At 61.5% G+C, this 115,343-nt stretch carries 101 protein-coding genes, 1 tRNA gene, 5 pseudogenes and 1 other annotated feature (2 of these 108 cut by a window edge); of the genes and pseudogenes, 71 read left to right on the top strand and 36 right to left on the bottom strand.

All coding sequences use genetic code 11. The features are described from left to right. Nucleotides 1-37: the final stretch of a hypothetical protein gene (locus RPC_RS19685; protein WP_011474341.1), read on the top strand. It extends 296 nt beyond the left edge of the window; 37 of the gene's 333 nt are visible here — the last part of the coding sequence; its start codon lies off the left edge, out of view; the stop codon is at nucleotides 35-37. Nucleotides 38-197: 160 nt separating this feature from the next. Here the strand turns inward: RPC_RS19685 and RPC_RS26345 are convergent, their stop codons facing one another. The 7 genes from RPC_RS26345 to RPC_RS25670 all read right to left on the bottom strand — a co-directional run bounded on the left by RPC_RS26345 (nucleotide 198) and on the right by RPC_RS25670 (nucleotide 14,696). Then, nucleotides 198-2,879 carry a P-loop NTPase fold protein gene (locus tag RPC_RS26345; protein ID WP_011474340.1) on the bottom strand — a complete coding sequence of 894 codons (2,682 nt, stop codon included), beginning with the start codon at nucleotides 2,877-2,879 and terminating at the stop codon, nucleotides 198-200. Further along, nucleotides 2,879-4,018, bottom strand: coding sequence for a hypothetical protein (locus tag RPC_RS19680; protein WP_157043259.1), 1,140 nt, complete (start codon nucleotides 4,016-4,018; stop codon nucleotides 2,879-2,881). The genes RPC_RS26345 and RPC_RS19680 overlap by 1 nt, the downstream gene beginning before the upstream one ends. Then, nucleotides 4,015-6,828, bottom strand: coding sequence for a GAF domain-containing sensor histidine kinase (locus RPC_RS19675; RefSeq protein ID WP_080507367.1), 2,814 nt, complete (start codon nucleotides 6,826-6,828; stop codon nucleotides 4,015-4,017). The genes RPC_RS19680 and RPC_RS19675 overlap by 4 nt, the downstream gene beginning before the upstream one ends. A 5-nt stretch (nucleotides 6,829-6,833) precedes the next feature. Beyond that, nucleotides 6,834-8,357 carry an ATP-binding protein gene (locus RPC_RS19670; protein ID WP_011474337.1) on the bottom strand — a complete coding sequence of 508 codons (1,524 nt, stop codon included), beginning with the start codon at nucleotides 8,355-8,357 and terminating at the stop codon, nucleotides 6,834-6,836. A gap of 398 nt (nucleotides 8,358-8,755) precedes the next feature. After that, a complete protein-coding gene (locus tag RPC_RS19665) occupies nucleotides 8,756-9,256 on the bottom strand; it encodes a hypothetical protein (RefSeq protein ID WP_011474336.1) in 501 nt (166 codons plus the stop codon). Further along, nucleotides 9,253-11,127, bottom strand: a complete 1,875-nt coding sequence (locus RPC_RS19660) for a phospholipase D-like domain-containing protein (protein WP_011474335.1) — start codon at nucleotides 11,125-11,127, stop codon at nucleotides 9,253-9,255. The genes RPC_RS19665 and RPC_RS19660 overlap by 4 nt, the downstream gene beginning before the upstream one ends. Further along, nucleotides 11,124-14,696 carry an AAA domain-containing protein gene (locus RPC_RS25670; RefSeq protein WP_011474334.1) on the bottom strand — a complete coding sequence of 1,191 codons (3,573 nt, stop codon included), beginning with the start codon at nucleotides 14,694-14,696 and terminating at the stop codon, nucleotides 11,124-11,126. Before RPC_RS25670 ends, RPC_RS19660 begins: the two co-directional genes overlap by 4 nt. A gap of 190 nt (nucleotides 14,697-14,886) precedes the next feature. Here RPC_RS25670 and RPC_RS26925 point away from each other — a divergent pair, with 190 nt between their 5' ends. The 11 genes from RPC_RS26925 to RPC_RS19595 all read left to right on the top strand — a co-directional run bounded on the left by RPC_RS26925 (nucleotide 14,887) and on the right by RPC_RS19595 (nucleotide 29,313). Then, nucleotides 14,887-15,327, top strand: a complete 441-nt coding sequence (locus tag RPC_RS26925) for an antitoxin Xre-like helix-turn-helix domain-containing protein (protein ID WP_011474333.1) — start codon at nucleotides 14,887-14,889, stop codon at nucleotides 15,325-15,327. After that, nucleotides 15,324-16,022 carry an RES family NAD+ phosphorylase gene (locus RPC_RS19645; RefSeq protein WP_011474332.1) on the top strand — a complete coding sequence of 233 codons (699 nt, stop codon included), beginning with the start codon at nucleotides 15,324-15,326 and terminating at the stop codon, nucleotides 16,020-16,022. Before RPC_RS26925 ends, RPC_RS19645 begins: the two co-directional genes overlap by 4 nt. A gap of 256 nt (nucleotides 16,023-16,278) precedes the next feature. Then, nucleotides 16,279-16,935, top strand: a complete 657-nt coding sequence (locus tag RPC_RS19640) for a hypothetical protein (RefSeq protein ID WP_157043258.1) — start codon at nucleotides 16,279-16,281, stop codon at nucleotides 16,933-16,935. A gap of 16 nt (nucleotides 16,936-16,951) precedes the next feature. Continuing rightward, complete coding sequence (locus RPC_RS19635) at nucleotides 16,952-17,236, top strand: hypothetical protein (RefSeq protein ID WP_011474330.1); 285 nt, start codon at nucleotides 16,952-16,954, stop codon at nucleotides 17,234-17,236. A 461-nt stretch (nucleotides 17,237-17,697) separates the two neighbouring features. Beyond that, a complete protein-coding gene (locus RPC_RS19630; protein WP_011474329.1) occupies nucleotides 17,698-18,648 on the top strand; it encodes an ArdC family protein in 951 nt (316 codons plus the stop codon). A 128-nt stretch (nucleotides 18,649-18,776) separates the two neighbouring features. Further along, the gene (locus RPC_RS19625; RefSeq protein WP_011474328.1) at nucleotides 18,777-20,888 is read left to right on the top strand and encodes a ParB/RepB/Spo0J family partition protein; all 2,112 of its coding nucleotides are present in this window, start codon (nucleotides 18,777-18,779) and stop codon (nucleotides 20,886-20,888) included. Nucleotides 20,889-21,052: 164 nt separating this feature from the next. Next, nucleotides 21,053-25,432 carry a strawberry notch-like NTP hydrolase domain-containing protein gene (locus RPC_RS19620; RefSeq protein ID WP_011474327.1) on the top strand — a complete coding sequence of 1,460 codons (4,380 nt, stop codon included), beginning with the start codon at nucleotides 21,053-21,055 and terminating at the stop codon, nucleotides 25,430-25,432. Next, a complete protein-coding gene (locus RPC_RS19615) occupies nucleotides 25,429-26,460 on the top strand; it encodes a DUF7146 domain-containing protein (protein ID WP_011474326.1) in 1,032 nt (343 codons plus the stop codon). Before RPC_RS19620 ends, RPC_RS19615 begins: the two co-directional genes overlap by 4 nt. Nucleotides 26,461-26,798: 338 nt before the next feature. Next, complete coding sequence (locus RPC_RS19605) at nucleotides 26,799-27,737, top strand: DUF2493 domain-containing protein (protein ID WP_208855623.1); 939 nt, start codon at nucleotides 26,799-26,801, stop codon at nucleotides 27,735-27,737. Between the two features lie 57 nt (nucleotides 27,738-27,794). Beyond that, nucleotides 27,795-28,421 carry a hypothetical protein gene (locus RPC_RS19600; RefSeq protein WP_415914749.1) on the top strand — a complete coding sequence of 209 codons (627 nt, stop codon included), beginning with the start codon at nucleotides 27,795-27,797 and terminating at the stop codon, nucleotides 28,419-28,421. A gap of 568 nt (nucleotides 28,422-28,989) precedes the next feature. Further along, nucleotides 28,990-29,313: a DUF736 domain-containing protein gene (locus tag RPC_RS19595; protein ID WP_011474323.1), complete on the top strand. Its 324-nt coding sequence runs from the start codon at nucleotides 28,990-28,992 to the stop codon at nucleotides 29,311-29,313. Nucleotides 29,314-29,463: 150 nt separating this feature from the next. On the opposite strand, the gene RPC_RS19590 is transcribed toward RPC_RS19595, so the two are convergent. After that, a complete protein-coding gene (locus tag RPC_RS19590; protein ID WP_011474322.1) occupies nucleotides 29,464-29,718 on the bottom strand; it encodes a helix-turn-helix domain-containing protein in 255 nt (84 codons plus the stop codon). Nucleotides 29,719-29,871: 153 nt separating this feature from the next. Between RPC_RS19590 and RPC_RS25665 the strand changes: the two genes are divergently transcribed. The 3 genes from RPC_RS25665 (at nucleotide 29,872) to RPC_RS19585 (ending at nucleotide 31,087) form a co-directional block, all read left to right on the top strand. Continuing rightward, complete coding sequence (locus tag RPC_RS25665; RefSeq protein WP_011474321.1) at nucleotides 29,872-30,150, top strand: DNA -binding domain-containing protein; 279 nt, start codon at nucleotides 29,872-29,874, stop codon at nucleotides 30,148-30,150. A gap of 159 nt (nucleotides 30,151-30,309) precedes the next feature. Further along, nucleotides 30,310-30,501: a transcriptional regulator domain-containing protein gene (locus RPC_RS26920; RefSeq protein WP_011474320.1), complete on the top strand. Its 192-nt coding sequence runs from the start codon at nucleotides 30,310-30,312 to the stop codon at nucleotides 30,499-30,501. Between the two features lie 7 nt (nucleotides 30,502-30,508). Further along, nucleotides 30,509-31,087, top strand: coding sequence for a DUF2285 domain-containing protein (locus tag RPC_RS19585; protein WP_011474319.1), 579 nt, complete (start codon nucleotides 30,509-30,511; stop codon nucleotides 31,085-31,087). Between the two features lie 152 nt (nucleotides 31,088-31,239). Here RPC_RS19585 and RPC_RS19580 read toward each other — a convergent pair whose 3' ends face one another. After that, the gene (locus tag RPC_RS19580) at nucleotides 31,240-32,439 is read right to left on the bottom strand and encodes an IS256 family transposase (protein WP_011474318.1); all 1,200 of its coding nucleotides are present in this window, start codon (nucleotides 32,437-32,439) and stop codon (nucleotides 31,240-31,242) included. A 205-nt stretch (nucleotides 32,440-32,644) separates the two neighbouring features. Here RPC_RS19580 and RPC_RS19575 point away from each other — a divergent pair, with 205 nt between their 5' ends. The 19 genes from RPC_RS19575 (at nucleotide 32,645) to RPC_RS25655 (ending at nucleotide 50,165) form a co-directional block, all read left to right on the top strand. Next, the gene (locus tag RPC_RS19575; protein ID WP_011474317.1) at nucleotides 32,645-32,929 is read left to right on the top strand and encodes a helix-turn-helix transcriptional regulator; all 285 of its coding nucleotides are present in this window, start codon (nucleotides 32,645-32,647) and stop codon (nucleotides 32,927-32,929) included. Between the two features lie 22 nt (nucleotides 32,930-32,951). Beyond that, nucleotides 32,952-33,827 (top strand): replication initiator protein A, encoded by an 876-nt coding sequence (locus RPC_RS19570; RefSeq protein ID WP_041803098.1) that lies wholly within the window; start codon nucleotides 32,952-32,954, stop codon nucleotides 33,825-33,827. 309 nt (nucleotides 33,828-34,136) lie between these two features. Then, nucleotides 34,137-34,601, top strand: coding sequence for a DUF2840 domain-containing protein (locus RPC_RS19565; RefSeq protein ID WP_011474315.1), 465 nt, complete (start codon nucleotides 34,137-34,139; stop codon nucleotides 34,599-34,601). Further along, nucleotides 34,598-35,113, top strand: a complete 516-nt coding sequence (locus RPC_RS19560; protein ID WP_011474314.1) for a S26 family signal peptidase — start codon at nucleotides 34,598-34,600, stop codon at nucleotides 35,111-35,113. Before RPC_RS19565 ends, RPC_RS19560 begins: the two co-directional genes overlap by 4 nt. Further along, nucleotides 35,113-36,018: a lytic transglycosylase domain-containing protein gene (locus RPC_RS19555; protein ID WP_011474313.1), complete on the top strand. Its 906-nt coding sequence runs from the start codon at nucleotides 35,113-35,115 to the stop codon at nucleotides 36,016-36,018. The genes RPC_RS19560 and RPC_RS19555 overlap by 1 nt, the downstream gene beginning before the upstream one ends. A 249-nt stretch (nucleotides 36,019-36,267) precedes the next feature. After that, nucleotides 36,268-38,019, top strand: a complete 1,752-nt coding sequence (locus RPC_RS19550; RefSeq protein ID WP_011474312.1) for a relaxase/mobilization nuclease domain-containing protein — start codon at nucleotides 36,268-36,270, stop codon at nucleotides 38,017-38,019. 123 nt (nucleotides 38,020-38,142) lie between these two features. Continuing rightward, a complete protein-coding gene (locus RPC_RS19545) occupies nucleotides 38,143-40,140 on the top strand; it encodes a conjugal transfer protein TraG (RefSeq protein ID WP_011474311.1) in 1,998 nt (665 codons plus the stop codon). A gap of 8 nt (nucleotides 40,141-40,148) precedes the next feature. After that, the gene (locus RPC_RS19540; RefSeq protein WP_011474310.1) at nucleotides 40,149-40,589 is read left to right on the top strand and encodes a hypothetical protein; all 441 of its coding nucleotides are present in this window, start codon (nucleotides 40,149-40,151) and stop codon (nucleotides 40,587-40,589) included. A 185-nt stretch (nucleotides 40,590-40,774) separates the two neighbouring features. Beyond that, a complete protein-coding gene (gene trbB / locus RPC_RS19535) occupies nucleotides 40,775-41,695 on the top strand; it encodes a P-type conjugative transfer ATPase TrbB (protein ID WP_049766135.1) in 921 nt (306 codons plus the stop codon). Then, a complete protein-coding gene (locus RPC_RS19530; RefSeq protein WP_011474308.1) occupies nucleotides 41,692-42,021 on the top strand; it encodes a TrbC/VirB2 family protein in 330 nt (109 codons plus the stop codon). The genes trbB and RPC_RS19530 overlap by 4 nt, the downstream gene beginning before the upstream one ends. Then, complete coding sequence (locus RPC_RS19525) at nucleotides 42,021-42,302, top strand: VirB3 family type IV secretion system protein (protein ID WP_011474307.1); 282 nt, start codon at nucleotides 42,021-42,023, stop codon at nucleotides 42,300-42,302. The genes RPC_RS19530 and RPC_RS19525 overlap by 1 nt, the downstream gene beginning before the upstream one ends. A gap of 24 nt (nucleotides 42,303-42,326) precedes the next feature. Continuing rightward, entirely contained in the window at nucleotides 42,327-44,768 is a 2,442-nt protein-coding gene (gene trbE, locus RPC_RS19520; protein ID WP_011474306.1) for a conjugal transfer protein TrbE, read from the top strand. Next, on the top strand, nucleotides 44,765-45,502 hold the full coding sequence (gene trbJ / locus RPC_RS19515; protein WP_011474305.1) for a P-type conjugative transfer protein TrbJ: 738 nt from the start codon (nucleotides 44,765-44,767) through the stop codon (nucleotides 45,500-45,502). Before trbE ends, trbJ begins: the two co-directional genes overlap by 4 nt. Next, nucleotides 45,499-45,864 (top strand): putative entry exclusion protein TrbK-alt, encoded by a 366-nt coding sequence (gene trbK-alt / locus RPC_RS19510; RefSeq protein WP_011474304.1) that lies wholly within the window; start codon nucleotides 45,499-45,501, stop codon nucleotides 45,862-45,864. Before trbJ ends, trbK-alt begins: the two co-directional genes overlap by 4 nt. Beyond that, nucleotides 45,864-47,036 carry a P-type conjugative transfer protein TrbL gene (gene trbL / locus RPC_RS19505; protein WP_011474303.1) on the top strand — a complete coding sequence of 391 codons (1,173 nt, stop codon included), beginning with the start codon at nucleotides 45,864-45,866 and terminating at the stop codon, nucleotides 47,034-47,036. Before trbK-alt ends, trbL begins: the two co-directional genes overlap by 1 nt. Next, nucleotides 47,036-47,716 carry a conjugal transfer protein TrbF gene (gene trbF, locus RPC_RS19500; protein ID WP_011474302.1) on the top strand — a complete coding sequence of 227 codons (681 nt, stop codon included), beginning with the start codon at nucleotides 47,036-47,038 and terminating at the stop codon, nucleotides 47,714-47,716. The genes trbL and trbF overlap by 1 nt, the downstream gene beginning before the upstream one ends. Continuing rightward, a complete protein-coding gene (gene trbG, locus RPC_RS19495; RefSeq protein WP_011474301.1) occupies nucleotides 47,713-48,717 on the top strand; it encodes a P-type conjugative transfer protein TrbG in 1,005 nt (334 codons plus the stop codon). Before trbF ends, trbG begins: the two co-directional genes overlap by 4 nt. Continuing rightward, nucleotides 48,714-49,916, top strand: a complete 1,203-nt coding sequence (locus RPC_RS19490) for a TrbI/VirB10 family protein (RefSeq protein WP_011474300.1) — start codon at nucleotides 48,714-48,716, stop codon at nucleotides 49,914-49,916. Before trbG ends, RPC_RS19490 begins: the two co-directional genes overlap by 4 nt. 9 nt (nucleotides 49,917-49,925) lie before the next feature. Next, on the top strand, nucleotides 49,926-50,165 hold the full coding sequence (locus tag RPC_RS25655; protein WP_011474299.1) for a DUF2274 domain-containing protein: 240 nt from the start codon (nucleotides 49,926-49,928) through the stop codon (nucleotides 50,163-50,165). A gap of 423 nt (nucleotides 50,166-50,588) precedes the next feature. Here RPC_RS25655 and RPC_RS25175 read toward each other — a convergent pair whose 3' ends face one another. Then, nucleotides 50,589-51,026, bottom strand: a complete 438-nt coding sequence (locus tag RPC_RS25175; RefSeq protein WP_049766134.1) for a LysR family transcriptional regulator — start codon at nucleotides 51,024-51,026, stop codon at nucleotides 50,589-50,591. On the opposite strand from RPC_RS25175, the pseudogene RPC_RS25650 reads away from it, so the two are divergent. After that, nucleotides 51,004-51,808 (top strand): annotated as a pseudogene (locus tag RPC_RS25650) (IS3 family transposase); the annotation flags it as partial. The gene RPC_RS25175 and the pseudogene RPC_RS25650 sit on opposite strands and share 23 nt — an antisense overlap. Then, nucleotides 51,285-51,405, top strand: a sequence feature (AL1L pseudoknot). (Overlaps the previous pseudogene by 121 nt.) Here the strand turns inward: RPC_RS25650 and RPC_RS19470 are convergent. Continuing rightward, nucleotides 51,799-53,012, bottom strand: a pseudogene (locus RPC_RS19470) (IS3 family transposase). The pseudogenes RPC_RS25650 and RPC_RS19470 overlap by 10 nt on opposite strands. A 247-nt stretch (nucleotides 53,013-53,259) precedes the next feature. Here RPC_RS19470 and RPC_RS19465 point away from each other — a divergent pair. From RPC_RS19465 to RPC_RS19450, 4 genes are all read left to right on the top strand, one after another. Then, nucleotides 53,260-54,837 carry a GMC family oxidoreductase gene (locus RPC_RS19465; protein ID WP_011474297.1) on the top strand — a complete coding sequence of 526 codons (1,578 nt, stop codon included), beginning with the start codon at nucleotides 53,260-53,262 and terminating at the stop codon, nucleotides 54,835-54,837. Nucleotides 54,838-54,968: 131 nt separating this feature from the next. Continuing rightward, on the top strand, nucleotides 54,969-55,220 hold the full coding sequence (locus RPC_RS19460) for a hypothetical protein (RefSeq protein WP_011474296.1): 252 nt from the start codon (nucleotides 54,969-54,971) through the stop codon (nucleotides 55,218-55,220). A 3-nt stretch (nucleotides 55,221-55,223) separates the two neighbouring features. Continuing rightward, complete coding sequence (locus RPC_RS25645; protein WP_415914748.1) at nucleotides 55,224-56,129, top strand: hypothetical protein; 906 nt, start codon at nucleotides 55,224-55,226, stop codon at nucleotides 56,127-56,129. Nucleotides 56,130-56,245: 116 nt separating this feature from the next. After that, the gene (locus RPC_RS19450) at nucleotides 56,246-57,388 is read left to right on the top strand and encodes a hypothetical protein (protein WP_011474294.1); all 1,143 of its coding nucleotides are present in this window, start codon (nucleotides 56,246-56,248) and stop codon (nucleotides 57,386-57,388) included. Nucleotides 57,389-57,439: 51 nt separating this feature from the next. Here RPC_RS19450 and RPC_RS19445 read toward each other — a convergent pair whose 3' ends face one another. Continuing rightward, on the bottom strand, nucleotides 57,440-58,351 hold the full coding sequence (locus tag RPC_RS19445; RefSeq protein WP_041802101.1) for a phytanoyl-CoA dioxygenase family protein: 912 nt from the start codon (nucleotides 58,349-58,351) through the stop codon (nucleotides 57,440-57,442). Between the two features lie 22 nt (nucleotides 58,352-58,373). Beyond that, the gene (locus RPC_RS26550; RefSeq protein WP_011474292.1) at nucleotides 58,374-59,306 is read right to left on the bottom strand and encodes a hypothetical protein; all 933 of its coding nucleotides are present in this window, start codon (nucleotides 59,304-59,306) and stop codon (nucleotides 58,374-58,376) included. Between the two features lie 96 nt (nucleotides 59,307-59,402). On the opposite strand from RPC_RS26550, the gene RPC_RS19435 reads away from it, so the two are divergent. Genes RPC_RS19435 through RPC_RS19420 form a run of 4 tightly spaced genes read left to right on the top strand, consistent with a single transcriptional unit; the run spans nucleotide 59,403 to nucleotide 62,965 of the window. Continuing rightward, a complete protein-coding gene (locus RPC_RS19435) occupies nucleotides 59,403-59,894 on the top strand; it encodes a cupin domain-containing protein (protein WP_011474291.1) in 492 nt (163 codons plus the stop codon). 3 nt (nucleotides 59,895-59,897) lie between these two features. Continuing rightward, entirely contained in the window at nucleotides 59,898-60,737 is an 840-nt protein-coding gene (locus RPC_RS19430; protein ID WP_011474290.1) for a transketolase, read from the top strand. Further along, on the top strand, nucleotides 60,734-61,762 hold the full coding sequence (locus RPC_RS19425; RefSeq protein WP_011474289.1) for a transketolase family protein: 1,029 nt from the start codon (nucleotides 60,734-60,736) through the stop codon (nucleotides 61,760-61,762). Before RPC_RS19430 ends, RPC_RS19425 begins: the two co-directional genes overlap by 4 nt. Before the next feature lie 3 nt (nucleotides 61,763-61,765). Further along, the gene (locus RPC_RS19420; RefSeq protein ID WP_157043256.1) at nucleotides 61,766-62,965 is read left to right on the top strand and encodes a hypothetical protein; all 1,200 of its coding nucleotides are present in this window, start codon (nucleotides 61,766-61,768) and stop codon (nucleotides 62,963-62,965) included. Nucleotides 62,966-63,047: 82 nt separating this feature from the next. Here the strand turns inward: RPC_RS19420 and RPC_RS25170 are convergent, their stop codons facing one another. The 9 genes and pseudogenes from RPC_RS25170 to RPC_RS19375 form a co-directional block, all read right to left on the bottom strand. Then, nucleotides 63,048-63,806: a metallophosphoesterase gene (locus RPC_RS25170; RefSeq protein WP_011474287.1), complete on the bottom strand. Its 759-nt coding sequence runs from the start codon at nucleotides 63,804-63,806 to the stop codon at nucleotides 63,048-63,050. Between the two features lie 38 nt (nucleotides 63,807-63,844). Further along, nucleotides 63,845-64,951 carry a hypothetical protein gene (locus tag RPC_RS19410; protein WP_011474286.1) on the bottom strand — a complete coding sequence of 369 codons (1,107 nt, stop codon included), beginning with the start codon at nucleotides 64,949-64,951 and terminating at the stop codon, nucleotides 63,845-63,847. After that, nucleotides 64,935-66,893 (bottom strand): asparagine synthase (glutamine-hydrolyzing), encoded by a 1,959-nt coding sequence (asnB, locus tag RPC_RS19405; protein ID WP_011474285.1) that lies wholly within the window; start codon nucleotides 66,891-66,893, stop codon nucleotides 64,935-64,937. The genes RPC_RS19410 and asnB overlap by 17 nt, the downstream gene beginning before the upstream one ends. Before the next feature lie 33 nt (nucleotides 66,894-66,926). Next, on the bottom strand, nucleotides 66,927-67,691 hold the full coding sequence (locus RPC_RS19400) for a phosphocholine cytidylyltransferase family protein (protein ID WP_011474284.1): 765 nt from the start codon (nucleotides 67,689-67,691) through the stop codon (nucleotides 66,927-66,929). A gap of 20 nt (nucleotides 67,692-67,711) precedes the next feature. Continuing rightward, nucleotides 67,712-68,800: a 2-aminoethylphosphonate aminotransferase gene (locus RPC_RS19395; protein WP_167532083.1), complete on the bottom strand. Its 1,089-nt coding sequence runs from the start codon at nucleotides 68,798-68,800 to the stop codon at nucleotides 67,712-67,714. Nucleotides 68,801-68,886: 86 nt separating this feature from the next. After that, on the bottom strand, nucleotides 68,887-69,846 hold the full coding sequence (gene aepX, locus RPC_RS19390; RefSeq protein WP_011474282.1) for a phosphoenolpyruvate mutase: 960 nt from the start codon (nucleotides 69,844-69,846) through the stop codon (nucleotides 68,887-68,889). 231 nt (nucleotides 69,847-70,077) lie between these two features. Beyond that, entirely contained in the window at nucleotides 70,078-70,929 is an 852-nt protein-coding gene (locus tag RPC_RS19385; RefSeq protein WP_041802088.1) for an endonuclease/exonuclease/phosphatase family protein, read from the bottom strand. A gap of 568 nt (nucleotides 70,930-71,497) precedes the next feature. After that, nucleotides 71,498-72,738 (bottom strand): annotated as a pseudogene (locus RPC_RS19380) (IS3 family transposase). A 248-nt stretch (nucleotides 72,739-72,986) separates the two neighbouring features. Further along, the gene (locus RPC_RS19375; RefSeq protein WP_011474280.1) at nucleotides 72,987-74,189 is read right to left on the bottom strand and encodes a tyrosine-type recombinase/integrase; all 1,203 of its coding nucleotides are present in this window, start codon (nucleotides 74,187-74,189) and stop codon (nucleotides 72,987-72,989) included. A 537-nt stretch (nucleotides 74,190-74,726) separates the two neighbouring features. Here RPC_RS19375 and phnD point away from each other — a divergent pair. Genes phnD through RPC_RS19350 form a run of 5 tightly spaced genes read left to right on the top strand, consistent with a single transcriptional unit; the run spans nucleotide 74,727 to nucleotide 78,528 of the window. Next, a complete protein-coding gene (gene phnD, locus RPC_RS19370) occupies nucleotides 74,727-75,668 on the top strand; it encodes a phosphate/phosphite/phosphonate ABC transporter substrate-binding protein (protein WP_049766226.1) in 942 nt (313 codons plus the stop codon). Nucleotides 75,669-75,696: 28 nt separating this feature from the next. Next, nucleotides 75,697-76,515 carry a phosphonate ABC transporter ATP-binding protein gene (gene phnC, locus RPC_RS19365; protein ID WP_011474278.1) on the top strand — a complete coding sequence of 273 codons (819 nt, stop codon included), beginning with the start codon at nucleotides 75,697-75,699 and terminating at the stop codon, nucleotides 76,513-76,515. Further along, nucleotides 76,512-77,354, top strand: a complete 843-nt coding sequence (gene phnE, locus RPC_RS19360) for a phosphonate ABC transporter, permease protein PhnE (RefSeq protein WP_011474277.1) — start codon at nucleotides 76,512-76,514, stop codon at nucleotides 77,352-77,354. Before phnC ends, phnE (RPC_RS19360) begins: the two co-directional genes overlap by 4 nt. A gap of 1 nt (nucleotide 77,355) precedes the next feature. Beyond that, nucleotides 77,356-78,177 carry a phosphonate ABC transporter, permease protein PhnE gene (gene phnE / locus RPC_RS19355; protein ID WP_011474276.1) on the top strand — a complete coding sequence of 274 codons (822 nt, stop codon included), beginning with the start codon at nucleotides 77,356-77,358 and terminating at the stop codon, nucleotides 78,175-78,177. A 39-nt stretch (nucleotides 78,178-78,216) separates the two neighbouring features. Next, nucleotides 78,217-78,528, top strand: a complete 312-nt coding sequence (locus RPC_RS19350) for a hypothetical protein (RefSeq protein ID WP_041802086.1) — start codon at nucleotides 78,217-78,219, stop codon at nucleotides 78,526-78,528. 242 nt (nucleotides 78,529-78,770) lie between these two features. Here RPC_RS19350 and RPC_RS19345 read toward each other — a convergent pair whose 3' ends face one another. Further along, nucleotides 78,771-80,447 (bottom strand): sensor histidine kinase, encoded by a 1,677-nt coding sequence (locus RPC_RS19345; RefSeq protein ID WP_080507363.1) that lies wholly within the window; start codon nucleotides 80,445-80,447, stop codon nucleotides 78,771-78,773. Nucleotides 80,448-80,713: 266 nt separating this feature from the next. Between RPC_RS19345 and RPC_RS19340 the strand changes: the two are divergent. From RPC_RS19340 to RPC_RS19290, 12 genes and pseudogenes are all read left to right on the top strand, one after another. Continuing rightward, nucleotides 80,714-81,157, top strand: a pseudogene (locus RPC_RS19340) (DUF502 domain-containing protein); the annotation flags it as partial. A gap of 73 nt (nucleotides 81,158-81,230) precedes the next feature. Then, nucleotides 81,231-81,419, top strand: coding sequence for an NAD(P)-dependent oxidoreductase (locus RPC_RS26915; RefSeq protein WP_041802084.1), 189 nt, complete (start codon nucleotides 81,231-81,233; stop codon nucleotides 81,417-81,419). Beyond that, nucleotides 81,400-81,546, top strand: a complete 147-nt coding sequence (locus RPC_RS26910) for a hypothetical protein (RefSeq protein ID WP_415914852.1) — start codon at nucleotides 81,400-81,402, stop codon at nucleotides 81,544-81,546. The genes RPC_RS26915 and RPC_RS26910 overlap by 20 nt, the downstream gene beginning before the upstream one ends. A gap of 205 nt (nucleotides 81,547-81,751) precedes the next feature. Continuing rightward, on the top strand, nucleotides 81,752-82,042 hold the full coding sequence (locus RPC_RS26545; protein ID WP_041802080.1) for a hypothetical protein: 291 nt from the start codon (nucleotides 81,752-81,754) through the stop codon (nucleotides 82,040-82,042). After that, nucleotides 82,039-84,747, top strand: a complete 2,709-nt coding sequence (locus tag RPC_RS19325) for a cation-transporting P-type ATPase (RefSeq protein WP_011474274.1) — start codon at nucleotides 82,039-82,041, stop codon at nucleotides 84,745-84,747. The genes RPC_RS26545 and RPC_RS19325 overlap by 4 nt, the downstream gene beginning before the upstream one ends. A 326-nt stretch (nucleotides 84,748-85,073) precedes the next feature. Beyond that, entirely contained in the window at nucleotides 85,074-85,967 is an 894-nt protein-coding gene (locus RPC_RS19320; protein WP_011474273.1) for a universal stress protein, read from the top strand. Between the two features lie 428 nt (nucleotides 85,968-86,395). Then, the gene (locus RPC_RS19315) at nucleotides 86,396-89,272 is read left to right on the top strand and encodes a monovalent cation/H+ antiporter subunit A (RefSeq protein WP_011474272.1); all 2,877 of its coding nucleotides are present in this window, start codon (nucleotides 86,396-86,398) and stop codon (nucleotides 89,270-89,272) included. Next, entirely contained in the window at nucleotides 89,273-89,644 is a 372-nt protein-coding gene (locus RPC_RS19310) for a Na(+)/H(+) antiporter subunit C (RefSeq protein ID WP_011474271.1), read from the top strand. After that, entirely contained in the window at nucleotides 89,641-91,176 is a 1,536-nt protein-coding gene (locus tag RPC_RS19305) for a monovalent cation/H+ antiporter subunit D (RefSeq protein WP_011474270.1), read from the top strand. The genes RPC_RS19310 and RPC_RS19305 overlap by 4 nt, the downstream gene beginning before the upstream one ends. Beyond that, nucleotides 91,173-91,661: a Na+/H+ antiporter subunit E gene (locus tag RPC_RS19300; RefSeq protein ID WP_011474269.1), complete on the top strand. Its 489-nt coding sequence runs from the start codon at nucleotides 91,173-91,175 to the stop codon at nucleotides 91,659-91,661. The genes RPC_RS19305 and RPC_RS19300 overlap by 4 nt, the downstream gene beginning before the upstream one ends. After that, entirely contained in the window at nucleotides 91,658-91,927 is a 270-nt protein-coding gene (locus RPC_RS19295) for a K+/H+ antiporter subunit F (protein ID WP_011474268.1), read from the top strand. The genes RPC_RS19300 and RPC_RS19295 overlap by 4 nt, the downstream gene beginning before the upstream one ends. A gap of 8 nt (nucleotides 91,928-91,935) precedes the next feature. Beyond that, complete coding sequence (locus RPC_RS19290) at nucleotides 91,936-92,328, top strand: Na+/H+ antiporter subunit G (protein WP_011474267.1); 393 nt, start codon at nucleotides 91,936-91,938, stop codon at nucleotides 92,326-92,328. Between the two features lie 43 nt (nucleotides 92,329-92,371). Here RPC_RS19290 and RPC_RS19285 read toward each other — a convergent pair whose 3' ends face one another. The 3 genes from RPC_RS19285 to coxB are packed head-to-tail and all read right to left on the bottom strand — an operon-like array spanning nucleotide 92,372 to nucleotide 95,909. Beyond that, entirely contained in the window at nucleotides 92,372-92,686 is a 315-nt protein-coding gene (locus RPC_RS19285; protein WP_415914849.1) for a hypothetical protein, read from the bottom strand. Between the two features lie 44 nt (nucleotides 92,687-92,730). Continuing rightward, nucleotides 92,731-95,256, bottom strand: coding sequence for a cytochrome c oxidase subunit I (ctaD, locus tag RPC_RS19280; RefSeq protein WP_080507362.1), 2,526 nt, complete (start codon nucleotides 95,254-95,256; stop codon nucleotides 92,731-92,733). Next, the gene (coxB, locus tag RPC_RS19275; protein ID WP_415914747.1) at nucleotides 95,253-95,909 is read right to left on the bottom strand and encodes a cytochrome c oxidase subunit II; all 657 of its coding nucleotides are present in this window, start codon (nucleotides 95,907-95,909) and stop codon (nucleotides 95,253-95,255) included. Before coxB ends, ctaD begins: the two co-directional genes overlap by 4 nt. A gap of 72 nt (nucleotides 95,910-95,981) precedes the next feature. On the opposite strand from coxB, the gene RPC_RS19270 reads away from it, so the two are divergent. Then, nucleotides 95,982-96,464: a DUF2231 domain-containing protein gene (locus RPC_RS19270; protein WP_011474263.1), complete on the top strand. Its 483-nt coding sequence runs from the start codon at nucleotides 95,982-95,984 to the stop codon at nucleotides 96,462-96,464. Here RPC_RS19270 and RPC_RS19265 read toward each other — a convergent pair. Both RPC_RS19265 and RPC_RS19260 read right to left on the bottom strand, forming a co-directional pair. Beyond that, on the bottom strand, nucleotides 96,428-96,922 hold the full coding sequence (locus tag RPC_RS19265; protein ID WP_011474262.1) for a CopD family protein: 495 nt from the start codon (nucleotides 96,920-96,922) through the stop codon (nucleotides 96,428-96,430). The two genes, RPC_RS19270 and RPC_RS19265, sit on opposite strands and share 37 nt — an antisense overlap. After that, nucleotides 96,919-97,680, bottom strand: coding sequence for a cytochrome c oxidase assembly protein (locus RPC_RS19260; protein WP_011474261.1), 762 nt, complete (start codon nucleotides 97,678-97,680; stop codon nucleotides 96,919-96,921). The genes RPC_RS19265 and RPC_RS19260 overlap by 4 nt, the downstream gene beginning before the upstream one ends. 440 nt (nucleotides 97,681-98,120) lie before the next feature. On the opposite strand from RPC_RS19260, the pseudogene RPC_RS26340 reads away from it, so the two are divergent. From RPC_RS26340 to RPC_RS19240, 4 genes and pseudogenes are all read left to right on the top strand, one after another. Then, a pseudogene (locus RPC_RS26340) lies at nucleotides 98,121-98,276 on the top strand (IS110 family transposase); the annotation flags it as partial. A gap of 800 nt (nucleotides 98,277-99,076) precedes the next feature. Continuing rightward, nucleotides 99,077-99,328, top strand: a complete 252-nt coding sequence (locus RPC_RS19250; protein WP_011474258.1) for a hypothetical protein — start codon at nucleotides 99,077-99,079, stop codon at nucleotides 99,326-99,328. 232 nt (nucleotides 99,329-99,560) lie between these two features. Next, nucleotides 99,561-99,881 carry a hypothetical protein gene (locus tag RPC_RS19245; RefSeq protein ID WP_011474257.1) on the top strand — a complete coding sequence of 107 codons (321 nt, stop codon included), beginning with the start codon at nucleotides 99,561-99,563 and terminating at the stop codon, nucleotides 99,879-99,881. 149 nt (nucleotides 99,882-100,030) lie between these two features. Next, nucleotides 100,031-100,711 carry an AAA family ATPase gene (locus tag RPC_RS19240; protein WP_011474256.1) on the top strand — a complete coding sequence of 227 codons (681 nt, stop codon included), beginning with the start codon at nucleotides 100,031-100,033 and terminating at the stop codon, nucleotides 100,709-100,711. Nucleotides 100,712-101,069: 358 nt separating this feature from the next. On the opposite strand, the gene RPC_RS19235 is transcribed toward RPC_RS19240, so the two are convergent. Both RPC_RS19235 and trxB read right to left on the bottom strand, forming a co-directional pair. Then, a complete protein-coding gene (locus RPC_RS19235) occupies nucleotides 101,070-101,993 on the bottom strand; it encodes a LysR family transcriptional regulator (protein ID WP_011474255.1) in 924 nt (307 codons plus the stop codon). Between the two features lie 2 nt (nucleotides 101,994-101,995). Then, complete coding sequence (trxB, locus tag RPC_RS19230) at nucleotides 101,996-102,961, bottom strand: thioredoxin-disulfide reductase (RefSeq protein WP_011474254.1); 966 nt, start codon at nucleotides 102,959-102,961, stop codon at nucleotides 101,996-101,998. Between the two features lie 259 nt (nucleotides 102,962-103,220). Here trxB and RPC_RS19225 point away from each other — a divergent pair, with 259 nt between their 5' ends. Next, complete coding sequence (locus RPC_RS19225) at nucleotides 103,221-103,697, top strand: Lrp/AsnC family transcriptional regulator (RefSeq protein WP_011474253.1); 477 nt, start codon at nucleotides 103,221-103,223, stop codon at nucleotides 103,695-103,697. A gap of 288 nt (nucleotides 103,698-103,985) precedes the next feature. On the opposite strand, the gene greA is transcribed toward RPC_RS19225, so the two are convergent. The 3 genes from greA to RPC_RS19210 all read right to left on the bottom strand — a co-directional run bounded on the left by greA (nucleotide 103,986) and on the right by RPC_RS19210 (nucleotide 108,436). Then, on the bottom strand, nucleotides 103,986-104,462 hold the full coding sequence (greA, locus tag RPC_RS19220; RefSeq protein WP_011474252.1) for a transcription elongation factor GreA: 477 nt from the start codon (nucleotides 104,460-104,462) through the stop codon (nucleotides 103,986-103,988). 212 nt (nucleotides 104,463-104,674) lie between these two features. Next, nucleotides 104,675-108,139, bottom strand: coding sequence for a carbamoyl-phosphate synthase large subunit (gene carB / locus RPC_RS19215; RefSeq protein WP_011474251.1), 3,465 nt, complete (start codon nucleotides 108,137-108,139; stop codon nucleotides 104,675-104,677). Nucleotides 108,140-108,361: 222 nt separating this feature from the next. Then, nucleotides 108,362-108,436: transfer RNA gene (locus RPC_RS19210), tRNA-OTHER, on the bottom strand. A gap of 212 nt (nucleotides 108,437-108,648) precedes the next feature. On the opposite strand from RPC_RS19210, the gene msrA reads away from it, so the two are divergent. From msrA to RPC_RS19195, 3 genes are all read left to right on the top strand, one after another. Then, entirely contained in the window at nucleotides 108,649-109,356 is a 708-nt protein-coding gene (gene msrA / locus RPC_RS19205) for a peptide-methionine (S)-S-oxide reductase MsrA (RefSeq protein WP_011474250.1), read from the top strand. Between the two features lie 22 nt (nucleotides 109,357-109,378). After that, nucleotides 109,379-109,792, top strand: coding sequence for a peptide-methionine (R)-S-oxide reductase MsrB (gene msrB / locus RPC_RS19200; RefSeq protein WP_011474249.1), 414 nt, complete (start codon nucleotides 109,379-109,381; stop codon nucleotides 109,790-109,792). 268 nt (nucleotides 109,793-110,060) lie between these two features. Further along, nucleotides 110,061-110,351, top strand: a complete 291-nt coding sequence (locus tag RPC_RS19195) for a hypothetical protein (RefSeq protein WP_011474248.1) — start codon at nucleotides 110,061-110,063, stop codon at nucleotides 110,349-110,351. Between the two features lie 23 nt (nucleotides 110,352-110,374). On the opposite strand, the gene RPC_RS19190 is transcribed toward RPC_RS19195, so the two are convergent. From RPC_RS19190 to RPC_RS19180, 3 genes are all read right to left on the bottom strand, one after another. After that, nucleotides 110,375-110,893, bottom strand: a complete 519-nt coding sequence (locus RPC_RS19190) for a DUF4112 domain-containing protein (RefSeq protein ID WP_011474247.1) — start codon at nucleotides 110,891-110,893, stop codon at nucleotides 110,375-110,377. Between the two features lie 442 nt (nucleotides 110,894-111,335). Then, nucleotides 111,336-111,590, bottom strand: a complete 255-nt coding sequence (locus RPC_RS19185; RefSeq protein WP_011474246.1) for a hypothetical protein — start codon at nucleotides 111,588-111,590, stop codon at nucleotides 111,336-111,338. A 364-nt stretch (nucleotides 111,591-111,954) separates the two neighbouring features. Next, nucleotides 111,955-112,950 (bottom strand): alpha/beta fold hydrolase, encoded by a 996-nt coding sequence (locus RPC_RS19180; RefSeq protein WP_011474245.1) that lies wholly within the window; start codon nucleotides 112,948-112,950, stop codon nucleotides 111,955-111,957. A 255-nt stretch (nucleotides 112,951-113,205) separates the two neighbouring features. Between RPC_RS19180 and RPC_RS19175 the strand changes: the two genes are divergently transcribed. Together RPC_RS19175 and RPC_RS19170 are read left to right on the top strand one after the other, a co-directional pair. Next, nucleotides 113,206-114,498 carry an efflux RND transporter periplasmic adaptor subunit gene (locus RPC_RS19175; RefSeq protein WP_011474244.1) on the top strand — a complete coding sequence of 431 codons (1,293 nt, stop codon included), beginning with the start codon at nucleotides 113,206-113,208 and terminating at the stop codon, nucleotides 114,496-114,498. Further along, a protein-coding gene (locus RPC_RS19170; protein WP_011474243.1) for an ABC transporter permease crosses the window boundary here: on the top strand, nucleotides 114,495-115,343 show its 5' portion. 378 nt of this gene lie beyond the right edge of the window; only the first 849 of its 1,227 coding nucleotides appear in the window; its start codon is at nucleotides 114,495-114,497; its stop codon lies off the right edge, out of view. Before RPC_RS19175 ends, RPC_RS19170 begins: the two co-directional genes overlap by 4 nt.

Here is a 115,343-nt window from a genome sequence, read left to right as displayed (position 1 = left end):
AGCCGACCATCCTGCGCCGTCAGTCGGCGCACCATAATGCGCCTGCACCAAAAGTGCGTCAGAGCCAAAACTGCACGCCGAATAACAGCTTGTAACGCCTGATGGTGTTTACTGTCAGTAATAGCTGGCAACGTAGATGCGTCCTTTCAATCCCCATGTGGCGCCGCACAAATTCCTGGCAGCAATGCGCCGCGCGGCTAAGGTGCGGTCGCGTTGAGTTGCCAGACATTTGCCGTGGTTCTCAATGAATCAAGGTTCGATAGAGCTTGAGAGCGGACGACGTCGTCTTCTGATGTCAGTATATCGGTCTCCGCTTCATTCAACGTCCGCCTGAAGTAATCATCAACGACAGGTCGCCAGCTTGACCGATCAAACATGGCAGAAAAGGCAGAACTCTCGAGACGAATAGCGCCTACTGCCGCGATCCAACCATCGTCAAGTTTCGAAGGCGCTTGATACGAAAGAACCGTCTGAAGAGCCTCATGCTCGTCGGTATTCGCTAGCAAAAATAACATGCGCACTACATCTGTTCGATTTAGGACAGCTGCCTGCTCGGCGAGTGCTGCTGAAACACCGCGATAGTCCGAAGCTGCAAATTCATCGTCTGGCCGTCCGCAAAGCAGGGGACGAACAACGCCAAGCGGCCAATTTTGAACACCTCCGGTGTGGGGAAGCAGCTTCAGCAGCGATCTGAAAAGAAGCTCTGGAGCGCCGACGCGAGCTTGCTCAAAGAGCCAAAGCCGATGCGCGCGAGGGGCAATCGCTCGCCATGGTGCGAGAACGGCCAGTGCGCGAAAATGCTGTGCTGCCTCTTCGTCGGAGAAGGTCGGCCAATGTCGCTCCAGAAATGATCGCCGTTCCATGTGCTTCAATTCGTTGGATCGAATTCCAAAAACCCGACGGTCTGCAGGAAGATCAAAACTATCGGGCGCCACATTCCGGTTCTGATTGAACAGGCGAGTTATCGCTGGCCCCATACCGCGATCGGGAAGAGCCGAACATGCCAGTTCTACCCGTTCTGGCAGCGAAAGCGGCGCGTGGGGGTGTATTAAGGGAAGTCTTCGCCAGGCGTTAAGTGCTTCTTCCCGAATGTACTCCGGTAGATCGTCGCCGGCTACGTCAGTCGGAAACGCCAGCGACCGCATTTCGTCGGATGGCAGCTCCACGTCTGCAATGCGTGTACGGTCAAGTAAGAACAGCCACAGTAGCTGCTCGATCGGACTGACGGACTGAGGCGGTTCGTTTGCAAGCCATTCAGCCGGCCCGGCGAACGCGGGATCTACCGGTCGACATTTCATCGTGCGGCACAACGCGTAAACGGTTCGCCTCTCAATTGGCCGACTTTCCAGCAAAAGCGCCAAGTCCCAACTCAGCCAGTTCGAAAGCATGTTCCTCCGTCGTCCTTCCGCAAGCTCGCCAGCCTCGTCCAACCATTCATCGTAAAAGCAACTACCCAGCCGTCGGGTTTGGATAGACTTGTTCACGTCGCTCGATTGTGCGCCGGTCCAGATCGCAAGTACCCGGTCCCAGTTTCCAAGACTTGGCTGAAGCCTTCTTGTACCTTCGACATAGGCTTTGACGCTTTCGCGTATGTTCCCTTGCAGGATACTGCCTCGTCGTTTCTCGACATAGGTCAATAATGCTTCGGCGTCATTACGCGACAGAATATCACCGAGACGTTCGGCATCATTCTCTATCCATGGAACGATTTCATACAATCCTTGAAGACGAATCAAACCGCAGACGTCGTCGGGTACCTGCAGGCCAAGCTGGTGAATCGACGCCAATGCTCGATTAAGGAAGCCTTTGGCGAATCGTGCACTGGCACGCCCCATCAGTAGAAAGATGCGCGCAAGATCTGAAACCACAATGGGATCACATAATAGCTTGGCGGCAGGAATGCATGGATTAAGTCGGAAAAGATGGCTGGTGAAACCCATTGCCATTTGGATTGAATCGTAACGTGTGATCGGATTAAGTCGAACCGCAACGTCGAACGTTTTCTCGAGCAGTTCCTGTGCCAATGCCCCTTGTTCACCGCGGAGCAATGGGCTTTCGTCAAAGGCGACTATCACGGAAACTTGCAATTCATCCCGACGGCGGCGGAGCGTCCACAACATTGCGATCTGCTGTTCAGACGTTGCTCTGTCAAAATCATCTATCAGCAGAACATCACTTGACTGGAAGGTCTCCACTATCAGGCGACATAGCGACCTTACGTCTAGAAAATTAGCGCGAAGTTCTACTTCCTTGCGCCAAAAAGCCCAGACCGACACACCACAGAAAAGGACGGTGCTGGCTGCAAGTACCGCACTAAAAACTGTTTTGGCTGCTGTAAAATCGACGAGCTTGCTGACGAAAGTAGTACCAACAGAATACTCGAGAACCAATCCTACGGAGATGATAAAAAACGTTGCGCACGTCGCAACAAGAGTCGCTAGTCCTAGGCCAATAATGCTTCGCGACAACAAATGCTTGCGCGCAATAAACGCGTCAAACGCGGCCGCGACGTCTTGTTGCGGGTACTCCGAAATCTTGAAAATCCGAACCCTTCTTGGGTAGCGCAATCCTCCCGAAATCGTGGATTTTCCGTCAAGCCAGTCAAACAGTTGAGACAAGATTCTTGTCTTTCCCTGCCCGAAGCGGCCGAGCAGGGCAAGTATGCTTGCTTGGCGCCGTCTTCCGCCACCTTCGAGCGTTCCTAGCAAAGCAGATTTGATCGTATTGAGCGCCGCTTGTTGCCCGAACAGCGTTAGTGCATCGGTCGTCCCCGAAGAGCGCTCCTCAATAAAGCGAATTTCCAATGCATCGCCCTCGACAAGATCCCAAGTCGGGGATGACCAGTTGGAAGTAGCGTTCGTTGTGGTCTGCCGGGCCATTATAGCGGTTCTGGCTTGGTGCCAATGAGCAGATGGAATTCGAGCTCAAAGCTTGAGCTCCGCCGAGCCGTCAGCCACGGGCTGAGCTGCAACAGTTCAGGTCCGTTTTGGTTGCGCCAGGGAATGTAGAGTGCGCTGTCGTCGGGCCGGGGAGGATCAAAATCGGCCTCCCAAATGCCGTCCTGCAACGCTTTGTTTGGCCCGAGCCGCTGAAAACTCAACAGCCCGCGCCGACTTGGATGAAAGCGAAGTCCATGCATCAGTGGCAGTTCGCAGTAGAAGGCAAGCAGGTCGACAATAGCGACTATGTTCGCGTGCTGGTCCTGGTAGTCTATGGCGACATAATCGCCACGGTCATGATGTTCGACCGCATTGCGCAGTTTCCTAAGTGAAATCAAGCTTTCGAAAAGAGCTTCCCCGGGTTCCCACCCGGGGCTGGATACGAAGCGTCGAAGCGCGAAGGGGACGGGCCGCCAAAGTTGGCGAAGTGCGTCCTCAATTTCCTGCGCTCTCAATCCATTCTTCCACGGGGGCCGTTTTCCGACAGCGGCGAGCGTTACACCCAACGTTAACTTCATCAGCCGTTCTCGCAGTTCGGAGAAGTTGCGAAAGAAATCAGCCCAATTATTGGCCTTCTTGGCGTCACTAGCTTTCAGCGCGGGCAATGCCAGGGTGTGAGGAAGAAGCTGGCTTGCCGCGAACAGCGATTTCTCGACGTAATGCTCCCGAAGATCACGTACGAATTCTACAGCATAGTCATAAACGCTAAGCTTATTACCTCCGTCAGACACATGTGCTCGCTCGCGATACTCGGCTCCGGCAAAGCCAGCGCGATTTGCAAAATTGATCTTTCCAAAAGATGTGTAGATGACCTTTTTTGTCAGAGGCCATTTGTTGAGTTCGGTGAATGCAAGACCGTGGTCGTCGATGACGGCTCCCTGTTCGTCCATCGGGAGCCGTTGGTCGATGGAGATTCCATGAAAATGATGATCTCGCATGAGCGACTGCGCTTTCTTGACCGTGCCCGCTACGAACAGATTGTCCTCGGCGATGTTTTCGGACAAAAAAGCCAAACGCAGCAATTCCTGGGCCTGATCGACGTCCTCTAGTATCAGGATCTTTGGGGAAAAAATCATCACCAACACCTCACAAGGCAAATCTCGAATGCGGTTCCTGTTTCGCTGGCAAGATGAACCAGATCACCGTCCATCTCGCGGGCCATCAGGCGAGCAACGTAGAGCCCTTGGCCGGTCGAAATGCTACCAGTGGTATTTCCGGGTTCGAACAATTTTGCTTTGATTTCTGCGCGCAGCCCGCGCCCGTTGTCAGCTACAACGAGTCCGTTGTCGGATCGGGCCACAGATACCACGGTATTTGGGCCGGCGTATCGAATAGCGTTTTCCAGCAACGTAAAGATAATGCTGCGCAGGAAAATTGGATCGGCGCGAAGATTTGGCAAATCCGCTGGTGCGGGTTGAAGCACAACCTCATTCAAACTTGCCGACTCATTGTACTGCTGTCTTAGCTCTTCCCACATTGCTCCTGTATCGAGATCCCCGACTTCGACCGGCTTGACAAGATTTGACATTCGCTCGACGAGCGGAGCCAATTGGAGAATCATTTCGCTGATCTTCTTTATGGCATCTGCCGGACTCACGCTGCCTTTGCTGGCCGATTCAATCCATCCGCTCATCGACCACAAGCCAAGCTTGAAGTTATGCTGATAGGTCGAGCTTATCCGGCCAAGCCAAGCCTCCTGGCTCTGTATGCTCACTTGGCTCTTGAGAGAGCGGGCGCGGCCCTGGGCCAGAAATAGCCGTCCCATGAATTGCCCGAACGCCTTCAGTCGCTGTTTTTGACGTGAGCTGAACGGGTGATGATGCTCAAATAGCAGTGCCAACATTGCTTCCGGCTGCAGTGCACCAGGAGTACTTACCTTCAACGTTGCCTGTGATAGGGTAGGGCGATCGGGCCTCAACGATCTGTCATCGTCGAATTCATCGAGCACGTTGGTGAAAACGAACTCATCGGGCCCTTGCAAAACCCTGCAAAGATGGGACCGGGGCCAACGTGCGCGAACCCACTCCCGCCAGTCGTGCAAGAGTTGATCGTCGGCTCGGGAAACATCTTCTTCGCCCGGAATTGCGCGAAAAACTTCTGCCACCCTCCATGGCTGACCGTCTTGCACCGGTGGCATTGCGATGATCAAATCGGAAAAGCCACAAAGTCGGTAGAGCGAGCCTGCTGCCGAGCTCAAAAGCGTCGTTGCGTCGGCGCCCGTTGGCGATTCGGCGATGGTTTCCAGCAGTTCGGCCGCTTCGCCAAGAAACCAGAGCGACCGCTGCCGCGCGATGGCAGCGGCTGCCGTCTCTACAATTTTTCCAGCAAGCTGTTGATCGTCAGGGCTAAACGCATTTATCTGGTCACTCTCGAGATTGGCGGCTCCATAGCAGGCCTCTTGGAAGCTTAACGGCAGGGTGAGGGATGACCTCACATCGGTATTAGTGAAGACGAATTCGTGGGTATGTTCCCCCACATCGGAATAGAGGACGGGCTGCATCGTTCTGACGACTCGCGCGTAGGTTGACTTGGTGTCGTTGATATTGATTTTGTCGAGAGGTTTTGTAGGTCTGAGATCGCCAACAGGTCCGCCTACACGAACAAGGTTGCCTGAGCCACGCTCAAACAACCTTACGGTTGCTTTTGCACGCGCACCAAACGCCTTGCCAAACTCAGCATGTAAAAAGCTGGCTAGCGGATGTCCCACCTCTTCGCTCGAATTCGGATGAGTAAAGACGTTGAGCAATTCCGTGATGCGGCGCTGGCGAGCTCGCAGCTTGTCTCCCTCGCGCTCACTCGCGCGAGCGTTGCTTAGTTGCACAGCCAGGTGGTGAAGCGAAGGCCCCTCGTTGGAGCGAAATCGGGCGTGCTCGGGCGGGGAATAAATTGCGTACACTCCACCTTCGCGATCTACTGGGTCTCCGACCCTGGCCAAGAGAGCCCTCCAGCGTTGCATTCCGATGATGCGCGGGGACTCGGAGCCACTCTTGCTGATATGTTCAAGACACAACCAAGGGTCCGTATTGTTGATCGAACCCGGACTGACAAAATTGCGAAAGAAATGAGGGGCGTCGACCAGCTTTAGTTCTTTCCCCGCATCAAAGTGATCCACCATCGTGAATGCACTCAAAACTCCGTGCGCCCCGTCTCTAAAGTAGAGAGCCTTTACACCCATGTGTTTTATGAGGAACTCGGCCGCGGCTTGACCAACGGCTGCCGCCCCGCCACCCGTTTCAATAAGGAGCGCAATCGTCTGATTGAGGTTCCCCCACGCAGCTTGGCGGGATTGCGCATGCATCTCGGAAAATTCAAGGATCATTCTAGGCAGCAGCGAAGCGTCGTTTGAATCGAACTTCGGCATGTATCGAATGATATCGGAGTCCGCGGCCTGTTGTCTGAACTCCGTATTTTCCAGCGAGACAGTCACCAGCGCAAAAGGGCAGTATCTGATCTCCTCAATGGTATCACGCAGGTGCCTGATTAGACCGAGGCCGTCAAGGCCCTTTGCGCCGGCACCGAGGTTTCCGTCGATGAAGAAACCGTCAAAAGCGTTGTCGTGCAGGATACGACGGCGAATTAGTTGAAGCAGATCGTCCAAAGTACCGGCGGTAACACCGCTTTTAGAGTACTTCTGATTTGGCTCCAGAAACAAGAACAAGTGGAATTCGGCATGGGTTCCAAGTTTCGGATTCGCGAAAAGGGTCGATTTCCAGTCCTGGATAACGCTCTCCTCATTGTCGACGAGGAGGAAGCGATGTTTGCGACCTGGCTCTTTATCGAGTCTTTCGAGAATTTTCGTAACGGAATTATGGTCTTCCGATCTTGATCGCTGCCGTGCTGCGGTGGCCTTCGAGAAGGTGCCTTTCTTCGTGGATGCCTGCTTGGCCATGTAACTCACCTTCGCGACTTTGCGCGTTGACCCATCAGGTCCTCGCCGTGACGCCCGACAATGGGCAGCTCAATTGCAAAGGCGACGGTCATCCCGGTCGGGGCGACTTTCAGCAACTCGATCGAGCCCAGCATATAGCTTGCCAAAAGGCGACAAATGTAGAGACCCTGACCATGTCCGCTTCCCCGTGCCTTACTGGTGACACCCTTCTCAAAGATCATTTCTCTCCTTGCAAAATCGATTGACGGTCCATTGTTGGAAACGGTGAACCTCATTCGGTCGCCGCGTGTTTCAGCCAGGATTTGTATTTTCTGGTCGCTCAGCCGCTGACCGACGAAGGCGTCTATGGCGTTGACAACTACATTCAGAATCAGATGTTCGACCAAGGCAGCATCTGTCTTCAGACTCGTATCGAGGCCGTCACCGTCGATTGAAACAGCGATGCCGTATTTTTTCCGCCGATATTCGACGATCGTCGTCACTTCGTCCAATAGGTCACCTACGCGAACGGTTGCCTTGGTCCGACGGTCGAGGTTGTTAAATGCATCGGTAATTCGCTTGGCCCTGTGAACAGCATTGAAGGATCCCTCCAGCGCCTGAGAGATGCGTTTTAGTTCGCGCGGCTTTGGCTTGAGCTTGTCGTCGAGGCTGGTGCCGGCGCTTAGAATATTGTCGAGCTGATTCTCTAACGTGCCGATCTGTGTCGCGAGCTCATGAAAGATCGCCTGAGGGGCCAGATCGGAAATAAGGTTCCTTCGATCGGCTGCGACCAGTTCTGCACGGCCCTCCAACTGATGGTTCAGCAGCGCATAGCCAGTTTGGAGAAACTCCATCAGACGCCACTCTGGGCGTGCCCCGCGAGGCAAGTTGGGGAGGTCTCTCGTGCCAATAGACGGATAGAGTCCTATCAGCGCGCGGTCTGGCATGGTTGCATCAATGCCGGGTAGGGGGACGCCTGCGAGCCAAATCCCGTCATGGCTTCCTTCGATAAGACTATCGAACTCTCCGTGGTATCCAATACCGCGAAGGTACTCTGTGAAGCTGAAATCGACCGTCAATCCATCTTCAAACAGTCTGGTGAGAATGGGGCTGTCGGCCAATTGGCCGACGGTACGAGAATAGGCTACAAATTTATCTGGCTGCAGCCCTGCCTGCATTATTGGTCTGACTTCCAAATAGCCGGCCTCTGTGGGATAGCCCTCAAAAACGACATAACAGATCGCTGTACGTTCGTTGGTGTCGCCATTCGCGAGCCTCGCAATAACGAGCTCCAGCAAATCCTCTCGGGATCGCGCCGCACGTACGAGGGACAGGATTTCTATTTGCAATTCGTCAAAAAAGGACCTACCCCGTTGTGAGTAGCTGGCGGAGCTTTCGCGAGGATTGCTGGCTGCGCTGGCTAATTCGATCTCCCTTTCGATGAGAAATCTGGTGTCCGAGATCGATTTTGCAGCAGGCAACGCTCTACTCAGGCGTTGAAGCGCCGCAACCACAAGCGAGGGATTTAATTTTGGATCGTTGATAGGCACTTGGTCCCTACGATATTTGTTGGGCCATGGCGCCCTTGTTACTTTTGGATTTTCAATCGCCGAGGTTGATCCAGCGCTACGATCGCCGAAAGCAATATTCGGGGCGAACCTCTGGCGCTTGACTGAATGTCCGGTTCAAGTTCGTACAAATATAGTTCTCGTCTAGATTGTAGTATGGAACTCTAGGTGTCAATCGGCACATTTTCAGCGGCTGCGGGCTTTTTGACGTCCTAGGCCCGTGGAGGGTCGGGAGATTGTGGGCTGGAATGGCAGACTTTGTCCGGCCACTAGACGATACGAATTGAGCCGCACCAGGTTCTGTTGACACCGGCTTAGACTAGCCGCCGGCTCAGCATTAATGTGTGCGCCAAAGATGGCCTGCGGCGCGACGCCGTGTTTCAGAAGTTGGGTGCAGACTGTCTTGATGCGGCCCCAGCCACCTCCGTCACGGTCCCAGTCGAGATCGAGAATGCTTGCAGCGCCTTGTCGGTCTTCTCCGTGAGCTCATCTAGACGTTCGACTGAATTGGATGCACGGACATTCTTGATGACGATGTAGCCGTAGAACGGGTTCTGATTGAAGTGCCCGTGCGCCAGGGTATTTCGCTCTCCCGCGATTTGCTTCATAAGCGGGATGGGAACATCGGCGATGGCCGCGCCTTCAGCCGATGATTCAGGAGATCGAGAGCCTGCAATGTTGAGCGCGAAATTCTGTCGGATGCCGGCTTTGACGAGATTAGCCCGGTCAAGACGCTCTAATGTTATTTCGATGATTTCTGTCAAAAGGTTGTCGAGTTCATTGAACGCGAGGATGAAACGCCCGAGCGCGGCCTCGTATTGTTGCCGAATCTCGGGTGATCCCCATGGAACGTCGTCGTCATCCCGAGCCCCCTCTGTCATCTCGCCGCTCTCTGGTGTTCAGTTTTCGCGCTGCCGCTGCGCCGCCGCCGTCTTCGCCGTTTCGGTCGCGATTGTTCTTGATGAGGTGTGTCCGCTGAGGCATCGATTGCGGGCCATCCCTCAATCAGCCGGCGCCGGACATTCGCTGCGATACCCGGACTCCTGATGTAGAGGCCGATTTCACCCTGCGGAGCATCATGGCTTGTATCAGCGGACGACCAATTGAGACTGGTGATGACGAGATTGTCGTCATCCCAGAGAAGAAACTTGCCGTGCAGTTCACGATCGTGAATCTGAACCAGCCTGACGCCAGCCGAGGCGGCTAGGGCCGCCAGATCCTTGGCGTCCTGCTTTGTGACCGGTCCCGAGGGCTTCGAGTAGCAGAGAATTCCCTGCACCGAGCGCTTTGCGGCAGCCATCATGGGAATGATCGTCCGGGCTTCCGCTGCCAATCCAAGACGATCGCCGCCAACCATGATCGATTTGTCGGAGGATTCGCGTGCCAGCCGCATGAGGTCGGCGTGTTCGTCTCCCCTAACAAGCCGCAATTCCGCTTCACCGTCAGGAGTCGCGTGGGTGCGCAGAGTGCGAGCCAGGGATGTCAGGTCGGAGGCGGTATTCGAACTTGTGGCAATGTCAAAGACAAGTTCAGCGAATTCCTGAGCGACCCGCGCGACGGCATGAGGATGACGCAGGACCACCGATGTTTCGACACGATTAAACCCGCTATAGAGCCAATTGCATGATCCGACGACGGCGACAAATTCTCCTGTGCCTCGGCCCGTCGCATCCGCAATCAGGAGCTTGGCATGAGAGCGCGTCGTATAGAGGTGAACTCTAGCTCGTCCCCGTAAATTCTGGTCCGTCGTGATCCGGTGATTGATCGCGATCGCTGCCTCCAGGTTGGCCTTGCGATCACGCGCATCGCGATCCGCGCCCCAGAAAATGTCGATGCGGACGCCTCGCTTGGCGGCTTTGCCGAACTCTTCCTGCAGCTCGATAAATGCACTCTCTCGCAAGAACGTCGAATGCATGATCAATCTGGAGCGGGCTTGACGGAGAATTTCGATCAGACGGTCGCGGTGGTCTTGTCCGCTGAGCACAATATCGTCCGGCTGGATCGGAACGGTGTGAAGACTACCCCTGGCCGTTCCGAGCGCTGCCGACCGACGCGGCGGCTTGATCGTCATCGGCGTGCCGGGCCTCTGGTCCTTCGCCGCACGACGTATCGCGCCAACAAGCTGGTCGTCGGCATCCTGGGGCAGGCCCTTGATGCTGTTGCCAATCACGGTGAACAAGGCGAACTGATCCACCGTGTCGGAGGCGCTGTAGTCAACGCTGGAAAGTTCCTCGTCGTCCGCCAGTACCTGATCTGCGGCTGCATAGAGATCGAGGCTCGACAAACGACCCCAGCCGCCATCAATGACGAGCCGGCGCACGTCATGCTGGCGTTCGATCGCCTCGATCTCCGAGGGGCGGTATGGCTTCAGATCGCGCAGACCATAGGCTCGCCACGCGAAAGGCTCCATCGCGAACGATATCCTGCGCGCTACCCGCCGGGTCACGGGCGGCAAGGTCTCGAATGTTTCGACGACTTCGCGACCGGCCTCGGTGGTGCGGAACGAAGCACCCTTTGGGGAGGCCGCCAGTTCGACCCAGCCGAACCGCATCATGCGAAGGATGATTTCCGTGATCAGGCGGGCGGGGATTCGTGCAACCTTCGCAAGTTCACCCGCAGTGCAGGGCTCGACCGCCAAAGCCCACAGGATCAAGCGATCGACTCCGCTCCAATGGCGCCCCTTGTCGACCCAAACCCGCAGACGCGCCAGCTTGACCGGCACCGCGACACGGACTGCATTGTGACCACTCATGATTTTGCAACCGTCATGAGCGAAGCCGCCGTCACCAGCTTGAATTTCGGCGTCTTACCGTCAGGGAGCGTTTCTTTCGCCAACTGGTCGAACACCTCCGACATTTTCGCGAGGAATGCTGGTACGCTGCGATTATCTGTGCTGTGGCGTCGGTATCGCCGTCCCTGAACGCGCAGGAATTCCATGCTGCCGATGATGATGAGCTTCCATTTGGCTCGGCTCAACAGCACGTTCATGCGCCGTCGATCGCGCAAGATGCCGAGCGCCCTTCGTCCAACATGGTCATTATTTCGTACCAACGAAACAACGACGACGTCAGCCTCACTGCCTTGGAACGAGTCGACCGTGCTCTCAAATCCCGACGCATTAGTCCCGGGCTTGAAATCCACGATATTGACGAGCTTGCCCTGCAGCGCGTCTTCGATCGCGCGACCCAAACGGCCGACCTGTTCATTGTAGGGAGACAGGACAGCAAGCGTTGAGGGCTCCTCCGGTTTTTTCGGGGCAGGTTTCAACATTCCGAGAACGGACAGCGCAGCCTGCAATTCCGCAGGATTGTGATAGGTAGGACGTTGCTCGCCAGCGCTGCCCTCCCGCTGCACATAGGGCAGATCAATGAAGACGATCGGTGAAGCTGGCAGTCTCTCGTCCGTGATCGTGAACGGCGGTTGTTCGCTATGGAATTCTGTCTCGCGCTCTTTCGGTGTCTCGAGCGTTCCGTCATAGAAGCACTCCGAAATCACGGTGGCGATCGCGGGGTGCATCCGGTGTTGCTGCAGGAGTTCGGTTGCCACACGACGGCGGCGTTGGTCGGATCGTTTCTGCCGGTCGAGTTCGCCGGTAACCAGACTCTCGAATAACAACAGCATGCGGCGCGCCGACGCGCAGGTCTCGCTTAAGACCCCGTCGTCTTCAATTGCCTCTTTGAGATCATCCAGTCCAAAGTCTCGGAAGATATTGCCGATGAGTAGATCGCTTTCGGCCAATGCACTCTTGACCCGCGTCTGGTCTTGCAGAAATTCTGCGATGCGGTCCGTGTCGAACGGCGGCAACTGGTTGTGATCCCCAATTAGCATCCGCCGCATCGACAGCAGCTGCGGCGCAAGAAGTTCCGATCCCGTTGCTTTCGCGGCTTCTTCTATGATCGTCCAGTCAAACAGCGCGCCGTCATCGATCAGCCGGGCAAGGTCGCCGGAGTTGGTCGTCGAGAACAAGACATTGGCGGATTGCAGAACAAGCGCTTCGAACGAACGCCGTTGGCGCAGCGTCGTCAGGGAAAGCCTTGCGCGCAAATTTCCGGTCACGCCCGCCGCGGTCGTCATGTCGCGCAATGTCTGTTGTATGGCGCGCGGCGCCCGGCGATAGAGCGAACTCTGCTTGAGTTCCTGGAGATAAGCCTTCGCTCGATCCGGCGTCTGAGCGCCGGAAAGATCGGCGCCGTTGTCTGCCTTGGACCGGACCAGAATGACGTCGTTATCTAGCCCCGTTTTCTTGAGCATCTTCTGGACGGATGCGGCGAGATGATCCAGGGCTTGATGTGCCTGCGCGCTCAAGAGAAGCCGGATCGTCGGGTCACCCGCCAGGGCTCTGCGCACGACCTCGGTGACCAGCCTGGTCTTGCCGACACCGGGCGGACCGACAACGAACTGGCCGGGACCGGTCGACCAGATCGAGCGCAACGCCTCCTGCTTGGACTCGTCAAGTTTGCCGAAATGATCGTCCTCAACAAGCGGGTCGTCCTGATAGGTGCGCAACCGTTCCCGCGGATCGGCCAGCATGCGGGCGAGTTCGGACTGGGTCGACAACGTTGTCAGCATGCGGAGCCGCCGCCGAAGGACCTGCTCCGTTCCTGTTTCGTCGACCTTGCGCAGATGAAGTTGCGAATGCGGCGGGACGACGCCGTCCAGGATCTCGAATTCGTAAAGCCGCCGATGGTTCTTCTGGACCGGGCGAATGAAACGTACGCCGGCGGCGCTCCGAACCGTCATGCCGAGGCCGGCGGCTTCGGTGAGCTGCCATTCCGCATCGACGTCGGCCTCTTCGCGGTCGAAAAGTCTCCGCATCAGTTGGTGCGGTTCGCCCACGCCAAGCGCCTGCGAAAGTCGTGTTCGATGCTCCGAATCGCTTGCCGCGATTTCAACGATACGTTTGTCTCCTTGACGCCGTTGATTGACAAGTTCCACAGGCGCGATCTCGGCCCCCTTGAAAAGCGCCTCCGCGATCTGGGCAAGGAGCAGACCGCGCCGTACGACAAGCGTCGGGTCGCCATCGGGTGTCATGTCGAAGGCCGCGCTCCAGTCCAGTGCATCGGAGCGCAATTCATTCAGGCGGCGCGACGCAGCCGCAAACCGGACGATCTCGATTCGGTGCGCGGGAAGGGCGATTGTTTCCCGTCGCCCCAGGCGGACGTCATCCCTGAAACGAGCGTTGTTGCAGGAGGCGACATTCCAGGTCTCGTCAGCCCCGGCGACACGAAGAGGCTGAAGGTCATACACCAGACTTTCCGTCATCAGCAGAAGATCGCCTCTCGCGGTACGGGTGAGACTTGCGCCAGTCTCCAGATCCGCGCGAATAAACTCGACTTGGCTGCCGGAATCGTCATTGTCGAAGGTGTCGCCAGAGGCTGCACACAGCGTGGCAGAAAGCTGACTAGTTGGTCCGAGCCGAAGCGCCAATACATACCGGCCATTGTCGGCAAATGCTTCGGCATCCAGTTCGTTGAGAATGGCATCGATCCGACTGGTGACCGTTGCGGCATCGAGGATACGATTGCGCTCCGGTTCGAACAGCAGCCTGATCAGGTCGATCTCCGAAGCCCGCAAATCGATTTTCGCGCGCCCTTCAATGAATTGAATCTCCTCTTCCTCAAGCTTGTCTGCGTCAAGGCCAATGAGGTCGGCCCCTACCTGGCCGAGCGCGCGCCAATCGTCGAGAAAGGAAAAGATGACCGAGCCGACCGGACGGCTTTTTGCGATCACATGCAGGGGAGCCTTGTTGAGTTCTGCGACCCGCAGGCAAAACTCGAACCCGCCCAAACGGAAGTCAGGCGTGGTCGCGGCCCCAGTGGAATAGACGGCGCGACCATCGATCCGGCCATGAACCAACCCTTGACCGTGAACTGCCCCGAGGGATTCCGCCAGACGACGCAAATTCTTCCAGAGCAAGGCGCGTTGCCGAGGTCCCTGCAGCGCGCGCAGCCAGTGGTCGGGACGCACGAACCGCGAAGCATGTTCCAGTGGAGCGACGTCACTCGGCATGACGATGTAGAATGCATCGTCACTTTCCCCCGAAGCGAGGACCTCCACGACGACTTCATCCGCGCGAGGGTAGGCACGCACGCGCTCGCTCTGGCGCATTTCATGCCGCCACAGTTCTCGAAAGTCCGTATCGACCGCAGTTCCGGTTTTCTCCCAGTATTTGAGAACCACCGGGTCGCCAGTCCGGCGATCGATGGCGCGGATCACGGCAGATTTCAGCGCGGCCGTATTGGGAGAGGATAGAAATGTTTCCTCGAGCGCAAAGCGCTCCGCGAGGGTATCCGGCTGGCGCTTTGCGTGAGTCGGAGGCATGGGCTTTCCTCACAACCGGGTGACGCCGGATGGGAAGCGGGGCTCGGGTAGGTGCCGAATCAGCTCGAAAAGAGCGTTCACGATCTCTGTTTCTCGTTTTGTTCGCAACAAGATATTGCTGATATGACGGCAAGGCTTGCATTTTCTGCCATTTGACAGTATATGTTCTGCCAAATGCTAGGAGGCGATCATGAGTGTCGCATTTCGACCAGCGGTGGATTCGGGAGCGGCCGGGGCGATCCCCAATTTATCCGACGCAGATACGCGCGAGCGGCTGACGCCGGCCGCGGTCGATGGTGTGGTCCGGCTCGCGGAAGTCTGGCGGCTGACCAGCTCGGAGGTCTGCGCCTTGCTCGGCGATGTGTCTGAGCGGACCTGGTTTCGGATGAAAAAAGGGGAGTGGTCGGGCGCATTATCGCACGATACGCTGACGCGCGTCAGTGCCTTGGTCGGGATCTTCAAAGGATTGCGGCTGCTGTTTTCTGAACCCTTGTCTGACGAGTGGGTGCGACTACCGAACAAGGGACCACTCTACGGAGGCCGCCGACCGCTCGATGCTATGATCGAGGGCGGCATTCCTAAAATGCTCGAGGTCCGTCAGCACATCGACGCTCTGCGCGGCGGCCTGTGAATGCCGTTGCCACAACCGTTGAACTGACCCAACGCGAAACCGTGCGGCTGATCTCCACTGGCCGCCTCAAAGATCCAGTGTTGCTGCCGCTTGCCGCCAACCACGGGGCACTGGAAGATCTTGCCGCGTTGGAGAGCGTGACCAACGCGCGGCTGCAGGCACAAGAGACCGGCCTTCCCAATCTGAATCCGCGAGAGCTTGTGTTTGGTCGCGCCGGCTACACGTTCATTAACGCCGCCTTCACCCATACGCGGCCGGGCGGCAACCGCTTTAACGACGACAGTCGCGGCGCATGGTATTGCGCAGTCGAAGCCGAGACGGCTCTCGGTGAGGTGTCCTACCATCTCACGCGTGAGCTGGAAGCGATCAGTCGTTATGAGAACGTGACGGATTATGCGGAATTGATTGCCGATTTTTTTGGTCCGTTTCACGATTTGCGTAACGCTGATTTCACGGACGACCCGGTGTTGCATACAGATCCCGCCATCGCCTATCCAGCGGGACAGAGCCTTGCCAAGCGCCTTCGTGGAGAGGCGGCAAGCAACGGCGTCATCTACCCCTCGATCCGGCATTCCGGAGGGACCTGTCTCGCCGCGTTCCGGCCCGATCTCGTTCAAAACCTAAGGCAAGGCGGAATTTGGCGTCTGGAATGGCAGGGTGCGCCGACTCCAACGGTGACACGCCAAAGCCAATAGCTGCCGAATAGGGGCGTATAACTGTACAGAGCTGCTGCTGGCAGAAGACCTCACCTGGTTGCGTTCTCGCTTATCCGCCCCATCGAACACCCAACGGCCTTGTCGAGGTTAAAGCGAATCACTTAGCTTCAACAGGGGTCACTCCACCAGACTTGTCGCCGGGTCAAAGAGAGCAGGTTGCAGCATTATTCGTGATCCGTTCCTTCGGATCGTCAGATAATCGGCGATTGGCGGTCTTGGATTGGGAGCGATCACCGTGGCCCTGCTGCTACTGACATCTGTCAATATCGAATATACGAAATCAGCCCTGCGGAGCGTTTTTCCGCATGTAAAGGCAACGCACCGCGCCGAAGCGCTGGCCGCCGGTCTTTGCTTTCGGACTTATGCCTCATTGCTGGCTACCCTCAAACGCGATGAGATGGCGCGTTGTACTGTTGGCTTCATCGACCTGGCCAGATTCTCAACGCGCCTACAGGAGCTCGGCTATCACACTGTCGATCCAAGTTCTTTGATCGCCATTGCGCGCTCGCCGGCGATGCCATTGCGCCCATGGGCGGAGTACAAGAATGGAGACCGGGTCGCAAACTACCGCTGGTTCCGGGAATGCCAGCGGCGCGACATTCCCGATATCTATATCGAGACCCGCGCCAAATACGTAAGGCTGAATTGGGATTGCATTTCACGAGATCCGAAGCACGACACGCATCTTGGCGAAGATCAAGGTGCTAACCTCGTCCGAAAGATGTTTGCCCGGTTTCAGGCGCTAACTCGTCATAGATCGGGCAAGGCAATGTTCGAGGGCAGCTCCTTCGTTGGCTTCGTCGATCACCTTTTACCCGATGTCGCCAGAGATATCGCCGATGAGTTCTATACAATGCTGACCGTGCCGCCCGCGCAGAAGATGGCGGCCTAGTTCGGGGGGACGAGCAATGAGTGCTGCACTGTACGGTGTTGATCGCCGCTACAATGTGGCCGATATCGAACTCGATCTCTTCTTGGATCAGTTTTCCAATGTCGATTGTGGAAGGCAACGCCAGCCGTCCATACTCCAGGCGTTGAGCTGCGAACGTCTCCGCGCTTTCCTCGAAGGTCAATGTGGGCTCGAGCCCGGTGATAACCGCGTTCCGGGCCGGTTTATCGTCCATCACGACGAGGCATTTGGAATTATCAGACAACTGATCGGTCGACATGGGCCGATGTCCATGCTGATCTAGGTACCGGTCTCGGTGATCTCGCATGGGTCGATATTGGATCGCGTCTTCGTCTTGGCCAGTTCGGTGTTCGTCGCAGTCTGTTCGATCAACTGCGACTTCGTCATCTGCGTTGCAGTGATGGCTCCTTTTGATTCGCGAGATTGCCGCCATATGCGGTCCGTCCCCTAAAATCAGGACTTCGGGAAACGCCGCTGGCGCTAGGCGCTCTCGCGCGTCGAGACGGATCGATGTGGCGTCGCCCTGCGGGCCGGGCTGTCGGCTGCGCTGAAGCCCCGCGAGCCGCCGGTCTTCACCCTGCGGGCGTCCATCCCTGACGCAAAAGGTGTCGGGTGCGACGCCGGAGCCATCTCCGGCATCGTGTGCGGCCCCGCCGCGTCCGAGAGTGAGAGTGCGGACTGGGCTGGCCGCGACGGGTTGAGGGTCGGGAGAGAGGCTTCCGGCGCCCGTCGCGGAGAACCGCGATGTCCAGAGAGATCTCGCATGCGCGCGCCGGCGCAGGCCGCGCCAACCTCTATGCCGAAATCACCGACAAGATCATCGCCGAGCTGCAGGCCGGCCGCGTGCCATGGGTACAGCCATGGGGGACGGCAGCGGCGAATGCGACGATCGCAATGCCGCGCAACGCTTCCACACAGCGTCGATATTCCGGGATCAATATCCTGATCCTTTGGGGCGCCGTGATCGAGCAGGGCTTTGCCGGCCAGAACTGGCTCACCTTCCGGCAAGCGTTGGGCCTTGGCGGTCATGTCAGGAAGGGCGAACGGGGTACGACCGTGGTCTTTGCCGATCGATTCACCCCCGAGGACGAACGGCGGCGCGCCGCTGAGACCGGCGAAGACCCCGGTGCGATCCCGTTTCTAAAGCGGTTCACCGTCTTCAACACCGACCAGTGCGAGGGCCTCCCCAAAGACGTTGCCTCCGCAGTTATTCCGCCCCCGCCCGGACAGATCGAGCCGCAAGCCGAGGCTTTGATTGCCGCGACCGGTGCCGACTTCCGGATCGGCGGTTCGCGTGCTTACTACAACACGGCCGGCGATTTTGTGCAGGTGCCACCACCTGCGGCTTACTTCGAGCCGATCAATTGGCACCGCACTGCGTTTCATGAGCTTGGGCATTGGACCGGCCACGCCTCCCGTCTCAACCGCGATCATTCCGGCTCGCACGGCTCGAAATCCTACGCGCGCGAGGAACTAGTCGCAGAAATGGCTGGTGCCTTCGTTTGCGCCTCGCTCGGCATCGTGCCGACCGTGCGCCACGCCGATTACATCGGCTCCTGGCTGGAGGTGCTGCGCGAGGACAACCGTGCCGTGGTGAGGGCGGCGAGTGCAGCGTCGAAGGCCGCCGATTTCCTGCTGGCCTTTGCACCGCAGGTGATCGACGCCGGCGCCGAGGGGCGCGAGGAAGCGGCGTGATGCCGTCACCGGTTGCTGCTGCCTGCGTGCGCGGTAGGCCTCGGAGAGGTAGAGGAGGGCCGGGATTCCCGTGACGGGTTTGCAGGTCGAGGGAAAGTCTCTTGGCCGCCCGTCGGGGAGAAACCGATATGGCATCAGTTCATAAGATCAAGCTCAGCCCATCCCGCGACATTCCCTTCAACAAGCTGGTCCTGAGCCAGTCCAACGTCCGCCTGATCAAGGCCGGCGTCTCGATCGAGCAGTTGGCGGAGAGCATTGCGCTGCGCACCCTGCTGCAAAGTCTGAGCGTCCGCGCGGTAATCGACGCCGACGGGCAGGAGACCGGGATGTTCGAGGTGCCGGCCGGCGGGCGGCGCTACCGCGCCCTCGAACTCCTGGTGAAGCAGAAGCGGATGGCGAAGACGCAACCCGTGCCATGCGTGGTTCGGGATGACGGCATCGCCGAGGACGACTCGCTTGCCGAGAATGACGAGCGGGTCGGGTTGCATCCGCTCGACCAGTTCCGCGCGTTCAAGACCCTGCACGAAGGCGGCATGAGCGAGGAGGACATCGCCGCCCGGCACTTTGTGTCGCCCGCGATCGTCAAACAGCGCCTGCGTCTTGCGTCGGTGTCGCCGAAGTTGCACGAGGTCTATGCCGATGACGGCATGACGCTGGAGCAGTTGATGGCGTTCTCCGTCACCGCCGACCAGGCCCGCCAGGAGCAGGTCTGGGACAATGTCAGCCGCTCCCAGCTCGATCAGCCTTATCAAATTCGCCGGATGCTGACCGAGAACAGCGTCCGCGCCTCCGATCGACGCGCCCAGTTCATCGGTCTGGATGCCTATCAGCAATCCGGCGGAACAGTCCTGCGCGACCTTTTCGAACATGACGATGGCGGCTGGCTGCAGGATGTGGCGCTGCTGGATCGCCTCGTCACCGAGAAGCTAAAGGTGGAGGCCGAGACCATCGCGGCGGAAGGTTGGAGGTGGATTTCGGTGGCGGTCGATTTCCCGTATGGCCACACCAACAATCTGCGCGAACTGGACGGGGTGACGACCGAGTTGAGCGAGGACGAGCAGACAGCGATCGGCGCGTTGAACGCCGAACAGGCCAAGCTGGAGGCGGACTGTGCCGAAGCCGACGAACTGCCTGACGAAGTCGACCAACGGCTTGGTGAGATCGAGATGGCGCTGTCGGCCTTCGAGACGCGCCCGGTAATCTACGATCCGGCCGACATCGCACGTGCCGGGGTTTTCATCAGCATCGATGGCGAAGGCGCATTGTCGGTCGATCGCGGCTATGTGCGGCCGGAAGACGAAGCGCCTGTGAATGTTGACCCGGAGGTGGAATCCGCTGCTCACGGCGGAACCCTTGATGGCGAGCAGAATCAACCTGTGGTCCAGCGCGCCGTCATCACCGTCGGCGGTGGTCCCGCGGAGTCAGACGATGACGAGGACGACGTCATCAAGCCGTTGCCGGATCGGCTGATCACCGAACTGACCGCGCATCGGACGCTGGCGCTGCGCAACGCACTGGCGAATGATCCGGCCATCGCCTTCTCTGCAGTATTGCACAACTTCGTGCTGGCGACATTCTATCGCTTCGCGTCATCGAGCAGTTGTCTGGAAATCGCGGTTCGCACACCGACTCTGCCGGTGCAGGCCCCGGGTCTCAACGACAGCGTGTCGGCCAAGGCGATCGAGGCGCGCCATGATGGATGGAAGGCTCGTTTGCCGCGAGACGAGGGCGACCTCTGGAATATGCTGACCGCGCTGGACACGGCCGAGCAGTCATCGCTGTTTGCGCATTGCGCCTCGTTCGGGGTGAACGCGCTCTACGAGCCGGCCAATCGCTTCAATGACGGCCGCGTCTCCGCGCACGGCGTTCGTCGCAGACTCGATCATGCCGATGTGCTGGCACGTACCGTCGGCCTCGACATGGTGGCGGCGGGCTGGACCACGGGCGTCGATAACTATCTCGGTCGGGTCACCAAGCCCAGGATTCTCGAAGCGGTGCGCGAGGCCAAGGGTGAATCATCGGCGCAACTGATCGACCACCTCAAGAAGGGCGACATGGCCCGCGAGGCCGAGCGGCTGTTGGAGGGATCGGCCTGGCTGCCCGAACCGCTTCGGCTGCCCGACGCCGAAGCTGCTGCCGTGACCGGCGAAGCCGAGGCCTTGCCTGACTTCCTCGCCGATGACGACGAGGAACAGGCCGAGGCCGATGAAGATCAGCCTCGCGTGATCGCGGCGGAATGATCGACGAGGGCGGGGCGGCGAAAGCTGCTCCGCCTTTCCCTTGCCATCCGCAGCCAGCTGCGGCGTTGGCGAGAGTGAGAGGCCGGCCGGGAGGGGTTTGAGCCGGCGGGGCTGAGAGAGCGCGCCACGGCTCGACCCGCTTTCGCTCTCCCGAGGCTCTTGTGATGACCCCATCTTCTTCCTCCACGGTCCTGGCCGCGACCGTACGATCTTCCACGTCGCTAGACAGTGGCGATGCCGCCGTCCGAATCATTGCCGCTGCACGCTTGATCCTTCCGCAACTCAAGCGTGGCCACCGCATTGACGCCGCGGGCCTGCGCGTCGCGATGGAGACGGCCTATTCCGGTTCTGACGCCGACGGCGCTTGGGACTGGAAGTCTGCCTACGACGCTTGCGAAGCGGCGACCGTCCTGTTCCTGCGCAAATTCGGTCCGGCGATGCGGATGCGCGCCGCATCACCCGATGCCATGCTGCCGATGCTGGTGAAAATTGCGGGCCTCCTTCCCACCCACACGCGACGGTCCGAAGAGAGCGAGGCGCTTCAGCAATTCAGTACACCGATCGCTCTCGGACTTGCGGCTTCCGCCGCGGCGGCAATCACCACCTCGGACATCGTCCTGGAGCCATCGGCCGGAACTGGGCTGCTCGCTATTCTTGCCGAATTGTCCGGCGCTGCCCTCGTTTTGAACGAGTTGGCCGAGACCCGTGCCGGCTTGCTCGCGCTGCTTTTCCCAGAACTCGCCGTGACCCGCTTCGACGCCGCGCAGATCGACGATCACCTCCATGCCGGGATCACGCCGAGCGTTGTGCTAATGAACTCGCCATTTTCCGCCGTGGCCAATGTGGATCGCCGCATGAGCGATGCAGCGTTGCGTCATATCTCGTCTGCACTGGTGCGGCTGGCGGCTGGCGGCCGCCTGGTTGCCATCACCGGTGCCAATTGCGGGCCCGACAATCCGACATGGCGTGACGCCTTTATCAGCCTGCAGCAGCATGGGCAGGTGGTGTTTTCCGCGCCGATCGACGGCGCGGTCTATGCCCGGCATGGCACAACCATGGACACCCGGTTGACCGTGATCGACAAACGGGCCGCCGAGGATCCCCGCGCATTTCCGGAGTCTCCGGGCGTAGCGCCAGATGTAGCCACGCTGCTCGGCTGGATCGCGCAATCCGTGCCGCCACGGCCGCCCCTTGCGCTGACGCCGACAACTTCCTCGATCGTCCGATCGGTGCCGAGTATTGATCGCGCGCGGAAGCCGGTCGTCGCCAGGCCCTTCTCTCTCCCCGCCAAACCTCACGAACCGGAGGGGATCGAACTCGCCTATCAAACCGTCGACTGGAAGCCGGTCGAGGGCGGCGGTATCACCGATGCGCTGTATGAAGCCTACAGCTTGCAGTCGATCCGAATTGCCGGCGCGCAGGCTCATCCGACCAGGCTGGTGCAATCGGCGGCGATGGCCTCGGTGGCGCCGCCGAAGCCGAGCTATCGTCCGCATCTTCCTGCTGATGTCATCGAACGCGGCGTCTTGTCGGATGCCCAGCTGGAGACGGTGGTCTATGCCGGCGAAGCCAATTCACAGTTCCTCGCAGGATCCTGGAGCGTTGACGAGACTTTCGACATTGTCGCGGCCGCGCGCGACGACGCCGAGACCGCGGTGCGGTTTCGCCTGGGCTTCATGCTTGGCGACGGCACCGGCGCCGGCAAGGGCCGGCAGGTCGCGGGTATCCTGCTCGACAATTGGCTGAAAGGGCGCCGCAAGGCGGTCTGGATCAGCAAGTCCGACAAGCTGATCGAGGATGCCCAGCGTGATTGGTCGGCGCTCGGACAGGAACGGCTGCTGGTGACACCGCTGTCGCGCTTTCGCCAGGGCACCCCGATCCGTCTCGCGCAAGGCATCCTTTTTACGACCTACGCCACGCTGCGCTCCGACGCTCGTGACGACAAGATATCGCGGGTGAAACAGATCGTGGAATGGTTGGGCGCCGACGCAGGCTCTGAGGCCGGGGCGGGTTTCGACGGCGTGATCATTTTTGACGAGTCTCACGCGATGCAGAATGCTGCGGGCGGCAAAGGCGAACGCGGCGATCAGGCCGCCTCGCAGCAGGGCCGCGCCGGTCTCCGATTGCAACATGCGGTGCCCAATGCGCGCATCGTTTACGTCTCGGCGACCGGTGCCACCACGGTTCATAACCTCGCCTATGCGCAGCGCCTCGGGCTCTGGGGCGGCGACGACTTTCCTTTCGCCACCCGCGCGGAATTCGTCGAGGCGATCGAGGCCGGCGGTGTCGCGGCGATGGAAGTGCTGGCCCGCGATCTGAAGGCGCTCGGGCTCTATGCGGCGCGGTCGCTGTCCTATGAGGGAGTGGAATACCAACTGGTCGAGCACCGGCTCACCGAGGAGCAGATCCGCATCTATGACGCCTATGCGAGCGGCTTCAGCATCATCCACAACAACCTCGATGCCGCGCTACGGGCGGCCAACGTCACCGGCACCACCGGCACGCTGAACGCGCAGGCCAAGTCCGCCGCGAGATCCGCATTCGAATCCGCCAAGCAGCGGTTCTTTAATCACTTGATCACCGCGATGAAGGTGCCGTCGCTGATCGCGTCGGTCGAACGGGATCTGAGCGACGGCCACGCCGCCGTGATTCAGATCGTCTCGACCGGTGAGGCGCTGATGGAGCGCCGGCTTGCGGAAATTCCCACCGAGGAATGGGGCGATGTTCAGGTCGACATCACGCCGCGAGAATATGTGCTCGATTATCTGGCTCATTCATTCCCGACCCAACTCTACGAGCCGTTCACCGACAGCGAAGGCAATCTGTCGTCTCGGCCGGTGTTTCGGGATGGCCAACCGGTGCAATGCCGGGACGCGGTCGCGCGGCGAGACCGATTGATCGAACATCTGGCCTCGCTGCCGGGTGTGCATGGTGCACTCGATCAGATCGTGCAGCGCTTTGGCACCGACACGGTTGCGGAGGTGACAGGACGTTCCCGGCGCATCATCCGCAAGACCAACGCCGATGGTACAGGTCGCCTTGCCGTGGAGAACCGCGCCGGCTCCGCCAATCTCGGCGAGGCGCAGGCGTTCATGGATGATCTCAAACGCATCCTGGTGTTCTCGGAAGCTGGCGGTACCGGGCGCTCCTATCATGCGGAGCTGTCGGCCAGTAACCGGCGCCTGCGGGTGCATTATCTGTTGGAAGCCGGATGGAAGGCCGATGCGGCGATCCAGGGGCTCGGCCGCACCAATCGTACCAATCAGGCGCAGCCGCCGCTGTTCCGGCCGATCGCCACCAATGTGAAAGCGGAGAAGCGCTTTCTCTCGACCATTGCGCGGCGGCTCGACACGCTGGGCGCCATCACCAAGGGCCAGCGCCAGACCGGCGGGCAGGGCCTGTTCCGCGCCGAGGACAATCTTGAAAGCCATTATGCCCGCGACGCCCTGCGGCAACTGTATCTGCTGCTGGTCAATGGCAAGATTGCGGATTGTTCGCTGCAAGCGTTCGAGGACGCCACCGGGCTGAAGCTGACTGATAGCAACGGGATCAAGGACGATCTGCCGCCGATCACCACCTTCCTGAATCGGCTGTTGGCGCTGACAATCGATCTGCAGAACATTCTGTTTGCCGCGTTCGAGCAATTGCTGACCGCGCGCGTCGAGGGCGCGATCGCCTCCGGCAGCTATGACGTCGGCCTGGAAACTCTGACCGCCGAGAGTTTTGCCGTCACCGGCCGGCAGACGATCTACCCCCATCCCGGCACCTCGACTGAGACCAGTCTGCTGACGATCACCCAGCGCGAGCGTAACCGGCCGGTCACGCTCGACGAGGCATTGGAGCGCCTCTCCGATCCGCGCGCGCGTCTTCTGGTCAACAGCCAATCGGGGCGTGCCGCGGTGCAGGTTCCGGCACGTAGCATCATGCTGGACGACGGCGAGGTGGAACGCCTGGTCCGGCTGATCCGGCCGATCGAGCATCCGACGTTGCCGCTGGCTTTGATGCCGCAGACCCATTGGCAGGAAGCCGATCGGGAATTCTTTGCGCGCGCCTGGGAAGCAGAAGTGGCTGATGTGCCGGAATTTACCTGCAGCGAGATCCACATCGTTGCCGGGCTGCTGTTGCCGATCTGGAAGCGGTTGCCGAACGAGTCGACGCGTGTCTACCGGCTCCAGACCGACACCGGCCAACGCATCATCGGCCGCAAGGTGTCACCCGCCTGGGCGGCGACCGCGACCGATGTGGGTCTATCGACCATCACCCCCGATGCTGCGTTTGCGGCACTGCTCGATGGCAAGACGATCATTGATCTCGCTGAATCTTTGCAGCTTCGGCGTGTCCGCGTGATGGGTGCAAACCGGATCGAGCTGAACGGCTTCTCCGAGGCGATGCGCGACCGGCTGCGCGCCTACGGCCTGTTCAGCGAGATCATTTCCTGGAAGCTGCGCTTCTTCGTGCCGGTCGACGCGACCGGCCCGGCGGTGCTGGCCAAAGTGCTGGAGCACTATCCGGTGCTCCGGGTCGCCGATCGGACGGCGGCGTGACCTCAAGTGCTGCGGATCTGGCGCATCGTCTCGCGCGTGAGGCCGAGGCGGTGTGCCGCCTCTATCTCTCCAACGGACGCCGGGTCGGCAATTATTGGCAGGTCGGGGACGTCAGGAACACCGCCGGCCGCTCGATGTTCGTGCGCCTGAAGGGCAGGGACCGCGGGCGCCCCGCGGGCAAATGGACCGACGCCGCCACCAGCGAGCATGGTGATCTGCTCGACGTGATCCGGGAAAGTTGCGGCCTGGCCGATTTCCGCGATGTCGCCGATGAGGCACGGCGCTTCCTGAGCCAGCCACGATCCGATCCAGAGCGGGACCACTGGCACGGACCATCCCAGGCTCCAACCGGCTCGCCGGAATCGGCACGGCGGCTGTTCGCGATGACGAGGCCGATTGTTGGGACGCTCGTCGAAACCTACCTGCGTCATCGCGGCATCACCAACCTGAACGATATCGCCAGCCTGCGCTTTCATCCCCGCTGCTACTATCGCCCGGATAGGGATGAGCCAACCCAGACCTGGCCTGCGATGATCGCAGCCGTCACCGATCTTGAAGGGCATATCACCGGGGCTCATCGCACCTGGCTCGATCCGTCCGGCATCGACAAGGCGCCGATCGATACACCGCGACGCGCGATGGGCGATCTTCTTGGCAACGCCGTCCGCTTCGGTGTGGCCGCGGATGTGATGGCGGCGGGCGAAGGCATCGAAACCATGCTGTCACTGCGCGAGGTCATGCCGAACATGCCGATGGCCGCTGCATTATCGGCGGCACATCTCGGGGCCATCCTGTTTCCGGCAACGCTGCGCCGTCTCTATATCGTCCGCGACAGCGATCGGGCCGGCGATAGCGCGCTGGAATGGTTGCTTGGCCGAACGCAGGCAGCGGGAATCGAGCCGATTGCACTGTCGCCACGCGGCGGCGACTTCAACGAGGATCTTCGGGAGCTTGGCATCGACGCGCTTCGGGCTTTGGTGCGGAGGCAGATTAGCCCGGACGACGTCTTACGTTTCATGCAGTGCTGATCTGATGGCGGGAAGGCAATTGGTGCGGGGCTTTCCTCGCTCCGTCGTGATCGATCCTGAATCTCTCCTGTTCTCGCGGAGAGCACCGCGCGCACGGCCTTCTTGAGAGGGCGATCGATGCGGCAAGCGTTCCGGATCCGCAATGGCTTCGCCGACTATTTTCCGCCGGCGGGGAAGACCCGCCTTTGCATCGCGAGGCAAAATAGCCGGCTCTCGCCATCCTCCGCTTCGCTTCGGCCGCTGTCGCTGCGCTCGGCGGTGCAGATCCGGCTCGCCCGCCGCAGTTCGTCGCCATGAAGGCCGCGATGGGCGCGGTCGATCCGCCAGAGGCGAGTATCATGACCATCGATCACGACGACATCGGCTTCGAGCCGCAGCAAAGCGCATCGCCAACCGACCACATCCTGACCGAGCTGCAGCTCCACGGCTATCGTCCGTTCCAGGACGAGCCAGATCCGAGACCTTTGCCCGAAGCGCGAATGATCGCGGGCGCCATCGCCGACATCTTCGATGCCCTTGTCGCCACGCTGAGCGAAACCCGTCTCGAGCCCGATCTTCAGGATCTGCTGTGGTCGACCGTCAATCTCTTCCACCGCGCCAACGAACGCATCGAGCGTGAACTCGATGACAACGAACAGGCGCAGAAGCGCAGCCAGCGCGACCAGGATGGCTCCGAAATCCGCTCGGTGGAACTGGAGCGCCTCACCGCCGAAGGCATGACCCTGATCGAGCGCCGCAACACCATAGAATTCTTCCGCGACCAGGCCGCCGAACACTTCGTTCGCCACACCGGATCGCACTGGCATCCGCGCAGCGGCTCGATGGTGAACCACCGCGCTCTGACTTCGGCGGTGATCGACAGCCGCGACTTTATCGCCGCCAGACGCCGCGCCGAGACCGAGGTGCTCCTGCCCGCAGGACCGAAGATTGCCGTCACCGGCGGGCTTAACTTCAACGATCACCGGCTGATCTGGGACAAACTCGATCAGGTCCACGCCAAGCACCCCGACATGGTGCTGCTGCACGGCGGTTCGCCGAAGGGTGCAGAACGCATCGCTGCCCGATGGGCCGACCACCGCAAGGTACCGCAGATCGCCTTCAAGCCGGACTGGACCAAACACGCCAAGGCCGCGCCGTTCAAGCGCAACGACCAGATGCTCGATGTGCTGCCGATCGGCGTGATGGTATTCCCCGGCACCGGCATTCAGGAGAACATGGCCGACAAGGCACGCAAGCTCGGCATCCCGGTCTGGAAATTCGGAGAGCGCGGCGCGTAAGCGCCGCTTTCCCTCATGGCGAGGAGACCAATCCGGCTTCAGCACGTTTCGCCGACCGTGCATCCGCTGATTATTCCGCCCAACGCCCCGAAGACGCCACCGCGAATTCTCGCTGGCGCCACGACCGGCTTGCGCTATAATTTCCACTGCGCCGTGGTGGTGGTGGAAGGCGCAACCCTTGCAACATTTGTCACGGGAGCCACCACCATGATCATCACCGGCATTGTTCTCAATATCGCAGGCCTCGGCATGCTCTGCTGGGCCATGTTCAGGATTGCCGTTTATGCATTGCCGTTCTTCGTCGGCATGATGGCAGGAATCTCCGCATTGCTAACCGGAGCAGGGCCGTTTGGCGCCATTGTCGTTGGTATCATCTTCGGCGCTTTCGCACTCGTTGCCGGACAGCTTGCGTTCTCCGTCGCGCGTTCTGCCGCTTTCCGCCTTGTGGTCGGCCTGCTGTTCGCGTTGCCGGCCGCCGTCGCGGGCTATCAATTAAGCCTCGGCTTTGCTCATCTCGGCATTGTCTCGGAAGGCTGGCGCCAAGTGTTCGCCTTGATCGGCGCCGTCACCGTCGGTGGCTCGGCATGGACACGGATGGGGATGCTGGTAGCCCCGCTGCCGATCGAGGGCGTTCACGCAAGTTCTCCTCAGCCGCCGCTGGAATCGGTGACGACCAGCGTGTGAATGCGCGGGTCAGTCGTCGGGCGGTTGTGAAATCGAACGAATAGCTGCGGGTGGTCGCGACCTCTCTGTCGGGCGTTCCTCGTGAGCGCTTCGATGGACGGCCGACGTCTCCGCGGACTTCAAACCCCGGGTCGCTGGCGCGAGGCGTCCTCTGTTGCTCGGGATGCAAGAGCCGCCTTTCTGTACGCCAGGGTTTCTGTTGTTTCGCCTGGGTGGCTGAGTCTCTTGTGTGTGCCGATCGATAGCTGGCACGTCTCCCCCCAACATGCTGTTCACGCACGCGAGCACCTTGCCTCTCTTTGGCTTGATCTGGCCGAAGGCCGGCTGCGCCTCGATCGCCTGGACCGCAATGGCTGTGGTGAAACTTTCTTCCCCTGGGCAGACCACCCCACGCGATATTTCGCGGGGGGCCCCGGTCCGCCCATTCCTCGCGAGGCAAGAAAGTCTCCCCGTCGCCATCCTCCGCTGCGCTACGGCCCAACCGGGTGCGGCGTCGATCGCCTTCGGCTTTCAGATCGCCATCGAGGCCGCGGTGGTCGCGGGCTCGAAAACAGCAAGGAGAAGTGACATGGCTAACATCGGCTCATTCAAGAAATCCGGCCAGGAATTCCAGGGCGAGATCGTCACCCTGAGCCTTCAGACCAAGGGCGTCCGCATCGTTCCCGAAACCGACCGCAGCAACGAGAACGCGCCGAGCCACCGGGTCTACGTCGGCCGCGCCGAGATCGGGGCCGCCTGGTCGAAGCGCTCCGGCGAAGGACGCGACTACCTCTCGGTCAAGCTGGACGATCCGAGCTTCAACGCCCCGATCTACGCCAACCTGTTCGACGACGAAGACGCCGAGACCTTCACCCTGATCTGGTCCCGCAGCCGCAAGCCCAACGGCGACTGACCGAACCAATCACCGGAACGCCTCGCTCAACTGAGCGGGCGTTTCGAGCAGCGATAGCTTCTGCTGGGTGACCGCAGATCCGGCAAACCTCTCGCGGCGCGGGACCTTGTCTCAGAATTTCCAGACGCCGGCGCGTCGGCCACGCGTTGATCAGGCTTTCCGCCTCGCCGCTTTCGAGCGCTCACCGGCGGCTTCCTCATCTGGCTGAATCAGATCGACGTGACTGACGCCAAGAGCCGCTGCGAGATGAAACAGTGTGACAACTGTCGGGTTGCGCTTGCCTCGTTCAAGACCGCTGACATACTGCTGCGTGAAGCCCGAAACCTCAGCAAAACGCTCCTGGGTGAAGTCTTTCTCTTTCCGCAATCTCGCAAAATTCCGGCCGACAAGCTTGCGCATATCCATTTGCGCAAAATGCGTCTTTACACACTACAAGGTTTATCCTCTATAATATGTATTCGAACGGGACGTTTCCTTAGTGGAATGTGACCAAACGACGGCGTATTTTCGCCAAATGCTGATATCACTCGAGGCCGAATTCTCCCCGCAGGATGTTTGATGCGTAATCCTGAACTCGATCCCGACGTTGCCGATGTCGCACCGGTTGGTCCGACGCTGACGAGCTATGACCAGGAGCATCTGGTTACTTATTTACGTCTGCTGGATGCCGATGCCGAGGATGCAGATTGGCAGGAAGTGGCGAAAATCGTTCTACACATCGATCCCGCTTGCGAACAAGAACGAGCTCGTCGTGCGTATGAGAGCCACTTGGCTCGCGCAAAATGGATGACCGAAAGCGGCTACCGGTATCTATTGCGTCCGAACATCCCAGAATGAATCTGATTGGCGCTTCAGCTGTGATACGAACAAACTTTCACCCAGATGTAGCGGTCAGTTTGGTACCTCAGAAGTTGCATTATTACTGAAGTGCGTGAGCGGTTGGCTGGTACGATGCGGTGGGTGCATCATTGCTCGCGCGGTTAGGGGGACGACCAGATGCCTAATTTTGATTGGCGATCACCTGCGACCTATGCCCGCGCCGAAGCGCTCGATCACACCGGCTTTGCCTGGGAGTGTCTTCGTCGCAATCCGGACTACCGGCGCGACTGGCAGGCGCTCGGGAGACCGCCTGATCAAGCACTGATGATACCCTTCAGGAGCCAATGGGGCCTCTCCTTTCGCCGCTGATCCGACGTTGTCGTCGCTGGATCAGCCGATATTCTGGGCCCCAGAAGTTCTTCCAACCGTTATTGCGGTCGGTCCAAGCCGTGCAATTGCCGCTGGCAATGGGCTCAGTCTGGCGCATTTGTCGACCGGCGAAATTCGCCAAGCGGCCGACGGCTGGCATGTCGTGTTGCGCGTTCGAGAGGTGGAACATCGGCTTTGGCTACGACAGCCGCCCGTGATCGGCGAAACCTACGCCGCCGAATTGTCGTTCGACGAGGACTTCGATATTCGCGCGAATGCCGCGAGGAGGTTGTGGCGGACGCTGCGTGGGCGTGCCGCTGGTCCTGCACTGTATGCGCTCTCCCCGCAGCGCCGGCGGCGACTTTCGATGGCACTTCGCGCGCTTGATGCCAGGGTCGAAGGCAATAGTTATCGAGGCATAGCAGTGGTGCTGTTCGGCGGGAAAAGCATCCCCGAGCGAGCGTGGAAGACCCATGATTTGCGCAATCGGACCATCCGATTGGTGCAGACCGGCTTTGCTTTGATGCGGGGTGGCTATCGCGGCCTTTTGCATCGGCCCCAGCGCAAGAAGCGAAAATCCGGGTGAGCCACGGGGTGCCGAAAATTGGCACTTCGATCATCGGCATCCCCTCGGACATTGCCACTCCGCCATCGTGACCTCCGACGCGCCGCGATCGTGTCCCGTGGCGTGGTGTAGCTGGCGGCGGGTCACGCGACTGCCGGGTTGGTCCGGGCCGGTCAGCTGGCGAATGCCGGAAGGCTGACGGCGGGATCATCGCCGATCGGGGCGATGGTTTCCAGCGTCATGTAGCGGGCGCGCTGCACCGCCCATTCGTCGTTCTGTTCGAGCAGGATGGCGCCGACCAGACGGATGATGGCGTCTTCGTTGGGGAAGATGCCGACCACCTCGGTGCGACGCTTGATCTCGCCGTTGAGGCGTTCGATCGGATTGGTCGAATGCAGCTTGGTGCGATGCGCCGGCGGGAAGCTCATATAGGCGAGCACATCGACCTCGGCTTCATCGAGGAAGGCCGCGAGCTTCGGCAGCTTCGGCCGCAGTTGGTCGGCGACCCGGCGCCATTGGGTTCGCGCGGCTTCAGCGTCGTCCTGCGCAAACGCCGTGCCGATGAAGGCGGAGACGACGCGCCGCCCGCTCTTGCCGGCATGGGCGAGCACGTTGCGCATGAAGTGGACGCGGCAGCGTTGCCAGGTGGCGTTGAAGACCTTGCTGACCGCGGCCTTGATGCCTTCATGGGCGTCGGAGATCACCAACTTGACGCCGCGTAGCCCCCGGCGGGCGAGCTTGCGCAGGAACCCGGTCCAGAACGTCTCGGCCTCGGAGGGCCCGATATCGAGCCCGAGAATCTCGCGCCGCCCGTCGCTGTTGACGCCGACCGCGACGATCACCGCGACCGAGACGATGCGCCCGGCCTGGCGCACTTTGACGTAGGTGGCGTCGATCCACAGATACAGCCAGTCGCCCTCGATCGGCCGGCCAAGAAACGCCTTCACCTTGTCGTCGATCTCCTCGCACAGCCGCGACACCTGGCTCTTGGAGATGCCGCTCATCCCCATCGCCTTGACCAGATCGTCGACCGAGCGGGTCGAGACGCCATGCACATAGGCCTCCTGGATCACCGCGGTGAGTGCCTTCTCGGCCATCCGCCGCGGCTCCAGAAAGCCCGGAAAATAGCTGCCCTTGCGCAGCTTCGGGATCCGCAGTTCGACGGTGCCGGCGCGGGTCTCCCAGTCGCGGTCGCGATAGCCGTTGCGCTGCGCCAGTCGCTCGGGGGTCTTCTCGCCATAGCCGGCGCCGGTCAGGCTGCCGACCTCCATCTCCATCAGCCGCTGGGCGGCAAAGCCGATCATCTCGCGCAGCAAATCGGCGTCGGGGGTCTTCTCCACGAGCGAGCGCAGGTTCATCATGTCGTCGGTCATCGGTGGTTCCTCGGTTGCGTTGGTGTGTCGCAACCCGATCCTACCGGGAAATCGTCGATGACCGCCGCAAAGCCGCCCGCCCGCTACGGCGCCAGTTGAGGGCGCGCGTGCGGGCGGCTTTGCTCTACCGAGCTACACCACTTGGTGGGACACGACCCGCGCCGCGAACCGCTCGCGCGCTCCACGAAATCACGGAGGCTTCCAAATGGTCGATCCCAATGCCGGTCTACCGCCACGCTACCTGCGCACGCCCGAGGCCGCTCGGTTCCTCGGTCTGTCGGGCCGTACGCTGGAGAAGCACCGCACCTACGGCACCGGCCCGACCTATCGGAAGATCGGCGGCCGCGTCGTCTATGCGCTCGAAGATCTGAAAACCTGGGTTGATCGCGGGACCAAGACCTCGACCTCCGATCCCGGCACAGGGGTCGTGCTACCCGCCAAGCGGCATGCATCGGCCCTGGTGGCCTATGCCGGCCAGACCCGTCGCTGATTGTACGGGAGCGCACATGGCGATTCGACGTCTGCGCAGATCGGAGCGCGAGCAACTCGAGCTGTTTCGTGCGCTTCCTGGCGATCTTTCGCCGCGGGACGCGCAGGATCTGATGGCCTATCCGTTCTTCTCGCTTGCAAAATCGAAGCGCGTCGCGCCGATCGATTTTCGCGCCGGCAAGATTGCCATTCGGGTCGAAGCTGTGCCGGAATACGGTATGGCGACGATCTGGGACGCTGACGTTCTGATCTGGGCTGCCTCGCAGATCGTTGAAGCCCGTGACGCCGGTCTCAAGACATCTCGGCTGATGGCGGCGACGCCTTATGAAATCCTCACATTCGTCGGCCGCGGCACCGGCGCACGCGACTACGACCGCCTCAAGGCTGCACTCGATCGTCTGCAATCGACGACGATTATGACCTCGATCCGCCAGCCGACCGAGCGCCGGCGGCATCGTTTCTCCTGGATCAATGAATGGAAAGAGACCGCCGATCCGCACGGTCGTGCGCTCGGGCTGGAGCTGATCCTGCCGGATTGGTTCTATGCCGGCGTGCTGGACGAGGCGCTCGTACTGACCATCGACGGGGCGTATTTCAGTCTGACCGGCGGATTGGAGCGCTGGCTTTATCGCCTGGTTCGCAAACATGGCGGCCACCAGACCGGCGGCTGGAGCTTTGACTTTTACCATCTTCACGCCAAATCCGGCAGCCTCTCGCCGCCAAAACACTTTGCCTACGACCTGCGCGAAATCGTCCGCCGCCAGACCATCCCCGGTTATCGGTTGCTGATTGAACGCGGTCTGCGCGGCACCGAGCGCCTCAACTTCACGCCCATTCCTGTCGATCCGATGACGATTGCCTTGCGCGGTCGCGCAACCGTGCCTGAGGACAAGCTGTGAATCATCTCGTGCTATCAGGGACCGCAACCCTCGTGCTATCGGGGACCCGATCCTCGTGCTATCGGGGACCGAAATCGGGCGAAACGGATTGCCGCTCAACGGCTTGCAGCGCCCGTAACTTCTCTAACCTGGAATCCTTCGGATTCTTTCTAACGGACGTCGCGGTTTCGCTGGTGTGGTGCCACTTTCAGCGGTGCGCTGCTTTACTGCCAACGCCCTTCCAAACCCGAAGGGCCGTACCAACAATACGCTCGCTCTCCGAATGTGCGGCGTCCTGGTTCGGCAGTCCTCCAATCTCGGGAGGCCGACATGGATAACCTCACGCATGTCGAATTGCTGTGGCTGGAAAAGCGGATCGAGAACTGGATCCGGTTCGGTCACGCTGCCCAGGAACAGATTCTCGACCGCAAGCGCCGCATCCTTTCGTTCGCGCCGGGCAGCATCTTTGCGTTCGTTCGTTGGACCTCGAACGATTTCGGGACGGTCGTTTCGCGCATCGACATAGTCAGGGCTGTGCCGCCGGGTCAGCGCTGCACGACCGTGCCTTTTGTGCGCCCCGGTGGCGAGATCCTGTTGCGACTGGCCGGCTGGCCTAAGGTCGAGCGCGTGCTGCAGTTCGTCGATGCCGTCGAGGCGCTCGGCTTCGATCCCGCCGACGCCGCGCCAGACTACTGGCATCACGTCCACAACCGTCTGTCGGTCAACGAGGTGCCCCGCGCCTACACGCGAACGCGGCATCAGGCTTGGCTCCAGCGACGCAGGATCGCAACATGAAGGCCCGGAAAGTGACATTTCTCACGACGCTATCGGCTGCAGCGATCCTGTTGGTTTCAATGGGCGAACAAACACCGAAGCTTTTCATCTGGAACGCCTCCGAGAGCGTGCCCGTCGGGCTCTACCGGCTGCGGCCGATCCGCAAACTTGCCGTCACCGAATTGGTCGCGGTCCAGCCGCCAGAGCCGCTTGCCAAATTCCTGAGCGAGGGCGGTTATCTACCCCGCGGCATTCCGATGCTGAAGCGCGTGTTGGCGCTACCCGGACAGACGGTTTGCCGGAATCATCTCCTTATTTCGGTTGACGATATCGCGCTGGGTGAGGCGCTGGAGCGCGACCGCAGAGACCGATCGCTGCCGGTCTGGCAGGGCTGCCATGTGGTTGCCGAGGGCGAAGTCTTCCTCATGAACTTGCAGTCCGCCGACTCGCTCGACGGCCGATATTTCGGCGTGACGCCGGCGACTGCGATCCTCGGACGAGCAGAGCCTCTCTGGACCAAAGAGGAGGAGTGATGTTGCCGTCCGATCGCATCCTCTCTGTTTTTTCTGTACGCGATCTGAATGCGGGTCATTCCTTCCTCCCGGCCAATGCCCGCATCGCTATCGTGCGCATGACAGGCGCCAAGCGGCGTTCAGGCCGAGGGATTTCTGGCCTGCAGCCGAAGGCGGCGATCATCCGGCTACGTCGCCGACTTGCCGGTACGATGGTTTGGATCTTCGCGATTCTCGCATCATCGCTGTCGTGCAATGGTGTTGCTTGCGCCGACCAGCCAGCACGCGGCACGCAGACCGCAAGTCAACCGCTTGCCGACTCCCTTGCGCCGTTTATCACCGAGGCCTCCGAACGGTTTGCGATCCCGGAACGCTGGATCCGTGCGGTGATGCGGGCTGAGAGCTCTGGCAAGATGCGAGCCCGATCAGCGAAAGGCGCCATCGGGCTGATGCAGATTATGCCGGAGACGTGGACGGAATTGCGTACGCGCTACGGTCTCGGTGCTGATCCCTACGATCCGCACGACAACATCCTGGCTGGCGCTGCTTATCTCCGCGAACTCCATGATCGGTACGGCATGGCGGGATTTATTGCCGCCTACAATGCCGGTCCCCGACGTTACGACGACCATCTGGCGACCGGGCGATCGTTGCCCGATGAGACGCAAGCCTACGTCGCGGCGATCATGCCGATGATCGGGATCGAATTGTATGCTGTCGGGAGTGGCGTCATCACGACCTCGCTAACGGTGGCACGCTGCCCCCTGTTTATCATGCGCCCGGCAAGTAACTCAACTGCTGGTCGGACGTCGTCCGACGTGCGGCCTGATGGTTCACTAAGTACCCGCGCCGTGGTCGATCTATCGGCGCTCGTGCCGCAATCGAGCAACCTATTTGCGCGCAGTGCCAGCTGGGTTCGACCGTGATGATCCAAATCGTGGTGCATCGCAGTCTCTCGTGCAGGGCCGTAGGTTCGCAGAGAAGTCAGCTGAGGCGGAGAGGTGAGGCCACAGATGGCGAGATAAAAGCGCCGACGTCCGTCGTGCGCATGTGGTTGGTCGGGTTGAGGATTTGCGACGCGGCCAGAAATCGTCTGCTGGCGCCTCCAACGAAACTGCGTGGAAAATCAAGCTGCCGAGCGCCGTCGGTGATGTACTGCGGATCTCGAGATCACCATGAAGCAGCCCAATGATGATTTGCGTCTGCGTCCGGGCCGTATCCGTGATGGCGGCCGCGGTGCGGTCCGACAGAAGAGCTTTGTCGGGCAGGTCATGCGCGCCGCCAAAAAGGCAGGGCACTCGGGGAAAGGCTTTGGCCGGGAAGGGCGAGGCACGGCCTCCCGGTTCGGCCGGGGGCGTTCCGCGGCGCTGGCTTTGTCGCTTCGGTCGCCATCGCGGCGGGTGGTGGTGAAGGCGCGGGTGGTGCGGCATCGTGGCAGCCGTTTCCGATCGGCGCCGCTGACCAAGCATGTCATCTATCTCAAGCGCGAGGGAGTCACTCGGGATGGCGCGGATGTCCGGATGTTCGATGCCAGGTCCGACGCCGCAGATGAACGCGGCTTCGCTGAGCGATGCGAGGATGACCGTCATCATTTTCGTTTTATCGTCTCACCGGAAGACGCGCCCGAGATGCAGGATCTGCGAGCCTTTACCCGGGAACTGATGGTGGATGCCGAACGCGATCTCGGCACCAGGCTTGACTGGATCGGCGTCGATCACTGGAACACCGACAATCCGCACGTCCACATCCTGGTCCGCGGGCGTGCCAATGACGGCCAGGACCTCGTCATCAGCCGCGACTACATCAGTCGTGGAATTCGGGCCCGCGCCGCCGAACGGGTCACGCTTGAGCTGGGTCCACGCAGTGAGCGGGAGATCCGATCCACGCTCGAGAAGGAGGTCGATGCCGAGCGTTGGACCGGTCTCGACCGCGCACTGCAAACCGCAGCCGATGAGGGAGCGGGGATGGCCGATCTGAGGCCTGACTCAGCGGACAATGATCCGGAACTGCGGCGGCTGATGATCGGCAGGGTGACGAAGCTGGAGCGCCTCGGACTTGCCGAGCAAATCGGGCCGGGCTGCTGGAGCTTGAAGCCCGGTCTCGAGGATACGTTGCGCGATCTATCCGTCCGCGGCGACATCATCAAGACCATGCACCGGGCGATGGCGGGACTCGGTCGCGAGCCGGATGTGTCGAGGTTCGCGCTTCATGGCGATGAGGTCGCCGATCCGGTGCTTGGCCGGCTGATGGCGCGCGGGCTCCATGACGAGTTGAGGGGCTCCGCCTATGCGGTGGTCGATGGAGTCGATGGCAGGACGCATCACCTTCGCTTTTCCGATCTTGAAATGACCGGCGACGCCGCGCCCGGCGCCATTGTCGAAGCGCGAGCCTATGACGATGCCAACGGCAGGAAACGGCTGTCGTTGGCCGTCCGGTCGGATCTCAGCTTGCAGGACCAAGTTACAGCGCCGGGCGCGACCTGGCTCGACCGTCAACTCATTTCCCGCGAACCGGCGATCGGTGGCGGCGGGTTCGGAGCCGAGGTGCGCGACGCAATGGAGCGTCGCGTCGATCATCTGGCGAGTGAGGGGCTCGCGAGCCGGCATGGAAGCCGGCTCGTGTTTGCGCGGGATCTGCTCGATACGTTGCGTCGACGCGAGCTGGATGCCGCGGCCAAGAGAATTGGTGCCGAGAACGGGCTCGCCTATCGTTCAGCCGCAGAGGGCGCATACGTTGCCGGCATCTATCGTCAACGTCTCACGCTTATCAGCGGCCGGTTCGCGATGATCGACGACGGCCTCGGCTTTCAACTGGTGCCTTGGCGGCCGGCATTGGAGCAGCAACTCGGCCGCCACATCTCCGGCATCGTGAAGCCGGGCGGAGGGGTGGACTGGAGCTTTGGCCGAAAGCGCGGGCTCGGCCTCTAACTTCGGGCAGGGTCGGCAATTCTTCGCCACGGTGCGCGCCAATGCGACTTTGCCAACAACGGCATTGAAGACCGACCGAAGCACCATTTGTTTGAGTGAATCCATTGTCTCGGAACCAGGTTCGTGTCCGCCACCAAGATCCTCTGGGGTCAGATCATCGTCGTCTTCGCGGTCGTCCTCATCACCATGTGGGCGGCGACGCAATGGGTCGCGTGGAAGCTTGGCTTCCAGCCGCAACTCGGACAGCCCTGGTTTGAGCTGCTGCCCGGTGTTCCGGTCTATCTTCCTCCGGCGTTTTTCTGGTGGTGGTACGCCTACGACGCCTATGCGCCTGACGTGTTCGTCGAGGGGGCTTACATCGCGGCGTCAGGTGGGTTCCTGGCGATTGCGGTTGCGATCGGCATGTCGGTGTGGCGCGCTCGTGAGGTGAAGATTGCCGCCACCTATGGCTCGGCGCGCTGGGCGTCGCTGCCTGAGCTTCGTGCCGCCGGTCTCACCGGGCCGGACGGTGTCGTGCTCGGCCGGTTCGAGCAGGACTATTTGCGTCACGATGGTCCGGAACATGTGCTGTGTTTTGCGCCGACCCGGTCCGGCAAGGGCGTCGGTCTGGTGGTGCCCACGCTTCTGACGTGGCCGGGCTCATGCATCGTCCATGACATCAAGGGCGAGAACTGGACACTGACGTCGGGCTATCGGGCCCGGCATGGCCGGGTGTTGCTTTTCGATCCGACCAATTCGAGGTCGGCGGCCTACAACCCGCTGCTCGAGGTTCGCCGCGGCGAGTGGGAGGTCCGCGACGTCCAGAATGTCGCCGATGTGCTGGTTGACCCCGAGGGCTCGCTGGAGCGGCGCAACCATTGGGAAAAGACCAGCCATGCTCTGCTGGTCGGCGCAATTCTTCACGTGCTCTATGCCGAACCGGACAAGACGCTCGCCGGTGTTGCCGGCTTTCTGTCCCATCCGAAGCGGCCGATCGAGGCAACGCTACGGGCGATGATGACGTCGGCGCATCTTGGGGAGGCGGGTCCGCATCCGGTGATCGCATCTGCCGCTCGCGAGCTCCTCAACAAGAGCGAGAATGAACGATCCGGCGTGCTCTCGACCGCGATGTCGTTCCTTGGTCTCTACCGCGATCCGGTGGTGGCGAAGGTGACGCAGCATTGCGACTGGCGCATCAGTGATCTGGTCGAGGGCGAGCGTCCCGTCACGCTCTACCTGGTGGTGCCGCCATCCGACATCAGCCGGACCAAACCGTTGGTGCGGCTGATCCTCAACCAGATCGGCCGTAGGCTCACCGAAGATCTGCATCCGAAAGGGCGGCGGCATCGATTGCTGCTGATGTTGGACGAATTTCCGGCGCTGGGCCGGTTGGATTTCTTCGAGTCGGCGTTGGCCTTCATGGCCGGTTATGGGCTGAAAAGCTTTCTGATTGCGCAGTCGCTCAATCAGATCGAAAAGGCCTACGGGCCCAACAACGCCATTTTGGACAATTGCCACGTCCGGGTCTCGTTTGCCACCAACGACGAGCGCACCGCCAAGCGGGTGTCGGATGCGCTTGGCACCGCGACCGAGATGCGGGCGATGAAGAACTATGCCGGGCACAGGCTCAGTCCCTGGCTCGGTCATCTGATGGTGTCGCGGCAGGAGACAGCACGACCACTGCTGACGCCCGGCGAGGTGATGCAACTGCCGCCCAGCGATGAATTGGTGCTGATCTCAGGTTGTCCGCCGATCCGGGCCAAGAAGGCGCGCTACTTCGAAGATCCAAGATTGACCGAGCGGATCCTGACGCCGCCGTTGCTGGAGGCAAAGCAGGGCAGTACGAAGCCAGACGATGACTGGTGCCGATTGCCATCTCCCGCGGCAGGCCGTGACGGTCGGATTTCCGACGCGCCGGGAGACGATTCCACGGGTGATCCCGCCAACGCCGGCATCCGCCGGGAACCAGAGCTTCCCGACCACGAGGAAATTGCCCCGGAGCGAGCGACCCCGCCACCTGAGTTTGGGTTTGTCGAAGACGAGCCCGACGACGAAGCAGCCCGTGCCCGTGCATTGCGTCGGCAGGTTCGTGGGCTTGCACGCCAGGCCGCGATGGATCCCGGCGATGGTATCGAACTCTAGGAGCGATCATGCGGACCAAGCACACTTTTCGTCTGCCGCCGGACCTCGCTGGCCAACTCGCTGACTACGCCACCCGCAAGCGCGTACCGCAGGCGCTCGTGGTGGAGACTGCGTTGGCATCGTATCTGTCGCCGGACAATTCGGAACGGATGGAAGCAGCACTGGGCCGTCGGCTCGATCGCCTGACGCGGCAGGCCGAACGATTGGAGCGCCACGTCATGATCTCGAACGAGGCGCTCGCACTGTTCGTCCGCTTCTGGCTCACTGTGACCCCGCCATTGCCGGATACCGCACAGCCGGCCGCGCAGGCCAAAGGCCGCGAGCGCTACGAAGGTTTTGTCGAGGCGCTCGGGCGACGCCTGGCCAAGGGGCAGACCCTGTCGCAGGAAATCTCGCAGGACCTTGTTCCCAAGGACGCAGCACCAGACCGAACGGATGGTTCCTTGTAAGCGAGTTCGCCGTCCGCCTGCCTTTCTACGCCACAACGCTACGACCGATCTGATCTTGTTGCGCGATCGCGTATCCTGCCTTTCCTAATCATCCCCGAGATTTCCGGTCGTATTCACGGCCGACAAGCGGGGCAAAAGTGGCAATCCATCATCTCAATCACGAGGCGACATCGCGTGGCGCGCGCATGCTGCGGACCGCATTGGGTCCGTCGATCGCGCTTTGGCTGGAAGATGCTGAAGTCGTTGAGGTGATGCTCAACCCGGATGGCCGGCTCTGGATCGACCGGCTGGCAGTTGGACTTGTCGATACCGGGGAACGGTTGTCGGCCCGCGATGGCGAGCGGATCGTCCGTCTCGTCGCGCACCACGTCGGCGTGGAGGTGCATTCGGCTTCACCGCGCGTCTCGGCAGAGTTGCCGGAAACCGGCGAGCGTTTCGAGGGATTGCTCCCGCCAGTCGTCGCTGCACCAACCTTTGCGATCCGCAAGCCCGCGGTCGCGGTCTTCACGCTCGACGACTACGCCGCAGCCGGAATCATGACGGCGTGTCAGGCCGAGACCCTGCGCGCGGCCGTCGCGGAGCGCCGTAACATTCTGGTCGCGGGTGGCACCTCGACCGGCAAAACCACGCTGACCAATGCGCTGCTGGCGGAAGTTGCCAAGACGTCCGATCGCGTGGTGCTGATCGAGGATACCCGCGAGCTGCAATGCCAGGCGCCGAATTTCGTCGCGCTACGCACCAAGGACGGCGTGGCCTCGTTGTCGGACCTGGTTCGGTCATCGCTGCGGCTTCGGCCCGACCGTATCCCGATCGGTGAGGTGAGGGGTGCCGAGGCGCTCGACCTGTTGAAGGCCTGGGGCACCGGCCACCCGGGCGGCATCGGTACCATCCATGCAGGCACCGCGCTCGGCGCGCTGCGCCGGATGGAGCAACTGATCCAGGAAGCCGTCGTCACCGTGCCGCGCGCGCTGATCGCCGAGACCATTCAACTCGCCGCCGTGCTGGCCGGACGCGGTTCCGATCGCCGCCTGACTGAGCTCGCTCAGGTCGAGGGCCTCGGCCCTGACGGCGATTACGTGCTCAAAGCCGCAGGAGATCAGCCATGAATCCGTCGCTTCAGCATATTCGTCGCCACGCCGTCACCGCAGTCACTACCGCCCCTTTTGCGCTCATCTCAGGTTCGGTTTGGGCTGCCGGCTCGAACATGCCTTGGGAACAGCCGCTCAGTCAGATCCTGCAATCGGTGGAAGGGCCGGTCGCCAAAATCCTCGCGGTGATCATCATCATCGTCACTGGCTTGACGCTGGCGTTCGGCGATACCTCGGGTGGTTTCCGCAGGCTGATCCAGATCGTGTTCGGCCTGTCGATCGCGTTCGCGGCGAGCTCCTTCTTCCTGTCGTTCTTCTCGTTCGGCGGCGGCGTGGTGGTGTGATGGACGCTTCCGCCACTGCAGAACAGCCGATCCCGGGCTTTACCGTGCCGGTGCATCGCGCGCTCACCGAACCGATCCTGCTCGGCGGCGCGCCGCGCGCGGTTGCCATCCTCAACGGCACGCTGGCCGCCGCACTCGGCCTCGGCCTGCGTCTGTGGCTCGCTGGTCTCGTCCTATGGGTCATCGGCCATGGCGCCGCGGTGTGGGCAACCAAGCGGGATCCTCAATTCGTCGATGTGGTGCGCAGGCATCTGCGGATCTCCGGACATCTGAGCGTCTGAGGCAACCATCATGGAGATCGCCCGATGATGAATCTTTCGGAGTATCGGCACTCGACGACATGCCTCGCCGACTTTCTGCCCTGGGCCGCGTTGGTCGGTCAGGGCGTGGTGTTGAACAAGGACGGATCTTTCCAGCGAACCGCAACGTTTCGCGGGCCGGACCTGGATTCCGCCGTGCCGGCCGAACTGGTCGGTATTACGGCACGCTTGAACAATGCCTTGCGCCGGCTGGGGTCGGGATGGGCCGTGTTCGTCGAGGCGCAGCGCCATCCCGCGAGCAAATATCCCGAGTGCCATTTTCCGGATGCTGCATCGGCTTTAGTTGATCTCGAGCGCCGCGCTCAGTTCGAGGAGGAGGGCGCGCACTTCGAATCCAGCTACTTCCTGACTTTCCTCTATCTGCCGCCGGCCGCCGATGTCGCGCGCGCCGAGCGCTTGCTGTACGAGGGGCGCGATCGCGACGAAGGCACCGATGCACGCGAGATATTGGGCGGTTTCGTCGATCGCACCGACCGGGTGCTTCAACTGGTCGAGGGTTTTATGCCCGAGAGCGCTTGGCTCGATGACCAGGACACCCTGACCTATCTGCATTCCACGATCTCGACCAAGCGCTACCGGATCAGGGTTCCGGAAACGCCGATGTATCTCGATGCACTGCTGGCCGACCAGCCGCTGACCGGTGGGTTGGAGCCGATGCTCGGCAATGCGCATCTGCGGGTGCTGACCATCGTGGGTTTCCCGACCACCACCACTCCCGGCATCCTCGACGAATTGAATGCACTGGCCTTCGCCTATCGCTGGTCGACCCGCGCCATCATGCTCGACAAGACCGACGCCACAAAGCTGTTGACGAAGATTCGGCGGCAGTGGTTCGCCAAGCGCAAATCGATTGCGGCCATCCTCAAGGAGGTGATGACCAACGAGGCCGCGACCCTGGTCGATACCGACGCCCAGAACAAGGCGATGGATGCGGACGCGGCGTTGCAGGAACTCGGGTCCGACGCGATCGGGCAGGCCTTTGTCACAGCAACGGTCGCGGTATGGGACGGCGACCCGCGTGCCGCTGACGAAAAGCTCCGCCTTGTAGAGAAAGTAATTCAAGGCCGCGACTTCACCTGCATGGCTGAGAGCGTCAACGCCGTCGAAGCCTGGCTCGGATCGCTGCCAGGTCACGCCTACGCCAATGTTCGCCAGCCGCCGGTTTCGACGCTGAATCTGGCCCACATGATTCCGCTCTCGGCGGTATGGGCCGGACCGCTCCGAGACGATCATTTTGATGCTCCGCCGCTGTTCTTTGCCCGCACCGAGGGCGCGACCCCGTTCCGGTTTTCGCTGCACGTTGGCGATGTTGGGCATACGCTGGTCGTCGGTCCGACCGGCGCCGGCAAGAGTGTGCTGCTGGCGCTGATGGCGCTGCAGTTCCGGCGTTACGCCGGTTCACAGGTGTTCGCTTTCGATTTCGGCGGCTCGATCCGGGCCGCCGCGCTCGCGATGGGCGGCGATTGGCACGATCTCGGTGGCGCGCTCTCCGACAATGCGACCGAACCGGTCGCGCTGCAGCCGCTGGCTCTGATCGATGACGCCGCGGAGCGCGGATGGGCGGCGGAATGGATCGGCAACATTTTGGCGCGTGAGACCATCCGGATCACCCCGGAAGCGAAAGAGCATCTGTGGTCGGCGCTGTCGTCGCTGGCGTCTGCGCCGGCACCGGAGCGCACGCTGACCGGCCTGTCAGTGCTGCTGCAGTCGCAGACTCTGAAGCGCGCGCTGCAATCCTATTGCCTCGGCGGTCCCTACGGCCGGCTGCTCGATGCCGAGGCTGAACGGCTGGGTGAGGGCGCAGTCCAGGCCTTCGAGACCGAGGGGCTGATCGGCACCAGCGCCGCGCCCGCGGTGCTCGGCTATCTGTTTCATCGCATTGAGCGGCGGCTCGATGGCCGGCCGACCTTGTTGATCATCGACGAAGGCTGGCTCGCGCTTGATGACGAGGGCTTTGCCGGCCAGCTTCGCGAGTGGCTAAAGACGCTGCGCAAGAAGAACGCTTCGGTAATCTTCGCCACCCAATCACTATCGGACATCGATGGCTCGGCGATCGCACCGGCCATCATCGAGAGCTGTCCGACAAGGTTGTTCCTGCCCAACGAGCGCGCGATCGAACCGCAGATCACCGCGATCTATCGCCGCTTCGGCCTGAACGACCGCCAGATCGAGATCCTGGCCCGGGCCACGCCAAAGCGCGATTACTACTGCCAGTCGCGGCGCGGCAACCGGCTGTTCGAGCTTGGCCTCGGCGGTGTCGCGCTGGCTTTGGCGGCCGCGTCCTCGAAGGCCGATCATACCTTGATCGAGAGCGTCATCGCCGAACATGGCCGTGACGGCTTCCTCGCCGCCTGGCTGACCCAGCGCGGCGCCGGCTGGGCGGTCGATTTCATCCCAAGGCTTTCCACAAAGGAGCCGTCAGCATGATCAGAATCCGTAACCTCGTCACGGCGAGCGCCATAGCTCTGACCATTGCGACCGTACCAGTGCCATCCCGGGCGCAGGTAGTGGTGTTCGATCCAAACAACTACGTCCAGAATGTGCTGACGGCGGCGCGCGCGCTGCAACAGATCAACAACCAGATCACCTCGCTGCAGAATCAGGCGCAGATGTTGATCAATCAGGCGAGGAATCTGGCCAGCCTGCCATATTCGTCGTTGCAGCAACTGCAATCGTCGATCCAGCGCACTCAACAGCTTCTCGTGCAGGCGCAACGCATCGCCTACGACGTCCAGCAGATCGACCGGGCGTTTACGACTACCTACGCGCCGGCATCGGCCGGCACATCAAGCCAGGCGCTGATCGGCAATGCGCAGCAGCGCTGGCAGACCTCTCTCGCAGCCTTGCAGGATGCGCTGCGGGTCCAGGCCGGCGTCGTCGGCAATCTCGATACCCATCGCAGCGAGATGTCGGCGCTGGTGACGTCGAGCCAGTCCGCGACCGGAGCGCTGCAGGCGGCCCAGGCCGGCAACCAGCTGATCGCGTTGCAGGGCCAGCAACTCGCGGATCTGACCGCGACCGTCGCAGCTCAAGGACGGGCCGCGAGCCTGGATGCCGCCCAACGCAGCGCCGCGCAGGACCAGGGTAGGGAGCAGCTCCGCCGCTTCCTGACCCCTGGCGCCGGCTACCAGCCCAGCAACGTTCAGATGTTCCACCAATGAAGAAGCTCTCTTCCCGACAGCTCGCACGTCTAGCGGCAGTGGCGTTTGCCGTCGTTGCCGTGACAGCTGCAGTCATTCACGGTGGGCGCGACGAAGGTGGTGGCGCGATCGCGCCGCTCGAGCGTGAGCAAGCCGACACGTTGGCCTCGGAGCTCGCGCGCTGCCGAACGATCTCATCCAGCGAGACTTCAGCACTCGAGGTCTGCCGGCGGATATGGGCCGACAACCGGCGGCAGTTCTTTGCGCCTGCGCAACCGCGACCCTCGCCGGCTGAATTGCCGGCGACCCCATCCGCGCCACTCAAGATTCAGGACCGTGTCATGCCGGCCCGGGTCGATCCGCAGCAAAGCGAGACACGCTGATGGGGGGCACCGGGGTTATCGATCGCTTTCTCGAGGTCTTTACCCGTTTCATTGATTCGGGCTTTGGCTTGCTCAATGGCGAAGTGGCGTTTCTGGCCACCACGCTGGCCGCAATCGACATCACGCTCGCGGCGATCTTCTGGAGCTGGGCAGCCGACGAGGACATCATTGCCCGGCTCGCAAAGAAGACGCTGTTCGTCGGCGTGTTCGCCTACCTGATCGGCAATTGGAATAGCCTCGCCCGCATTGTTTTCGAGAGTCTTGCAGGACTAGGACTGAAGGCGTCCGGCACCGGGATGTCGATGGCCGATCTGCTCAGGCCCGGCCGGGTCGCCCAGGTCGGCATCGATGCCGGACGACCGATCCTGGACTCGATCTCGGGTCTGTTGGGCTACATCAGCTTCTTTGAGAATTTTGTTCAGATTGTCGTGTTGCTGTTCGCCTGGATCGTGGTGCTGCTCGCCTTCTTCATCCTGGCGATCCAGCTGTTCGTGACCCTGATCGAGTTCAAGCTGACGACGCTCGCGGGTTTCGTGCTGATCCCATTCGGCCTGTTCGGCAAGACCGCATTTGCCGCCGAACGCGTGCTTGGCAACGTCATCTCATCCGGCATCAAGGTGCTGGTTCTCGCCGTCATTGTCGGCATCGGCACCACGCTGTTCTCGCAATTCACCGCTGGATTCGGCGGCAACCAGCCGACCATCGAGGATGCTCTGACGCTGGTGCTCGCCGCATTGTCGTTGCTGGGCCTCGGCATTTTTGGTCCGGGGATCGCCAACGGCATTGTGTCGGGAGGTCCGCAGCTCGGCGCAGGTGCGGCGGTTGGGACCGGTCTTGCGGCGGGCGGCATCGTCGCTGCCGGTGCGGCTGGGGCGACGATGGCTGCCGGGGCCGCTGGCGGCGTTCTTGCCGGCGGTGCGCGTGGTGCCGCCACTTTGATGCAGGCGGGTGGCTCAACCATCGCCAGCCCGCTGCGCCGAAGCGCAGCCGATCAATCAGGGCAGGGAGCAGCGTCGCCAGGTTCGCCGTCTGGCGGTGAACCGGCGTGGGCCACCCGCATGAAGCGCTCGCAAACCGTCGGCCACGGGGCTTCCGCCGCGGTCCATGCGGTCCGTTCCGGTGATCATGGCGGCGGCGGCGCGTCGGTCGATGTTTCCGAGGGGAAAAGCTGATGTTCAAGAGATCTTCCGTACACTACGGCCGCACGCCCAAACCCGAAACGCCGTATCAGAAGGCTGCGCAAGTCTGGGACGAGCGGATCGGCTCGGCACGGGTCCAGGCCAAAAACTGGCGCCTGATGGCGTTCGGCTGCCTGCTGCTATCCGGCGGGCTTGCCTCCGGTTTGGTCTGGCAATCGGTCCGCGGCACCGTCACGCCGTGGGTGGTGGAGGTCGATCGTCTCGGTCAGGCCCAGGCCGTGGCGCCTGCGGACAGCCGGTTTCAGCCGACCGATCCGCAGATCGCATTCCACCTCGCGCGCTTCATTGAGGAAGTTCGCGGTCTTCCCGCCGACGGCATTGTGCTGCGGCAGAACTGGCTTCGCGCCTACGACTTCACCACCGATCGGGGTGCTGCGGCGCTGAACGATTTTGCCCGCACCAACGATCCCTTCGCCAACCTCGGAAAGCTTCAGATCTCGATCGAAGTTTCCAGTGTGATCCGTGCCTCGCCGACCTCGTTCCGCGTCGCCTGGATCCAGCGCGCCTATGAGAACGGCAGCCTGAGCGTCACCGAGCGCTGGACCGCGATCGTCACCGTCGTGATCGACGCGCCGCGAGATGCGGATCGTGTGCGCAAGAATCCACTTGGGATCTACGTCAACGCCATCAACTGGTCGAAGGAGCTTGGATGATGAAGTCACTGTTGTTGCGTCACGCTGCCTGGCCAGTCCTGCTACTGTCGGTTTCGATGGTTGCTGGCTGCACCATCCCGCTGAAGCCTCCGCCGGACATCTCCTATGACATCGAGGCACAGCCCGCCGTCCAGATGCTGGATCCACCGAAACCGGTCGAGATCGTGGAATTGCCGACGCCCTTGCCGCTGCCGGGTCAGTTGAAGCCGCTGAAGGGCGCGCGTTCAAAGCCTGAGTCGCCCGACCCTCGTCAACGTGTCGAGAAGGCCAATGCCGCTGCGCGCGTTCAGCCCACTCGCCACGGCTACATCAATGCGGTGCAGGTCTATCCGTTCTCGTCCGGGGCGCTGTATCAGGTCTATGCCGCGCCGGGTCAGGTGACCGATGTTGCTCTGCAGGAAGGCGAGCAACTCGTTGGCTCCGGGCCGGTCGCCGCCGGCGACACCGTGCGCTGGATCATTGGCGACACTGAAAGCGGGGCAGGACCGACCAAGCGGATTCATATCCTGATGAAGCCTACCAGACCCGACCTCGTCTCCAATCTGGTCATCAACACCGATCGCCGCACTTATTTGCTTGAGCTGCGTTCCGCCGAGAAGACCTATATGGCCTCGGTGTCCTGGCAATACCCACAGGATCAGCTGATTGCGCTGCGTCGGCAGAATGCGAGCGCGGAAGCCGCGACCCCGATCGTGACCGGCGTCGACATATCGCGGCTGCGTTTCCGCTACGCAATCGAGGGTGACAACCCACCCTGGCGTCCGCTCTCCGCCTTCGATGACGGCTCCAAGGTCTACATCGAGATGCCTAGCGGGATAGCCCAGGGCGAGGCGCCGCCGCTGTTCGTGATTGGCCCCGAAGGCGAGGGGCAACTAGTGAACTATCGCGTCCGGCAGAACTATTACATCGTCGATCGCCTGTTCGCCGCGGCGGAACTGCGCATGGGCGGCGAGCATCAGCAGAGCGTCCGGATCAGCCGCACCGACGGGAGAGGGCGATGAGCGGAGGAGCCGACGACGCTCGCGTTGAACCCGAACCGGTCGCATCGATGCGATTGCGGGCAGAGCGCCCACGTGTGACGCGATTGTCACGCAAGGTGCTGGCAGGAGGTGCGGCCGTTGGGACATTTGCGATCTTCGGTGCGGTGCTATGGGCGCTGCAGAACAATCGGTCGCGCACCACACAATCAAGCGAACTCTACACAACCGAGCATCGCCAGGTCGCCGATGGTCTGACGGGATTGCCGCGCGACTATGCCGGGGTGCCGCGGCAGGCGCCTCCACTTGGACCGGCGTTACCGGGCGATCTCGGCCGGCCGATCCTGCGCGCGCAAAATGCGCCGTCGACACTCATACCCGGCGCCGATCAAGAGCAGCAGCGCGAGAGCCAGGAGATCGAAGCAGCGCGGCTCAGCCGGCTGTTTGCTTCGACCAATATTCGGGACTTGCCGATGCCGGCGCTGCAAACAGTTGCGACTGATTCATCAGCGACAACCACGAGCCAGTCTGCTCACCCCGCGGCCGACGACGCCTTTGCTCAGAATGGCCAGGACCGCAAGCTCGCCTTCGTCAATGGCCCGATCGATCGCCGAACCACAAGCCCCGACCGGGTCGCGGCGCCTGCGTCAACCTATGTGGTGCAGGCTGGCAACGTCATCCCGGCGTCGCTCATCACTGGGATCCGCTCGGATCTTCCTGGGCAAATCACCGCTCAGGTTACCGAGAACATTTTTGACAGTCCAACCGGGCGTTGGCTGCTCGTTCCGCAGGGAGCCCGGCTAATAGGGATTTATGACAGCCAAATTGCGTTCGGTCAGTCCCGGGTGCTGTTGGTCTGGACCCGCCTGATCATGCCGAATGGTCGATCAATTGTATTGGAACGACAGCCTGGCGCCGACACTGCCGGTTATGCAGGGCTTGAGGATGGGGTCGATCAACATTGGGGTGCATTGTTCAAGGCGGCGCTGCTTTCGACCTTGCTCGGCGTCGGAACGGAACTCGGATCAAGCACGGCCACGAGCGGCAACAACGCAGACATCATCCAGGCCCTTCGACGCGGGTCGAGCGACAGTCTGAATCAGACCGGTCAGCAAGTGGTTCGACGCAATCTCAATATTCAGCCGACATTGACAATCCGACCGGGATTTCCGGTGCGCGTGATCGTCAATCGGGACCTCGTGCTCGAACCCTACAAAGGTTAGGAACACAACATGGCAAAGCTTAAGCTGGGAGCGATCGCAGATGAAAAGCCGGTGAGGATCACGGTTGAATTGTCAGCGAGCACCCATCGTGATATTACCGCCTATGCCGAGGTGCTCGCGCGCGAGACCGGGCAGTCGATTGCAGAACCCGCAAAACTTGTGGGACCTATGCTGGCGCGGTTCATGGCGGCTGACCGTGCCTTCGCGAAAGCGCGCCGCGCGCAATCTGTGTCCGGAAGAAAACCATAACGGTCACCCAGCAGCTTCAGGAACTCGCCAGAGCGGGGTTGTCGTTGTTGGCACGCCAATGAGCGCAATAGCCGATGCGGATTTCGCCAGTATCGTCTATCGTCATGGGCCACGCGATAGACCAACCCGATATAATTTGCGCCAATACAGGACTCGGACACCAAGCTGATGCCAAACCCGGCGCCGACCAGGCAGTTGATGGTTCCGCGGCTCACATCGTACTGCACGTTTTTTTAATCGGTCGTCCCGGGCAGCCGAACTTGTGGCAAGAAGGTCTTGGATTGCGGGTGCGGGATCGTGCCGGGTCATCAAAAATGTTCGCCGTGGAGCTCCGTCGAATGGATCGCATCGTTTGCTGTTAGCCGATGCCCTTCGGGCAAGGCGATCACAATTCGCTCGTTCCAAAGCAGCATCGTCAACATGTTAAGCGGCGGTGTTTCGCCCGCTGTCGATTGCTCCATTGCGATGGGCTGTCAACAACCGCATTCGCGACCGTTCGATTATCCCTATCTCGATCCGCGGATAATGGCTGACAAAGTATTGCAATGTCGCGCGCAGGTCGCCGGCAGACAGTGAGGTGAAAAGGCCGATTACCAGTCGACCGGCTTCACCGCAGCTAGCGCTGTGTGCGCTTCTCACGAGCAAATCCATCTGATCAAGAATTGACTTGGCCGTGTGGAGGAAGTCGCGATCCGCCCGGGTGACTTTAACACCGGTGCTTGAGCGCTCGAACAGGATCAAATCGATCCGTTGCTCAAGTTGCTGAATGTTGCGGCTCAATTTGGACTGAACCGGCCCCGGGTTTGCCGGAGGCTCCAATTCCTGAGAGGATGGAGCCATGACGAGCACGACGACGAACAAGTTTTCACCCGAGGTGGGGCCCGTGCGGTTCGGATGGTTCTGGCTCATGCGAGCGAGCATCCCTCGCGCTGGGCGGCGGTGACATCGATCGCGGCCAAGATCGGGTGCACCTCGCAGACGCTGCATGACTGGGCCAAGAAGGCGGAAGTCGCCAGCGGGCGGCGGGCCGGCGTTCCGACCAATGGTCGAGAAGCTGAAGGCGCTGGAGCGGGAGAACCGCGAGCTTCGGCAGGCCAACGAGATCCTGCGCAAGGCAAGCGCTTATTTTGCGACGGCGGAGCTCGACCGCCGGTCCAAGGCATGATCTCTTTCATTGACGATCATCGTGAGGCGCATGGGGTCGAGCCGATCTGCAAGGTCTTGCCGGTCGGTCGCCCCTTCGACCTACCACGCTCATTTCGCCAAGCGGCGCGATCCCGCCAGGCTGTCGGGCGCTCCAGGCAGGATGCCGCGCTGAAGATCGAGGTTCGACGCGTGTTCGACCAGAACTTCGCCGTCTATGGCGTGCGCAAAGTCTGGCGGCAGCTCAAGCGCGAAGGCTTGGATGTCGCCCGTTGTACGGTGTCGCGGTTGATGCGGGAGATGGGTTTGCAAGGGGTGATCCGCGGCAAACCCATCAAAACCACAGTCAGCGACAAGGCTGCGCCATGCCCGCTCGATCACGTCAACCGCCAGTTCAAGGCGCCCAGGCCCAATGTCATGTGAGGCTGTCCGAATTCACCTATGTCGCACCCTGGACCGGATTCGTCTACGTCGCCTTTGTCATCGACGCCTATGCCCGCAGTGACCTGCCCCTGAACTTTCCTCCAGTTGCGTTTAGAGTCTCGGCGGATGTTACGCCTTGCGGCGCGGGGTGAGCAATGTGCGATCGGCGTAGCTGGTCGGGGTTGCGCAGCCGATCGCACGTTGCGGTGAGGGTGGCGGCATAGGCCGCAGGCGTCAGGTAGCCCAGCGAGGAATGCGGGCGTTGGCGGTTGTAGTCATCGACCCAGGCCGCGATCCTGGCGCGGGCGTGATCGAGGCCGAAGAACAGGGTTTCGTTAAGCAACTCGTCACGCATCCGGCCGTTGAAGCTTTCACAGAAGCCGTTCTGCATCGGCTTTCCCGGTGCGATGAAGTGCCAGGCGACGACATGCTGCTCAGCCCAGGTCAGCATCGCGTTGCAGGTGAATTCGGTGCCGTTGTCCGAGACGATCAGGCCGGGCTTGCCGCGGCGATCTATCAATGCCGTCAGTTCGCGCGCCACCCGCAGCCCGGGGATCGAGATGTCGGGGATCGACGCCAGGCATTCCCGAGTCACGTCATCGACGATGTTCAGGATCCGGTAGCGGCGGCCATTGGCAAACTGGTCATGGACAAAATCCAGCGACCAGCGGGCGTTCGGCAGCGCCTCGACCAGGATCGGCGCCCGTGTTCCGACCGCGCGGCGGCGGGCCCGGCGCTTGCGCACGCTGAGCCTCCTCGCGATACAGCCGATAGATCCGGTTCAGCCCGGACGGCTCGCCTTGTTGCCGCAGCAGCACAAACAGCCGACGATAGCCAAAGCGCCGGCGAGCGTTGGCGAGCTCTCGCAGTTGCTCCCGCAGTTCGATGTCCGGCGCCCGGCACGACCGGTACCGGATCATCTTGCGGTCGGCGCTGACGATGGTGCTGGCCCGCCGTTCTGACAGGCCCAGTTCGGCCTGCAGATGCGCGACTGCGTCGCGCCGGGCGGCGGGCCCTACCATTTTTTGACAGAAGCTCGCGCAACGCCGCGGCATCCAGCATCTGTTCGGCCAGCAGCTTCTTCAGCTTGGCATTCTCATCCTCGAGCTGCCGCAGCCGCTTCGCCTCCGAGACATCCATGCCGCCGAACTTGGCCTTCCAATTGTACAGCGTCGCTTCCGAGACGCCGTGCTTGCGTGCCAAATCGGCGGCCTTCGCCCCCGCCTCATGCTCCCGCAAAACGCCGATAATCTGCTCTTCCGTAAACCTGGCTCGCTTCATCTGTCCGTCCTTCAGAAGGCCGGACTCTAACTTCAACTGGAGGAAATCGGCAGGGGCAGGTCAGTGGCTACATTGCCTTGCATTTCGAGGTATGATAATAGTTGTATTCTGCTTTATATGCAATCTACATGATTATCGGGGGTGAGCTGTGCTTTACAACCGTGTCGGCCGTGTACTTCCTCCATTCGATAGCGCCAGCGCCGAGCTGTTCCGCCAACGGAATTCCGCGCCCAGCCCCGTGTTGGACATGATCAAAACCGGCAAGGTGAGCTTCGATTATGTCGTGATCGGAGCGGGCGCGGCCGGGTGCGCACTGGTCAATCGCCTGCTGTCCAGCAACATCAACAATACGATCCTGTTGATTGAAGCCGGCGGCAGCAACAACGTTCCGGAAATCCAAGATTTCACCCGGGCGATGTCGCTGCGCGGGACGGTCTACGACTGGAACGACAAATCGGAGCCACAGGGCTGCATGGACGGCCAGCCCATGGATTACGACGCCGGCTGCGTCAACGGTGGCGGCAGTTCGATCAACGGCATGGTGTGGGTGCGGGGTAATCCGTTGGATTACGACGGCTGGGCGGCCAACGGTTGCGTCGGATGGGACTACAACAGCTTGCTACCGGTGTTCACCCGCACCGAGAATTACGCTGGCGGCGGACCAAACCGCGGCACGACCGGGCCCATCAATATTACCAATGCGCTGTCGCAGAACCCAGTATCCAACGCGTTCATGACCGCCATGGCTAATATGGGCTTCGCTACCAATGCGGACTACAACAGCGGTGTGCAGAACGGCGTGTTCTATACGCAGTTGAATGTCTTGCAGACCGATCCGCCAATCTTCGGTTTTCGCCAGGACGCGTTCTCCACCATGATTCAGCCTGGCATCAATGACCCTCGCCTCGTGATCGCAAATGGAGCGATCGCAACCAAGCTGCAGCTCGACGGGAACAACAACGTTGTCGGTGTTCAGCTCTTCATCGTGGACGCGTTCTTTGATGTCGGAGTCAACGTCGAGGCCATCTTGTGCGCGGGGACGATACGTTCGCCGCAACTCCTGATGCTTTCGGGCATCGGCGATCCGCAACAGCTCGCCAATTTCGGCATCAACTGCCTGGTGCCGTTGTCCGGGGTCGGGCAGAATCTACAGGATCAGCTCGTCGTGTTCGTGGTGCGCGCGTTGCAAACAATCGACCCGAATCACTTCTCGGTCATGGACAACGGCGTGTTTGCGGGCAATGCGAACGCGCCGCCGGACTACCAGACGCAGACGTTCTACATGGCTGCAAATCCGGGATTTCCGCCGAACTCCTTCGCAATCGGCAACATCGTACTTCACCCGGCGAGTCGCGGCACCCTGAGCCTGGCCTCATCAGACCCGTTGGCACGGCCGCTGATTCAGCCGATGCTCCTGTGCAACCCGAGTGACGTGAATCTGTCCCTGCAGGGACTGAAGTTGGCGCGTCAGATGGCGAACGAATTTGCGGCGTCTTCCAGCTGGCTCGGAGCAGAACTTTCTCCAGGGCCCAATGTAGTCACCGACGCGCAACTGATCGACTATATGAATCAGTCGTCGGTTCCGGATTTCCATTTCGTCGGCACCTGCAAGATGGGACCGCAAAGCGATCCGGGGGCCGTGGTCAATCCGCGATTGCAGGTCTATGGCGTCGGCGCGCTGCGGGTCGCGGACGCCTCTATCATGCCGACCGTCACGTCGGGCAACACAAATTGTCCGGCGATCACAATCGGTGGGCGATGCGGCGATTTTATCGTCGGCGCGGGGCAGCTCACAACCGCAGCATGTGCAACAGTTGCGCCGTAGCGTCCCCTTTCGATCTCCGGTATCGCAGCGCAAGTATCGGTGAAGAAGGAAGTGGCTTGACTAGACGTTTCATTGTGAATAGTTTCTACCTATTGTAGCATGCGGAAGGTGTCCAAACTCGGAGGTGTACGATGGTTGAAAAGATGACCGCAGTCCACGGCGTACAGGTTTCGGAAACTACGCGAACGGCCGTAGGTGGTCTTGAGCAACAAGGCCGCAAGGTTCAGGTGATTGGGCGAATCGTAAACGGCAAGGTGGAATTGGATCAAGCCAGTCTCAATGAGATGGCGAAGAAGTTTCCAAATGCGGAGATGGCTTTCGTGGCGGTGAACGCTCCGTTCGATCCGATCTCGCAACGGGCTGACGGCGCCCCAGCGAACTAGCGTGTGGGTGTGATCGCCAGCCTCGCATATCCCCGCAGCGACTTTGACGTCAGCACTGATTTATATGCTCGCCTGAATTCTGTACCGCCAGGTGAGAAGGTTGGGGCTGTCGCACGTGCTGCGCTTGATCGGCTCGGTCCAAGCGCCGAGTGCCCCTTGTATTTGGCGGCTCTGAATGGGGCGCTTTTGGAAGAACCGCCGCCGTTCGACACGGACGAATATGCGAAGATTTATCACGCTGCGTCCAAAGATCCCCAATGGATGGCGATCTCCCTGATAACGAATGCCGAACGAGAAGGAGACGGCGCCAAGCGCCTCTGGTCCCTTGGCGCCTGCTCCAGCGACCGTGAAGAACAACAGCTTCTCAAGCGCCACGCCGTCGATGAATCGCGTCACGCCTTGGCCTATCTGGCGTTACTGGATCTCTCTTTTCCGGGTACAGTCTCGCCGGCGTTTCGGCAGGAACTGAACGCACTTTCTCCCGGATACGCTATGCATCAGGCGCTTGTAGCCGTTGCGGGGTCCCCCTACGCGAAGCCGCCATCCGTCGATGACTTTCTACAAATGAACATTGCCGAAATCCGAACCGCAATTCACCATCTCATGCAACGCCAGGCACTCGCCGAGCATTGCTCTCCGGAGAATCGTTCGCAGGCACGAATGATTCAGCAATCCTTGCTGCGAGATGAACTTTATCATGTCGCCTACACGGCCGCGTTGATCGAACGCAAAGCGCAGAGTGCCGCGCGCAACGAAGTTCCAGCCTTGTTCTCCAAGCGTTTTCGCGACTTCAATCTTATCACCACGGAAGAGCTTGGTGAGAAGATTTTTGACTGTAACGTCGCCTGCTGCGCCAAGCGACCATCGTGCCGGGCCAAGGCAGCGCCAGCACCTCCCGCCGATGCATAAGCCCCGGCGCGACCCAAACGACATCACCTCTTGCAGAGGTGCAGAGCTTCGCGGAATCGTCATGATAGCCGGCTTGATTCCGCCCCTAAAATCCAGCAAATGGTCATGCCGCTTCGATGAACATGGATGAGTTTTTGCGCCTAAGAGGCGCTGACGTCGCAGCCGTCGTGGCAAAAGTGGCCGAAACCGTTGGACTGGAGGCGGGTGACACGTTGCTCGCTGTGGGCTCGATTGTCGAAGGTCTTGGAAACAGCAAATCCGACCTGGACCTGTTTTTGATAACTCCCCGTGCCGAAGGCGCTATGCCGGCGCACGACTCCGTGGTTCTGGTCGTCGGGAAATGCCTGATCGATTTGAGAGCGCTCCGTTCGACCGAGTACGGGGATCTATTTTCTCGCTTTGAGAGCTGGTCGCGAGCGCCGTGGAACGTCACGCAGGCCGTTAAGTTTACGCTCGACGAGCGCACGTTGTTACACCGGGTTCTTCATGGCGTACCGCTTTACAGCGGGCATGGCGATCGCGTCGCGATGCCGATACCGCAAAGCATCAGCCTGGCCCGCCTGAAATTTCATGTTGCCCGCCAGATGGCGCGAACGATTCAGGTCGACTTGGTCGGATATCGAGAGAACCGGGACTATCGCTCGCTGGGATTCGCCGCCCAGGAGGTGCTAGGTCACGCCGCGGACGCTCTTTGCGCGGGCTATAAAATGACCAATCCACTAACGAAATGGCGAAGCCGCATGCTTGAGCGGGTGCCTTTCGACTGGGAGAACGCCCTGACGATGCGACCGACTGGCTTGACAGCGGGCGAACTCGTTTGGAATCTGCACCGCGCACCGGCACAACCCGACGAGAAGCTGTCGCTAGAGCATGCGCTTCGCATCGTCGCGTTCGCCCGCGCGGTGTTCTTATGGGCCGAGCTTAATTTGGTGAACGATTCCGTTGCCAAGCCGGAATTGAACGACTGGCCACAGTCCACGCGGCAGGGCCCGGAGCCTATTTTGCCGCATCTGCAATTCGATGTGGACTTCTTCCTCGTCGATGGGCGCGTGACCGTGGCGCGTCTAAACGAATTCGGCGAGGCGCTCGACGTGCTGCCGCGTGAATTCGCCCTCGTTTTGTTGTGCGACGGCACAACCACCGTCCATGAGGCCGAAATGGTCGTCTACGGACATCGGACTGAAGGCGCAAGACACATTGATCATCTGCTCTCGGAGGTCGCTCGGGCAGGTCTAGCCTTTCACCCGGTCTCGGGCTAACGGCAACAGCAAACGCAGCTGACGCCTGTCCGTCACAGATCAATGGTCTCCTTAGTAGCAACCGCTCGAGTGCTGTTCATCTCTGCACATGATTTCGTCTTGGAAACGGGGCCGATACGGGCTGGCGCCCTCCTCGCCGAGGTCACCCAGCAGGCGGCGCTGACGAGGGGTCAGCTTTCGCCCATGGTCGGCTAGAATCGGATCGAAACGCTCAAACGGGCGCAGCGCCATTTGCCCATATCGCAGCGTGATACTGTATCGTGTCCGTCCGGATCGATTTGGCGCGACCGCATGCCATAGCGAATGCGGAAAGAGGAGGACGTCGCCGGGCCGTGCCAGCACCTGCATGGCTTGAGCGGGAAGCGATCCGTCGGGTCCGATCTGCCGGTTGACGTCGTTGATCATGCAAAGCTCGTTCGAATCCGCTACCCTCATGCGATGCGATCCCGGGATCAGCGCGAAGTTGCTACAATCGGGGACGGAAAGATCGGTCAGAAAAATCTGCGCCTTTATCTGAAGAAACGCATTTTGGTCAGTGGGAAGGATTTTCTGCAGGCCGGCGCCCAAGTCGGTATGAAACCCCGTGATTGTCCCTTGGGCCGCACCTCGAACGAATATTTCCGATCCCATAAGTTGGATATGACTGCCAATCAGACAAACCAGTTTTCCAAAATATCCGGGGTGGTCGACAAGTTGATCGAATGCGGTGGACAAACGCAGGATGCGGGTGAGCTTATACGAGCCCTCATGATAGTAAGGCTCGCGTAGAACCGCACCGATGTTGTTGGCCTCGCGAACGAGCCGATCGACCTCCCCAAGGAAAAACGCCGCATCGGCCATCGGTACCGCCGACCTCAGAAGCAAGTATCCGTCTCTGCGGAACTGCGCCTCTTCCAAGGGTGTAATGGCGTAGGGCTGCGGCTTCGCCGCCCCCTCGGAGATGATGCTATCGCAGCTCCTCATTTGACGAAACCCCTTCCGCCCTTTAGGGATAGTTTCCAAAGCGCTGATGGTAGCTGAATTCGATCGGCTCTTCGCTTGTCCGGCGATTGAACTCGCGCAAGCCCCTGCAGAACAGTCGCGAGATATCGACAGCCTCCAGGCCATGAACTCGGCGTTCAATCAATATGCCGATACTGGCAATATCCCGGAACTCGTTGCGAAGGATAATGTCTTGCACGGTGGCCGCGGCAGGCAGATTTTCGAATGGACAATGCACGGCAAGGGCGGACCGCAGCATCTCAACGCGAACCGCCGTCCGTAATCCGGCAATGTTCATCTGCAAAAAATCATCGAGGGCTGGCGGTCTTGAGTCGGGTGATTGGTCAACGACGATTAGATCTTGCTCCATTGCGTACCCGGGAGAAAGTTCGTGCAGCTCCCGTCGGAATGCCGACGAGATGACCTCCGGAAACGACAGATCCAGCAGCGTCAAGTAGGCGAGGGTGTTACGCGATTCATTGACCGCGTGGCGCTTGAGAACTTGCCGATCCTCGGAGTCCGCGGAAAATGCGGCGAGCGACCACGCATGCCTGGCAACACCGCCCTCGCGTTCGGCATTTGCTATCAAGGCGATTGCCAGCCACTGGCCATCTAGTGACGCAACACGATAATTGTCGGCATAGATGTCGGTGCCAAAGGCGGGAGGCTCTTCCCAGAGAGCCACTTTCAACGCCGCAAGATAAACTGAGCCCGCGGGGCGAAAGTCACTTTGGGCTAATGCCCTGCTTGCCATGGCGAGTATCCGATCGGTCGCACGATCAGTACATCGCCTATCATCAAATTCGCTGCCTGGATCGGCCACACCGAACATCGAGCAGACATTCGGCGAAAGCTCGTTATTCGAATGCGACGCTGGATCAAACGGGGCGTTCATCACCATGAAAATCTTGTCGGCACTCGGAACAGTATCCGCCATCTCGGCCGTACCCTTGCGAATTAAACAAAGCTATGCGAAACAACGTGCGGTTGTCAAGATAACCGGTAACCCTGATAGTCGGCGTGCGAGGAAATCGTGTCGAATACGGGCAGTGCTGAAACTAGATTTGGCGACATTGCGCAGCGCAGTTGCATTGCTGATCCCGGGGCAATCAGCACATTCATCGATCTGCTCCCGGTTATGTCGAGCACTCTTGAAGGCCGTGCAAAGCGCGTGCTGACCAAGCCATATGGTCGTAATATCATCGTCGTGCTCGGGCCCACTTTCGGAATCTCACTCGTTCAGATGCTACCGGGACGAAGCACGAGCCTGCATTTTCACCGCGTTCGCCGCGAAATGTTCTTGGTTCGCCGCGGCACCTTGAGCTTCTTTCACGGCGACGTCGCGATTATCCTCGACCGTGACGGGATGGCGAGTTCAACCCCGGGTGAGCCGCATCGGTTAGCCAATGATGGAACCGAAGAGCTCGAATTTCTCGAGTTGTTCGCGCCCGGAGACATCGACGACAAGGTGCGCATTGACGATCGCTACGGGCGTCCACTGGGTCAGGTCTCGCATCGGGAGTAGCTTGTGGCTCTGACAAATCGAGAGATTAGCGATCTGCGGACGAATGCAAAAATTGTTCGTCGCCTGACGATTGAGTCGATCGCGCATGCGGGTACCGGTCATGCGGGAAGCTCGCTATCGATGATCGAGATTTTGGTCCTGTTTTATTTCAAGCATCTTGCCGTCGACCCGAAGCACCCGCACTGGGAGGACCGCGATCGCTTCATCCTGAGCAAAGGTCACGGCGCCCCCGGGCTCTATGCGACCCTTGCCCACGCCGGATATTTTCCGACCGCCGAGATGGCGACGTTGCGTGGATTGGGTTCTCGTCTCCAAGGGCACCCGAATGCGGCGGCTCTGCCGGGAATCGACGCGTCGACCGGATCCCTCGGACAAGGCCTGTCGGTCGCGGCCGGGCTCGCCCACGGGCTGCGCATCCGCGGCCAGCGCTCGAGGGTCGTTTGCCTGCTGGGTGACGGCGAGATGCAGGAGGGCCAGAACTGGGAGGCATTCATGGTGGCGAACGCGCTGCGCCTCGGTAACCTGTTGGCCGTCGTCGATCGCAACGGATTGCAGAACGACGGCCCGACGGAATCAATCGTTCCACTCGAATCGTTGGTAGCCAAGGCAGAAGCCTTCGGCTGGCACGGCTGCGAGGTCGATGGCCATGATTTCCAGGCTCTCAACCATGCCATCGAGGTGGCACAATCGCGTCAGGATCGCCCATCACTTATCGTGGCGCGCACCGTCAAGGGAAAGGGCGTCAGCTTCATGGAAGACCAAGTCAAGTGGCATCATCACCCGCTATCCCCTGAAGAATACCGTGTTGCGTTATCCGACATCGAACTGGCGTACGGTCTATGATCACGTTATCGATTGACGATGCGCTTGCCGGCGCGACGACGGCAAAGGCGTTGCGTGCCGCCTATGGCGAAACGCTGATCGAAATGGCCGAAGAAGGTGCCGATTTTCTGGTTCTCGATGCCGATCTTTCCCGATCGACTACGACCGATCAATTCCAGCGTCGGTTTCCAGACAGGTTCTTCAACCTCGGTATCGCGGAGCAGAATATGATTGGGCATGCGGCCGGGCTGGCGATCAGCGGCCTGAGACCGTTTGCGACGACTTATGCGATCTTCATTGGTCGCGCATTCGATCAGATCCGGCAGTCCGTATCTTTCGCTAATCTCGACGTGAAAATCGTGGCTACGCATGGCGGGCTCGCCGCCTCCTTCGACGGGGGCTCGCATCAGGGCATTGAGGATATCGCCATGATGCGGTTGCTTCCCAATATGACTGTTCTCAATCCGTTCGATTTCAATCAAGCCAAGGGCGCAATTCGGGCCGCTTACGCCATGCTCGGACCGGTCTATCTGCGTCTGCAAAAGGAGCCCACGCCGGTATTCATGCCCGCAGATCAGTCATTTGATATTGGTGCCGTCTCGCAATGGGGCGACGGCAAAGAACTGGCATTCATCGCGACCGGTTATGTCACTTATGAATGCTTGGAGGCGGCTGCCCAGTTGCGCAAATGCGGTATCGAAACCCGGGTCATTGGCCTGGCCACGCTTAAGCCGTTTCCAACAACCGCGTTATGCTCGGCGATAGGCGGTTGTCACCAACTGATTACGGTCGAGGAGAGTCTGAGTTCGGGCGGATTGCGCGACGCGGTGGCTGTCGCAATGTCGGCGACCGGTGCGGCAATCACCTGCGTCGCGATGCAGGATCGATTTGGCGAGACCGGACCCTGGCGCGATCTTCTCGATAAGTTCGGGTTCACAGCGCGCCGCCTATGCGAGACCGCCAAAACGGTCCTTGATGTTGCAGTTCAGGTGCACGGGGAGGCCGACGCGGGCGTGCCCGCGTCGAACTGTTCGACCGGGAGATAAGCGGTGATCGTCACGGAGGGAACGCGATCGTCGGCGGGCCTCGCCCGGGTCACGGTGTTTCGGTTCGGAGGGGTCGCTATCCGGGTCAGCGCTGCGCACTCGTCCTTGGTGTTATGGTCGTTCCTCGATATGTACTTTTCACCATATTTCGAGATGGTCGATTCCACAGGCGATGCCTTGCTCGCCCTCGACGTCGAAGTCGTTATCGGGGCATGCGAGTCCAGAATCGACGCTCGCCAATGCAGCGAGGTCGAAGTCGATCGATCCGGTGGATTTCTTCGTTGCAAGGGCTTCTGGATCGATCGCGGTTCAACACGAATGGTTCACTTGGATCCGTTTGCCGTGGATGTTTGCATCGATCGCGAACGGAGGCGTGCAGTTGTAACCGGCCAAGATGAACTGACATTGCGCGTGCCGCTGCTACGAATCATCGAAGATGCGTGCGTCGCTGCACTCGAATCGCGCGGTGCTGTTTTCATCCACGCAAGCGCAGTGGCCGTCGGCGCCAAGGCTATTCTGCTCGTTGGCAACAAAGGGTCTGGGAAAACCACCTCGCTCTGCCGCTTGTTGAAGCTGTTTGACGTGAGTAAGCTCGCCAACGACAATGTCGTGCTGTGGCTAGAGGATGCTTCAGTCATCGTGCGGGGTTGGCCGAGCTTCTTTAAAGTCGCCGCTGCCACCGTAGCGACCCAGGAGGAACTCACACACCTGTTCCCGTCGGCGTTGCGCCATCTATTGGACCACGGCGACCAGTTGTGGAAGGTCTACGAAAAGATTGCCATATACCCGACCGAAGCCGCGGAACTATTTGATCGACAGATCCAGCCACAGGCCGTTATTTCAACGATCATCTTGCCGCGCTTCGGCAAGGATCTCGTGCCCCGATTAACCACGATCAGCCGGGACGAGCTTTGCGACGAGATCGGCCTCTATATCCAGGGCAGTCAGAACCCCAATTACACTGATTGGATGGGCCTTGGAACAGTCGACCGAGATTCCATTCTCGCACAGCTCATCAACATGCTCATCGCGCCTTCCACTATGACTGCGCTGAGGATGGAGTGGGCTCCGGCACTCGATGATCTGCTGACCGACGTGCCCGATTTACGGCCACGACGCAGTTCCTTGCAGGCAAGCGCCGACCCGGCAGGCCGCGCGTCGAAATGGCCGGCGCTGCCTGCGATCTTAAAAAGACCGGAATAACACGTCGTCCGGGCCCATGTGGGCGCTGCCGTGTCATTTGCTTGTCATCTGCACCTGTTCGAACCAGTTTCGCGATGGGCGGCTAACACATCACGGTGCGGACGTCGACCCGACCATCCTGACGGACCGTGAGTGCACAGGCACCGTTGGCCCCCGGGCCGAAGTTCGGCGCATGGCCCCACAACCCGAACCGTGCCGGGGGGCCGGAAAACGCTGGACAAATACAGTATGAAATAGGGCCGATACGGCCGCTCGCAGAGATGTGGTGGTGACCTGCGAGCAACGTCACTGGCGCCGAACGCCGAGATAAAAGCTCCAGCAATGCATCACACCCATCGAGCAGCGCGACCTCGTCAAGCGCGTCGACCCCGAGATTCAACGGCGGGTGATGCATGATCGCGATCACAGGCCGCTCCGCCGCCAGATCGAGCTGTTCGCGCAGCCAAGCGAGCCGGACAGCACAAAGCGCACCTTCGGGTCGGCCTGGGACAAGCGTATCAAGAAGGACAACGCTTGCGGCAGCGTGGTGTGCCGCTTGGACGTAGCCCGTGTTGTCCAGATGCGCGGCTCCAAGTTCAATCGCCAGCCGCTCGCGATCGTCGTGATTACCGACCGTCACCATGAGCTTGGACTTGATCTCCTGCGTGGCCCGGCGAAACCGGCGATATCCTTCGACCGAGGCGTTATGCGCAACGTCGCCATTCACAACGACGAGATCGGCACATTCGACCAGCGGCGCGATTTCCCGCCATCCGCACTCAAACGCCTTATTGGTGTCCTGTCCGCGCACCAGTTCGCCCTCCGGGACGAGATGAAGATCATTGATGACGATAATCTTCATTGCTCGGGCTTAACCTTCACCGATCAGTCCGGATGGCATCAATATTCCACGATGTCCCGCATCGACTTGTGCAGGCGCGCGAACCGGGGAATCCGCTTAAGCAGACTGATAGCACTCGGCGCCCAAGTCATTACATAAACGTCCGCAGATTGCAGCAACGCACGGGCGATAGTGATGATATTCGCATTGATCTTGCAGTCGGAACAGGTCACGTATTGGTGCCAGTTGTGATAGATCGGATCTCGGCTGCCTAGATAGACTCCCTGCAAGTGGGCAACTAGTTCCACCTCGGATTTGACAGCGTCTATCCGCGTCTCCTGTTCGGGCTGAAAGCGGACGATCACCACACTATGAACATGCGGCACGGCTGCCGTCAGTGACGTTTCGAACAGGCCGACAACTTGCGCGGACGTCAAGACGGTCTTCTTTCGCTCACGCCACCGTGTATCATAAGGGACTTTCCGCTGCTCGGCTGGATAGAAGGGATAGAGCTGGGGATGGTCCGACATCGTGCCCTGAGACATGCTGAAGGGCGAAGGCCATCCGCGGGCCGCTACGCCTCCATCATCTCCCGGCCAGGCGACGATTGTATCGCAGCTCAGTTCCGCAACGACAAAGGACGCAAGAAAATCCAACAATAGCGTGGTCTTTCCTTGCCACATATCGCCGAGGATGAGAATGCCGCCGTCGGCATCGACGACCCCAGAACTGTGAAGCTGTACGCAGCCAGCGCATTCAAGAGCGGGGGTAAACAGGCTCTTGATGGTCCGTACCGTGTCGATAATCGCGCGGTCCCGGTCGGGTTGCCAAAGCTCGATGATCGAAGCCTCGCGATCAAACTGCAAATGTGTGCCCGTCAAGTCAATTCGCACCACGAACCGACTTTCGTCGCCCCAACGGCAACCGGACGAAGCCAGGTGCTTATATAGGCTCGTATCGACCTCGACGACAACACCGTCATCTGATGGTGCGGCATGGAGCGCAGATTCGTGAACCTCCAAAGTCGCAATTGTGCTGGCGCCCGGTTCGGCCACGCCGAACGTAAAAAACGGCTCGAGCTCATCCCTGATGCGAACCAGGATGTCCTGGGCACAAACGAGAACGAGCCGCGTTGGGCCATATCCGATTTCAATAATGGGCTTCATGATATTCCTTTGCACGACCAGACCGAGTGGCACCATGGGTTAGCCCCGACAGAAAGACACCGAGCGTCATCAGCATCCAAAGCTTGCGGCTCGGTCCGTCGTCGCCGCGGCGAGACTTCTCCAACCAGCACCGAATGGGCTGTTCGCGGAAATACATGAACAGTGGGGACGCTGCCGACTCCAGCATGTCCTGCCGCAACTCGGCCAGCTGTCCCCATATCCAGGCCCTCAGTGGCGTTGGAAATCCCATCTTGCGGCGTGACGTAACGTTCTTGGGGAGGCTCTCGCCATAAATCCTGCGGATGACGACCTTGCTGCAATCGGCCTGCTCGCTGAACCTGGCGATAGGCTGAAACGCAGCACGGATCCCGTGCAGCCGGGATCGCCACATGATTTTGTCCTGTTGCGGGAGAGAGAGCGCAAGTTCGACCAGACGACGGTCGCAGAATGGAACACGTGCCTCGACGCCTGCCGCCATAGTGGTTCCATCGATCATCCCAAGAAGGCCCGGCAGGTGTAACCCGACAAAGAAATGACCAATTCGATCGATCAATGGACGATCGGCCGATGGCCGCAATCGATCGTCGATGTAGGACCACAGACGACGGTCGTGATCGATGGCTTCCCAAACTTCGGGACGAAAGAGCTCTGCTTTCTCGTGCTGCGAAAAATACCCGTACCGCTCGAAGAAGAGCGACATCGGGTCCGTCGGGCAAAATTCGGGAACATCAATGGCACGAGCTAAAGGGCCCCGGACGACCGCGGGCAACCGACTGAGGCCGCGGATGCGAGCGATGTCGAATGGCAGGCGAAACAATCGTGTGTAACCAGCGAACGTTTCGTCGGCGCCCTCCCCGCATAGCAGAACCTTTGCGTCGCGCCGCACCGCTGATGCGAGCGCAAACATGGCGATCTCATTGTGCATTCCCAGCGGACCATCGCGACAGTTGACCAGCATGTCGACGGTCTCCCGCAACACCAAAGGCTCTACCGCAACCGGTGTCAGCGGAATATTCAAATGAGTCGCCACTTCCGCCGCGTAACGCGTCTCGTCACATCGTGAATCCGCTAACGCCGCCGTATAGGCACGCAACGGCGGCTCGCCCAATGCCTCCGTCGCGACCGTCGCCGCGGCCGCAATAACGCTCGAATCGACGCCACCCGATAACAGCAGACCGACTGGAACATCGGATAAGAGTTGGCTGCTGACCGCATGCCGAATGGCGGCAGCGACCCCCTCCGCACCAGCGACACACGGTCGCGCCGCCTCGACGCGCCAGTAAGCTGAATTGTCCACGCGACCAGATTCGACACGCAGGCGATGTCCTGGCAACAATTGGAGCACGCCGCAAATCCACTGTTCGGCCTCGATTGCATAACGAAACGTAAGAAATGCCGAAATCGTCGCGGCGTCGAGCGAGACCTTGAACCCGTTGAACGCCGTGATCGCTTTCGGCTCCGAGCCGACCAGCAGAATATCGCCGTGACGCGCGTAGTAGACCGGCTTGACGCCGAGCGGATCGCGCACAACGAGCGCACGCCGCCGCCTGCGGTCGAACAAGACGAAAGCGAAGATACCGTCAAGATGATGGACCAAGTCGTCACCCCAAATGAGGTACGCCTGCAGCACGACCTCCGTGTCACCGGTTGTGCGGAATTGCGCGCCTTTTGCGGCAAGTTCGCGCCGCAATTCGCGATAGTTGTAGATCTCGCCATTGTAAACGAGCGTTACGCTTTCCGATGGATCGCTGAATGGCTGATCGGAACGCGCGCCGAGATCAATGATGCTCAGTCGCCGGTGACCGAAGGAGAACTGGCTGTCGTGCACGAGGTTTGAAGCATCCGGCCCGCGATGGCCAAGAAGATCGGTCGCAAGCTCGACTGAACGCCGATCGATCGACGCATGATCGGTCAAAGCGATCGCAGCAACAAAACCACACATATTCCGGCTTCATCCAATTGGCGCGATGCAGGGTCAGGGTGGCGCGTTGTAGCGACACATCAGGCTGTTCGCACGCTGCAAGTCCTGTTCATCATCGACTTCGTACCAACGTAGATCATCGGCGAAGACGGCTCGCACCGGCTCCTCAGCCTGGACGATGCGCCGCATCGCATATTCGATCGGCGCCTGAAGGCCTTCCTGGGAAAGCGTCGTCTCTAATGCAAGCAAAAGTATTGTCGACGCGTGGCCAGCGCGGAAAAGATGTACATTGACGGTCTTGCTATGGGATGCGATCAGGAAATCGGAGGGCTGGTGAGAAGCATGCAGCCAATCTACCACTTGATCCCTGTCATCGATCGCGACGAAGGTTCCGGAAAGATCCTCTCGATAACTTTGAACGGCCGTCTTGACCTTGCCCGGGGCAGCAAGCAGCCGCAGCAGCAGGGATGGTTCGAAGGCGACATCACCTTCGACAATCAGCGTATCGTTGCCGCGACCGAGCGCCGCGAGTCCGAGCTGTAATGATTGGGCCGTTCCGGTTTGCAGATAATGGTCATTGACGACAAATTTTGCATTGAGCGAAGGCCAGTGACGCGCCAGGTAGTCCCGCACCTGATCCTCGCGATAACCCACAACAATGACCACCTCCCCAATCCCCGCCGCCTGCAGGGCGTCCAGCGCATAATCGATAATAGCGCGGCCTGCCACCTGAACGAGGCACTTTGGACGATCACTCGTCCGAGGTCCAAGGCGGCTGCCGCGGCCTGCTGCAAGGATAATCGCCGCGATCTCGGACATTTTTCCTCGCTTTGTGTCGTTCAGCTCGCCGATACCAAGCGCCCCGATCCGCGCCACACGTCGCAAAGCGCTTCCACCAGAGTGTCAATGCATCCGCGATCGATTTGGCCCATCGTCGAGAAGAACATCAGATCTTTCGCCAGTGTACTTTGGTCAGTATAGATGACAATGTCACGCATCGCGAGTGCGCTCTGGATACCATCGAAGTCAAAGTCGCGCGGACGATACGTCAGCAAAAGCGAATTGCTGCATCGTTCGGGCGCCAGTGGGTAGGGGTTGATACCTACTGCGGCCAAGCGATCCCGGAGATAGGCGCGATTGTCGCTGTAGCGCGAGATCCGACCCGGAACGGTCTCCGCCTGGAGCCGTTCGATGGCACGGGCAGTGGCAAAATAGAGCGGGGCGGGGTGAGTGAATGGTGGTTTTCCTTCACCTTCCATCCGGCTCCATTGCTGATGCAGATCGAAGTAAAAGCTGCGCGAGCGCCCGGCTGAGCCGGCGATCAAGTCCCGTCGTGCCACCACGAATGATAACCCGGGCAATCCCTCGAGACCCTTGTTCGCCGTTAAGGTGATGTAGTCGACGTCGTCCTCTTCAACGTTGATGGGGTGGGCGAAGACGCTGCTTACCGTATCAACGAACGTAACCACACCGCGCGATCGGGCGAGGCGACAAATGTCCCGCAGCGGCGCGAGCACGCTGGTTGTCGTTTCGTGATGTACGAAGCAGAGCGATCGGAAATGTTCCTGTGCGCCAAGAGCTTCGGCGATACGATCGAATTCAACTCCGCGCAACGGGTCAAAATTCTCCCGAGTGGTTTCCAACCCCAATCGCTCGCAAATCAAAGCCAAACGTTCCGAGTAACGCCCTGCCACAAGCACGAGGACGGGGCCCTCAAGGGACGAAATGACGGCTTCGTTGGCGCCGGATCCCGATGCGACAATCGGTATGCAAGTGAAGTTATCCGATCCACCGAGCAAGTCCGTCAAGCCGCGACGAACACGGTCCAGGACATCGACGAAGATTAGTTCGCGGTGATTCATGTCGAGGCAGAGCAAAGCATCGCGGACATCCGCTGCAACCGACACTGGCCCGGGATTGAACAACAATCGGGTCCTCGGTATTTCCTTTGTCACGTCGAGTCCTCTGTGCGGCAAGTGGCTTCAAATCGATCGGCGGAATATCGCAGCGACCGTCATTCTGCCGGCTTCGTCGCCGAGACGATATTTTTTGGCACCCGAGGGATGCCCGGGGTCAAAGCTCCATTCGCCGGAAAATACCGCTGTTCAGCGGCCAAAAGCTCATCATATTTGAGAAGATCGAAAATCGTCTCCAGCTTGGAAATACTAGGTTCGACGCCCTTGACCGACTGCTCCCGCACGATGCGGCTGCAAACGGCCTGCATCGACGCCACGGAAGCTCGCAGCGAGTGATTTGCCCAGATTGCCAGAGAGATACGCGCTTGTCGAAAAAGCTGCGTGGGTGTCGTATAGTATTTTGTAGGAATGATGATCAGCGGGCATCGATTTGCCCATGCATCTGCGAAAGCCAGAACTTCGTCGGCAGTTGACTTCGCCGAATGAATTACGATCGCATCGGCGCCCGCCGAAGCATAAGTACTGGCACGATCCAGTGCCTCAGCAAGGGATCGTCCAGCAATGAGTGCCTCAGTTCGGGCGATGACGGTAAACGCGGCGCTAGTCTGTGTGTCCTTCGCTGCCATTATGCGCCCGGCAAACTCGTCGACGTTCGCCAAAATTTGTCCGCTTTGGATGAAAGAGTTCATTTTAGGGAAAAGTTTGTCTTCCAAGCAAACTCCCGCGATACGACGATCGCAGGCTTTCCGGACAAGGCGCCGCACCGTGTTGAAATTTCCGTGGCCGGAATCTCCATCGAGAATAATCGGGATTTCCACGGCATCTGCCATGAACTCCGCGATGGTTAGAACCTGACACCACGTGGCTTCGTTTGAATCGCGCAGACCTAACGATGCCGAAATCGCCAGCCCCGAGGCCCAAATCACTTCAAAGCCGGCCTTCTCCGCTATTATTGCCGACAATCCGTTGTGCGCCTCCATGGCAAATGATAGCGAGCCGTTATGGAGTAGTTCGCGCAAACTTTCGCTTGCTGAATACTTTGCCTTCCAATCCGCCATGTTACTCAAGGGGGTCACCTGAGAAGAGCGAGTGGTATTATTAATACTGGACTATTTTAGGTGATACAACAATCGAAATCGTCCGGATCGGACAGCCTCATGGTGTTCGCACCGATCGGCCAATGAACCAAACGACGGCGGGGACATCCGAAGTCTCTCCCAGAGCGCGCGCTCGGGCCTGACGATCGCAACCATTACACAAAAACTTGTACGGGCTCTGTCACAAACTTCCTATTCGGCGCCGGGAGCCGATTCGATTTCCGCGATGACGAAGGGATGATCGGAGAGTGGAGCGCTGCCGTAATCACCATACAGATAGGTCGAGGAGGTGATACGAGCCATCTTGTCCGCCAGAAGGTAATCGATTCGTCCTTCTGCGACCGTTCGATACAGCGCGCTGCCGGCTCGCGACTCGTTGCCTTCAAATTTTACAACGCGTGTCGATCCGCTCGACCAGCAGTCAGAATACTCCGTCATAAAAATTTGGACCGGACCTGCTTGTGGCCCCGCGTTCATGTCTCCTCCAATGCACAAAGTCGGGGCACCCAGCGAACGGGAGAACGAAAGCGTTTCCAGGCCGAGCCCCAAGCGGGATTCGTGACTCTCGGCGGGCAGGTGCACATTGACAAAAATCGAAGAATCGCCATTGGCCAGTTTGATCTTTCCAGACTGCGCGATGCGTGGCCAGCGATCGAACTTGGAATACGATAACTCCTTTTTCTCCACCTGCTCGATTGGAAATCGCGACACGATCGTAAGTCCCCAATACAGACCAGGCTCTCGCCGCCCCCTATCAAATGAAGGGACAAGAGATGACCTGACCTGAAAGCCGCTGCCCAAGGCGGCTGCAAGGACGTCATCCTTGTTTTGATCTCCTGACAATCCAAGGCCTGTCAGGAACGTCTTCATTTCATCGGTCGTCTCATCCCATTTGATACGCCAGATTTCCTGGAGTAGCACTACGTCCAGCGAGAGATCGCCAATCAGTTTCGAGAGTTGCGCAGCTCTTAGTCGCCATTGTTGAAGATCGATCTTCCAAACCGACAACCCGGTGTTGAGCGACCCCACGCGCAGAGTGCCCATTCTCTTCCCCTTAACGCTTTGATTTCGTGGCCCGTGCCGTTTGACGTCGCGAGCAACCTCGCATTGGACGCAAATAAAAGTGTGCAGCACACGCTGACGGAAAAGAAAGGTAGTCGAGAAAACGCTGGATTGCAAGTTGCAGTAAATGCTATTTAACGGCGACTGGCGATTCCATCCGGCCGGGTGAACTTCTCAGTGGCGCATGAGCTTTTGCTTTAGCGAGTTGAGGCACTCACCACCAAGCGCGTCGCGCACCTTTTGTGAATGTACTCTCTTCGCTGAGCGCGAGATTGGCCGAGGCGAACGGATAGAGACCGTGCCGCATTTCGCGAACCAATTCGTCGTCGATGGCTAGGGCAAGGGCAGTCGATTTCTGAAGCGCCAAGACTCTCCGGATATGTGCGAGGAACGGGGCTGCCCGCAGGCATCGTCGCTCGAGCGGCGAGGGAGCAAAAACGATTGAGCCTGGCACCGTTGGTCGGATAAAGAATCGGATTGGAACCTGGCCGCTCGCTTGGGACTTTCGAGGCCCCGACCTGATTTTCGCTTAGTCTAGAGATCAAGTCGGTCAGCGTTTGTGCAGCGCACCAACAAACCCGGTTCTCGGTGACCTGCCCCTGAACTTTCCTCCAGTTGCGTTTAGAGTCTCGGCGGATGTTACGCCTTGCGGCGCGGGGTGAGCAATGTGCGATCGGCGTAGCTGGTCGGGGTTGCGCAGCCGATCGCACGTTGCGGTGAGGGTGGCGGCATAGGCCGCAGGCGTCAGGTAGCCCAGCGAGGAATGCGGGCGTTGGCGGTTGTAGTCATCGACCCAGGCCGCGATCCTGGCGCGGGCGTGATCGAGGCCGAAGAACAGGGTTTCGTTAAGCAACTCGTCACGCATCCGGCCGTTGAAGCTTTCACAGAAGCCGTTCTGCATCGGCTTTCCCGGTGCGATGAAGTGCCAGGCGACGACATGCTGCTCAGCCCAGGTCAGCATCGCGTTGCAGGTGAATTCGGTGCCGTTGTCCGAGACGATCAGGCCGGGCTTGCCGCGGCGATCTATCAATGCCGTCAGTTCGCGCGCCACCCGCAGCCCGGGGATCGAGATGTCGGGGATCGACGCCAGGCATTCCCGAGTCACGTCATCGACGATGTTCAGGATCCGGTAGCGGCGGCCATTGGCAAACTGGTCATGGACAAAATCCAGCGACCAGCGGGCGTTCGGCAGCGCCTCGACCAGGATCGGCGCCCGTGTTCCGACCGCGCGGCGGCGGGCCCGGCGCTTGCGCACGCTGAGCCTCCTCGCGATACAGCCGATAGATCCGGTTCAGCCCGGACGGCTCGCCTTGTTGCCGCAGCAGCACAAACAGCCGACGATAGCCAAAGCGCCGGCGAGCGTTGGCGAGCTCTCGCAGTTGCTCCCGCAGTTCGATGTCCGGCGCCCGGCACGACCGGTACCGGATCATCTTGCGGTCGGCGCTGACGATGGTGCTGGCCCGCCGTTCTGACAGGCCCAGTTCGGCCTGCAGATGCGCGACTGCGTCGCGCCGGGCGGCGGGCCCTACCATTTTTTGACAGAAGCTCGCGCAACGCCGCGGCATCCAGCATCTGTTCGGCCAGCAGCTTCTTCAGCTTGGCATTCTCATCCTCGAGCTGCCGCAGCCGCTTCGCCTCCGAGACATCCATGCCGCCGAACTTGGCCTTCCAATTGTACAGCGTCGCTTCCGAGACGCCGTGCTTGCGTGCCAAATCGGCGGCCTTCGCCCCCGCCTCATGCTCCCGCAAAACGCCGATAATCTGCTCTTCCGTAAACCTGGCTCGCTTCATCTGTCCGTCCTTCAGAAGGCCGGACTCTAACTTCAACTGGAGGAAATCGGCAGGGGCAGGTCATCGGCACAAACGATCGAAAGGCGGCGTACTCGCCGCCGAGTTGTCGGGATTCGTCCCGCTCCAGCACTGGAATCATAACGCTGGGTCGGGGGCCAGTTCCTTGAATTAGGAATGGACCCCGGCAGCCCCGTGGGAGAAACCAATATGAGAGAGGCCGGCACCCGCTATCACAATGTCGACCTGCCTCATTTTTGGGCTGGCAAGGCCACAACGTGCTCTGTCCAGCGTTCAAGCGCCTCGCGCATCTCCGTCGCATACCGAGCGCGGTTATATACTCCGGCAACGCCAGCCCGGTGGCCGCTGACGTGGTTTAGGATCGCCTCCACAATGTGTGGCAACACGCCAAGCCGGTCGGCCATCACCGTGGATGCCGACCTCCGAAGATCGTGAACTGTCCAATGGGGCAGGGGGTTGCCGAGCGCTTCCGCGATCCGTGCATCAAGCGCCGCCTTCGACTTTGACCAGCCGGAGAACCCACGATGCGGGTCACCGCTGCGTCGGGGTCCGTCACCAAAGAGGAAGTCTAGGCCATCTCGGCGGGGTGGGAGTAGGGCCAGGGCGGCGGGAACAAATGGTAGCGAATGCTCGCGATGGTTCTTGGTCCGGGCGCTTGGCAGCGTCCAGAGCCCCGAAAAGGTATCAAGTTCGGCCCATTGCATGCTGCCCACTTCATCACGGCGTTGTGCTGTGAGCAGCAACAAACGCACAATGCGTCCGTAATCGTCATCGCCACAGGCGTGCCAGATGGCTGATAGCTCCGTCTCCGTGAGGACCCGTTCGCGGCTTCCCGGCTGCGCGGGTCGGTTAGTGCCGAGAACCGGGTTCGCAGCGATCTCAAGGCCCTCGCGTATTGCCCAGTTGAACATTGAGGACAGGGCCGTGCGGGCGCGGGCTGCTGAGACCGCTCCATGAGCTGATTCGAAGTCAGCGATACGAGCCGAGATATGGCGGCGAGTAATCTGGAAGACCGAGACCGGATGGAGGGGTTTCCAACTGACCAACAAGTAGCGTTCTATCTCCGAATAGGTCCGGGGCTTCAGCCTTTGTTTGGCGTTCCGGAGATATTGATCCGCGATTGCTCGGAGGGTGTCGGCTGCCTGCAGGCGCGCCTTGGCTTTCTCGTCCGCCGGGTCTTTGCCAATCGCAACCAGGCCCAAAAGCCGCTTGGCCTCCTTGCGTGCAAGCTCTGGTGTCCAAGGGGAGCCGTGAGGACCGATGGTCACGAAGCGCTGCCGACCGAACAATCGGTACTTGAGAACGTAGGTCGCTTGATCACGTTGACGCCGAACGCCAAAGCCCCGCACCGCTTCGCGGTGGTCTGCGTCCCAAATAGTCTCGCCCGGCTTCAGTGCTTGCACTGTGCGGATCGTTATATTTGAGACAGCCATCGATCACCTCTGTAGCTACCACGTAGCTACCACCATAGCGCCAATTGCAGCGCAGGTAAGGCGGGAGGCGGCGGGCCTGTTCATTGATAATACTGTGATTTTCGCACGAAAGGCGGGATTGGCGTAGTGCCGCCGAAGCCCTCGCGGTGTCTGTGGAACAGGAGGTCGGTGGTTCGAGCCCACCCAACTGTACCAGCAAAAGGCGAACCAGCCCGGATTGCGATAACGCGCGCCGAACTTGAGAGCGACTTCCTTGTTGCCATCGGGAATTCGCAGCAGTCTGGCTGTTGCAGAATTCGGCGTCGGTGGCGCAGCGCGCGCAATGAACTGCGGGAAATTGACTCGGTCGCCAACCAACACGCCAGTCTCGCTACGCCTTGGTGCCCTTGCTGAAGGATGAGCCCATTGGCCTGAAGCGGCTGCAATGGCTGATGGATCTGCAGGCGTAGCGGGGGTGTCATGAATCGGTGATATCTCGCTCTTTCAGGCCCATTGACCTGTTAGGAGACGAGGGTGAGACACTGGCTCAAAGCGTGCATTTTCGGATTGGCCCTGGCGGGCGTCACCGCGCTCGGGACAGGCGGCAGCCATGCGCTTGACGAGCGCTACGTTGATGCCGATGGCGATTTGCTCGCAGACGTTCCAACCGATCCGAGCAAGCTGATCGATCCCGACACGCTGGTGTTTGCCTACACGCCGGTCGAGGACCCTGCCGTTTATACAAAAGTGTGGGAGGGGTTCCTCAAGCACATGGAGGTGGTGACCGGCAAGAAGGTGCAGTTTTTCCCGGTGCAGTCGAACGCCGCCCAGATCGAGGCGATGCGTGCTGGACGGTTACACGTCGCTGCCTTCAACACCGGATCGAACCCGATCGCGGTGGCCTGCGCAGGATTCCGTCCGTTCGCCATGATGGCGGCGATGAACGACGAATTCGGCTATCGGATGCAGTTCATTACCTATCCGGGGTCGGGAATTGAAAAGGTCGAGGATATCAGGGGAAAGAAGCTCGCCTTTACCAGCGAAACATCGAATTCGGGGTTCAAGGCGCCTTCGGCTCTGCTTCGCGATCAGTTCAAGATGGAAGCCAAGAAGGACTACGAGCCGGTGTTCTCCGGCAAGCATGACAACTCGATTCTCGGCGTTGCTAACAAGGACTATCCGGCGGCTTCGATCGCCTCCTCCGTCATGGACCGGATGATCGCCCGCAACGTGATCAAGCGCGATCAGGTCAAGGTTATCTATGCGTCCGATCGGTTCCCGACGTCCGGCTATGGCGTGGTCTACAATTTGAAGCCGGAGCTTCAGAACAAGATCAAGTCGGCGTTCTTCTCCTTCAAATGGGACGGATCGGAGCTGCTGAAGGAATTCCAGAAGTCTGAGCCGCCCCAGGAAAAATTCGTCGAGATCTCCTTCAAGGACTCGTGGAAAGTCGTTCGCGACATCGACGCCGCCATGGGCATCAGCTATACGTGCAAATGACGGCGCAGGCGCCTTGGGATCGTAATTGATGCTTCGAATCCAGGCGCTGACCAAGACGTACAAGAACGGCGAAGCCGCCTTAAGAGGCGTCTCCCTATCTGTTGGAGCGGGAGAGATCATCGGCCTGATTGGCCCGTCGGGGGCGGGCAAGTCGACGTTGATCCGTTGCGTCAACCGGCTGATCGAGCCGAGCTCGGGGCGGGTGCAGCTCGGCGAGGTGGAACTCACCGGCCTTTCTAGCGGCGCGCTTCGCCGCGAACGTCGTCGGATTGGCATGATCTTCCAGGAGTACGCGCTGATCGAGCGCCTCACCGTCATGGAGAACGTGCTCGCCGGCCGGCTCGGCTACACCGGGTTCTGGAACAGCTGGTTCCGACGCTTCGCCGAGCAGGACATCCAGCGTGCGATTGCGCTCCTCGAACGCGTGGGACTGATCGACCACATCGACAAGCGCGCTGATGCGCTGTCGGGCGGCCAGCGTCAGCGCGTGGGCATCGCGCGCGCGCTGATTCAGCAGCCGGAATTGTTGCTGGTCGATGAGCCGACGGCGAGTCTCGATCCCAAGACGTCCCGGTCGGTGATGCGGCTGCTGACGGAATTGTGCATCGAGAACCGGCTGGCGGCGATCGTCAACATCCACGACGTGGTCCTTGCCCAGGCGTTCCTTCCCCGAATCGTCGGGCTCAATGCCGGTATCGTCGTCTATGATGGCCCTGCCAGCGGGTTAACCGCCGAGGTGTTGACCTCCATCTATGGCGAGGAGGATTGGACCCGGACTGCGGCGGGGGATGGCGGGACTGACGATGGGGAGCCCTTGATCATCGCGCGGATGGAAGCCGCGCAGTGAATTCGGGCACCTCCGCATCAAGCGCTGTTTCGACCAATCTTGCCGCAGTTTCGGCGCGGCGCTGGCGGCCGCCGCGATTGATCGAAAGCCCGTTGGCCCGTTGGGCGGCCTTGCTCGGGATTGCGTCATATCTGGCTCTGGCCTTTGCCACGATCGACGTGAACTGGGCGCGGGTTTCAGAAGGCGTAGTGCGGGCCGCTCGGCTGTTCGAGAGCTTTCTATCGCCGAATTTTACGTCTCGCTGGAGCGACATTCAGCAAGGGACGATTGAAAGCTTGACCATGACGGTCACGGCGACCGTGGCCGGTGTGTTACTGGCGGTTCCGATCGGTTTGGGCGCCGCGCGCAATCTCGCGCCTTGGTGGCTCTACGGCATTTGCCGCGGTGTGATCGCAATGTCGCGCGCACTGCAGGACATCATTGTCGCGATTTTCTTCGTCGCCATGTTCGGCTTTGGTCCATTCGCGGGCTTTCTGACGCTCACCGTCTCGACCATCGGGTTTCTCTCCAAGCTCCTCGCCGACGACATCGAGGAGATCGACCCGGGGCAGGTGGAGGCAATCCGCGCGACCGGCGCAGGCTTTTGGCAGGTGATCGACTTTGCAGTCGCAAGCCAGGTGATTCCCCGCCTCATCGGCCTCACGGCCTACAAGGTCGACATCAACTTCCGGGAATCCTCGGTGATCGGCATTGTCGGCGCCGGGGGCATCGGCGCGACGCTCAATACCGCGCTCGACCGCTACGAGTTCGATACTGCAGGCGCCATTCTTCTCATCATCATCGGCATCGTCATGGCCTGCGAATACGGCGCAGGCGCCATACGGAAACGGTTCGCCTGAAATGCCGACGACGCGCACGGCCACGGGCAAGACCTCAGGGTGGCAGTTCAAGACCTGGCGACGAACGCGGCTGGAGTGGCTCGGCTGGCTGGCGCTGGTCGCGCTGACGGTGTTGTGCTGGCGCGTGATGACAGCCGGCACCATCTGGTCGTTCGTCGAGGACGCGCCCCGTCAGGCCGCGGACCTGTTCGGTCGCATGCTGCCGCCGCGCTGGGACTATGCCAATAGCCTGTGGCGGCCGTTGTGGGATACCATCAATATGGCCACGCTCGGTACGGCGATCGCCATCGTCGTTGCGACGCCGCTCGCCTTCCTGGCAGCGCGCAACACGACGCCGAGCATGCTGGTCCTGCGACCGCTGGCATTGTTTGTGATCGTGGCCTCCCGCTCGGTCAACGCACTGGTGTGGGGGCTGCTTCTGGTTGCCGTGCTCGGCCCCGGCGTCCTGGCGGGCATCATCGCCATCGCACTGCGTTCGATCGGCTTCATCGGCAAGCTTCTCTACGAGGCCATCGAGGAGATCGACGAGATGCAAGTCGAGGCGATCAGGGCGACCGGAGCCTCGCCTGCGCAGGTGATCACCTACGGCATCGTCCCGCAGATCCTGCCCGCCTTTGCGACCATCTCGGTGTTCCGCTGGGACATCAACATCCGTGAATCGACCGTGCTCGGGCTTGTCGGCGCGGGAGGCCTGGGACTTGCGCTGGAGACCTCGCTCAATACATTGGCATGGCCACAGGTGAGCGTGATCCTGCTGATGATTCTGGCGACAGTCGTGTTCAGCGAATGGCTTACCGCCAAGGTCCGCAAGGGAATTCTCTGACACATCGGTGCTGCGAATTGCAGGCAAGGCTGCTGCGGCATGTGGACTATCGACATCGTATTGCGCATCCGACCAATGATGGCATTGACCGCGACGCGTCGAACAATCGTGTCGGGCTTGAAGATATCTGCCGGCAACCTCCTTGCCGCTGCCTTGGTTTCGCCGGTGATGAGCAAGGTCGAATTGCACTTGGCACCCGCATGGCTGGATCGCCGCTGGATGCGGCTGACGGCCGCGGTGCGCCCGATGTTTCGGCCGCTGCTCGATGCGCAGCGGGCGGCGGCGCAGGGCGTTCGGTCAGGCCCGACGCGTTCGATTCGGTGGCTCCTCCGTGGCGCCCGAACGATGTGAACGTCAATTCAGGCCGCAGACCCGCAGAAGAACGTATATGAGGACACGAAGGGGGGCGGATAGCAGGTGCTGCCAGCACGGCAACTACCTCCAGAGGGAACGGTCAACGTCCGCGGCAGACGTGTAGCTTGCGGTGTGTCGCCGCCATTGTTATCTCCGGCGTGGCAATCGTCAGCTGTGTCCATGGTCTCGCAGGTCTGACCTATGATTGAGCGTTGGACGCGCGCAGAACCTCTGAACCGTTATTGGAGTCTCTCGCCGGGGATTGTCAGGCGGAATTCCGTCCCGCCATCGCAGGTCACGGAGGATTGGCCATCGAGCTGCGCGACGAAGGCGTGGATCAGCTTGGTCCCGAGGCCGCCGCGCCCGGAACAGCTGGTAGCCGCAGGCATGCCTCGGCCGTCGTCCCGCACGACGATCTCGATTGCGCCCATGCTACGTTGTACCGAGATCGTGATCGTTCCGCCGCGCGTGCCCGCAAACGCATGCTTGAAGGCGTTGGAAACGACCTCGGTGACAACGAGGCCGACCGGCACCGCCCGCGTGAGTTCGAGCACCAAAGGCTCTGCCCGAAGCTCGATCGAGATGCCCCGCGACTTCGCTCCATACGCCTCCGCGATGTCTCCGACGAGGCGCTCGAAATAGTCCGGCAGGTCGACTGTTGATCCCGCATCCGCGCGGTACAGGCTCTCGTGGATCAAGGCGATCGACTGGAGCCGGTCCTGGGTGTCGCGAAGTGCGGCCTTGAACGCCGGCTCCGTGAAGCGCTGCTCCTGCATCCGGATCAGGCTGGATGTCACCTGCAGGTTGTTCTTCACGCGATGGTGGATCTCCTGCAAAAGAATGTGCTTCTCCTTCAGTGCGGCCTCTAGGTTCGTCCGGGCGATGGCTTCGCGGCGATTTGCCCGCGCGCCGATCCAGGTCAGGCAGCCGATCGCGATCAGAACGATGCCGCAGATGGCGGCGGTCCAGGAAAGATGCCGGTACCAAGGCGCAAAGATGCTGACGAGGGGGGTCGATGCAGTGACCACGACTTGCCATTTGTCGAGCCGTCGAAACGACACGATGCGGTCGACGCCGTCGATCACCGACACGGCGCGATAGGTGCCCGTCGCCTGATCCGCCATTTCGCGGAACAAGACCACGTCTTCGATCGTTTGCCCGGCCTGGGCGGCGGACATCCCGGTTCTTGCAACAAGAGTGCCGCTCGCGCTCCAGATAGCCAGCACCGTGCCGCGGCCGACGTCGCTCGATGCGACGAGGTCGTCGAGGAAGCTCGGACGCATCGCCGTCTGCACGACGCCTGCGAACCGGTCCTGTCGATCGATGATCGCGCGGCTGTAGGTATAGACCAACTCTCCGGTGCTGCGATCGATGATCGCCTCGCCGACATAACGGTCAACGCCGGCGGCGCGATGGGCCTTGAACCAGGCGCGGTCGCTGAAGCCGGAGTCGGCGGGCGGCACCTCGCCGGATGAGGCAACCAAACCACCGCCGGCGTCGACGACGAGGAGATGGTCGGTGTCGGCGGTCCGTCGGGTGACCCCCGCCAGGAACTCGGCTGCGGCTGTCGTCTCGCGAAGCGCGTCGACGCCGCCCCGTTCGCCGACATAGGCGAGCACGTTCGCGACGACCAGATCGTTGATCTCGAAAACCCGCATGGCGTATTCTTCCACGACCCGGGACATGTCGCGCGTGGCGGCCTCCGCCCGAGTCATGGTGGCGCGGTGATCAAGCCATAGGAACAGACCGCCGGTGATCAGGATCGCCAGGGCAAAAAAGCCAGCCGTAGCAAAACCGATAGTTCGGACGTTGTTGAGCGCACCGACCCGGAGCCACATCTGCCGAAACTCGTCCTGCCGTTCACTTGGCCCTGCGGCGCTTCTAAGAGCGCGATCGGCCGCGACGTCGCCGCTCATGATGCATTCCTCCGTCGCAAGTTCAATCGGACACCACAGCGCGGGCAATCGTCGGTCCGTCAAGCTTGGCTGACCCGGTCGCCCACGGCCCAGGCAACTCGGTGGGCATCCGACGCAAGACCCAATCCTGGAGCGTCACGGATACCGCGAGTTGGCGGCGATACGATGGTCGGTGGTTCGCTGGGCAGGTGCGGTCCATTCCCAGAGGCGGCGTGAGCAGGCGGTGGCGTTCATCGCGGCGCTAAGGCCCGTCTTTCTGGGTCCGGCGCCGCTACATCCGGATGCTCGATCGCTTGATCAAGCGGCTGCCGCTGGTCAAAACGATTTACGGGGCAACCCGCACGCTGATCGACTCCGTGCAAAGCGGCCCGCAGGGCGGCAACGGCCAGCGGGTGGTCCTCATCCAATTTCCGAATCCGGAGATGCGGGCCGTCGGTTTCGTCACGGCCGTATTCGAGGCGATCGACACCGGTGAAGAGCTCGCGGCAGTCTATGTGCCGACCGCCCCTAATCCGACGTCGGGCTATGTCGAGATCGTGCCGACCAAGCAACTGGTGTGGCTCGACTGGAGCGCCAACGATGCGATGGCCTTCATTGTCTCGGGCGGGACAATGACGCCCGGCAAGATCCGGATGAACCCGGAGCCAGCTACGGTTGCCGCGGAGACGGCAGCCAACGACCTTGACGTGCGCTCCGCGGTGCCTCGCTGACCTCATTCGCGCGCGAGCTGAAAATAAACCACCGTGGCGTCCTGGACACAACGATGAGACGGCGATCGCTGCGATGAAGCCGGGCGTGATGCTGGTCAATACCGGACGCGGCGCGCTCATTGCTACGCGCGATGTGATCCAGGGATTGAAGAGCAAGAAGAGCGGCTATTTGGGGCTGGATGTCGATGAGGACGAAAGCGACCTCTTCTTTGAGAGCCTGTCCGGGCAGGTCATTCGAGACGATGATTGTTCCGACCGCTGACATTCGCCGAGCCTTCTTCACGCAAGAGGCGTTGATGGCCATCCCCGATACGACCATCCGCACTATCTCGCAGTTCGAACGGACTGGCCAAAAAGCGCATCTGGTCGCATTGGAATTGCGCGCCTGACCGTGGCAGAGTTGCTCTTTGCTTTCGAGGGCCTGCAGTATGATCCGCATTGGAGCGTCGATTTGCACACTGCCATGCCCGTCGCGCTTGATGTACTCGATGGTGCGCGCTGGATTCGCGACCAGTGCGCGTGTGGTGCGGTGACACCGTGACGGACGGGCCGCCAACCGGTGGGACGCTCCAGAGGAAGAGTCCGGGAGAATTGATGGAAGTCGTCGTCCAATTGGCTTTTGGCGAGATCGCTGCCCTGCTGATGCTGGCGTCCGTCGTCGGCTTTCTTGGATGGGTGCTCCGCCAGCCGCTGATCGTTAGCTTCATCTCGGAATTGGCGGGCGCGCTGCTGCTGTTCCTGGTCGGGCGTCTTGGGATATCGGAAACGGGCGGGCTTTCTTGCAGCCCTCACGGTCGCGCAGATCAGCGAGTTCTCCCTGATCTTCGTCGCCATGGGCGTAACCTTGGGGCACGTCCAGGCGGCAAGAATGTGGATCGACGATGACGAAGGACACTACCTCAGTCTATCACGCCCTCCAGATCACAGACGTTCTGAAAGCACTGAACGCCAGAACTGAGGGCCTGACCTCCAACGAGGCAGCGCGCAGACTTGCTGCCCATGGTCCCAATCGGTTGCCGGAGGCGCCGCAGCGCAGCGCATTTGTTCGCTTCCTGCTGCATTTTCACAACATCCTCATCTACGTGCTGCTGGCATCCGCGATCATCACCGCAGCCCTCGGCCACCTCGTCGACACCGGCGTCATCCTCGCTGTTGTGCTGGCCAATGCGATCATCGGGTTCATCCAAGAAGGACGAGCCGAAGACGCGATGGCCGCGATTAGAGGGATGCTGGCGCCGCACACCGCGGTGCTGCGCGATGGCGCGCGCCGTAGCATCGACGCGGTCGATCTGGTTCCTGGCGATGTCGTGCTGCTCGAAGCCGGCGATCGCGTGCCGGCGGATCTGCGCCTGATCGAAGCGCGCGGCCTCAAGGTCGAGGAGGCGATCCTCACCGGCGAATCTGTCCCCGTCGACAAGGACGTCTCGGCTGTGGCGGAAGATGCTGTGCTCGGCGACCGCACCTCGATGCTGTTCAGTGGAACGCTGCTGGTCGCTGGTACCGTTCGTGGTGTGGTGGCGGCGACGGGTGCGGATACGCAGATCGGTCAGATCAGCGGCATGCTGGCGACCGTGGAGATGCTGACGACGCCTCTGGTCCGGCAGATCGACATCTTCGCGCGGTGGCTCACCGTCTTCATCCTGCTGGTCAGTGCCGGGCTGCTGGCATACGGCATCTTCGTTCGGCATCTGCCATTCGAAGAGATGTTCATGATCGTGGTCGGGCTTTCCGTCGCGGCGATACCGGAGGGCCTGCCTGCGGTGCTCACCATCACGCTTGCGGTGGGGGTGCAAGCGATGGCGCGGCGCAATGCGATTGTTCGGCGCTTGCCCGCCATCGAGACGCTGGGCTCGGTCTCGGTGATCTGTACCGACAAGACCGGCACGCTCACGCGCAATGAGATGATGGTGATGGCACTGGCGTCGGCCGATCGCCGGTTCGCGGTCGAGGGCAACGGCTATGCGCCGCAGGGTGTTATTCGAACGGGCGATGCGGTGGCCGACCCAGCCGATCATGCCGTCCTGATCGAATTCGCCCGCGGCGCTGCGCTTTGCAACGACGCGGCGCTGGTCCGGTCCGGCGAGGACTGGCGGGTCGAAGGCGATCCGATGGAGGGCGCGCTACTGGCGCTGGCGGGCAAAATCACCGACGCGGTCGCCTTCCACGGCCTCAGCCGCACCGATGCCATCCCGTTCGATGCGATCTATCGCTACATGGCGGTGCTCCACCATGATCACGTGGGGCACGGCTTCGTTCACGTCAAAGGCGCGCCGGAAGCGATTCTGCCGATGTGTGCCGGTCAGCGCAGCGCCGACGGCGGCGTTGCGCCGCTCGATCCGGAATATTGGCATGCCAGAGTGGAGGAGCTTGCGAGCGACGGACTGCGGGTGATCGCGATGGCGTCACGCATGATGCGGCAGCAAGACACCATCCTGAACACCGATGATCTGCAGGGCCAGCTGGTTCTGATCGGGCTCGTCGGCTTGATCGACCCGCCGCGTCCGGAAGCCATCGACGCCGTCGCCGACTGCCACGGCGCCGGGATCAGAGTGAAGATGATCACCGGCGATCACGGCGCGACGGCACGAGCGATCGCCGCGAAGATCGGTCTGCGCAATTCCCGATCGATCCTCACAGGCGCCGCTATCGACCGGATGTCGGACGCCGAATTGGCGGTCGCGGTGATTGAGACCGACGTCTTTGCCCGGACCTCGCCGGCCCACAAGCTTCGGCTGGTCACGGCCTTGCAGTCGCACGGTCTCACCGTTGCGATGACCGGCGACGGCGTCAACGACGCTCCCGCGCTCAAGCGGGCGGACGCCGGCACCGCCATGGGGCAGAAGGGCAGCGAGGCGGCCAAGGAAGCCTCGGAACTCGTGCTTGCCGATGACAATTTCGCCTCGATCGCCGCTGCGGTGCGCGAGGGACGCACGGTCTACGACAACATCAAGAAGGTCATCAGTTGGACGTTGCCGACCAACGCCGGCGAGGCGATGACCATCATGGTCGCGCTGCTCGCCGGCATGACATTGCCGGTGACGGCGGTGCAAATCCTCTGGATCAACCTCATCACGGCGACCACGCTGGGTATTGCGCTGGCGTTCGAGCCGAGCGAGCCGGGCACGATGCAGCGCCCACCACGTCCCCGTGACGCCCCGATTCTGACCGGCGAACTGATCTGGCACATCCTGCTGGTCTCGGCCTTGTTCGTGGTCGCCGTGTTCGGGGTGTTTTCCTATGCGTTGGACAAAGGTTATCCGCTCGAGTTGGCGCAGACCATGTCGGTCAACACTTTGGTGGTTCTCGAGATATTCCACCTGTTCTTCATTCGGAACATTCACGGTACCTCATTGACCCTGGCCGCGGTGCGAGGGACACCGATCGTCTGGCTCTCGGTGGTCACCGTCACAGCCGCGCAATTCGCGATCACCTATCTGCCGCCCTTGCAGAAGCTGTTCGGGACCCGGGCCGTTCCGATTCTCGACGGCGTGCTCATTGTTGCCGTCGGGATGGCGTTCTTTGCCCTGATCGAGACCGAAAAGCAGATGCGCCTCGCATTCCGTCGTCCGGCGACAACGCCTGGTCACTGAGCGGGGTGACCAGCCTTGCTGCGGAATCGATGCAAGTTGGTACGAAAGTCGGAGGAGCGGTCGGTCCGTCGTGTTGAAAGAACGCGGTCGACCGCCAGTTCGCGCCCGATCATGAGAGTCGACCACTGCAGCAGGCTTCACGCCGAAGCGTCGATTCTGCGCGCGCGGCGATCGGTCGCACAGACGAGTCGCCATATGCCGGAAATCGCGGCCGATCAGCGATTTGATAGGAATCGACAAGGTTCTTCCGCTGACGCCTCACTCTGTCACATAGCCACGCCGAACCTGTCGCAGATGGTCGTCAGCAGTAGCTATGCGAGGACAAGATGAAGCGGCTATTGGTTGCTACTGATTTCTCCACGCGATCCGATCGCGCTTTGCGGCGTGCAGTTTTGTTGGCCCACCAGTATTCCGCCGAGATGACGATCGTACACGTGATCGACGACGACCAGCCGCCTCAACTCTTGAGGGCGGAGGAGCGCGAGATCAGCAGTCTGCTTCACGATCTCGCCGCGACGGTCCGCGAAATCGATCGCGTGCCGTGTGACGGGCGCGTGGCATTTGGGGAGCCCTTTCAGGCCATCGCAAAGACGGCTGAAAACGTTGATGCTGACGTTATTGTCATGGGGCCGCACCGCCGGCAGGCGCTCCGCGACATTTTCATCGGAACGACAGCCGATCGCACGATCCGATGCTCACTTCGACCTGTGATTATGGCGAACGCGGTGCCTGCGGGACACTATGGCAGCATTCTCTTGGCAACCGATCTCTCCGAGTGTTCCGCGAACGCGGCCACCAAGGCGCAGGCGCTGGGCATCTTCGACCGCGGTGGAGTCATTGTCGTTCACGCATTTGATGCGCCGGCGCAGACCATGATAGTGCGTTCGTCGATGACGGCAAATGAAGAGCGAGCCTACCTCGCCGAAGAGGAAAACCGTGCAGCGCATGGAGTCGCAGAGTTCTTGACGCGAGTGGGCTTGCGGCCAAGCCGAAGCATCGTTCAACTCAGCGAGGGATCGGCGCCCCACGCCATCAAGGACTGCATCAGACAGCAACGCGCGGATCTTGTCGTGATCGGGACCCGCGGGCGATCAGCCGCAGCCAAATTCTTCTTGGGAAGCGTCGCGGGGGAGCTTCTCGGCGATTCAGACATTGATGTTCTTGTGGTTCCGCCACCAAATGAATGGGCGGAAAGCACCCAAGCGTCGAAATCGTCATGAGTATTTTTCGACGTGCGACGCGAAGCCCGCGCGACTGCTCCGAATGGCCGCGATGCGGGTTTCTCCGCGCGGGAGTTATCGATCGTTGCTTCCCTTGACGACACGCCCGATGATCGCGATAGTCGTAGGCGTTTACTGTGTCCCAGCGGAGCATGTCGTGGGGACGTAGGAGCAACGGGCGCGCCGATTTGCCGCCTTCGCACGCGCCGTCCAGGGGGCGAGGATAAGGGAACCGAAACAGCATTGGTCGGCCATTTGTATCTTCTGTTTCGCCTGACGGTTTCTCCTCCTGTGAATCAACCGTTCCGTGCCGTTGGATTTTGCAGCCGGTTCCGCGCATCATATCGAACCTCGACCACAGCTGAGCGTCCGGTGACCTCCGATGTCGTGGATGGCACCGCTGAAGCTCGAGGGCACGGATTGGGTCGATGCTGCTTGCCCTGATTGTTTTGATTCCGCTGGCCGGCGCGACGCTGCCAATGCTCACAATTCGGGCTGGGCGGAACGTCTGCACGATTGTGACCGCCACGACCAGCCTTTGCGCTCTTCTGGTGCTGTTGGCGAATGGCGCTGCGGTCTACGAAGGGGAAACGATCCGCGCCGGCGCCGATTGGGTGCCGGCGATCGGCTTGTCGTTTCGGTTCTTCCTCGATGGTCTCGGCCTGTTCTTCGCCGCGCTGATCCTGACCATCGGGGTGCTGGTGATCATCTATTCCCGCTTCTATCTCGGACGCGCGGATTCGATGGGGCGGTTCTTCGCCTATCTGCTTTTGTTCCAGGCGGCGATGCTCGGTATCGTCATTAGCGACAATGTGCTGCTGCTGGTGGTGTTCTGGGAGCTCACCAGCCTGAGTTCGTTCCTGCTGATCGGCTATTGGCATCATCTACCGGAGGGGCGGCAGGGCGCGCGGATGGCGCTTGTGGTGACCGGCGGCGGCGGGCTGTTGCTGATGGCGGGCATGTTGCTGCTCGGGCAGGCCGCCGGCTCCTACGAACTGACCGAGATCCTGCAGCGCGGCGACACGGTCAAGGCATCGCCGCTCTACGTCCCGATCCTGCTCCTGGTGCTCGGCGCGGCGTTCACTAAATCGGCGCAGTTTCCTTTCCACTTCTGGCTGCCTCACGCCATGGCGGCGCCGACGCCGGTCTCGGCCTATCTGCACTCCGCCACCATGGTGAAGGCCGGCGTGTTTCTGCTGGCGCGGCTGTGGCCGGTGCTCGCCGGCACCGAGCCCTGGTTCATGATCGTCACCAGCACCGGGCTGCTGACGATGCTGGTCGGCGCCTGGATCGCGCTGTTCAAGGATGACCTCAAGGGGATCCTGGCGCATTCCACCGTCAGTCATCTCGGGCTGATGACGATGCTGCTCGGCTTCGGCACCCGCACTGCGGTGATCGCTTGCATGTTTCACATCCTCAACCATGCAACCTTCAAGGCGGCGTTGTTCATGAGCGCCGGCATCGTCGACCACGAGACCGGCACCCGCAGCATCCGCAAGCTCGGCGGGCTGCTGCGGCCGATGCCGATCAGCGCGCTGCTGGCGTTGACTGCCGCGGCTTCGATGGCCGGTGTGCCGCTGCTCAACGGTTTTCTGTCGAAGGAGATGATGCTCGAGGCGGCTGCCGATACCAGCATTCTGGGCAACGCCTGGATCGTGCCGGCGGCGGCGACGCTCGGCGCGCTCTTGTCGGTGGCCTATTCGGCGCGTTTCGCGTTTTCGACCTATCTGGGATCGCGCTGCGACGTCCTGCCGAAGACGCCGCACGATCCGCCGTTCGGCATGTGGGCGCCGGTCGCAGCCCTGGTGATACCGGTGATTGCGATCGGTTTGTGGCCGCAATTGCTGGCGGGTGCGCTGGTCGAGCGCACCGCGCAGGCGGTGGTCGGCGCCGCGACGCTTCCGTTCCAGCCGCTGGCGATCTGGCACGGCCTGACGCTGCCGCTGCTGATGAGCGGAATCGCACTCACCGGCGGTCTGGTGCTGTTGATCGCGTACACCCCGTTGGAGAAGTTGCGGGGCTTGCTGCCGAGGCCCGATGCCAAGACGATGTTCGATGCCGTGATAGCCATTGCCGCGCGGAGCGCGCGCTGGTTGATGCGTCGGCTGCATACCGAGTCGTTGCCTCGCTATCTCGGGGTGATCACACTGACCATCCTCGCGGTCGGAGGGATTGGCTTCTTCAGCGGCCGGCATGATCCGGGCGGCCGTCCGATGTTGCCGGTCAATCTGCCGGCGCTGATGGCGTGGGTCCTGCTCGTGGCGACCAGCGTCGCGGTGATGGCGTTTCATGCCCATCGCCTGCTGACCCTGATCCTGAGCAGCGTGGTGGGCTTGGTCGTGTCGCTCGCCTTCATGCAGTTCTCAGCGCCGGATTTGGCGCTGACGCAGATTTCGGTCGAGGTGGTGACGACGATCCTGTTGTTGCTGGCGCTCAATCTATTGCCGAAGCTGACCCCGTCGGAGCCGAGCCTGGCCCGGCGCATCCGCGATGGGACGATCGCCGGCTGCGGAGGGTTGGCGGCCGCCGCGATGGCCTATGTCGTGATGACGCGTGACGTCAGCTCGATTTCGGCCTTCCACTTGGCGCAGTCCAAGCCGGGCGGCGGCGGCAGCAACGTCGTTAACGTCATCCTGGTCGACTTCCGTGGCTACGACACCTTTGGCGAGATCGTGGTGCTGTGCATCGCGGCCCTGGTGATCTACGCGCTGCTGAGCAATGCGCTCGAAGGCGCCGCGGCGCGCCGGCTCGATGCGATGCGCCAACGCTACGAATCCGCCGATGCCCACCCGCTGGTACTCGTCGTGGCGGCCAGGGTGCTGCTGCCGCTGGCGATGACCGTCGGCATCTACATGTTCTTCCGCGGGCACAACCAGCCGGGAGGTGGGTTCATCGCGGGATTGGTGGTTGCCACCGCGATTATCATGCAATTCATGGCGAGCGGATATGCCTGGACCGCCGACCAGCGTCGGATCGACGGCCACCGCCTGCTCGGTGCCGGGGTGCTCATCGCGGCGGCGACCGGCATCGGCGCGCTTCTGTTCGGCCGGCCGTTCCTGACCAGCTATTTCGTCTATGTTCCGGTGCCACTGATCGGCGAAGTGGAACTGGCAACCGCCATGCTGTTCGACCTCGGCGTGTTCCTCGCGGTGGTGGGGACGGTGGTGCTGTCGTTGTCGCAGATTGCACGGGTCGAACGCCGGGCCAAACGCACCCCGGTGCCGGTTGGCCCATCCGATATTCCGTTGGTGCAGCGGCCGATAGTGCCGCCGCTGCCTATCGCCTCCTACGCCGAGAGGGATTGAATGGAGCTCCTGGTCGCCAGCGGAATCGGCGTGCTGACCATGGTCGGCATCTATCTGATCCTGCGTCGCCACAGTTTTCCGGTGGTCATCGGCACCACCTTTCTCACCTATGGGGTGAACCTGTTTCTGTTCGCGATGGGGCGGCTGGCGATCGACCAGGCGCCGATCATCGCCGGCGGGACCACGGCGTACGCCGACCCGTTGCCGCAGGCTCTGGTGCTGACCGCGATCGTGATCTCGTTTGGCATGACGGCGTTGGTGGTGGTGCTGGCGCTACGCGGATTTCTCGAGACGGGGACGGAGCGTGTGGAGAACGAGGGGACGAAATCGATGCCGCGCGACGCGCGCAAGCCGGGTGTGGAGCGCCGATGAATCACTTGGTGATCGCTCCCATCGTGCTGCCCGCGATCGTGGCGTCGTTCCTGGTGCTGGTGCTGCGGCATGATCTCGCCAGCCAGCGCATCGTATCGGTAGCGGCGACGGCGCTGTTGTTCGGTGTCGCCGTCTTGCTCTACGCATCGTCCGGCGACGGGGACCCGGCGCCGTATCAGCTCGGCGATTGGCGGGCCCCGTTCGGGATCGGGCTGGTGCTCGACCGGCTGTCAGCAACCATGCTGCTACTGACCGCGCTGCTCGCGGTCGCGGTCGTGATCTACGCCATGGCCGGCTGGGACGGTCGCGGCCAGTATTTTCATCCGTTGTTTCAGTTTCAACTGATGGGCCTGAACGGCGCGTTTCTCACTGGAGACCTGTTCAACCTGTTCGTGTTCTTCGAGATCATGCTGATCGCCTCCTATGGCTTGATGTTGCATGGCGGCGGATCGCAACGGTTGCGGGCCGGCTTCCACTATGTCGCGATCAATCTGGTCGGGTCGACGCTGTTTCTGTTCGCGGTGGGGCTGATCTATGCCGTGACCGGAACGCTCAACATGGCCGACCTGGCCAACAAGGTGGCGCAGATCGCGCCCGGCGACGAAGCGATCCTGCGCGTCGGCGCCTTGTTGCTGTTACTGGTGTTTGCGTTGAAGGCGGCGCTGGTGCCGCTACAATGGTGGCTGCCGACGGCCTATGCGGCGGCGCCGGGGCCGGTGGCGGCGCTGTTCATGATGATGACCAAGGTCGGTGCCTATTCGATCCTGCGGGTCTACACCGTGGTGTTCGGCGCCGAGGCCGGCGCGGTGGCGGATATTGCCGCCCCATGGGTGGTGCCGGCGGCGCTGGCGACGCTGGTGCTGGGCGCCGTCGGCGTGTTGGCGAGCCCGACCTTGCGCGGGATGGTCTGTTTCTCGATCGTGTGGTCGATGGGATCGCTGCTGTTGGCGCTCGGCCTGTTCGACCAAAACGGCCTGTCCGCCGGGCTCTATTATCTGCTGCACTCAACGTTGAGCGGCGCTGCGCTGTTTCTTCTCGTCGACCTCGTCAGCGCGCACCGCGGCCAAGTCGACGACCGGCTGGTTCCGACCCCGTCGCTGCCCCATGCCAACCTGTTCGCCGGCCTTTTCTTCGTGGCGGCGATTGCGATGACAGGGATGCCGCCGCTGTCGGGGTTTCTCGGCAAACTCCTGATCCTTGACGCGATCTGGGGAAGCCCCGTTGCCGTCGCGAGTTGGGTGATCCTGCTCGCCACCAGTCTGGTGGTGATCGTCGGCTTCGCGCGTGCCGGCAGTACGCTGTTCTGGAAGGTCGCCCCCCGGCCGTCGGCGTTGGCCATGCCGGCGCAATCCATTGCGATCCCCGTTGCCGTGGTGGTAGGCCTGCTGGGGATGACCGTGCTGCTTGCGCTGTTCGCCGGCCCGGTCACCCGCGAACTGGCGGCGACGGCGCGGCAGACGCTCGACACCAAGGCCTATGTCCGCGCGGTGAACCCGGCGCCGCTGGCGCTAACACGGAGTGAATCCAAGTGACGAAGGTGCTACCCCATCCGGTTTTGACGCTGGTGATCGCCGGGGTCTGGGTCGCGCTGATCAATTCGATCTCGCTGGGCGGCGTGCTGTTCGGCTTGGTGCTGGGGATCGCAATCCCGTTGTTCACCAACCCGTATTGGCCGGTGCGGCCGACCATCCAAAATCCACTCAAGATTGCCGAGTACCTGGCTGTCGTTGGCTGGGATATCGTGGTCTCCAATGTGCAGGTGGCTTACTGGGTGCTGTTCTGGCCGAGCCGCAGCTTGCAAACCCAATTCGTCGTGGTGCCGCTCGACCTTGCCTCGCCCGAAGCCATTGCCTTGCTTGCGGGAACGATCACCATGACGCCGGGCACCGTCAGCGCGGACCTGGCGGCCGACGGCAGCGCCATTCTGGTGCACTGTCTGCATACGACGGATCCCGAGGCGGTGGTGCGCCAGATCAAGACCCGCTACGAACGACGATTGAAGGAGATCTTCGCATGATCGGGACCGCGTGCCTCATCGCCCTCGTTGCGATTAGCGTTTCGGCGCTGCTCAACCTCTACCGGCTCGGCGCCGGCCCCGACGTGCTCGACCGGATTCTGTCGCTGGAAACCTTGGTGATCAATGCCATCGGGCTGGTCGTGGTGATTGGCATCTGGTTCAACACCAGCCTGTATTTCGAGGTCGCCTTGCTGCTCGTGGCTGTCGGCTTCCTTTCGACGGTGGCGTTCTGTAAATATCTGTTGCGCGGCAATGTGATCGAATAGGTCGGGCGATGGCGGGGATAGGTGAAGTTCTGGTCTCGGCGCTGATCCTGGTCGGCGCATTCTTTCTGTTCGTTGGATCGTTCGGACTGGTGAAGCTGCCGGACATCATGCGCCGGCTGCACGCGCCCACCAAGGCGACGACGCTCGGCATCGGGTCGCTGCTGATCGCTTCGATGCTCTACTTCGCTCTGGTGCAGGGTGCGCCCTCCGTGCACGAGTTGATGATCGCAGTGTTCCTGTTTCTGACCGCGCCGATCACCGCGCATATGATCGCCAAAGCCCATCTGCTGCGCAATCGCGCGCTGCAAAGGCGTGTGCCGCAGCCCCCTGGTGGGCAGAGTTGGGCAACATTGGCGCCGCGGAACGAAAACCCTCAAGCACCCCCGGCGCGGCGACCTTGAATGAAAGCGTCGAGCCGACGTCTAGTCGCAACCGCCCCGCAACTCACAAGCACGGGCTGACCGCGGGGATAACGAGGCCGGTCCAGATCGTGGCCACCAGCGCCGCCGCGGTCGATCCGATCGCAATCCTGCGGGTGAATGTTGCGGTGCTGTCGTCCGCAAGTCTGGGCAGCAGCAAGCAGTAGATCTGCAGCCCGACCAGCAACAACAGGTGGCCGATCCAGATCGCCATAAGAATCAGTCGGTTCAGGTCGAGATCCGCAACCCGGACGTCGTTCCAGCCGAACGCGCAGCCGGCCGATAGCGCAGCGTACAGCAGAACGAACGCCGAAGCCCAAATCACGAAACCGGCCACCATCAGCAACGGTGAAGCAGCACGGCGGACGCTAGGTGTCATCCGGATCACCGCATCACCTGCGGCAGCCCGTAGACGATCAGCAGCGTTGCGGCACCGATCGCTGCGGTGGAGCCGTGCCACATCGCGCCGATCCGCAGGTCGACGCTGCGGATCGGCGATACGTAGCCGGTGCGGCTTCGCCAGATCCCGAAGCTTACGAATATGAGGCCGATCGCGCTCTGCAATCCCGCATAGAGCAGAATGATGGTGTTGGCCGCAGCGTAGGCGTGCTGGGTCGGGTCGGGCAGCGACCGGACGATAGCCGCAAAGCCGAGCAGCGCGGCGATCTGGCCATGTGCCGCGACCGCCAGGGCGATTTCGCGGTTGGGCGCGCTGCTGATCACGCGGTGCGATGTGGCGATCCGGCCGGCAATGAAAGCCACCGAGAATCCGCTTACTGCCAGCAGGGTGCTCCATGGCGCCCACGCTACCAAAGCCGGTGGCGGCCAGTTCGGCGCCACCACCCACAGGAACAGAATGCCGAAGGCCAGCGAGGCGAAAGCGGTGCCGTTGGCGGCCAGCGTCAGTCCCATCGCCCATAATGACGGCGGGGACTCCGCCTCGCTGTGCAGCACCGCGCGGGCGCCAGCGCCGATCGGCAGTGCGCCATGATCGCGGCGTTCGCCGGAGACCGGGGTCCAGGCCAGCAAGGCTGCAACGGTCGCGGCAAGCGCGAGCAACGCGACGAGATAGATCTTGAACAACACCGCGAGGAAGAACACGTCCGTCACCAGCGCGGTGATCAGCGGCAGCAGGGTGCGATTGGGCAGCCGGACGATCTGTTCGACCCGCCCGGACATCACCTCGACGCCGAGGGTTTCCAGCCAGTCGTTGCGGACGAAGCCGAGATAACCGGCGCCGCGGACGAGGCTGTTGCCGAGGACCGGCCGGTCGGCGAGCGGGCTGCGCGACGACACTTGCGGCAGCGACGCGAAGTTGTAGTCCGGCGGCGGCGTCGGCATGGCCCATTCGAGCGTTCCGGCGTGCCACGGGTTGCGCGCGCTGGGCTTGCCGTGCAGCCACTGCATCAGCACGTCGACCGTGAACATGGCGAAACCGATCGCCATCACGAAGCCGCCGACAGAGGACAGCAGATTTGGCCATTCCCAGCCGGTGTCGGCGCCGTAGCTGGTGATCCGGCGCGGCATGCCGAGCAGGCCAGTCCAGTGCATGACAAGGAAAGTCAGATTGAATCCGAGGAAGATCAGCCAGAACGCCGCGACGCCCAGGCTGTGCCGCGGCACGCGTCCGGTGAAATGCGGCAGCCAGTAATACGCCGCGGCCAGCATCGGAAACACGAAGCCGCCGACCAGCACATAGTGCAGATGCGCGACCACGAAATGGGTGTCGTGGACCTGCCAGTTGAACGGCACGATCGCCAGCATCACGCCGGTGAGACCGCCGACTACGAACACCGAGAAGAAGCCGAGCAGATACAGCATCGGCAGCTTGAGCTGCGGGCGGCCGGCCGCCAGCGTGCCGATCCAGGCAAAAATCTGCACCGCGGTCGGCACCGCGACCGCGGTGCTGGCCGAGGAGAAGAACGCCAGCGCGAGGTGGGGAATCCCCACCGTGAACATGTGGTGGACCCACAGCCCAAAACTCAGGAACGCCAGCGCCACGATGCTGACCACGATCCAGCTGTAGCCGATGATCTCGCGCCGCGCGAGCACCGGCAGGATGGTCGAGACCATGCCCGCCGCCGGCAGGAAGATGATGTAGACTTCGGGATGGCCGAACAGCCAGAACAGATGTTGCCACAGCAGCGGATCGCCGCCGCGCGTCGGATCGAAGAACGGCATGTTGAAGGCGCGCTCGATCTCCAGCAGCACCGAGCCGAGGATCAGCGGCGGAAAGCCGAACAGCATCATGAAGGCGGTGACCAGCAGATACCACGCCAGCAGCGGCATCTTGTCGAGCGACATGCCGGGGGCGCGCAGCTTCAGAATCGTGGCGATGATCTCGATCGCGGCCGACAGCGCCGAAATCTCCACGAAGGTGACGCCGATCAGCCAGAGATCGGCATTGATGCCGGGGGTGTAGGTCTTCGAACTCAGCGGCGTGTACATGAACCAGCCGCCATTGGGCGCAAGCCCAAGGAACAGCCCGATCAGCAGCATCGATCCGCCGAACAGATAGCACCAATAGCCGTAGGCGCTGAGCCGCGGGAACGCCATGTCGCGCGCGCCGAGCATTTTCGGCAACAGATAGATCGCCAGTCCCTCGAACATCGGAATCGCGAACAGAAACATCATCACCGTGCCGTGCATGGTGAAGACCTGGTTGTAGATGTCCGGTCCGAGGAACGCGCTGCGCGGGGTCGCGAGCTGTGCCCGGATCAGCATCGCCAGCACGCCGCCGACGCCGAAGAACACGAAGGCGGTGACGATGAAGCGGCGGCCGACGATGTTGTGGTTCACCGCCGACAACCGCTGCCATCCACCGGGCGTGCCCCACAGTGCTTCGAGCCGCTTGTGCAGCCGGATGGCGCTGATTGCCGCGGCGGGGCGTTCGACGCGCTCGTCCATCATGGTGGGGCCTGCGGCAGCGAGCGCAGCCGATCGCGATACGCCTCTGGTGGATGGGCTTCGACGCTGAATTCCATGCGGGTGTGTTCGGCCCCGCAAAATTCCGCGCAGACGCCGCGATAGATTCCGGCCTGCGAGGCGGATAGCCGGATCCGGTTGACGTGCCCCGGAATCGCGTCGATCTTGCCGCCGAGCCGGGGAACCCAGAAGCTGTGGATCACATCGGCGCTGCTGACACGCAGGTCGATCGGCCGGCCGACGGGGATGTGCAGCGTGTTGATCGATAGGCGTGCGCCATCGGGATGCTGCGGATAGCGGAAGGTCCATTGCCACTGCCGGGCCTCGACATCGATCCGCAGCGTGTCGCTGGCGCCCGGGTGGGGCAGCAGGCGCTCGCCGGTGGACAGCGCATAGGCCAGCAGCGGAGCCAACACCAACGCCGGCAGCAGCAACCCGCCGCCGACCAGCCAGAGTTTTGGCGATCCGGCTGTGCCCGTGCTGGGCCTGACGAAGGCCCACAGCAGCAGCGCCATCACCAGAGCGAACAGCGCCGCGGCGCCGATCAGCATCACCCACCACAATTCGGCGATCGCGACTGCCGCCGGGCCGGCCGGATCGAGCGCGGACAAAGGTCCACCGCAGCCCGCCAGCAGCATCCCCGTCGCCGCGACAATGCTCGCCGTGAACCAAGCGCGACATCGGCGCATTAGGTCCCGGCGAGGTGCATCATGCCGAAGACGATTCTCGAAGAGGTCGGCGAATTCGAAACCACCTCCATCGTGGCCCTCGCTGGCCACCCGATCCATGCGATGCTGGTTTCGTTTCCCATCGCCCTGGTGATCTCGACGCTGGGCTGCGATATCTTCTACTGGTGGGGCGGCGATCCGTTCTGGGCGCGCGCCGGGCTGTGGGCGAGCGGCTTCGCGTTCTGGTTCGGCGTTGCGGCCAGTCTGGCCGGCACCGCGGAGTTGCTGCTGGTCAAGGGCATCCGCAAGCGCGCGGCAAGCTGGATCCATGCCACCGCCGGCGTCATGCTGGTCTCGGTCGCGGGCGCCAATTGGGGATTGCGGCTGGTCGATCATCTGAACGTGCTGCCGGTCGGCCTGATGGTCTCGGCGCTCGGCACGGTGTTCGTCGCCATTGCGGGCTGGCACGGCGGCAAGCTGGTGTTCGATCACGGCGTCGGCCTGATGGTGTCGACGAAGGATTGAAGCCCGCCGGGCTCGCGCATCCATTGCGGCAAAGCGGCCAGCTCGATCGGCGGTTTCGTCAGGATCAGCAAGAGGATGACGCCGATCATCGCGAGCGTCGCCACGGTCATCACCCAGCTGCGCCACGGCGCGTAGTGCCCCTCCGGTTCGAACACATTGAGGATCAGATAGCCGGCACGCATGTGAAGAATCACCAGCAGCCCGACCGCGAGCAGCTTCAGCATCATCCAGTTGGTGAACGCCTCCCGCAAAAACAGCAGGATCGTTCCTGCGACCACCGTGATGAACGCCGCGGGCGAGGTGACGGCGATGAACAACGTCCGGGTGAAGCGGTTGAGTTCGACCGCCGGCCGGGCCTCGAGCCGGCTGCGCTGGGCGAATAGGCCGGGTAGCACCAATAGCCCCGCGCACCACACTATCAGCGCCAGAATGTGGATCGACTTGAGCCACGCGATCATCGAACGGATTCATCGGCCGTGACCGGTCGACCGAGCCGGCTTGCCACCAGCGCCAGGGCCGCCGCCAGATATGGAATCGAGGCCGGCACCCACATGATCAGACCGGCCAATTGTTGATCCTGCAGCGCGCTCAATCCCCATGGCGCGGTGACGCCGAGATGGGCAGCATAGAGCGGCGCGCGGGCGAAGGTGATGACGGCGCCGAGTAGGCCCATCTGCACCACAGAGCCAAGCAGGATCGCGAGCGTCGCGCCGATCCGAGCGAAAGGCGACAGCACCGCCATCCAAAGCAACATCGCGCTGCCCAGCAGACTCAGTTCCATCGCCCAGAAAATCCGTGGATCGGCCAATGCCGCCGCATAGGGCGCGGGCGCGTGCCAGAACCAAAGCAGGATCGTATGGATGATGAACGCCGCTCCCATCGTGCGGCCGATCCAAGCCGCGCGAAGGCGGCGCGGCAGCGACAGCGCCAGCAATGGAGCGACCCCCGCCACCAGAACGACGTGATGCGCCACCCGAACTGAAAACAGCGCCGACGTCAAAGCGCAGAGCGGGGAAACCAACAGGATGACCAGCAACGCCCACCCAGTTGCGGCCAGCACGGCGCGCCGGTTTTGCCCGAGCGGCGCTTCATCACGCAGCGCCCAGATGTGCAGGAGGCCCGCTCCTCCCAAGACGGCGAGGAGCGCCGGATCGAAATTCCAGCGACTGATCAGCTCCGCCGGGAGCGGCGCAGCTCCGCAATAAGGTTCGACCATTGCACCACTCCGGACCGCAATTTCTGCAGGACCGCAACTTTTGCGCGGCGCTGCAGCAACTCTGCGATCGGCTTCTGTGCGCAACGCATAAACTCCGCACCGGATGCGCTGCACAATGGCGGCAAATGGTCACATTGGTGGTGAGCGTGCCGTCCGGCCAATAGCAGGCATCGAACCAGTTCGACCAGATCGAGGCTTCCGTCGCGCCGCCGAGCGCGATCAACCGCACCGTTCGGACGCTTGAACCAGTCTCGATACAGCTTCATGAACTGCTTGGAATCTCTTGGCATCTCCGGGCCCTGAAAGACCAAGACGAAACGCAGAATCCAATTTCGACCTCTCCACCTGGCCGATCGCTCGCTACCAGATGCCTGTGCACGTGCCGGACGACTTGGCGCAAGCGAGTATCGCCGAGTTCGATGCGCTTCTTGCGCGCAACCAGCTGGGGCCTGAAGATCGCCAAGCGCCGTTGTCATGCCAAGGCGGCGGTCGCGGTGGCGCGCAAGTTAGCGACGGTGATGCACGCGATGTGGCGCGATGGCACCTACTATCTCGGTGATCATGCCTGTCGGATGCAGAGGCGGCGAGCTGGATGAAGGAGAAACTGGCGCGGGTGAATTACGCACGAAGCTGACGATTCCGTGCAGCCAAACGTCATCAGAGACGCACCTCAATGCTGTGAGTTCCGCCCCGGCGGAAGAGGACTGCTGCCGTCCAATGGAATGCGCCGCGACGGTTCCAGTGCTGCCCCAGCGCAGCCCAACAGCCCGTCGATGAGCGCGGAAGACGGCACGGCGCAACAGAACTCTTGATCGGTGTGGACTGGCCTATTGGGCGAGCGACAGAATGGTTTTGATTAGTAACAGAAGCGGACGGCGATGACGACACGCCATCCGCTAAGACACGGTCGCGTGACCTTGGCGCCGCCGGCCGATTGGTGCCGAGCACCGGGTTGGCCGGCATGTCGAGCCCTGCTCGAATGGCCTAATTGAACATGGCCGACAGCGCGGCGCTCGCGCGGGCCGCCGTCATCCCTACCTTGACCGGTCGCAATCTTGGCAATGCGAATGGCGACATGCCGGCGCTTGATAAGGATCACTGAAACCGAATGAATCGGCTTTTAGGCGGTCAAAAGATGCCGCTCCATTTCCGAATGGGTTCTGGGGCGGTGCTTCTGTTTTGCGTGCTGCGGCATTGATCGGCAATCTTGAGGAGCGTGTCGGCGGCCTGAAGCGCAGCTTCAGCGCGGTCGTCAGCGGGGTCTTTGCCATCAACCACAAGGCCGAGCGCGCGCCGATCATGAGGGCGACTATGGCGGCCTCTCGGCGCAGCGCTGAGCTGGGGCGAGTGCGGAACACATGCCCCGCGCAAGCGTTGGCTTGTATCGGGGAGAGTCATGATTGAGCTTGGCAATCAGTCGATTTCGGTTTTGGTCGAAATTGCGCGGAGTGCGGGACTGGACCTCAGTCCGGCGCAGCGATCGAGGCTCGAACCGTTGCTGGCCGAAGGCCTGATCGCAGTGGCAGGGAGTGATCGAATTGAGACTGATCAAGTCGAGACGGATCAAACCATGAATACGCGCTACGCCGTGACTCCGAAGGGACAACAGATGCTCGACGCCCGCGGGATCGGCGCGAATGAATCGTGAATGACAATTTGGAATAACAATTTGGAATGACTGTTGGGCCATCGATGTCGGCATCGCCGGCCTAGGAGAACAACGAGGTGGTGGACCGCAGTTCGGTTCGCCGTGCAAATCAACCGAGGACGAACGCGTTCGCGCGACAACCTGACGCGTTGGCGAGCGCGTTGCGGATCCACACCTGCGAAGCAGCTGATGAGTGATCGATCAATAATCGATCAATGATCGATCAATAACGATGGGAGAAACCGTGAGCCAGGACCATAAGGCTGAACTCGATCGCCACATGGCCTGGTTTGAAGGCAAATTGCCGCGGCGGGCCGCCGCGGGTGTAGCTTGGCTGCGCAAGCCATCGTCGCGATTGGTGCGGATTCCAGTTGCGGGCGCGCTTGCAGTCGGCGGCGTGTTCAGCTTTCTACCGGTGTTGGGACTCTGGATGCTGCCGCTCGGACTGATCCTGATCGCGCAGGATGTTCCGATCCTGCAAGGGCCGATGGCCAAGGGCCTCGGTTGGGTCGAACAGAAGTGGATGGCGCGGCGCGCCCGGACGCTGCGCTAACGACGCCGCAACTACTTGCCGCTGTGACTCAAAAGACAACATGTCGGAAATTAGCTGCGAGCCTGGCGCTTTGCCTGTAATTTTAACTTTCACGAATCAGCGCGGTGATTCACTTTCGCTTTCCAAGGTCAATCTCGGGAGGCCAATGTATGAACGTCATCGTTTTCGCATCGCGTAAAGGTGGTTCGGGGAAGAGTACCCTGGCTGCGCATCTTGCCGCTCATGTTCACAAAGCCACCAAGCCCTGTCTGCTGATCGATGCTGATCCGCAGGGGTCGCTCACGCTTTGGCATAAGCTGCGGGGCACCAACGAACCGCCGCTGAAAGCCGCCACCCGCTCGGTCGGCGAACTGGTCGCCGCGGCGAAGCGCGAGGGCATCGAATGGGTGTTCATCGACACCCCGCCGAATATGGCCCCTGTGGTCGACGACGCCATTCGCAACGCCACCCTGGTGATCATCCCGGCGCGGCCCGGTGTGTTCGACGTCAACGCCGTGCAGGAGACCATCCTGTCGTGCCGCGCCGCGCGCAAGCCCTATGCCGTGGTGATCAATGGTGCACCGGCCCGCCGTGACGACGTCGAAAGCCGGATCGTGACGCTGGCCCGCGAAGCGCTCGGCAAGTTCCGCGCGCCGGTGTGGACCGGCCAGATCACCAACCGCGCCGATCTGTTGCTGGCGTTGGGGCACGGCGAAGGCGCCAAGGAATATTCCGCCGATGGCCGCGCCTCCTCCGAGATCGGCCGGCTCTGGGCTGCGATCGAGCGTTCGATCAAGGCGATCCGCGGCGCGGGAACCAGCAACGGGACCATGCACAAGAACGCGGCATAAAAGTCACCAAGGCAATTATCGTCGGGACGAGAGTCCCGCCGCCATCTCCGTCCCAGCACCGCTTCAGAGATCCCTGAGGCGGCGTTTGTGTATGTGCAGCTCTGTCGATAGAGCGCCACGCCAGTAGGACGGCACCAAAAAAAACCGGGCCCAACGGAGCCCGGCAAGGTCATGGCCATCTGAGGCCGACACAATCACCTTCAAGAGGGATTACTGACGTTTCGCGTCGCTGGAGGAGGGGGACACATGCGCGGCGCGAAGCTTCAGCGTAGAATGATTATGATCCGCGTTGAGCCCGGCCGGCAACCGCGGGGCTCGCATGTCAGTCATGCAGCGCCGGCGGCGGGCGGCCATCGTTTCAGGACGGCCAGCGCTGCGCCTTGCTGACGACGAAGTCGCGGAACACTTGGACCCTCGCCACCGATTTCAGCTCTTCGGGGTAAACGAAATAAGTGTCGAGCTGGATGGAGTCCTGCTCGCCGAACAGCTGCACCAGCCGGTTGTTTTCTTCGACCAGATAGTCCGGCAGCGCGGCGATGCCGAGCCCCTGCTGGCAGGCGCGGATCACGCCGAGAATGTTGTTGACCTTGAAGTAGGGCTCGCGCGGGCCGGCGCCGTTGCGTCCGGCGTCGATCAGCCAGTTGCGGTTCTGCAGATAGGGCGGAACCTGGGTGTCGCCGAGGATGATCAGCCGGTGATTGTCCAATTCTTCCAAGGTGCGCGGCGTGCCGAAATGCTTGATGTATTCCGGCGCGCAATAGGCATGGAAGCCGATCGAGAACAGCTTACGCTGGATCAGGTCGGGCTGGGTCGGCTTGCGGGTGCGGATCGCGACGTCGGCTTCGCGCATCGACAGGTCGAGTTCTTCGTCGGTGACGATCAGCGAGATGCGGATCTCCGGATACAGCGCGGTGAATTCGCCGAGCCGCGGCACCAGCCAGTGGATGCCGAGACCGGGCGTGGTGGTGACCTTGAGATCGCCGCTCGGCCGCTCGCGGCTGTCGGTGAGCTTGGCGCGCGCCGCCTGCAGCTGCATGAACACGTCATGCGCGGTGCGAAACAACAGGTCGCCCTGTTCGGTGAGGATCAGGCCGCGGGCGTGGCGGTGAAACAGCGACACCGACAATTCCTGCTCCAGCGCGCTGACCTGCCGCGAGACCGCGGATTGCGACAGCCCAAGCTGCTCGCCGGCGTGCGTGAAGCTTCCCGCTTCCGCCGCAGCGTGAAAAACCTTGAGCTTATCCCAGTCCATATCGGTGAATCCGTCGTGATTTCGAGCCATGATTATTCCGCCGCTACCCGTTCGCTGGCGCTCGCTGCGAGGAAGCGCTCGGCCTCCAAAGCGGCCATGCAGCCAAGCCCTGCGGCGGTGACCGCTTGGCGATAGGTTTCGTCGGCGACGTCGCCGGCGGCAAACAGCCCGGGCACCGAAGTGGCGGTCGAATTCGGTGCCACCTCGACATAGCCCGACGGCTTCAGTCGGATCTTGCCTTTGACCAGTTCGGTCGCCGGCGCATGACCGATGGCGATGAACACGCCGTCGGCGGCGCACTCGGTCAAAGCGCCGGTCTTGACGTTCTTCAGTCGGACATGGGTAACCTTGGTGGGGCTCTCGTCGCCGCAGATCTCATCCACCGCGACGTCCCACACCACCTCGATCTTGGGGTTCTTGAACAATCGCTCCTGCAGGATGCGCTCGGCGCGGAAATGATCGCGGCGATGCACCAGGGTGACCTTGGTGGCGAAATTGGTCAGGAACAACGCCTCCTCGACCGCGGTGTTGCCGCCGCCGACCACCACCACTTGTTTGCCGCGATAGAAGAAGCCGTCGCAGGTGGCGCAGGCCGAGACGCCAAACCCCTTGAATTTCTCTTCCGAAGGAATCCCGAGCCAGCGCGCCTGCGCGCCGGTCGCCAGAATCACCGTCTCAGCCAGATAGACGTCGCCGGAGTCGCAGCTTAGCCGAAACGGCCGTTGCGACAGGTCGAGGTCGGTGACCAGGTCGGTGACGATTCTGGTGCCGACATGGGTCGCCTGCTTCTCCATCTGCTCCATCAGCCACGGCCCCTGGATCACGTCGGCGAAGCCCGGGTAATTCTCGACGTCGGTGGTGATGGTGAGCTGGCCGCCCGGTTGCATGCCCTGCAGCAGAATAGGCTCCAGCATCGCGCGAGCGGCGTAGATCGCAGCGGTATAACCAGCCGGTCCCGATCCAATAATTACAACTTTGGCGTGAACAGGGTCGGCCATGGATCATTGATCCCTTTCGTCAGGGAGATGCGGTGCAAGCAGAAGGGCTGAGCAGGGCATCGCTTAAACAGCGGAACTATCTAGTCGCAACTCTAAGTCATCTGGTGAGCTATGCAAGATTTGCAATCCATATCGGCAAATTTTCCCCTAACTTTGCTTTTATGCACCGGTCGCGAAATAAAATTACGCAAAGCAGCGGCACTGCGCTAAAACTGTTGCCGATTTACCCCCCCTCGCGGGCGACCGGGAATGCAAGCGCGTGTCCAAGAACCTTGATGAAATCGATCTGAAGATCCTCGGCGAGATCCAGGCCGATGGCCGAATAACCAATGTCGAACTGGCCAAGCGAGTCGGCATTTCGCCGCCGCCTTGCCTGCGGCGGGTGCGGACCCTGGAAGAGGAAGGTTACATCCAGGGTTATCGCGGCCTGCTGGATCCCGGGCGGCTCGGCTTCGACGTCACGGTGTTTGCCTCGGTGCATCTGGCGAGCCAGGCCGAAGCCGATTTGCGCGGCTTCGAGGAATTCGTCCGCAATCAGCCGTTAGTGCGAGAATGCTGGATGTTGTCCGGCGAAGTCGATTTCATTTTGAAATGCGTCGCGCCCGACATGGCGACGTTCCAGCATTTCGTCGCGCATCTCACCGCCGCGCCGCACGTGCGGAACGTACGGACCTCGCTAGTGCTGCGCAATTCGAAATACGCCGCCGCGGTGCCGCTGGAATTGAAGGTGAGCTAGAATTGACGCTGCGCTAACTCACGGCGAGATTTCGCATTCGGGGCGCGTCACTCCCAGGCCGTCATTCCGGGGCGCGAGAGCGCAAGCTCGAGCGAACCCGGAATCTCGCAACGCGCGCGCACACCGCTCCCCGCGGCAAGATTCCGGGTTCGCTCGCCCAAAGGGCTCGCGCCCCGGAATGACGCGCTGATTGTGCTGAGCCGGCGAAGAGCGCGCGAGAGTCGCTCAGCAAAAAGGACCGCATCGCTGCGGCCCTTTTCAGTCAATTCAATTCGGCATGGTTGGCGCTCAGCGCCACTCGACCTTGGTGATCTCGTAGGCCTTGGCGCCGCCGGGGGCGACGACCTCGACGGAAGCGCCTTTCTTCTTGCCGATCAGCGCCCGCGCCAGCGGCGAGGTGATCGAGATGCGGCCCTTCTTGGCGTCGGCTTCCGGCTCGCCGACGATCTGCCACACCGCTTTCTTCTCGGTGTCCTCGTCGATCAAGGTGACGGTGGCGCCGAACTTGATGGTGTCGCCGGAGAGTTTGCTGATGTCGATGATGTCGGCGCGCGCCAGCTTGTCCTCGAGCTCCGCGATGCGGCCCTCGTTGTGCGACTGCTCTTCCTTGGCGGCGTGGTACTCGGCATTTTCCGAAAGGTCGCCATGCGAGCGCGCCTCGGCGATGTGCTCGATGATTCGCGGACGATCCACCGACTGGCGCTGCTTCAATTCGACTTCGAGGGCGGCATAACCGCCCGCGGTCATTGGTACCTTTTCGATCATCGATCTTCGTCCTTCAACGTGTTCGTCACGTGGCACGAGATGTGGCTCACACGAAACGGTTATCGGTCTGGTGACCTGGTCCGGCCTGCGCATCTCACCGCGATGTAGGGGTGACCGCAAGCGTCGAAGCAGAACATTCCCACGGCTGGCGGGTTCCCGTCCTGCCGGCTCATTCGCCTATCAGTGGCTGGGCCTTCTGGCCCGGCACGTGATCAGGTGTCGGAAAAGTAACTCTGCAGGGTACGGACCTCAAGGTCCCCACCAAGGTAGGCCCGGATGCCCTGCGCGGCGGCGACCGCGCCCGAAAGAGTGGTGTAATACGGAACTTTATGCAAGAGGGCAGCGCGACGCAGCGACCGGCTGTCGGCCAACGCCTGCGGGCCTTCGGTGGTGTTGAACACCAGCTGGATCTCGCCATTGGTGATGGCGTCGACGATATGCGGCCGGCCCTCCAACACCTTGTTGACCTTTTCCGCGGGGACGCCGTGGTCGGCGAGGAAGCGCTGGGTGCCGGAGGTCGCCAGCACCTTGAAGCCGAGCGAGCACAACAGCTTCACGGCGTCGAGAATCCGGGTCTTGTCGCCCTCGCGCACCGAGACGAACACGGTGCCCTTGCGCGGCACGCGGGTGCCGCCGCCGAGCTGGCTCTTGGCGAAGGCGATTTCGAACGAGCGGTCGATCCCCATGACCTCGCCGGTGGAGCGCATCTCCGGGCCGAGCACGGTGTCGACGCCGGGGAAGCGGGCGAACGGGAACACCGATTCCTTGACGCCGACATGGTCGAGCTTGCGCTTGGCGAGCTTGAAATCGACCAGCTTTTCGCCGGCCATCAGCCGCGCGGCGATCTTGGCGACCGGAATGCCCACCACTTTGGCGACGAACGGCACGGTGCGCGACGCCCGCGGGTTGACCTCGAGCACGTAGATGTCGCCGTCCTTGATGGCGAATTGCACGTTCATCAGCCCGACGACGTCGAGGCCGAGCGCCATGTCGCGGGTCTGCCGCTCCAGTTCGGCGATCATCGGGGCGTCGAGCGAATGCGGCGGCAGCGAGCAGGCCGAGTCGCCGGAGTGAATGCCGGCCTCCTCGATGTGCTCCATGATGCCGACGATGAAAGTATCCTTGCCGTCGCACAGGCAGTCGACGTCGATCTCGATGGCGTCGGACAGATAGCGGTCGAACAACAAGGGATTGGTGCCGAGCACGGTGTTGATCTGCCCGGTCTTATCGTTCGGATAGCGGGCTTTGACGTCGGCGGGCACCAGTTCGGGCAGGGTGCCGAGCAGGTAATCGCCGAGCTGGGATTCCTCGCGGATGATCTGCATGGCGCGGCCGCCGAGCACATAGGACGGGCGCACCACCAGCGGCAGGCCGAGTTCGGCGGCGACCAGGCGCGCCTGCTCGACCGAATAGGCGATGCCGTTCTTCGGCTGCTTCAGCTTCAACTTGTCGAGCACGCGCTTGAAGCGGTCGCGGTCTTCGGCCAGATCGATGGCGTCCGGCGAAGTGCCGAGGATCGGCACGTCGGCGGCTTCCAACGCCCGCGCCAGCTTCAGCGGGGTCTGGCCGCCGAACTGCACGATGACGCCGTGCAGCGTGCCGTTGCGCTTCTCGGTGTCGATGATCTCCAGCACGTCCTCGGCGGTCAACGGCTCGAAATACAGCCGGTCCGCGGTGTCGTAGTCGGTCGACACGGTTTCCGGGTTGCAGTTGATCATGATCGATTCATAGCCGGCGTCGTGCAGCGCGAAGCAGGCGTGGCAGCAGCAGTAATCGAACTCGATGCCTTGGCCGATGCGGTTCGGACCGCCGCCGAGGATGATCACCTTCTTCTTGTCGGACGGCGCGCTTTCGTCGGCGGGGGGGCCGGCGAACGGCGACTCGTAGGTCGAATACATATAGGCGGTGGGCGAGGCGAATTCCGCCGCGCAGGTGTCGATCCGCTTGAACACCGGACGGACGCCGAGCGCGTGGCGCTGGGCTTTGACGTCGGCTTCGGTGGTCTTGGCCAGCACCGCGAGCCTTGCGTCGGAGAAGCCCATCGCCTTCAGCGTGCGCATGCCGAAGGCGTTGCCGGGCAGGCCGCTGGCCTTGACCTTGGCTTCCATCTCGACGATGCCGCGCAATTCCGACAGGAACCAGGGATCGATCTTGCAGGAAGTGAAGATCTCCTCGTCGGTCCAGCCGAGCCGCATCGCCTGCGCGACCTGCAGCAGCCGGTCGGGGGTCGGCGTGCCGAGCGCGGCGCGGATCGCGTTCTTGTCGTCGCTGCGGCCCAATCCTTCGATCTCGATCTCGTCGAGCCCGGTGAGGCCGGTTTCCAGCCCGCGCAGCGCCTTCTGCAAGCTTTCCTGGAAGGTGCGACCGATCGCCATCACTTCGCCGACCGACTTCATCGAGGTGGTCAAGGTGTGGCTGGCGCCGGGGAATTTCTCGAACGCAAAGCGCGGAATCTTGGTGACCACGTAGTCGATGGTCGGCTCGAACGACGCCGGCGTGGCGCCGCCGGTGATGTCGTTGGCGATCTCATCGAGCGTGTAGCCGACCGCCAGCTTGGCGGCGACCTTGGCGATCGGAAAGCCGGTGGCCTTCGAGGCCAGCGCCGAGGAGCGCGACACCCGCGGATTCATTTCGATCACGACCATGCGGCCGTCGGCCGGATTGACGCCGAACTGCACGTTGGAGCCGCCGGTCTCGACGCCGATCTCGCGCAGCACCGCCAATGAGGCGTCGCGCATGATCTGATACTCTTTATCCGTCAGCGTCAGCGCGGGGGCCACCGTGATCGAATCGCCGGTGTGCACGCCCATCGGGTCGAGGTTCTCGATCGAGCAGACGATGATGCAGTTGTCGTTCTTGTCGCGCACCACCTCCATCTCGTACTCTTTCCAGCCGAGCACGGATTCTTCGATCAAGACTTCGTTGGTCGGCGAGGCGTCGAGCCCGCGCTCGATGATGTCGAGGAATTCTTCCTTGTTGTAGGCGATGCCGCCGCCGGTGCCGCCCATGGTGAACGACGGCCGGATGATCGCCGGCAGGCCGATCTCGGACAACGCCATCAGGGCCGAACCGAGCGCCTGTTCCTGGTAGCGCTTGCGGCGATCGCTTTCGCCGAGCACCCATTGCCGTTCGAAGGCGACCAGCTCCTCGCCGGACAGTTTGGCGCGGTCTTCGAGATATTTCTCGCGATAGGCCTTCTTCAAAGCGGTGGCGTTGGCGAGCCGCGACTTCGGCGTCTCCAGCCCGATCTTGGTCATCGCCTCGCGGAACAGCTGGCGGTCCTCGGCCTTGTCGATGGCGTCGGCGGTGGCGCCGATCATCTCGACGTCGAATTTCTCCAGCGTGCCCTGCTTGCGCAGGCTCAGCGCGCAGTTCAGCGCGGTCTGCCCGCCCATCGTCGGCAACAGCGCGAAGCCGCCGGGAATGACGTGGCGTTCCTTCTCGATGATCTTGGCGACGATCTCCGGGGTGATCGGCTCGATGTAGGTCGCGTCCGCCAATTCCGGGTCGGTCATGATGGTGGCCGGATTGGAATTGACCAGGACGATGCGGTAGCCCTCGTCCTTCAGCGTCTTCACCGCCTGGGTGCCGGAATAGTCGAATTCGCAGGCCTGGCCGATCACGATCGGGCCGGCGCCGATGATGAGAATCGTCGATATATCAGTACGTTTTGGCATTCGGTCTCGCTAGCGCGACGGGCGGAAATCCGGGCACAAAAAAAGGGCGCGCGGTCGCGCGTCCCTTGACTGTCAGGCGCCAGGCTTCCCTTGCGCGCGGGCTGTCTTTAGACCAGATTCCGAGGCCGGGAAAGACCTATAAGGTGCCCCTCAACCGGCAATTTGGCACCGTCTTCCTTGCCTCGGCCGATCCGTAGACGGAAGCTGCTGCCCGAGCGCGGCTGGAGGCCCGGCCTGGACTTGAACCAGGATAAGGAGCGTTGCACGGCTCCTGCGTTGATCTTCCGCCACCGGGCCGCCGATATCCATACTCCTCACGGCGGCGTGATCCAAGTTTCCTCTGGGTTAACCCTAAGTCGTGATGCGGGCGCCGCACGCCATGCTTGGGGAGCCGGGCTTCGGCCGCATCACGGAGTTGTGTGGCGTTGGCCGTAACAAGCCCGGCGGCGCTGCGTATCTTGGAGGTCTCGGCGCTGCTCTGCCGACTGAAGCTCAAGGAAGGACTCCCGATGCGGTCTCCATTCACCCGATTGATGTTGGGCGCGGCCGCCGGCGCGGTGGCGCTGTGGTCGTTCGGTTTCGCGCAAGCCTCCGAGGATGCGGTGGTGATTCCGCCGCCCGCCGTGGATGTGCCGTCTTCCGACGGGGTGCAGACTGCGGTGATCGCCGGCGGCTGCTTCTGGGGCGTGCAGGGGGTGTTTCAGCACACCGCCGGTGTGCTCAACGCGGTCTCCGGCTATGCCGGCGGCGCCAAATTGACCGCGAACTACACCGCGGTGTCGAGCGGCATGACCGGACACGCCGAGGCCGTCGAGATCAAATATGATCCGAAGCAGATCAGCTACGGCCAGATCTTGCAGATCTTCTTCTCGGTGGCGCACGATCCGACCCAGCTCAACCGCCAGGGCCCGGATAGCGGCACGCAATATCGGTCGGCGATCTTCACCGCCAACGACGAGCAGAAGAAGGTTGCCGAGGCCTATATCGCCCAGCTCGGTGCCGCCAAGCTGTTCAAGAAGCCGATCGTCACCACGGTCGGCGCGCTCGACGGCTTCTATGCCGCCGAAGCCTATCATCAAGACTATCTGACGCTGCACCCCAACCAGCCCTATATTGCGTTCAACGATCTGCCCAAGGTCGAGAACCTGAAGAAGCTGTTCGCGCAGCGCTATATCGAGAAGCCGACGCTGGTGCGGAACGCCAAGGTCACCAACTGATCGGCCGACAACAGGAGGATCGATGTCAGAGACCACCACCAAGTCAGCCAAGGTCGTCAAGCCGGATGCCGAGTGGCGCAAGCAGCTCACGCCGATGCAATACGCAGTGTTGCGCGAGAAGGCGACCGAGCGGCCGTTCTCCGGCGACTACGAGCACGACAACACCAAGGGCACCTATGTCTGCGCCGGCTGCGGCCAGACGCTGTTCGAGTCGGATGCCAAATTCGACTCCGGCTGCGGTTGGCCGAGCTTCACCGCGCCGGCTGCGCCCGATCACGTCGACGAGGAGCGCGACGTCAGCCACGGCATGGTCCGCACCGAAGTGTTGTGCTCGCAGTGCAGCGGCCACCTCGGCCATGTGTTCGAAGACGGCCCGGGGCCGAATGGCTTGCGTTACTGCATCAATTCAGCAGCCTTGAAGTTGCAGCCGAAGTAACCTGCAACTGCATTTTCTTGGATATTCGTCTTAGCCGGAACTGCCGGAACCCGGCGGGCTGCGTCCATGCCGCTGAAATCAAACGGCTTATCGATGCGATCGCGGCGTCAGCGAGGGATTCATCATCCGCCCTCGCAGGAGTCGCATTTCCGCGCGACGCGCCTATATTAGAGACCTGTCCAGAAATGATCTCGTTAGACCGCCTTCGGTCGGCTGACCTTGCATAACCGGGTCGTCATTTCCATCGCTTGAAGAGGGGTCACTGACCATGGCTGCATTCAACTACAACACCGCCGCTGAGCTGTTTCCCGCTGCGATCCGCAAGAAGAAGCGCGCCGGCTTTGCCTATCGCCGCTTCGACACCGCGGCTGCCGCGGTGCAGTTCGCGATCGAGCAGCTGCCGGCGGATTCGCTGAACGGCGCTTACCTGCAGGTCGACGAAGCCCGCTTCGACCAGAGCGGCATTCGCACGCTGTATGAGAGCGAAGCGTTTCCGCTGGAACGCCGTGCGCCGGTGGAGGAGCCTGTCGCCAGCGACGCCGATCAGGACGCCGCCTAACCGCAGACTCCAGTCAGCTCGATCTAACGCTGTTTGTCGATCCAGCGCCGCAGCAACCGCATGTTGCGGACGTTGGCGCGGAACATGACGTCGAACGCGTCGCCCAGCAGCGGCACGGCGCCGACCGCGCCGTCCAACGCGACGTTGCCGAGCATCCGCGCGGTGATGTGCCAGGGCGCGCCGAGTTCGCGGGCTTCGCGGACGATCCACAGCGAGATCGCGGTGGTGATGACGTCGCCGACCACCGGGATCAACCCGATCAATCCGTCGATGCCGTAGCGAATATTGGTGCCCGGCAGGATGAAGGCGACGTCGAGCAGCTTGGCCAACGCTTCGAGCCGCGCCATCCGCTGCGCGTGCGACAGCGGCGCAAAGCCGTTGCTGCTCCAGCTTTGAAAATCAAACCGGCCATCGTCGAACGGCGCGCGGCGCCGCGCATCCGGCGGAATCACACGGCCGTCCTGGTCGATGATCGGCGCACGCGGTTTGCGTCGCGTGTTCGACGCGGAATGAGAGAAGCTGTGCTGGTTCGACATGGTCATGCAGATAACAACCGCGAACCCCGGCGCAAGTTGCGTCGCGTTGTCGCGTTTGTGGAGCTAGAGCATTTTCGGTTAGGATTGATGCGGTTCAAGAGTCCCAGGCCGTCATTCCGGGGCACGAGCAGCTTCGCTGCGAGTGAGCCCGGAATCCATAACCACCGCAGGGAGTATGGATTCCGGACTTGCTCGTTCTTCGAACTCGCAATCCGGAATGACGACGACATTTTGGTTGGATGATTCAATCCTAACCGAAAATGCTCTAGCTGCTGCGACGATCGGGCCAGTCCGCAAAAAGCCCACCTGTCAAAGTCATGGCCGGGCTTGTCCCGGCCATGCACGGAACAACGGAAGCTCTGCAAATGGGCTTAGCTAAGCCCGGCCATCGCGGCTTGGGGGCGCGGCTGACCGGCGGCACCAAAGACGTGGTGCGCGCCGAGCCCGACTAATTGCAGGGATGGCGGCGGCCATCCTGGCCGCGATAGGCGGCGGCGCTTTGCTTGCACAGCGCGCTCAGCGGGCCGTCGTAATAGGCGAACCGCTCCGGCCAGATGCCGGGGCCGTAATTATGGCTGTAGTAGTCCTGGGCCTGTTGATGATGCCGATGGGCGCGCGCGTGTTTGTGGGAACCCGCCAAAGCGGGGGCCGCGACCGCGACGGAGAGCAGCGCCACGGCGCCGATGAGCTTGAAGGATATCACCAGAACACTCCGGTTCGACTTGGGGGAACGATAAAGCTCAGTCTAACACACCCGCCCTCGGCTGGGCAGTCGTCACGGGCCCGCCGCCTGGCAACACTACCAGGCCGGCAGCTTTCGTCGAAAAAGTCGAAAATGCACCCGGATTTCGAAGATCGGATTCACCCTCGATTTAATTCTGCGAGCAAGGCTTGTCGCATTGTCGATGGGAGTCTTTGTGATGTTCTTCGTAGCTTTGATTTTGGCGGTCGCCGCCGGGGTATTTTTCGGAGCCGGCAGCAGCGCGCTGCCGTGGTCCAGTGACATCTGCCGCTACGGCGACGTGTTGTGTCAGCATCCCTCGTGGGTCGGGGTGCCTGCGGTGCTGTCACTGATCTGGGCCTTGTTCCTCAGAGTCGACCGGCTCTGAGCGCGCGAGGGCGAGCCGCAGGATCTCGTAGCCGATCGCGGTGGCATGGGCGTGGTGCGCCATATGTCCGGCGCCGGCGAGATCAACCAGCTTGGCGTCGGGCATCGCCGCCGCGAGTGCTTCGGCATGCACCTTGGGCGGCACCACCGGGTCGGCATCGCCGGCGACGATCACGGTGGGCGTGGCGATCGTGCCATAGCGCGGCACGAAACCGATCAATTGGTCGCGCAGGTCGGAATATTCCCGCAGGCTGGCGGAGAACCGCCGCGGCGTCAGTCCGAGCGTCAGGCGGCTGCGTTGCGCATAGTCCGGCGGCGCCGGTTCCGGCCGAAACATTCGCTCGGTCAGGCGCCCGAGCATCGCCAAGGACAGCGGCAGCAGCAGCGTATAGGTGGCGAGCGGGCCGATCAGGACGCCGGCGAGGCGTTGAAACCACGGCAGCCCTTCGGGGCGCGGATGCGTGGTCGGATTGATCAGCACCAGGCCGGCGACGGCGTCGGGATCGTCCAGCGCGTAGCGTAGCGCGATCAGCCCGCCGAACGAATGCCCGACCACGATCAGCGGTCCGGCACCGAGCTGTTGCACCAGCCCGCGCAGCAGTTTGACTTGATAGCCCGCCGAAGAGACCGGGCCGGGGCCGGGCTCGCTGTAGCCTTGACCCGGTCGATCCGGAATGATCACCCGCATCCGCTTCGACAACACGCCGGCGAGCGCCATCCGCATGTCGTCGAGGCAGAGATTGGCGCCGTGCAGCAGCAGCGCCGTCGGGGCGGCGCTGTCACCGTCTTGCGACGGCAGATCGACGACGTGCAGCCGCGCCCCGTCGACGTTGACGAAGCGGCCGCGCGGCGGGTTGCGCGCTTCGATGATGCGGGTCAGGCCCCAGGAGAGCGCGAGCGCGGCGGCTGCGCCCAGCGCGACCAACGCGACGACGGCGACAATCACCGAGATCATCCGATCACTCCGCCCCTGGGCAGACTCGAGGTCGCCCGAAAACCCGCTTCAGCCTCATGCCTTGGATCGCCGCCGCCGCCAATTGGACCATGGTTGCGCGTTGATCGGACCAGCCACGATCGTCGGCGCCGTGCGGTTTTGCTCACATTGCCGAATGGTCACAAATACTTCTTTGCAATCAAGTAATTGATCCGTCGCAAAGGCGCTGCAGCGGTTCGGGGCTATCCCGCTGGTCAAACCGGAGCGGACCGCCGAATGGATATGACCACGGACAAGCCCAGGGAGCCGACCGAGACCACGCCCCCTGCTGTGCCCGCCCGATCCAGGCTGTCGCGCGCCCTGGCCGCATCCTGGCAGCACAAATGGTCGGTGGCCGCGCTAGTTCTGCTGTTCGGAGCCGCGGTGCTCGGCGCGTTGCGGTTGATCCTCGGTCCCGAAGTGGTGGTGGCGCAGGTGCTGCGCGGCAACCTGGTACAGACCGTGGTGGCGAGCGGCCATATCGAAACGCCGTATCGGGTGGAAATCGCCAGCCAGATCACCGGCACCGTCGAGGACGTGCTGGTGCAGGAGGGCGAGCAGGTCCAGCAGGGCCAGAAGCTGGTGGTGATCGAAGCCAGCGAATTGCAGGCCGCGGTGGTGCAGACCGAGGGCGCGGTGGCGCAGGCCGAGGCGCGGGTGCGGCAGTTGCGCGAATTGACCAAGCCCGCCGCCGACCAGGCGCTGATGCAGGCGCAGGCCAATCTGCTCAACGCGCAAGCCGCCTATGATCGGGCGTCGAAGCTCGCCGGCTCGGGCTACGGCACCCGCGCCACGCTCGACGACGCCACCAAAAATCTCGACGTCGCCCGCACCCAGGTGCGCACCGCCGAGCTGCAGGTGTTCACCTCGAGCCCGGTCGGCAGCGACTATGTGATGGCGGAAACCCAGCTCGCGCAGGCCCGCGCCAATCTCAACACCGCGCGCGCGCGGCTCAATTACGCGACGATTGTCGCGCCGCGCGATGGCGTGCTGATCACCCGCAATGTCGAGCGCGGCATGGTGGCGCAACCCGGCAAGGCGATGCTGGTGCTGGCGCCGAAGGGCGACATCCAGGTCGTGGTGCAGATCGACGAGAAGAACCTCGGGCTGTTGACGCTCGGGCAAACGGCGCTGGCCTCGGCCGACGCCTATCCCGACCAGCGCTTTGTCGCGGTGATCAGCTACATCAATCCGTCGGTCGACATCAACCGCGCCTCGGTGCAGATCAAGCTGTTGGTGCGGGATCCGCCGGACTATCTGCGGCAGGACATGACGGTGTCGGTCGACGTCGAGATCGCCCGGCGCGATGACGCGATCGTGGTGCCGGCGCGCGCGGTGCACGATCCGGCCACCGCGACGCCATGGGTGCTGAAGGCCAAGCTCGGCCGTGCCTTGCGGCAGCCGATCAAGCTCGGGCTGCGCGGCACTGGGCACTTCGAAGTGCTGGGCGGCTTGCAGCCCGGCGATCTGGTGGTGCCGCTGACGTCTGGCGTGAAGGCCGGGCAGCGGCTGCGGGCCGTGCTGCCATGAAAAGCTGGCTGCCGTTCGAGTGGATCGCGGCGGTGCGCTTTCTGCTCGAAGGGCTGATGCAGACGCTGGTGATCCTCGCCGGCATCGCCATCGGCGTCGGCGTCATCGTTTTTATGTCGGCGATGCTGGCCGGACTGCAGGCCAATTTCATCAAGCGGGTGCTGACCTCGCAGCCGCAGATCCAGCTGATCCCGCCGGACCAGGTGGCGCGGCCGCAGCGCTACGACAAAGGCACCATCGAGGCCGCGATCGTGCAGCGGCCGACCCAGCGGGTGCTGTCGATCGATCAGTGGTCGAAAATCCGCGTCGAGATGCAGAACCGCCCCGACATCGTCACCGTGGCGCCGACGGTTTCCGGCTCCGGGCTGGCGTTGCGTGGCGACACCAACCGGGCGATCACGCTGACCGGCATCGAGCCCGAGGTGTATTTTCAGATCGTCCGGGTGCCGGACTACATCGTCGCCGGCGGCAGCCAGATTACCAGCGAGGGCATTCTGATCGGAACTGAGCTGGCCAAGGATCTCGGCGCTTCGCTGGGCGACAAGATCAACGTCAGCACCGCGATGGGCGGCAACCGCATCCTCACCATCAACGGCATCTTCGATCTCGGCAACAAAGGCGCCAACCAGCGTTCGACCTTCGTGGCGCTGCGCACCGCGCAAAGCCTGCTCGGGCTGATCGGCGGGGTGACGTCGATCGACCTCACCGTCACCGACATCTATGCCGCCGAAGATATCGCCCGCGAAATTGCCGCGATGCTGCCGGTGCAGGCCGACAGCTGGATCAAGACCAACGCGCAGTTCTTCACCGCGGTGCGGGCGCAGCAGAATTCCAATACGCTGATC

The organism is Rhodopseudomonas palustris BisB18 (genome assembly GCF_000013745.1).
Taxonomy (GTDB): domain Bacteria; phylum Pseudomonadota; class Alphaproteobacteria; order Rhizobiales; family Xanthobacteraceae; genus Rhodopseudomonas_A; species Rhodopseudomonas_A palustris_F.
The sequence above is the reverse complement of the archived record's forward strand: the minus strand, read 5'-3'. Positions and strand labels throughout refer to the sequence as shown.

Excerpts from the sequence above, each read along its gene's own strand:
- RPC_RS19305 (WP_011474270.1), top strand. The coding sequence starts at position 89,641 with ATGAATCACTTGGTGATCGCTCCCATCGTGCTGCCCGCGATCGTGGCG.
- RPC_RS19575 (WP_011474317.1), top strand. The coding sequence starts at position 32,645 with ATGGTCGATCCCAATGCCGGTCTACCGCCACGCTACCTGCGCACGCCC.
- RPC_RS19315 (WP_011474272.1), top strand. The coding sequence starts at position 86,396 with ATGCTGCTTGCCCTGATTGTTTTGATTCCGCTGGCCGGCGCGACGCTG.
- RPC_RS19310 (WP_011474271.1), top strand. The coding sequence starts at position 89,273 with ATGGAGCTCCTGGTCGCCAGCGGAATCGGCGTGCTGACCATGGTCGGC.
- RPC_RS26345 (WP_011474340.1), bottom strand. The coding sequence starts at position 2,879 with ATGGCCCGGCAGACCACAACGAACGCTACTTCCAACTGGTCATCCCCG.
- RPC_RS19190 (WP_011474247.1), bottom strand. The coding sequence starts at position 110,893 with ATGACCATGTCGAACCAGCACAGCTTCTCTCATTCCGCGTCGAACACG.
- RPC_RS19605 (WP_208855623.1), top strand. The coding sequence starts at position 26,799 with ATGACCATCGATCACGACGACATCGGCTTCGAGCCGCAGCAAAGCGCA.
- RPC_RS19400 (WP_011474284.1), bottom strand. The coding sequence starts at position 67,691 with ATGTCCGAGATCGCGGCGATTATCCTTGCAGCAGGCCGCGGCAGCCGC.
- RPC_RS19270 (WP_011474263.1), top strand. The coding sequence starts at position 95,982 with ATGCCGAAGACGATTCTCGAAGAGGTCGGCGAATTCGAAACCACCTCC.
- RPC_RS19245 (WP_011474257.1), top strand. The coding sequence starts at position 99,561 with ATGGGAGAAACCGTGAGCCAGGACCATAAGGCTGAACTCGATCGCCAC.
- RPC_RS19445 (WP_041802101.1), bottom strand. The coding sequence starts at position 58,351 with ATGAGGAGCTGCGATAGCATCATCTCCGAGGGGGCGGCGAAGCCGCAG.
- ctaD (WP_080507362.1), bottom strand. The coding sequence starts at position 95,256 with ATGATGGACGAGCGCGTCGAACGCCCCGCCGCGGCAATCAGCGCCATC.
- RPC_RS26925 (WP_011474333.1), top strand. The coding sequence starts at position 14,887 with ATGAGTGTCGCATTTCGACCAGCGGTGGATTCGGGAGCGGCCGGGGCG.
- RPC_RS19250 (WP_011474258.1), top strand. The coding sequence starts at position 99,077 with ATGATTGAGCTTGGCAATCAGTCGATTTCGGTTTTGGTCGAAATTGCG.
- asnB (WP_011474285.1), bottom strand. The coding sequence starts at position 66,893 with ATGTGTGGTTTTGTTGCTGCGATCGCTTTGACCGATCATGCGTCGATC.
- RPC_RS19260 (WP_011474261.1), bottom strand. The coding sequence starts at position 97,680 with ATGGTCGAACCTTATTGCGGAGCTGCGCCGCTCCCGGCGGAGCTGATC.
- RPC_RS19525 (WP_011474307.1), top strand. The coding sequence starts at position 42,021 with ATGGACGCTTCCGCCACTGCAGAACAGCCGATCCCGGGCTTTACCGTG.
- RPC_RS19590 (WP_011474322.1), bottom strand. The coding sequence starts at position 29,718 with ATGGATATGCGCAAGCTTGTCGGCCGGAATTTTGCGAGATTGCGGAAA.
- RPC_RS19635 (WP_011474330.1), top strand. The coding sequence starts at position 16,952 with ATGAGTGCTGCACTGTACGGTGTTGATCGCCGCTACAATGTGGCCGAT.
- trxB (WP_011474254.1), bottom strand. The coding sequence starts at position 102,961 with ATGGCCGACCCTGTTCACGCCAAAGTTGTAATTATTGGATCGGGACCG.
- trbJ (WP_011474305.1), top strand. The coding sequence starts at position 44,765 with ATGATCAGAATCCGTAACCTCGTCACGGCGAGCGCCATAGCTCTGACC.
- RPC_RS19620 (WP_011474327.1), top strand. The coding sequence starts at position 21,053 with ATGACCCCATCTTCTTCCTCCACGGTCCTGGCCGCGACCGTACGATCT.
- RPC_RS19290 (WP_011474267.1), top strand. The coding sequence starts at position 91,936 with ATGGCGGGGATAGGTGAAGTTCTGGTCTCGGCGCTGATCCTGGTCGGC.
- RPC_RS19375 (WP_011474280.1), bottom strand. The coding sequence starts at position 74,189 with ATGGCTGTCTCAAATATAACGATCCGCACAGTGCAAGCACTGAAGCCG.
- RPC_RS19460 (WP_011474296.1), top strand. The coding sequence starts at position 54,969 with ATGGTTGAAAAGATGACCGCAGTCCACGGCGTACAGGTTTCGGAAACT.
- RPC_RS19410 (WP_011474286.1), bottom strand. The coding sequence starts at position 64,951 with ATGAAGCCCATTATTGAAATCGGATATGGCCCAACGCGGCTCGTTCTC.
- trbG (WP_011474301.1), top strand. The coding sequence starts at position 47,713 with ATGATGAAGTCACTGTTGTTGCGTCACGCTGCCTGGCCAGTCCTGCTA.
- RPC_RS26915 (WP_041802084.1), top strand. The coding sequence starts at position 81,231 with ATGAAGCCGGGCGTGATGCTGGTCAATACCGGACGCGGCGCGCTCATT.
- trbE (WP_011474306.1), top strand. The coding sequence starts at position 42,327 with ATGATGAATCTTTCGGAGTATCGGCACTCGACGACATGCCTCGCCGAC.
- RPC_RS19555 (WP_011474313.1), top strand. The coding sequence starts at position 35,113 with ATGTTGCCGTCCGATCGCATCCTCTCTGTTTTTTCTGTACGCGATCTG.
- RPC_RS26920 (WP_011474320.1), top strand. The coding sequence starts at position 30,310 with ATGCCTAATTTTGATTGGCGATCACCTGCGACCTATGCCCGCGCCGAA.
- RPC_RS19235 (WP_011474255.1), bottom strand. The coding sequence starts at position 101,993 with ATGGCTCGAAATCACGACGGATTCACCGATATGGACTGGGATAAGCTC.
- RPC_RS19540 (WP_011474310.1), top strand. The coding sequence starts at position 40,149 with ATGCGGACCAAGCACACTTTTCGTCTGCCGCCGGACCTCGCTGGCCAA.
- RPC_RS19560 (WP_011474314.1), top strand. The coding sequence starts at position 34,598 with ATGAAGGCCCGGAAAGTGACATTTCTCACGACGCTATCGGCTGCAGCG.
- RPC_RS19240 (WP_011474256.1), top strand. The coding sequence starts at position 100,031 with ATGAACGTCATCGTTTTCGCATCGCGTAAAGGTGGTTCGGGGAAGAGT.
- msrB (WP_011474249.1), top strand. The coding sequence starts at position 109,379 with ATGTCAGAGACCACCACCAAGTCAGCCAAGGTCGTCAAGCCGGATGCC.
- RPC_RS19665 (WP_011474336.1), bottom strand. The coding sequence starts at position 9,256 with ATGACAGAGGGGGCTCGGGATGACGACGACGTTCCATGGGGATCACCC.
- RPC_RS19550 (WP_011474312.1), top strand. The coding sequence starts at position 36,268 with ATGAAGCAGCCCAATGATGATTTGCGTCTGCGTCCGGGCCGTATCCGT.
- RPC_RS19350 (WP_041802086.1), top strand. The coding sequence starts at position 78,217 with ATGTGGACTATCGACATCGTATTGCGCATCCGACCAATGATGGCATTG.
- RPC_RS19345 (WP_080507363.1), bottom strand. The coding sequence starts at position 80,447 with ATGAGCGGCGACGTCGCGGCCGATCGCGCTCTTAGAAGCGCCGCAGGG.
- RPC_RS19285 (WP_415914849.1), bottom strand. The coding sequence starts at position 92,686 with ATGGTGGCCGGTTTCGTGATTTGGGCTTCGGCGTTCGTTCTGCTGTAC.
- RPC_RS19465 (WP_011474297.1), top strand. The coding sequence starts at position 53,260 with ATGATCAAAACCGGCAAGGTGAGCTTCGATTATGTCGTGATCGGAGCG.
- RPC_RS25670 (WP_011474334.1), bottom strand. The coding sequence starts at position 14,696 with ATGCCTCCGACTCACGCAAAGCGCCAGCCGGATACCCTCGCGGAGCGC.
- RPC_RS19490 (WP_011474300.1), top strand. The coding sequence starts at position 48,714 with ATGAGCGGAGGAGCCGACGACGCTCGCGTTGAACCCGAACCGGTCGCA.
- greA (WP_011474252.1), bottom strand. The coding sequence starts at position 104,462 with ATGATCGAAAAGGTACCAATGACCGCGGGCGGTTATGCCGCCCTCGAA.
- RPC_RS19325 (WP_011474274.1), top strand. The coding sequence starts at position 82,039 with ATGACGAAGGACACTACCTCAGTCTATCACGCCCTCCAGATCACAGAC.
- trbF (WP_011474302.1), top strand. The coding sequence starts at position 47,036 with ATGTTCAAGAGATCTTCCGTACACTACGGCCGCACGCCCAAACCCGAA.
- RPC_RS19385 (WP_041802088.1), bottom strand. The coding sequence starts at position 70,929 with ATGGGCACTCTGCGCGTGGGGTCGCTCAACACCGGGTTGTCGGTTTGG.
- trbB (WP_049766135.1), top strand. The coding sequence starts at position 40,775 with ATGCTGCGGACCGCATTGGGTCCGTCGATCGCGCTTTGGCTGGAAGAT.
- RPC_RS19320 (WP_011474273.1), top strand. The coding sequence starts at position 85,074 with ATGAAGCGGCTATTGGTTGCTACTGATTTCTCCACGCGATCCGATCGC.
- trbK-alt (WP_011474304.1), top strand. The coding sequence starts at position 45,499 with ATGAAGAAGCTCTCTTCCCGACAGCTCGCACGTCTAGCGGCAGTGGCG.
- RPC_RS19530 (WP_011474308.1), top strand. The coding sequence starts at position 41,692 with ATGAATCCGTCGCTTCAGCATATTCGTCGCCACGCCGTCACCGCAGTC.
- RPC_RS26910 (WP_415914852.1), top strand. The coding sequence starts at position 81,400 with ATGATTGTTCCGACCGCTGACATTCGCCGAGCCTTCTTCACGCAAGAG.
- RPC_RS25655 (WP_011474299.1), top strand. The coding sequence starts at position 49,926 with ATGGCAAAGCTTAAGCTGGGAGCGATCGCAGATGAAAAGCCGGTGAGG.
- RPC_RS26545 (WP_041802080.1), top strand. The coding sequence starts at position 81,752 with ATGGAAGTCGTCGTCCAATTGGCTTTTGGCGAGATCGCTGCCCTGCTG.
- RPC_RS19180 (WP_011474245.1), bottom strand. The coding sequence starts at position 112,950 with ATGATCTCGGTGATTGTCGCCGTCGTCGCGTTGGTCGCGCTGGGCGCA.
- RPC_RS19175 (WP_011474244.1), top strand. The coding sequence starts at position 113,206 with ATGGATATGACCACGGACAAGCCCAGGGAGCCGACCGAGACCACGCCC.
- RPC_RS19630 (WP_011474329.1), top strand. The coding sequence starts at position 17,698 with ATGTCCAGAGAGATCTCGCATGCGCGCGCCGGCGCAGGCCGCGCCAAC.
- RPC_RS19195 (WP_011474248.1), top strand. The coding sequence starts at position 110,061 with ATGGCTGCATTCAACTACAACACCGCCGCTGAGCTGTTTCCCGCTGCG.
- RPC_RS19675 (WP_080507367.1), bottom strand. The coding sequence starts at position 6,828 with ATGGCCAAGCAGGCATCCACGAAGAAAGGCACCTTCTCGAAGGCCACC.
- msrA (WP_011474250.1), top strand. The coding sequence starts at position 108,649 with ATGCGGTCTCCATTCACCCGATTGATGTTGGGCGCGGCCGCCGGCGCG.
- RPC_RS19660 (WP_011474335.1), bottom strand. The coding sequence starts at position 11,127 with ATGAGTGGTCACAATGCAGTCCGTGTCGCGGTGCCGGTCAAGCTGGCG.
- RPC_RS19625 (WP_011474328.1), top strand. The coding sequence starts at position 18,777 with ATGGCATCAGTTCATAAGATCAAGCTCAGCCCATCCCGCGACATTCCC.
- phnE (WP_011474276.1), top strand. The coding sequence starts at position 77,356 with ATGCCGACGACGCGCACGGCCACGGGCAAGACCTCAGGGTGGCAGTTC.
- RPC_RS25170 (WP_011474287.1), bottom strand. The coding sequence starts at position 63,806 with ATGAAGATTATCGTCATCAATGATCTTCATCTCGTCCCGGAGGGCGAA.
- RPC_RS19265 (WP_011474262.1), bottom strand. The coding sequence starts at position 96,922 with ATGATCGCGTGGCTCAAGTCGATCCACATTCTGGCGCTGATAGTGTGG.
- RPC_RS19595 (WP_011474323.1), top strand. The coding sequence starts at position 28,990 with ATGGCTAACATCGGCTCATTCAAGAAATCCGGCCAGGAATTCCAGGGC.
- coxB (WP_415914747.1), bottom strand. The coding sequence starts at position 95,909 with ATGCTGCTGGCGGGCTGCGGTGGACCTTTGTCCGCGCTCGATCCGGCC.
- RPC_RS25665 (WP_011474321.1), top strand. The coding sequence starts at position 29,872 with ATGCGTAATCCTGAACTCGATCCCGACGTTGCCGATGTCGCACCGGTT.
- aepX (WP_011474282.1), bottom strand. The coding sequence starts at position 69,846 with ATGGCGGATTGGAAGGCAAAGTATTCAGCAAGCGAAAGTTTGCGCGAA.
- RPC_RS26550 (WP_011474292.1), bottom strand. The coding sequence starts at position 59,306 with ATGGCGGATACTGTTCCGAGTGCCGACAAGATTTTCATGGTGATGAAC.
- RPC_RS19580 (WP_011474318.1), bottom strand. The coding sequence starts at position 32,439 with ATGACCGACGACATGATGAACCTGCGCTCGCTCGTGGAGAAGACCCCC.
- phnC (WP_011474278.1), top strand. The coding sequence starts at position 75,697 with ATGCTTCGAATCCAGGCGCTGACCAAGACGTACAAGAACGGCGAAGCC.
- trbL (WP_011474303.1), top strand. The coding sequence starts at position 45,864 with ATGGGGGGCACCGGGGTTATCGATCGCTTTCTCGAGGTCTTTACCCGT.
- RPC_RS19425 (WP_011474289.1), top strand. The coding sequence starts at position 60,734 with ATGATCACGTTATCGATTGACGATGCGCTTGCCGGCGCGACGACGGCA.
- carB (WP_011474251.1), bottom strand. The coding sequence starts at position 108,139 with ATGCCAAAACGTACTGATATATCGACGATTCTCATCATCGGCGCCGGC.
- RPC_RS19565 (WP_011474315.1), top strand. The coding sequence starts at position 34,137 with ATGGATAACCTCACGCATGTCGAATTGCTGTGGCTGGAAAAGCGGATC.
- RPC_RS19450 (WP_011474294.1), top strand. The coding sequence starts at position 56,246 with ATGAACATGGATGAGTTTTTGCGCCTAAGAGGCGCTGACGTCGCAGCC.
- RPC_RS19295 (WP_011474268.1), top strand. The coding sequence starts at position 91,658 with ATGATCGGGACCGCGTGCCTCATCGCCCTCGTTGCGATTAGCGTTTCG.